Below are 115,343 nucleotides of genomic sequence, written 5' to 3'. Positions count from 1 at the left end.
ACGTAGGCCGCAACAGCCTGGCCCCATTCCCGCGAGGGGACGCCTGCGACGAAAGCCGCGGTGACGCCGTCGAGCTCTTCCAGCTTGCTCTGGATATACGTGGCGGAGGCCTTGACGCCCCCGGTGATGATGACGTCGTCGGCGCGTCCCAGCACGGTGAGTTTGCCTTCCGGGGACAGTTCACCAAGGTCGCCGGTGACGTACCAGCGCGTACCGTCCTCTTCGAAGAACGCAGCCTTTGACGCGCGGGCAGCATCCAGGTAACCCGCGGCCACCGTGTCGCCGCCCAGCAGGACCCGGCCTTCCAGGTCGCCGTCGCCGATCCGGATTTCGACGCCGTCCAGCGGCTCGCCGTCGTACACGCACCCGCCGCACGTTTCGGCGGAACCGTAGGTGGTGACCACCTTCAGGCCCGCGGCCTGGGCGGCTGCCAGGAGGTCGGGCGACGCCGGTGCGCCGCCCAGCAAGATGGCGTTGAAGCGGCGCAGTACGGCGAGGGTTTCGGGCGCGGGGGAGTCCAGGAGCCGTTGCAGCTGCGTGGGCACCAGGGAGGTGAACCGGATCTTGTCCGTCAGTTCCTCGGCTGCGGCGGTGAAGGCCTCCGGAGTGAAGCCGTTGGTCTGGTCCATCACCCACGGCCGGGTTCCCGCATAAAGGGAGCGGACCAGCACCTGGACGCCGGCCACGTACTGCAGGGGCAGCGCGAGCAGCCACTGGCCTTCGCCGCGCAGTGCCATGGCGGTCGCCACCGACGACGCCGCGAGGGCATCGACGGTCAGGACCGTTGCCTTGGGTGTTCCCGTGGAACCGGAGGTGCGGACCACCACTGCGGCATCCTCGACGCCGGTCTCCACCGGCACCGCCCGGGGTTCGCCGTTTTCATCCAAGACGATTTCGACGGCGGGACCTTCACCGTGGAGGGCAGCCATCAGGGCTTTGAGGACAGGATCGACGTTCACGGAGGAGTCCTAGAAGTAGTAGGGGAAGCTGGACCAGTCGGGATCCCGCTTTTGGAGGAACGCTTCCTTGCCTTCCACGGCCTCGTCCGTCATGTACGCCAGGCGGGTGGCTTCGCCCGCGAAGACCTGCTGCCCGGCCAGTCCGTCGTCGGCCAGGTTGAACGCGAATTTGAGCATGCGGATGGCCTGCGGGGATTGCCGGGCGATGTCGGCGGCGTACTCGAGGGCGACTTCTTCGAGGCGTTCGTGGTCCACGGCCTCGTTGACGGCACCCATCCGGACCATGTCCTCGGCGGAGTATTCGCGGGCGAGGAAGAAGATTTCCCGCGCGGCTTTCTGCCCGATCTGGCGCGCCAGCAGCGCAGAGCCGTAACCGGCGTCGAAACTTCCTACCGTGGCGTCCGTCTGCTTGAACTTGCCGTGTTGGCGGGAGGCGATGGTGAGGTCGCTGACCACGTGCAGGGAGTGCCCGCCGCCGGCCGCCCAGCCGTTGACGACGGCGATGACCACCTTGGGCATGGTCCGCATGAGCCGCTGGACTTCCAGGATGTGGAGGCGGCCTGCACGGGCGGGGTCTATAAATTCAGCAGAGTCTCCTGGGGCGTCTTCTACTGCGTACCTGTAACCGTCGCGGCCACGGATCCGCTGGTCGCCACCGGAACAGAACGAATGTCCGCCGTCCTTTTCGGACGGCCCGTTGCCGGTGAGCAGCACGGTGGCGACGTCCGGAGTCATCCGGGCGTGGTCCATGGCCCGGTAGAGCTCATCGACGGTGCCGGGACGGAACGCGTTGCGGACCTCGGGACGGTTGAACGCGATACGGACTGTGGGGAGATCCTTGACCGTGCCGTCCGCGGACCGTTCGACCTGCCGGTGGTACGTCATGTCCTTGAAGTCGTCGAAACCCGAAACCGTGCGCCAGCGCGAGGGGTCAAAGATGTCGGAAACCTTGGCAGGGAGATCGTTGTTCACAGTCCGAGTCTAGTAATGGCCTTAGCTGATGCAGAACTCGTTGCCTTCGGGGTCGGCCATGGTGTGCCATTCCTGGGGTCCCTGGCGGGCGGTCCAGAGGTGTTTGGCGCCGCGGGCTTCCAGCTCCTTGCGCACGACGTCCTTGTCCCGGCCGTCCAGGGCGGACGTCCCAGTGCACCCGGTTCTTGACGGTCTTGGGGTTGGGATCGGTCTGGAAGAGGATACGGCGGCCTGTTTTGGGATCGGTGTCTTCGGCGGGCACGATCGCACAGCCTTCGGCCCAGACGAGTTTGCCGTTGTGGGTGATGGTCTGGTCTTCGGTGGCGAATCCCTGCTCGATCATGGACCGGATGAACGCCTCGTCCTGGGGTTCCACGGTCCATTCGAGGGTCTCGGCCCACCAATCGGCGAGTTCGTGGGGCTTCCTGCAGTCGACGGCTACCTGGATGTTGAGTGTCATGCCCACCAAGCTATTCCGACGGCGGGTGGCTGGGTAGCGCAATGCGGTCAACTTCCGTCCGGGTTACCCGAGCGGGGGACAGTGCGCGTAGAGATTTTCTGTCCCTTAGTTGGACAGGAGCTCGGGTGGGACCGCGTAGATCAGCACCACTGCCATGAGGTTCTTGGCCGCGTGCACGAAGTAGGAAAACATCAGGTTCTTGCCTGTCCAGACATAGACGGCCACCAGCACCGCGGCCATTCCCAGGTAGGGCGCCAGGGCTGAAAGCACCAGTCCTTCGCGACCCACCACATGGATGGACGCGAAAACCACCACGGAGACCACGCAGCAGATCCAGGTGTTCACATGCTGCGACAACTTGCCGATCAGGAGATGGCGGAACAGGTACTCCTCAACAAACGGCCCCAGAACCACCAGCAGCGGCACCATCAACCAGGCCGGAACGTGCTGCAGCAATCCCTGGATACCCAGTTGGTTCTCGGAGCTTTGGGCAGTCCCGAACGCGGAGACGAGCAGAGCCGTCAGGATGAGCATCACCACGATCGCGAGGGGAATCATGCCCAAGGTGAACCACGGACGTGTCCCCAGGATCTTCAGGTCACGTCCCGCCACACGCCAGGCTGACGCCACGGCAAATATTCCGACGCCGGCATAGAAGACCGCGTTGACGGCATAGGACGCTGTGGCCGGGTCGGGAAACAGCTGAAGCATCAGCCGTTCGACTGCTTCCCCGCTGACCGTGAAGTAGACGGTGAACCCGAGATAGACGGCTACGGCCAAGGCATCCAGGGCGGTGAATCTGTACAAAGATGCCTTGATATGAAGAGTGCCCATGGCTCCAGCCTAGCTTTGCTGCCTGATGCTCCGGATCAGGCCAGGCCGGATATCAGGACTGCCCTGTGAGGGTGAGCGTGATGAGGACACAGTTCAAACCGACGATCAGCACGGCACTTGTCCAACCCGCGATCTTCAGCGGCATGCCGTCGGTGTGGAGGCCCATGACATCCTTCTTGCCGGTGAGCCGGATCAGGGGAATCAAAGCGAAAGGAATACCGAAGCTGAGCAACACCTGGCTCAGCACCAGGGCGAGTGTCGGCTCAATCCCGGCACCCAGCACGATCAGTGCGGGGATCAGGGTGATGACGCGGCGGGTGAGCAGGGGAATACGGACTTTGAGGAGGCCGCCCATGATGGTCGCGCCGGCATAGCAACCAACCGATGTGGACGCCAGGCCGGATGCCAGCAAGCCGATGGCAAAGATCACGCCGATGGCCGGGCCCAGGGCGGACGTCACCGCGGCGTGGGCTCCGGCGATAGTGTCCGTGCCTTCTATGCCGCGCAGGCTGGAGGCGGCAAGCAGGAGCATCGAGATGTTGACGACCCCGGCCAGGAGCAGGGCGCCGACGACGTCCGTGCGGGTGGCGCGGATCAGCTTTGTCCGGATAACGGGGTCCGGGGAGAAACCGTGCCGGTCGCGGGCAAGGGCCGAGTGGAGGTAGATCGCGTGGGGCATCACCGTGGCGCCCAGCATGCTCGCTGCCAGAAGGATGGTGTCCGTACCTTCAAAACGCGGAACCAGCCCGCCAAGGGCGCTCCCTGCATCCGGGGGATTGACGAACAGCCCGGACACGAAGCCCACGGCGATGATCCCCAGGAGAACCAGGATGGCGTACTCGAAGGAGCGCTGGCCCCGCCGCGACTGCAAGGCCAAAAGCAGCATGGAGGCGATGCCGACGATCACGCCACCGGCAAGCAGCGGAATTCCGAACAGCAGGTTCAAGGCCACGGCTCCACCGATGACTTCCGCCATATCCGTGGCTCCGGCAACAACTTCAGCTTGCAGCCAATAGAGGCGCCGGCGCTTGTTGCCGAGCCGCTTGCCAAGAATCTCAGGGAGGCTCATTCCTGTGGCGAGGCCGAGTTTGGCTGACTGGTACTGGACCAGGACTGCCATGGCGTTCGCTACAACCAGGACCCAGACCAGCAGGTAGCCGTAGTTGGCACCGGCCGTGAGGTTGGCTGCGACGTTTCCCGGATCCACGTAGGCGATCGCAGCAACGAAGGCAGGTCCCAGGAGCAGGAGCCGGGACCATACTTTGCCGGGGGTGGCACGTGTTTCCAGGGTGGGTGCAGCCATTGGGGTTCCTCATCGTTGGGGGTACTCACTACGAGGATAGCGAAATTTAGGCGCACCGAAAAGTTTTATTTAGGCAATCCATTGGAGAACCGAATTCCGGGGTCGGAGATGGCCCATCCAGCGGATGAATATGGGCCATATCCGACCCCGCGTTGCTTCCGGAGAAAGGGGTGCTGTTGCCTGCGTCACGGGCATTCCGGTTAATCCCGTAAGATAGACGGGTTGCGCGAAGCTTCGGCGTTCTGCGTTCTTTGTCACACTTCGGGATCCTCAAAGCGGGAAAGCTCGAATTATGTGTGCCAAAGCCGCCCGTGTCCCGGCACTGGGCGAAACCCCTACAGCAATACCCCAACCCACAAGGAACAGCTGTGCCGCAAAGTACTCCCACAGATCTCCAGAGCCCCAAGGCCTCATCCACAGCCGCAGGCTCTACCCTCAGCGCCGAGGGATACAAAAAGACCCTGAGCCGCCGCCACGTCACCATGATCGCCATGGGTGGCGCCATCGGCGTCGGCCTCTTCATGGGTGCCGGTGGCCGCCTGGCCTCCACGGGCCCGGCCCTCATCTTCTCCTACGCCATCGCCGGCGTCATCGCCTACCTGCTGATGCGCGCACTCGGTGAGCTCATCATGTACCGCCAGACATCGGGCTCCTTCGTGAGCTACGCCGGCGAAATGTTCGGCAAGAAGGGCGCCTTCCTCTCCGGTTGGATGTACTTCATCAACTGGGCCATGACGGGCATTGCCGAACTCATCGCGATCGGACTGTACTTCCAGTTCTTCTTCCCCAACGTCCCGATTGAACTGTCCGCCATTGCCGCATTGGTGCTGCTGGTGGCTGTGAACCTGTTCAGCGTCAAGGCGTTCGGCGAGTTCGAATTCTGGGCGTCCTGCCTCAAGGTCGCAGCAATCGTGATCTTCCTGGCCGTTGGCACGTTCATGGTTGTCACCAACGCCAAGGTGGGCGAGGGCCATGCGTCCGTTGCCAACCTCTTCCACGAAGACGGCGGCATGTTCCCCAAGGGCGGCCTGGTGATGATCCTGGTCCTCAACGCCGTGATCTTCGCTTACAACGCCATTGAACTCGTCGGCATCACCGCAGGTGAGATGGAGAACCCGGAACGCGAAGTTCCCAAGGCGATCCGCGCCGTCGTATTCCGCATCGTTGTCTTCTACGTCGGTTCGGTGACGCTGCTTGCCATGCTGCTGCCGTCCGACCAGTACGTCGCCGGCACCTCGCCGTTCGTTACCGTGTTCGGCCAGATGGGACTTGGCTGGATGGGCGATGTCATGAACATGATCGTCATCACCGCCGCGCTGTCCTCCTGCAACTCCGGTCTCTACTCGATCGGCCGTATCTTCCGCACCATGGCCAACAATGGCCACGCCCCGCAGTGGCTCACCAAGATGTCCACCCGCCATGTGCCGTACGCGGCCATCCTCGCGATCGGCGGCGTGTACCTCGTTGGCATCCTGCTCAACATCTGGCTGGGTGGCTCGCACGCCTTCGACCTCGCACTGAACACGGCGTCCATCGGCGTGATCTTCACGTGGGGTTCCATCTTCGCGAGCCAGATCGCGCTTCGTAAGAAGCATGGCAAGGTCTCCAGCCTCCCCATGCCCGGTTCGCCGTGGACCAGCTGGCTGGGTTTGGTCGCCCTGCTTGCCATCACTGTGCTGATCGGTTTCGACACCATGACCGACAAGGCAACAGGCGAGGTCTTCCTGCTGGGCCTGTGGACCCTTGCCACCATTCCGTTCTTCGCCCTGGTGCTGTGGCTCGGCTGGCAGAAGGTCAAGAACAACCAGCCGAAGAGCGAGCTTTTCAGCTGACGCTTATGAGCTGACAGAGGCTCGACGACGGGCGCCCCCTCCAGTGATTGGTTCACCGGAAGGGGCGCCCGCCGTCGTTTCGGCCCGCTTTTGCCCGGGTCAGCCTGCCAGGTGCTTCGCGAAATGCTCTTCGATGCGCCGCCATGCTTCCGGGGCGGAGGCTGGATCGGGTTTGATGCCCATGACCCGCGTCAGGGGGCGGAGCAGCTTCGGTCCCACCGGGGCGTCGTTCATGAAGGCGTGGCCCGCCGTCGGAAATTCCTTGACGTCATGCTCAATGCCGAGGCTGTTGAGGGCCTGATCCAGCTTGGCGGCAGCTCCGGGCAGGGTGCGGTCCTTGCCGCCGTAATTGGCAACCACCGGACACGCGCCTTGGAGGGCGTTATGCAGGTCCCGCGGGAGTTGGCCGTAGTTCACGGCCGCGGCGTCAAAACCATCGTTTGCGGCGAGTAACGCGAAAGCGCCGCCCATGCAGAAGCCGATGACGCCCACCTTGCCGGTGCACCTGTCATCGTTGCGCAACCACTCTTTGGCGGTGGCCACGTCGGTGAAAGCCCGGCCCTCGCCCGAGAGCATAGAGCGCATGGTGGCGACGAGGCAGCGCCTTGCACCGCCGTCGCTGTACAGATCCACCGCGAGCGTCAGGTAGCCCGCCGTCGCCAGCCGGTCAGCCTGGCGACGCATCACATCATCCAATCCAAAGGCTTCGTGGATCATCACCACCCCGGGGAACGGACCCTCGCCCGGGGGCTCGGTCAGGTATCCCTTGAGGGACGCTGAGCCTCCCGCTGCTTTGCTCTGTCCGCTCAAATCGATGGTGACCATGGGGTGGCCTTTCGGTGTGGTTTCCAGCGCCGGCGGTGGTTTGGCAGGGTTGCTGATCCCCGGGGACGGTTTTGTCGGCGCCCGGGGATAGGCTCGAAGCATGGAACCAGCCACCACTTTGACGCAGCATATCAACGCCGGACCGGAGCAGACCCGGGCCGGCTTGCCGGATATTCCGCCGGACATCGGGACCACCGCTCCAGCGGCGATTGCAAGAAAAGCGGAGGCGCTCTGATGGCGGCTGGGAAGGTGGCGGCCCCCAAGATCTCCCCGGTGCGGTTGGATGAACTGCGCGACGACGACGCCCCGGACTTCCAGCGCGGCGAACGGTACGACGGCGTCCGGCTCACCCGGGTCTCGGCGGACGGGGAGGAACTGAGCGGCGCGGATTTCATTGAGTGTGAATTCAACGGTGTGTCCTTCAACGAGGCACAACTGCGGGGAGCGACGTTCCGTGAGTGCATCCTGGCTGAGCCGTACGCGCCCGTGTTCATGGCTGCGCGTACGTCCTGGCAGGATGTCGAGATCACCAATCCCCGATGGGGTTCGGCCGAACTTTATGAGGGCAACTGGCGCTCGGTCCGAATCGACGGCGGCAAGCTGGACTACGTGAATCTCCGTGGTTCCAAGCTCATGGATGTCCAGATCTCCGATTGCATCATCAACGAACTCGATCTCGGTGGATGCACGGGAACGCGGGTGGCGTTGAAGAACTGCACCATCGGAACCCTTGATGTGACGGGGGCCAAGCTCAAGGACGTGGATCTGCGGACATCGGAGTTTCGGGGAATCAATGGTTTGGCCGGGCTGGCGGGGGCGGTTATCGACGATTACCAGTTGAGCTTGATGGCGCCGTTGTTGGCCGGTCATCTCGGAATCCGGGTGGTCTGAGCGGGGTGGGAGCCGGTCCGGCGGGCAGCTTCATCTGTTGACCCTCCCGCTGGGCCGTGTAATCTTTATAGAACGAACGGTCGGTATATTATTCGAGGCCGGTCCCTTTCACTTTCGCGAAGGATGTTCTCATGGTCGAGGCTTTTCTTGTTGGCGGCGCACGGACGCCTGTGGGTCGCTATGGTGGGGCGCTGTCCTCAGTCCGCCCCGATGATCTCGCCGCATTGGTGGTCCGGGAAGCTGTGGCGCGTGCCGGCGTCGACCCTGACTCGATTGATGAGGTGATCCTCGGCAACGCCAACGGCGCCGGGGAGGAAAACCGCAATGTTGCCCGAATGGCAACCCTCCTTGCCGGGCTTCCCCTCCACATCCCGGGCATTACGGTCAACCGGCTCTGCGCTTCCGGATTGAGCGCCATCATCATGGCCAGTCAGATGATCAAATCCGGTGCCGCGGACATCGTGGTTGCCGGCGGCGTCGAGTCCATGAGCCGTGCGCCGTGGGTCCAGGAGAAGCCGACCACGGCCTTCGCCAAGCCTGGCCAGATTTTTGATACCTCCATCGGCTGGCGCTTCGCCAACCCGCTCTTCACCAAGGGCGAGCTGTCGCGCGACGGCAAGATGACCTACTCAATGCCGGAAACTGCCGAGGAAGTCGGCCGTGTGGACAATATCTCCCGCGAAGACGCCGACGCGTTTGCCGTTCGGTCGCACGAGCGTGCGCTGGCAGCCATCGCCGGCGGACGGTTCAAAGATGAGATCGTTCCCGTCACCGTGAAAACGCGGAAGTCCGAGACCGTGGTGGACACGGACGAAGGTCCCCGGGAAGGAACCACCATGGACGTCCTTGCCGGATTGCGCCCGGTGGTTCCCGGTGGATCCGTGGTCACCGCCGGGAACTCCTCCACCCTCAACGACGGCGCTTCGGCCATCATCGTCGCCTCCGAAGCCGCCATCAAGAAGTTCGGCCTCACACCACGGGCCCGCATCGTCGACGGCGCCTCAGCCGGCTGCGAGCCCGAGATCATGGGCATCGGTCCCGTCCCTGCCACCCAAAAGGTGCTGGCCCGCACCGGGCTCAGCGTCGACCAGCTCGGTGCCGTGGAACTCAACGAGGCTTTCGCTACCCAGTCCCTCGCCAGCATGCGTCGCCTTGGACTTGACCCCGAAATCGTCAACAACGACGGCGGTGCAATCAGTCTGGGACACCCCCTCGGTTCCAGCGGCTCAAGGATCGCCATCACACTGCTGGGCCGGATGGAACGCGAATTGGCCTCGGCGACGGGACCGAAGCTCGGCCTGGCCACCATGTGCATCGGCGTGGGCCAAGGCACGGCAATGCTGCTGGAAGGCGTGTAATGGCACTGAATCCTGAAGACTTCACTACGCTCCTTCTCGAAGAACGCGACGACCGCCTGACCGTTCTGCTGAACCGCCCTGAGGTCCGCAACGCGATCGACCAGAAAATGGTGGACGAGCTTCATGCGGTGTGTGCCGAGCTGGAGCGGAACCCCAGAATACTGATCATTGCCGGTACCGACGGTGTGTTCGCCTCCGGTGCCGATATCGGCCAGTTGCGTGAGCGGCGCAGGGACGACGCTTTGCAGGGCATCAACTCCACGATCTTTGTCCGCATCGCCAAGCTGCCCATGCCCGTCATCGCGGCGTTGGATGGTTACTGCCTGGGCGGCGGCGCTGAGTTGGCTTACGCTGCCGATTTCCGGATCGGCACCCCGAGCGTGCGCATCGGCAACCCGGAAACCGGATTGGGCATCATGGCCGCTGCCGGCGCCACCTGGCGTCTCAAGGAACTCGTCGGGGAACCGAAAGCCAAGGAGATCCTCCTGGCCGGGGCGGTACTGCGGGCTGAAGAGGTGCTGCGGATCAACCTCATTACCGGGATCTACGAAGCTCCCGAGCTGATGGATGCGGCCCATGCCCTGGCAGACCGGATCGCCCGCCAGGATCCGATGGCCGTGCGCATCACCAAATCGGTGTTCCACGCGCCGGCGGAGGCCCATCCCGTGATCGACACCCTCGCCCAGGGGATCCTCTTTGAGTCCCAGGCGAAGTTCGACCGCATGCAGGCATTCCTCGACAAGAAGTCGGCCAAAGCTTCGCAAGACTCCGACGCTTCCACGCAGGACAGGACGCAGAAATGACCACAGTATCCGCAATCCCGCACGTCGTAGGTGTCCTCGGCGGAGGCCGGATGGGCGCCGGCATCGCGCACGCCTTCCTCACCAAAGGTGCCACGGTCATTGTGGTGGAACGCGACCATGAGGCTGCAGCCGGTGCGCACTCCCGGGTAGCCGACGCCGTGGCCAAATCCGCAGCGCGTGGCACCCTCACTGAAACAACCGACGAGGCAATGTCGCGCTTCAGTACCTCCACGGACTACGAATCCTTCGTCCACTGCGGCCTGGTGGTGGAAGCCGTCCCAGAGGACTACGACCTCAAGGTCACGGCGCTCAAGGCCGTGGAGGACCACCTGTCTGCCGATGCTTTCCTGGCCTCCAACACGTCGTCGCTGTCTGTCACAGGACTCGCCAACGAACTTCGCCGGCCTGCAAACTTCGTCGGGCTGCACTTCTTCAACCCTGTTCCCGCATCCACCCTCATCGAGGTGGTGCTGGCCAAGGAGACGTCTCCCGAACTCGCTGAAGCGGCAAAAAGCTGGACGGAGGCACTCGGCAAGACCGCCGTCGTCGTCAATGACGCTCCGGGCTTTGCATCCTCACGGCTGGGGGTGGCCATAGCCCTGGAAGCGATGCGCATGGTGGAAGAGGGCGTGGCGTCCGCGGAGGACATCGATGCCGCGATGGTTCTCGGCTACAAGCACCCCACGGGCCCGCTGAAGACTACGGACATTGTCGGGTTGGACGTGCGGCTTGGCATTGCCGAGTACCTGCAGTCCACGCTGGGTGACCGTTTTGCTCCGCCACAGATCCTTCGGGACAAAGTGGCGCGGGGCGAGCTGGGCCGCAAAACGGGCAAGGGCTTCTTCGACTGGAACGACTAAGCGCTGGGTCCGGTTAGGCTATCCGGGTGACTTTCATTGAACCCATTACCCTGACCGGCAAGTTCGTGACCCTTGAGCCGTTGAGCCAGGAACACCACGATGGCCTGGTGGATGCGGCCCGCGACGGAGATCTGTGGAAGCTTTGGTACACCTCCGTTCCGACGCCGGAGGGCATGGCTGCGGACATCGAGCGTCGCCTTTCCTTGCAGGAGGCCGGCTCCATGCTGCCGTTCGCCACGCGGTCCAAAGCCACGGGCAAACTGATCGGCATGACCACGTACATGAACATCGACGCCGCGACCCCTCGCGTGGAGATCGGTTCCACCTGGAACGCGGCGTCGGCGCACGGTACAGGAACCAACCCGGATTCGAAGCTGCTGCTGCTGAGGCACGCCTTTGAAGCTCTGGGCTGCCCGGCCGTGGAATTCCGCACGCACTGGCTGAACCACCAGTCCCGTGAAGCCATTGCCCGGCTCGGCGCCAAGCAGGACGGGGTTCTCCGGAACCACTCCCGCACCAAGGACGGCGTGCTTCGCGACACAGTGGTGTTCTCCATCCTTGAGCACGAGTGGCCGGCTGTGCGTAACGGTCTCGAGTACCGGCTGGCCAAGTACGGCGCCGAGGGGTGAGCTTTCGGCGGTAAGCGCCCGCAGTTGGTCCCGAGAGCTCACCCCTCGGCGCGCAGTTGGTCCCGAGAGCTCACCCCTCGGCGCGCAGGCGGTCCCTTCCGGCCCGTCGATGTGCTTAGCTGGCTGCTATGGACGGGACTTCTTCAACGCACCAAAGTGTCCACTGGGATGGCGCTGTCAACGCCTGGAAGATCGCCGGCGACGTGTACCGGATGGGTCGCCACGAATGGGTCACCGGGGACGGTTGGCAGCAAATGTACGACGACGGCGTCCGCACCGTGATCGACCTCCGCGCCTCGCGCGAGCGGCGGCAACGCGACACGGATCCTGAGGTGCCGGACGATGTGAAGGCGCGCATCGACGTCGTCCATTGCCCCACGGAAGACCCGGACCACAGCCAATTCAGTGAGCTGTTCGGCCCGTACCTGAGGGATCCAGCCCAGTACGGCGACTATCTGCAGCTGTTCGGGGAGAAGATCGCCGCCGTCTTCAAAGCCATCGCTGCCTCACCGGGCAAAGTGGTGGTGCACTGTTCTGCCGGGAGGGACCGGAGCGGAATGATCGCCCTGATGCTGCAGCGGCTCGCGGGGATGGACGATCAGGAAATCCTTGCCGGGTATGAGCTTGCTGCCCGCGGGATCAATGAGCGGCACCGGACCCATGGGGCGCCCCACGCACATGATCCGTATCTTCCCGACGAGCAGCTCGAGGCCATGTTGGCTGAACGCCTGGCGGCTTTGCGGAGCTTCCTGGCTTCGCTTGATGTTGCCGGATTCCTCACGGACAACGGGCTTTCTCCGGAGGAGCTGGGCACGGTCCGGGCCAAGGTGGGAGCCGGGGCGGGCTTCTCCGCTTGAAAAACAACTGCTGTACTCGCCGGGGGATTCATGTACCCTGTATATATTACCGAACGGCCGGTCAGTAATGTTGGCTTCAGTCATCTGACCGTGCCGATTTCCTGTGCCTTGGAAGGACCCGTCGACGATGACCACTACCGCAGTCGCCCCGGAAACCACAGCCGTTGCCACCGTCCCCAGCTACGTCCAGGATGGCTGGTGGACCCCGGCCCCCGATGCCAAGAAGGTTCCTGTTCGCGACGCCAGCACCGGAGAAGTCCTGGCGAACGTGAGCACCGACGGCCTGGACCTGGCCGCCGTCGTGCATTTCGCGCGGACCACCGGCCAGGCTGAACTCGGGAAGCTGACGTTCCACCAGCGCGCGCTCAAGCTCAAAGAGCTTGCCATGTACCTCAACGGGCGCCGTGAAGAGCTGTACGCGTCGTCCTCGCAGAGCGGCGCCACCAAGATCGACAACATGATCGATATCGACGGCGGCATCGGCGTCCTCTTCACCTTCGGTTCCAAGGGCCGCCGCGAACTCCCGAACTCGCAGGTCATTGTCGACGGCCCCATGGAGGTGCTCTCCAAGGACGGCTCGTTCGCCGGTGAGCACATCTACACCCGCATTCCAGGCGTCGCTGTTCAGATCAACGCCTTCAACTTCCCCGTCTGGGGCATGCTGGAAAAGTTCGCCCCAGCGTTCCTGGCCGGCGTTCCCACCATCGTGAAGCCTGCCACGCCCACCGGCTATGTGGCCGCTGACGCCGTCAGGGCAATCGTCGAGTCCGGCATCCTCCCGGCCGGTTCCCTGCAGCTGATCTCAGGGTCTGCCCGGACCATCCTGGACGAACTCGACTACCGCGACCTCGTTTCCTTCACGGGCTCGGCATCCACCGCCAACTCCCTCAAATCCCATCGGAACGTGGTGCAGGGCGGTGTCCGCTTCACCTCCGAGACCGACTCGCTCAACGCAGCAATCCTTGGCCCCGACGCCGTTCCCGGGACCCCTGAATTCGATGCCTTCGTCAAAGCCGTCGTCACCGAGATGACCGTCAAGGCCGGCCAGAAGTGCACTGCCATCCGCCGCGTCATCGTTCCCCAGGAGTTGACCGCTGACGTCGCGGCCGCCGTCGGAGCCCGCATCAACGAACGCGTCGTACTCGGCGACCCGCGCGCCGAGGGCGTCACCATGGGCGCCCTGGCTTCCCTCGAACAGCTCGCCGACGTCCGCGCGGCCGTGCAGTCAATGCTCGACGCCGGAGGTGAACTTGCGTACGGATCCCTCGATTCGCCGTCGGTCACCTCCGTTGGAGGCACCGTAGGAGTTGTGGAGGACGGCGCGTTCATGTCGCCCGTGCTCCTCAGCTGGGCAGACGCCGAAGCCGAAGAAGTCCACTCCCTGGAAGCCTTCGGGCCGGTTTCTTCCGTGCTCGGGTACTCCGACCTTGCCGACGCCATCCGCTTGGCAGCTCGCGGCTCAGGCTCGCTGGTGGCTTCCGTGTGCACCAACGATCCCGCTGTCGCCCGCGAACTGGTGACAGGAATCGCAGCCCACCACGGCCGCGTGCACATGCTCAACCGCGAAGACGCACGCTCCTCCACCGGACACGGCTCGCCGGTGCCCCACCTGGTCCACGGCGGTCCGGGCCGCGCCGGCGGTGGCGAGGAACTGGGTGGCATCCGTTCCGTCCTGCACCACATGCAGCGCACGGCCATCCAAGGTTCGCCGAACATGCTCACCGCGGTCACTGGCCAGTGGCACACCGGCGCCGACCGCAACTTCACTGTGGAAACAGAAGGTGAGCACCCGTTCCGGAAGCACCTTTCGACCCTCCGCATTGGTGACGCCGTCCGTTCGGAACTGCGGGAGGTCAGGCTTGAAGACATCACCGCCTTCGCGAACTCCACGGGCGACACCTTCTACGCGCACACCAACCAGGAAGCCGCCGAAGCCAACCCCTTCTTCCCGGGCATCGTGGCCCACGGCTACTTGCTGCTGAGCTGGGCCGCGGGGCTGTTCGTGGAGCCCGCGCCGGGTCCCGTGCTGGCCAACTACGGCCTGGAGAACCTGCGCTTCATCACCCCGGTCGCAGCCGGCGACTCCATCCGCGTCACACTGACGGCCAAGAAGATCACCCCGCGTGAGACCGACGAATACGGCGAGGTGGCGTGGGACGCCGTCCTGACCAACCAGAACGACGAGATCGTGGCCACCTACGACGTCCTGACCCTCGTGGAGAAGTAACCCTTCCTCACGTTCCTTGGGTTTGGTGGTGACGCTTGCTCACGTTCCGTGGGTTTGGTGGTGACGCTTGCTCACATTCCGCGTGTTTGGTGCTGACGCTTGCTCACGTTCCTTGGGTTTGGTGGTGTCGCTTGCTCACGTTCCTTGGGTTTGGTGGTGTCGCTTGCTCACGTTCCTTGGGTTTGGTCGTGACGCTTGCTCACGAACGAAACGCCTTCTCACATCGTGGGATGGCGTTTCGTTTTGTGCCTGCGCGTCTATGGGCATTGCACGACGACGGCACCTGGCGCGCATGCCACGCCCACCTTTGGGGAAGGTGGCAGCCTGGAGGGCGTGGGGTGTGATGGAGCGTTGGCAACCAAACACGTGGGGTGTGATGGAGCGTTGGCATCAAACACGTGGGGTGTGATGGAGCGTTGGCATCAAGCACGGGGGGTGTGAGGGAGCGTTGGCATCAAGCACGGGGGGTGTGAGGGAGCGTTGGCATCAAACACGTGGGGTGTGATGGAGCGTCGGCATCAAACACGGGGGATGTGAGGGAGCGTCGGCATCAAGCACGCGGGATGTGCGGGAGGGTCAGGCTGCGGTGTGGAGTCCGTCGAAGGCCATGGTGATGACGTCGTCCGCGAGCTTCTCAGGGGACAGGGAACCGCCGGGCTTGTACCATTCCACGATCGAGTTGATGGTGCCGAACAGGAGTCGTGTGACGGTCCGGGGGTCGATGTCCTGGCGCAGGGAGCCGTCCTCGCGGGCGGCGGAAATCAACTCAGCCACCTTGTGGTCGAAGGCGCGCCGGCGTTCCAATGCGTCCCGTTCGATCTCCGTGTTTCCGCGCAAACGCAGCAGCAGGGTCACAAACGGCAAGCGGTCCACCAGCACCGCGATGGTCTGCCGCAGCACGAACTCGAGCCGCGCATCAGCAGGTCCGGACGTTGCTGAGGGCTCCTCCAGGATGGCCTCAAGACCACCCAGTGCGTGGTCCAGGGCGAGCTTCAGCAGATCGCCCTTGGACGGCACGTGGTGGTAGATGGCTGACTTGGAGATCCCGAGGTTCTCGGCCAGGATGCCCATGGACGTGGCGTCGTACCCGTGGCGGTTGAAGACGTCGACGGCGATGCGGAGCACCGACTGCTGGTCATAACCGGGCCGTCCGCGCTTGGTGGTGGTCTCAGTAGGCATGCTGGCATTTTCTCACGATCTCAACCGGGGAAGGCGCTCAGCCCTTGGGCCGCATGTCGTAGATCCGGCGGAGCTTGCCGTTGGACCGCTCAAGCGAGCCCGGCTCCACAACGTCGACCACGCAGGATGACCCGACGTGAATCTTGATCTGCTCACGCAAGGTGTGGGCCGCCGTCGTGCCGGCATCAACGGTAACGTTTTCGCGCCGCTCAATCTTGACGGTCAGTGAGTCCATGCGCTTGCCCTCTGGGCGCGTGATTTCGAGCTGGAAGTGGGGGCTGAGCTCGGGGATGCGGAGTGCGATTTCTTCGATCTGCGACGGGAAGAGGTTCACGCCACGGAGGATGATCATGTCGTCGCTGCGGCCGGTGATGCGGCCCATGCGGCGGTGCGCGGGACGTGCGGTGCCGGGCAGCAGGCGGGTGAGGTCCTTGGTGCGGTACCGGATGATCGGCAGTGCTTCCTTGGTCAACGAGGTGAAAACGAGTTCGCCCGGTTCGCCGTCGCCCAGGACCGTGGAGTGATCGAACGGGTCGATGATTTCGGGGCGGAAGTGGTCTTCCCAGATGTGGCAGCCGTCCTGCGTTTCAACCGCTTCACCCGCAACTCCCGGACCCATGACTTCGGAGAGCCCGTAAATGTCCGAGGCTTTGATGTTCATGGTGACTTCGAGTTCGTGCCGCATTTCCTCTGTCCACGGCTCTGCGCCGAGCACTGCGTATTTGAGGGAGGTGGACGTGGGATCGATTCCCATGTGCGCCATGGCGTCAGCGATGGTGAGCAGGTAGGTGGGTGTGGCCAGGATGGCGTCCGGCTTGAAGTCCTGGATGAGCTGGATCTGGCGTTCTGTCTGGCCGCCTGACATGGGGATGACGGTGCAGCCGAGCGCTTCGGCGCCGGCGTGCGCGCCCAGGCCGCCGGTGAAGAGGCCGTAGCCGTAGGCGTTGTGGACTTTCATGCCGGGGCGGACGCCGGAGGCGCGGAAGGACCGGGCCACCAGTGTTGCCCAGTTGGCGAGGTCGTTCTTGGTGTAGCCGACCACAGTAGGCCGTCCGGTGGTGCCGGAGCTGGCGTGGATGCGTGCCACCTGGTCCTGAGGGACGGCGAACATGCCGAACGGGTACTCCAGACGGAGGTCTTCCTTGGTGGTGTAGGGGAACTTGCCAAGGTCGCTCAGTTCGCGGAGGTCCGACGGGTGCACGCCGGCTTCATCGAACTTGCGCTTGTACAGGGGAACGCGATCGTAGGCGTAGGCCACCGTGTGCTGGAGGCGGGTGAGCTGGAGTGCCTCGAGTTCGTCGCGGGAGATGGTCTCTTCACGGTCCAGCACGGGAGAACCGGCTTCGGACGTGTTGGCGGTGGGTGCGGCCACGGTGTTCTGCGTCATGGGGGTTTCCTACTTCTTGGAGATGGTACGGCTGCGGCCACGGAACTCAGCAATGAGTTCGCCGGTCTCTGCGTCGGATGCGGTGTCCGGGGCAGCATCGGGGGAGGCCGCGAAGATCTGGATGTCGTACAGTCCGCTGCGTCCCGTGCTTGCGCGGCGGTTTGCGACGGCGGTGATCACCTGGCCCTGGTAGGCCGGCTTGATGAAGTTGATGTCGACGCCGGAGGCCACCGTGATGGAGGCCGCCTCCTCGGGTGTCGGGTTGGCCGGGTTGCAGGCCAGTGCGAAGGCGGTGTCGCCGAAGGCAAAGATCATTCCGCCGTGGGCCATGCCGAATCCGTTGAGCATCTCCTGCCGGAGGTGCATGCGGATCGTGGCGTGGCCGTCGTCGAGCTTGAGGACCTCGATACCCATCCATTCGGACGCGTAGTCGTTCGTCAGGATGTGGTGCGATGCACCGGAGAGGGTTGTTTCAACCATGCGTCATTGCCTCCAGCTTTATTTACCGAATGTTCATTAGGTAATCCCAGATCGCGCCACGTGTCAAGACTGGGCCACTATTCGTCCCGGCCTAGTAGCCTCATGTGCATGCCCGAAATTGAGCTCCCGATTGTCACCGACCGCCTGATCCTGCGCCGTTTCGGTGTGGAAGACCTTGAACGCTTCCACGAATACCAGGCCCTCCCGGAAACAGCCCGCTTCCTGTTCCGCCACGAACTCACCAAGACCAAGTCCATGGAGGTCCTGGGCCGCTACGCCAACTTCGAGTTCAACCAGGAAGGGGATTGGGTGTGCCTGGCCATTGAGCGCCAGGACCAGCCGGGCCTGGTAGGCGAGGTCGTGCTGAAATGGCTGGAAGGCACCGGGCAGGGCGAGCTTGGCTGGATCCTGCACCCGGATGCCCGTGGCCACGGATACGCCACGGAGGCTGCCGAAGCCGTCCTGCGCCTGGCGTTCGAGCAGTTGTCCTTCCACCGCGTGGACGCCAAGCTCGATGCCCTCAACGAAGGCTCTGCAGGGATCTGCCAGCGGCTCGGGATGCGTTTGGAGGCAACCCTGGTGGACAACTGGCACTACAAGGGCCAGTGGGCTACGGAGAACATCTACGCAATCCTGGACTCGGAGTGGCGCAACCGGCACCGCCCGTGGACCCGCAGCGTCAGCTGACCGGCCACGTGTTGTGGTGCTTCAGCTGCTCGGTCAGCTGTGCCTCGGCCAACGGCCTGCTGAAGTAGTAGCCCTGTCCGCTGGTGCAGCCAATGCCCAACAGGTACTCGGCCTGCTCCGCGGTTTCGATGCCTTCCCAGACGGCATTCAGCCCGCATGCCCGGATCAGCTGCAATACCGCTGCCAGGAGGGCAGGCTGGGAAGGATCGCTGCCCAGTGCTGACAGGAGTGTCCGGTCCACTTTCACGGTGTCGACGGGCAACTGCCGCAGGTAGCTGATGGACGAATAGCCCGTGCCGAAGTCATCGATCTCCAGCCCCACGCCCAAACGGCGCAGGCTGTTGAGGGTGTATCGATCCAGGTCGTTTCCCTGGATGACGGCGCTCTCGGTCAGCTCCAGCACCAGGAGCGAGGGGTCCAGGTCTGCCTCAGAGAGCGCCTCCCGCACGTCTTCCACGAACTCCAGCCGCTGCAGATCCGCCGCCGAAACGTTGATGCGCATGCTGAAGCGGTGGCGTCGGGTCAGGGGGTCGGTTCGCCATTGCTTCAATTGTTCGACGGCGGTGCGGAGCACCCAGCCGCCCAGATCGGAGATCATTCCCGTTTCTTCGGCGATGGGTATGAACTCATCGGGCATGATGAGTCCACGGGTGGGGTGGTTCCAACGGACCAGGGCCTCCACGCCTTCGATTTCCCGGGTGTCCAGCCTGACGATGGGCTGGTAGTGGAGCACCAGCTGGGAACCGGCGATTGCCTCCTTGAGTTCGCCGATCAGTTGGTTGCGCATCTGCCGCGCGTGCAACATGGCCGGTTCGAAGATCTTCAGCCGTCCACGGCCGTCGGATTTGGACTCGTACATGGCGATGTCCGCCTCCATCATGAGTTCCTCCGCGCGCTGGCCGGGGTCGGCCATACGCAGGCCCATGCTGACACCGCACCGTAGGTGCTGGCCTTCGATCTCAATGACCTCTACGACGGCGGCGAGGATGCGGTTGCCGATGGCGGCGGCTTCGCTGGGGCTTACCCCAGGGATCAGAACCGCGAATTCGTCACCACCCATCCGTGCCACCATGTCCTGTTCCCGGACCGCCCCGCTGATCCTCCCGGCTACGGTTTCCAGGACTTTGTCGCCGATGGTGTGGCCCAGGGAGTCGTTGATGGCTTTGAAACCGTCCATGTCCAGCAGCAGGATGGCCGCCCTCTTCTTGCCGTCTGCCTCCCCGGCCTGTGCTTCGTTGAGCGCGGCGGCAAAGGCCGAACGGTTGTGAAGGCCCGTCAAGGGATCGGTCATGGCCATGCGGCGCATTGCGAGGTGGGCTTCGTTGAGCTGCTGGGTACGGGCCTGCACCCGCTGTTCCAGCTCCTCGTAAACAATCTGCAGGTCTTCGGCAAGGAGATTCGTGCCCATGATGACGGCGTCGATCTCATCGCGCGCTTCGGAGACCTCCACCCGGGTGCTCAGGTCTCCTGCAGCGAGCCGGACAATGCCTTCGAGGAGCAGCTCCAAGCGGGGATCGTTCCCGGAATACATGCTTGCCTCGGCCACAACTAAACCTTGCGTGGCCCGTCCTGCAGTTCAACAGTCTTCTGCAAGTAGTCGCGAACCGCCGCACTGCGCTCGGGCAGTGCTGCTTGGTCAAAAAGCTTTGCTGCGACTTCGCATGCTGCCAGGCCGTCGTCCGTCCGGCCGGAGTCCAACAGGGCCCGGGCCAGGAGGAAATGCGCTTCGGCCGCGGTTTGGGTGGCCAAGATGGAGGAGCGGGCACTCAACGGCTCAAGGATGGCCAGGGCCTCCTTCATTTGGCCGTTGAGGAAATTCCAGTGGGCGCGGACCAGTGACATTTCCAGGTGGTCCCGCTCTGAGCCGCCCACAATATCGGTGGCGAGCTCGGCCCGTTCGATGCAGCGCAAGGTGGCGGCGTCGTCGAGCTTGGCCTGGAGCCGCATTTCCGCCGAGGCGCGGTTGAAGCGTGCCCACAGATCGACGTCTTTCGACGGCGAAAGCCGTTCCGCGGCAAGGTCGTGATATCTGCCGCCATCGGCCACCCGGTCGGCCAGGAACGCTACGTTTCCTATGACCCAATAGCCTTTGCCCGCGGTGTCTTCGTCAATGTCGTCGGTGATCAACGTTTCCAGGACAAGGCATTCGCGCCAGGCGTCATCCAGGAGCCGGCTTTCTGCCAGGGCTGCAATAAGCGCACGCTGGGCCAGGATCTGCACGTACAGCAAATCGGAGTCCAAGGACGCGAGTTTCGCGGCATCGGCTGCGGTGGTGGCAGCCTCCGCGAGCCGGCCCAGTCCTTGGTATGCCACGGCCACCATGGTTCCCGCTTTCGCGCCGAGCTCGGGGGAAGTGGCTGTGAAGCTGTGGTCCTTCAGCTCTGTGGCCAGTTGAAGGTATTCCTCGATCCGTCCTTGGTCACGGAGGCATTCGGCCTGCAAATAGCGCATGTCCCACCAGGAATGGTCGTCCCCGGCGACCGAGGCCAGCTCCGCGGCTTCACCCGCAAGCCTGAAGGCCTCGTCGAAATCCCGTTCCTTCCATTTGGCACGGGCCGTGAGACCGGCCACGAGGTGCGAGGCGAGGTGGGGACTATTCATGTGCCCATTATCCATGTCATTGCCGGAGAAAAGCTCGTATAGTTTGCCCCGTGACTTTATTCAAGTCACAGTCAACAATTCGCATCAGTACGAAAGGGCATAGCGGATGAAAAAATTTGCGGCAACCCTGCTCATGGCGGCAGTTCTGGCAGTAACGGGATTCGCTGCTCCGGCTAATGCCGAGCCTTCGCAGGACAGCACGGCAATCGGCTGGTGGCCGAACAGCACCACCACAACCAAGACGAACACCACCAGCATCGGGTGGTGGCCGAACTAAACATTGGGGGAGCCTCTCAAGGCCACTTGACATAAAATTGATGCCCCGGGCCGCTGCCTGGGGCATCAATTTTTGTTTCAAATTATGTCGCGCATTAGTGACGGCCCGGGTGTGGTCCGGCTGAGCCATTGACAGGGCTGTCACAGGGTCTCGAAACCTAAGGTCCGCCGACGGGCAGCTCCACGGACACCGTGGTCCCGGAGCCGAGGGTGGAGTCAAACACCATGCGTCCCATGTGGCGGCTGATGATGTCATGTGCGATTGCCAGGCCCAGGCCGCTGCCGGGAACTGCTGCCGAGGTGGCATTGGAAGCGCGGTAGAAACGGGTCAGGATATGGGGGAGATCGTGTTCCGGGATACCAAGGCCGTTGTCTGCGATCTTTACCAACGCTGCCCGCCCGCCATCCTTGGAAGAGGACACGGCGCTGCTGATGCCCACCCGGCCGCCCTCGGGGGTGAACTTGATGGCGTTGGCCACGATGTTCGTGAAGACCTGTTCCAGTTTTGCCTCATCCGCGGTGACTTCGATGTCCTCGGGACCCTCCGTGACAGACACCGACACGTGGCGGGACTCTGCCAGCGGCCTCAGCGTCGCCACGACAACCTGGAGGAGCTTGGCGATGTCCACCGGTTTGAGGTCGAGGTTGCTGCCATCCTGCATCGATACCGTCAGCATGTCCTCAATGAGCTTCCGCAGGCGGCTGGAGTTCCGGGCTATGACGTCCAGCATCCTGTTGATGCCCTCGGGAACCGGGCCACCTGAACCGTCCTGGATCATGTCCAGGTAGGCAGTGATGGAGGTCAACGGGGTGCGAAGCTCGTGGTTCACGGTGGCCAGGAAGTCAGTCTTGGCCTTGTCCAGTTGCCGCAGCTGGTGCAGGACACGCTGCTGTGCGCTGATGAGGTTTCCCTGGATGAGTCCGTGCGCAACGTTTCCGGCCACGTGCTGCAGGAGTGCGATTTCGGGCCGGGTCCATTCGTGCCGGTCCTCCACTGTGGAGAGCAGGATGATGCCCATGGCCGATGCGCCTTCGCCCACAGGCAGCAGCACTGTAGAGACGGGGTTGAGTTCGTTGGACCAGGTTTTCAGGGCCTGGGCGATGGCCGAGTCGGGGTCCTCACGGTGGTCGGTAATGGCCAGCACATCTGCCGCAGCCCATAGTTTGTTGGCCACCTCCATGATGGCGCCCTCACTGCCGCCCAGCCTTGCCGGAAGCATCTGGCGTCCCGGGCGGCTCCATTGGGCGCGGATGCTGGGGACCCGTTCATCCTGGAACGTCGCGAACCAGACGTGGTCCACACCCAGGGCGTCGCCGAAACCCTGGACGACGTGGTCTGCGATCAGCTGGGGGTCGTTCGTTTCCCGGATCGCTGACGAAACTCCCCGCAGGCTCTCGCGCAAGGCCTCGACCTCGCCCCGGGAGCGCGCGCGTTCCTTGGAGCGGCCGATCAGGGTTTGCACCCGATGGACAATTTCGCCCCCGCGGACCGGGCTCATGACGTAGTCGGCAACCCGCCATGACTCCACGGCTTCCACATCCAGCGATTCGTCTTCACCGAGGAGGAGCAGGACCGGGACCCCGGGATTGCGGAGGGACTGCCCGAGCGTGCTTTCCGCTACCACTACCGCGGGGCGCTCGTGCTGGAGCAGCGAAGCGATTTCGCCGGCGTCCTTGGCAGGAAGAACGCGGAAGCCCGCGGCGGCGAGGGCCGCCGATGTCACGGCCGAGCGGTCCGCATCGGAATCTGCGACCACGGCGGAAAGGGAATGCTGTACTTCGGCATTGTCCTGGCCCACTGAGCCCCTTCCCTTCAACGCTTAACCACGTAAATTCCGGATGTGGCAACACCCTATCAGCGGCGTGGGGGCGTACGGACGCCACGCAGCAAACGGGCTGGATGAGTCGTGGGTCACGCCTTTACATTGTCCTTCGGATTCGACAGCCTTGAAGAAGCACCGAAGCCCACTGCCTGTGGCCCAGAATCGGATGAGGAGCATCGTGGACCAACCCGCCACACCGCCGGAACACCAGCAGGTGATGTTTGAGCTGGAGCTTGAAGAGTCCGGAATTCTGCGTCTTACCTGGCCTCGCGGCGCCAGGATAAAGGAAGGGGACGCACAGAGGGCCATGGATCGGGTCAACGAGCTGTGCGGCCAGGAACGCCACCCCATGATTGTGGACATGGCAACCACGGACGACGTCACGCGCGGCGCCCGCTCCGTCTTCGCCAAACCCTGCCAGGCCAACAGGATCGCCCTTTGGGGTTCGTCGCCGGTGGACCGGGTCATTGCCAATTTCTTCCTGGGCATCATGAAGCCGCCGTGTCCCACCAAATTCTTCACCTCCGAAACAGAAGCGCTGGAGTGGCTGGTGCAGGGATAAGGCACCCTATATTTGGAGCATGCTCTCTGCGCTGAGGAAGTACCTGCTGATCCCACGCCTCATCAGGCTCTCCTCTTCGGCGCCCAAGGATCCGCTGACCGCCTGGGACCAATACTGGGGCAACGTGCGATCGACGGGAGCCAGCGGCGATGTCCTCTGGGACTCGGGAAGCGACCATGAACTGAACGGCTACCTTCCCAAGCTGGCGAAACTTGACCCGGCCCTCCCTGTGGTGGACGTTGGATGCGGCAACGGCAGTTTCACCCGGCTCCTCGCAGGGCACTTCCCCCTGGCCCTGGGGCTCGACTACTCCGCCAACGCCATCGACCGCGCCCGGCAGGAGTCAGCCGGCATCACGACGGCGGCATTCGCCGTGTGCGACATGACGGCACCGGACGCTGCGCAGACTGTCGCAACGGCGCTGGAAAAGGCGGGCTGGACCGGCGACGCCAACGTCTTCATCCGCGGCGTGCTGCACGTGCTGGACCGCAAAGGACGTGCAGCCTTGGCGGCAAACCTGCTGCCCGTCGTCGGACGCCGTGGCGGCGTGTTCCTGGCAGAGACCAACTTTCCCGGCACCCCCGTGGACTACGTCAGCCACCTCGGCGCTACCCGCAAGTCGATCCCTGCACCGCTTGAATGGGCCATCCGCGGATTGCCCATGCCGGGCCGCTTCGGCGCGGCGCAGCGCGCCAAGGCCTTTCCGACGGCGGACTGGAACCTTGTGGAGGACGGCGCGACGAACATCGAAACCCGTCCGTTGAGCAACCCATCGGTTCCGGATGTGATCCCGGGGTATTACGCCATCCTCCGCTCAAGGTCTACTTGAGGCCGGCTCCCGGAAGCAGTTTCGTGGCGCCCAGGGAGTCGGCCACGAAGGCGTAGTCCCAGGCACGCTCGCGCCACTGCACGTAGCGGCCCGACGCGCCACCGTGGCCGCCGTCCATCTCGATCTTCATGACGATCGGCTCCGTCCCCGTGGAGGTGGCGCGCAGAGCCTGGACCCACTTGGCCGGTTCAACGTAAAGCACGCGGGTGTCATTGAAGGACGTCACAGCGGCGATCTTTGGATAGGCCGTGGCTCCCACATTCTCGTAGGGAGTGTAGGACTTCATGTACGCATACGCCTGGGGATCGGTAATCGGGTTTCCCCATTCCTCCCATTCGAGGGCGGACAAAGGCAGCTCGGGGTCCAGGATGGTGGTCAGGGCGTCCACGAACGGGACCTGCGCCACCACCGCAGCGTACTTTTCGGGGGCCATGTTGGCGACGGCGCCCATCAGCAGTCCGCCTGCGGAGCCGCCCATCGCGGCAATACGCGAGGGGTCGACCAAGCCCGAGGATGCCAGCCAGTCCGTTGCGGCAATGAAGTCCGTGAAGGTGTTCTTCTTGTTGAGCTTCTTCCCGTCCTCGTACCAGTGGCGTCCCAGTTCGCCGCCGCCCCGGATATGGGCGATGACCATGACAATGCCGCGGTCCAGGAGTGACAACCGCGCTACGCCGAATCCGGGGTCCATGCTGACCTCGTACGAGCCATATCCGTAGACGAGACCCGCCGCAGTGCCGTCCGGCTGTACCGAAGCGTGACGCAGTACCGACAACGGGACCCGGGTGCCGTCGTCGGCCGTTGCCCATTCTCGCGTCGCCACGTAGTCGGAAGAGGAGTAGCCGCCCAGGACGGGGCTTTCCTTGCGGAGCAGAAGCTGGCCATCGGGCAGCCCGGGAGTGGGGAGGACGAAGTCGTACACCCGTGACGGTGTGAAGTAGGAGGTGTAGCCCATCCGGATCACGGGGGCTTCATAATCCGAGCCCGAAACGCCTGCCGTGTAGAGCTCTTCGTCAAAGGCCGGCTCCACGGGTGCGCCCTGCGCCGGGGTGCCCAGCCCTGCCAACGGCAGCACCTGCACCCTTTCGATGGTGTCTTTGCGGATGGAAAGAACCAGATGGGTGGAGGTCACGCCTGCGCCGTTGACCCTGACGTCGTCCGAATGCGCGACGACGGTACGCCAGTTCTGCGCGGCGATGGGCTTGGTGAGCTCCGCCGGGTCCACGAGGCTGACCATGGAGTTGATGGCATCCTTGTTGTGGGTCAGGAGCAGGGTTTCCCGGCCGTCCAGGAGGAAGGGCTCGGCCTCGTAGAGAATGTGCTCTTCACGTGGAATGACGGTGCTGAGGCCGGATTCGTAGTCGTCGAAACGAAGCAGGCGGGTTTCGCTGAACTCCGAGCAGCCGATGCTGAGCACGAGGTGGCGACGGTCGGAGGCGAGGTCGAAGCCCAGCCACATGGCGACGTCGTCCTCCTGGTAGAGAACCTCATCCTCGGTGACGGGCGTGCCCAGGACGTGGGTCTTCACCTGGTAGGGCCGCCACGACTCGTCCACCACTGTGTAGAAGAGCCTGGTGCCGTCCGGGGAGAAGGCAACCCCGTAGAAAATGTCCTCAATGACATCCGGAAGGAGTTCGCCTGTGCGCAGGTCCTTGATCCGCAGAGTGAATCGTTCGTCCCCGGAGTTGTCCACTGCGTAGGCGTAGAGGTTGCCATCCACGGTCACGGCAGCGCCGCCGACGCTGAAGAACGGCTGGCCCTCGGCTTCGATGTTGCCGTCAAGGAGCACTTCCTCGCCGGGCAGTTCCACGCCGGCCTCCACGGCCGGGGGAGTCCAGTCCGCTACGGGATCGCCCGTGTTCCGGGCCAGGACGCGGCACTGGATGCTGTACTCCTTGCCCTCCACCGAGCGGCTGTAGTACCACCAGCCATCCTTGCGGCTGGGGACCGAAAGATCCGTTTCCTGGGTGCGGCCCTTGATCTCCTGGAACATCGCTTCGCGCAATGGCTCCTGGTGCGCAGTCACGGCCTCCTGGTAGGCGTTCTCCGCTTTCAGGTGCTCCACGACTTCCGGTGATTCCTTGTCCCGGAGCCACTCGTACTGGTCCACGAAAACATCGCCGTGATGTTCCCGTCGGGTGGGAACCCGCTTGGCAACGGGCGGCTCCGGAACAGTTTCGCGGGTTACCGGGGATGCAGAAGAAATGTGGCTCATGGGGCCACTCTATAGACGCGCTCCGACACTGAACCAGCAATTTCGCTCAGAGCGCCGGGCACGTCCCGGGGAAGCCGGGAGCGACCCCATCTCCCGGGAGATCCTCGCGGATCTGCGTCATGACTCGCGCAGCACCCCCACTGCTTATAGGCGAGCACGATTTCGTACGGTGCCCGGAAAGTTGGAGGTTCGGATGTTCACGCTTTACCCGCAAAGTTTTCACCCCGGCAAGAGAGGGAATCCTCATCCCCGGTGGCCCTCCGAATCCATGCGCCGGTCCGTCGTGGACCTTGAGGTCATCATTCCTGCCTACAACGAGGCCGCCAGGATTCCCCACACCCTGCACCAAACCATCGACTTCCTGGCCGGCCAGGCATGGTCGTCGCGCATCGTGGTGGTGGACAACGGAAGTGTGGATGAGACAGCCGCCGTGGTGCGCCGGATCTCCCGTGAACAGCGCGGCATCGTGCCGGTGTCCGTGGTGGGCTGCGCCCGCCGGGGCAAGGGGGCGGCAGTCCGCCGTGGCCTGCTGAGCGGAACATCGAAATTCACCGGCTTCTTCGATGCCGATCTCGCCACTCCGCTGGAAACACTCAGCAAGACCATGGCCCATCTCTCGCGCGGTGCGGCCGCAGTCATTGCCTCGCGCCATTCGCCCGGTTCCACCTTTGTGCGGCCCCAGCATTTGGGACGCCGGATGGGAGGCACAGCCTTCCGGGTATTGACGCCCTCCAAGGTCAAGGGGATCCAGGACACCCAGTGCGGTTTCAAGTTCTTCGAACGCGACGCGCTCACCGCGGCCATGGTGCAGTGCCGGAGCACGGGCTTCGCCTTCGATGTCGAACTCCTCCTGCGGCTACAGAACAACGGCGCGAGGATCATCGAACTCCCCGTGGCCTGGACGGATGGTGCTGAGTCCACTTTCCGTCCCTTCCACGATGGCGTTGCCAGCTTCGCATCAGTGATCCAACTTCAGAAAGCAACATCATGACCTTTGCCCTGCCCGACATGAACTCTCCCGCGAGGCTTGCTGGAAAGCGGGTACTGGTGCTCAACTGGCGCGATATCCGGCACTCCCTTGCCGGCGGTGCCGAGCAATACATGCACCAGATATCCAAGAGGTGGGTGGACAACGGCGTAAAGGTCACCTGGTTCACAGCGCGCGACGCCGGCCAGTTGCCGGAGGATGCAATCGACGGCATCCGGATACTCCGTGCCGGCGGACCGCTGTCCATCTACGGAAAGACCGCAGCCAGACTCCTGCGCAGCGCCGGACGGTTCGACGCCGTGGTGGATTGCCAGAACGGGATTCCGTTCTTTTCCCCGCTGTTCCTGCCCAAGGATGTTCCGATCATCCAGCTGGTGCACCACGTCCATCAGGAGCAGTTCCGCAGCAGGTTCTCTCCACCGTTGGCTGCCGTGGGCAGGTTCCTGGAGAGTACAGGAGCCAAGAGGGTCTACGGGCGGCGCTCGATGGTTGCGGTGTCACCGTCAACGCGGCTGGAATTGCGGAAGCTTGGCTTTGGAAGCCCCATCCACGTGGTTCCGAACGGCACCATCGACATCCCCGAGGCAGTGGCCACACGGGCAACTGAGCCAACCGTCGCCGTCGTCAGCCGTTTGGTGCCGCATAAGCGGCTGGATCTGCTGCTGGGCCAGTTCGCCGTTGCCGCACGAAACGTTCCGAACCTGAGGATGGACATCGTTGGGGACGGGCCGGAGCGGGCACGTTTGCAGCAGATCGCGATGGATCTTGGCCTGGATCATGCAGTGACATTCCATGGTTATCAGCCCGACGGCGTCCGCGACGAACTGCTGGGCAGGGCCTGGCTGACAGCTTCCACCTCGGCCTCCGAAGGCTGGGGTTGTTCGGTGGTTGAGGCCGCGGCCTGGGGAGTTCCCTGCCTGGCGCTTCGCGTGCCCGGAATACGGGACTCGGTGGTTGATGGCAGGACAGGCTGGCTGGTGGACAACCCTGCAGATATTGGCCGCACCATGGTTCAAGTCATGGCCACGTTGTCCCAGCCGGGCAGTTTCACGGACATTGCGGATGAGTGCCGTGAGTGGGCCCGTTGTTTCACTTGGGAGCGCAGCACCAGGTTGCTCACGGGGGTGCTGCTGGAAGAGGAGAAGTTGCGGCGGGACGGTGGAGATCCCCGGGCCTGTCACTCGGATCTCTCCACCCTGGTTCGTTTCGAACTGCCGCACGGAGCATCCCTCAAGTCGATTCTGCGGCCTACCGATGAAGTAGCCCTGAGCAATGACGGGCGCGTGGCGATCCTGATGAAGGGACGCGACGAATTCGAGGCTTTCGCTGCAGCACAGAGCATTGGCGTTGCCAATCCGGAACTTCGCCAGGCGGGCCGCTACACGCTTCTTGCCGGACCCGAAAGCCTGTTTGCTCCGGCTGATGTAATCGATGGCCAATAGCTCCGTGGACGCGGACACCGCACCTTTCCCTTCCCGGGAGGCGGACACAGGCGGCCGCGCCAACCGAACGCCGGACCAAGGCACGAATGTATCGCAGAACAGTGGCCTTCTTGCGGTCTCGGCCGGTGTAGTCGGGGTGGTCAGTTACTCCTGCACGTTGCTGATGGCGGCCCTGCTTCCAACCACTGATTACAGCCTGTTCGCAGCGGCCGCGATGCTGGTAGGCATTGTGGGCATCGTCGCCGCTGCGTTGGTTCCCCTTCCTCTTTCCCACACCGTGGCTGTTCACGCGGAGGGCTCGGAGGGTCGGCGGGATGGTTTGTCGTTCTCGGTCTTTGTGTCGTGCCTGGCAGGGCTGGTGGCAGCCATTGTGACAGGCTGCCTCACACTCGTCATTGGTACTCCCTCCATGGCTCTTGCTGTCGGCTTGGCCTCCTTCACGATTTTTGTGGTGGCGGTGCCTGCCGGATGGCTCCAGGGCGAATTGCGCTTTACGTGGTACGCCTTGGGAACCGTGGCCGAGGTTGTGGTCAGGCTGCTTGTCAGCCTGGTGGTGGCCGTGCTGGCTTGGGGTGCCGGGGCCTCGGTGACGGGCTTCGCGGTGGGGGCCTTGGCGGGTTTGGTGGTACCGCCGGCTTTCTACCGTGACCTGCGCTGGCGTCCCAGGGTGCTTCGTGAGAAATGGCGTTGGGCGGAAACCAGCGACATCGCCTCAGTTCTCTGCGTCGTGTCTGTGCTGGTGGGCATGGACGTGGTGGTGGTTGGTTTCCTGGACCAAGGATCGGTGGCAGCGGCTGGGTTCCAGGCCCTCTCCACCTTGGCCAAGGGGCCCGTCTATGTGGCGGCCGGAACCGCGCTGGTGGCATTCCCCTTGTTGCGGAGCCCTGGCGCTGATGTTGGCCGGATTCTTGCCGGAGCCTTTTCCTCGTTCGGGCAGTTGGCCGTGGTGGCCTTTGCCATCATTGCCACGGCACCGCCTCAGCTGGCCAGCCTGGTGATTCCCCGGAAGTACCACGGTTCCATTGACCTCCTCCCGTGGCTGGCCGCATCAGGTCTCGGTTATGCCGTCCTGATGGTGCTTTCCACGATCCTTCTGGCTGTGCGCGCCTATCGCCGATGCCAACTGGGCCTCGCATGTGCATGCCTCTTGGTGGTTGGCGGGCTTTGGGTTGGATGGGAGTTGAACAGGGTACCGGGCATGGCGGCAGGTGCCGCGGCCGGTGCGGTGTCGGCGGCCTTGGTCATGGCTGTTCTGGCCCGCCCGGTGCTGGCCAACGCCAACCCCGGAAAGGGAGCAGGCCGGTTTGCCATCCTGGCGGTCGCCCTGATCGTGGTCCTCGGCGTGGCCGCCCACCTGCAGCCACTGCTTTGGCTTCTGCCCGCCATGATCAGCGGGGTCGCTGTGTTGGCACATCAGCGTGGGTTGCTGCCACACAGGAATGACTTCAAGTTTTTCCGCCGCCGCACTCAGGGTGCCCGTAGAAGGAGTTCCGGCCGTCGGTCCAACCACACGGGATCCCGGCGCGCGGGGCGCCTGCCGGCCTGGATCAGAAGAGGAGCGTCCAATAAATCACTGGCAGTCGGCTCGGTTGTTGTCGCAGCGTTCGGTGTCCGGGCGCTGGGGCTGGAGCGCGGCTTCGAGTTGTGGGTGGATGAAATGTTGTATGTGCGGCTGGGGGCGTCGGTCAGCAACGGCATGTTTCCCACGTTGCCGGACGGGCCGTTCTTCCTGCATCCGCCCGGATATTTCCTGCTTGAAGCAGGAGTCATCAAGGTGTTCGGCATTTTCGGGGACATCATCGATGTGACGCTGCAGCTACGGTGGCTCAACGGCGTTCTGGGGGCTGTCACCGTGGGGCTCGGATTCTTGTTGGTCGGCCATCTGGCCACGAAGACCGCTGCATGGCTTACCGCCGTGCTCCTGGCCTTTGAACCGTTCATCCTGCGCAACAACAGCCACGCCTTCCTTGAGACATCTGCCATGGTTCCCGCGCTGGCCGGGATGTTGTTGCTTGTGGGCGCCCGCGAGCCTGGGAGCAGGGCGCGATGGTTCCTCAGATTGATGGCTGCCGGATTGTTGTTCGGGTGCTCCATCCTGTGCAAGGACTTCTTCTTCATTTGCACGCTGGCTCCCGTGCTGGCCGCCGTTGTGTGGAAGAAGACCCTTCCGTGGCGGGAAGCGCTGGTGCTGACAGTCTTCGGCGTACTGCCTTATGCAAGCTACTTGCTGGTGGTTGCCGCCGGCGGTCATTTTTCCGATTGGGTGTGGGCAAAGACCCACGGGCTGGTGCGCATGTCCGGTGTGGAGAAGACCACCGGCTTCACTTCTGAGGGATCACCGAGCTTGGTGTCGCGCCTTATTGAGCAAAGCGGGCATTTCGGCACGAGCTATCTTCTCCTGGGCCTGTGCCCGCTGGTGGGACTCATCCTGTGCTTCAGCCATCATGCCGGGAGGCGACTGGTCGGGCTGGGCGGCTTGGCCCTGGGAGCCGCCGGCGTCTACAGCGCAGCGTTTGGCACCTTTGAGGAACAGTACGGGTACGGCGTCATGGTGGCCGGCGCGCTGTGTTCGGTCATTGTGGTGGTGGAGCTCAAAGAGAGACACCACCGCGCACGCAGAACCCTTGGCGTCGTCAGCGTCTGTTTCGTGGCGTTGACCGTGGTGCTGGGTCTTCGGACTGAATTGACGGTGGACAACGGCTTCGTCCGGTCCAACGACTGGGTGCAGGCGAACCTGCCAGCGGACGCACGGATCAGCGTCACCAACAGCACAGGCCACTTCGCCTATCTGGATGACCCGCGGTTTGGTATCTGGCCTTCGGCGCCCCTGATGAAGCAGAACGGGGCCAGCTACATCCTGACCCAATCCAAACCCACCAGCCAAGGCTACGGCTATGCCAATCCCACCATGCTCGCCTGGTTGAAGGAGCATGCAAGGCCCTTGGTCTCGACGCCGGGCCCGACCAACGGCGAAACGACCATCTGGTTTGTCGAACCGGCTGATCTCGAACAGGCGGCGATGACCAACATCGGTGAGCCCTCCAAAAGCTACGGAACGGAAAAATAGATGAGAGTACTGCATCTGGGCTTCGAAGATCCACGCATGCCAGGAGCCGGCGGAGGATCCGTGAGGACCCACGAGATAAACCAACGGCTGGCGGCGAGGGGTTTCGACGTAACGGTCCTCACCACCCGGTATCCAGGATGGGAAGAGCGTGTCCAGGACGGGGTCCACTACGTCCCCATTGGCCTCGGGGAAGGCCGCAACCGGCTGTCCAGGCTCCTGGCGTATGTTCTGTGTTTGCCGTTTGAAACCCTCAGGAGGCACGGGAAGACAGACCTGGTGGTGGAGGACTTTTTTGCCCCCTTCTCAACGATGGCCGCACCGCTCTGGACCCGGCGCCCCACCATCGGGGTTGTCCAGTGGCTCCATGCCAGGGAGAAGGCGCGGCAGTACAAACTCCCCTTGCACTGGCTCGAGCGGCTGGGGGTGCGCTCGCACCGGAGGCTCATCTCTGTTTCGCAGGGAATCGCGGAGCGGTTGACGCAGCTGAATCCGCGCCTCCACGTGGACGTGATCGGAAATGGCGTGGACCCGGCCGCGTGGAAACCCATTCCACATCGGGGGAAGGACGTCATGTTCATTGGCCGCCTGGAGTACGGCCACAAAGGCCTGGACCTCCTCCTGGAAGCCTGGGCGCAATGCTGTGACCGGGTGGATGGCGACCTGCTGGTGGCCGGCACGGGTCCGGATGAAGCCAGGTTCCGCGAAGGCATCCGGGAGACGGGGCTGTGTGGACGCGTGCGGATGCTCGGATGGTTGTCAGGTGACGAAAAGTTCCAGGCGCTGAGCGAAGCGCGGCTCGTGGTGGTGCCGTCCCGGCACGAAACCTTCGGATTGGTTGCCATCGACGCCTTGGCGGTGGGGACCCCCGTGATTGCCTTCGACATCCCCTGCCTCCGTGAGATCGTCCCGACGGGTGTCGGCTGGCTGGTCGAAGCGCTGAACGTCGCCAAGCTGGCTGATGAGATCGCCCTCCGATACACGGAGCCGGCGCTTGACGGGGTGGCAGCAGAGGGACGCCGGTTCGCCGCTGCGTATGACTGGGACGTGTTGGCCGAGCGCCAGGCTGCAGCGTACAAGGACGCGGTGGCAACCCTGAAACCGACCGCATCCGGGGAAGGGGCTTGACGTGCAACTCCTTAACAGGATCGAACGGTCCATGGCCGGGGATGCGCCCTGGCTGGTCCTTTCCCCTCACCTCGACGATGCCGTGTTGTCCTGCGGAGCGCTGATGGAAGCCCAGGCCCGTGGCCGCCAAATAGTGGTGGCCACGCTGTTCTCCGACGCAGATCCCGGCCCGCACACCAGGGCTGCGGGGTCGTTCCTGCGCCAATGCGTGGTGGGGGACGCCGGTGGCCTTTACAGGGCCCGGCAAAGTGAGGACCGGGAGGTCCTGACGGACATGGGCGTTCAGTCCCTTCACCTCGGGGCCGTGGATGCCCTCTTCCGGCGTCGACGGCGGCCGGCGCGGTGGGGGAGCAGCGCATGGGACCGGCTCCTTCCGGAGTTCACCCACCGTTACCCCACCTACCGCTTCGACATCGCCCAGGGCAGGGTTTCGCGTGGGGACAAGGGGCTCATCCGCTCGCTCGGAGCCACCGTCGCCACGCTGCTGGCGGAGACTCAGGCGGAGCTGCTCTTCTGCCCGGCTGGCGTGGGGAAACACGTGGACCATCTGATTACCCGCCAACTGGGGACGGACCATCGGGACAGGCTGGTGATGTACTCGGATTTCCCCTACGACCTCCAGGCCGGACACGATTCACGGTTCATGAACCAGCTGGGATACGAGCCCTGGTCCTGGGACGACGGGCTTGCCGGGAAACAGCGTCGGATCAGGCAGTACGCCTCCCAGGTAGAGGCGCTCTTTCCCGACGGCGGGATTCCACGGAAACCGGAAAGCTACTTTGTTCCCGGGGCCGATGCCGGATGGTGACTTCACTGACGTTATCCACGGGACGAGGTTCATCGTTTTGCCCGGCGAGTGTGTCCATACGCAGAGTCCGGCGAACGGCGCCGACGGAGCGTCTTGACACTTTGGGGGATCGCAGTGGGAACTGCTGACATTGAATTGGGACTGCCGATGCGCCGTACCGGGGCGCAACCACGACGGCGGTGGACCGCTTTGGCGGTAGCGGCCACAGTTGCCTCACTCGCCATGGCCGGGGCGCCTGTTGCTACGGCGACGGCGACGGCGACGGCGACAGCAACAGCCGGTCGGGCATTTTCGCTGTCAGCAGCTCCCACGGCCACAACTGCGGATGCGGCATGCACCAAGAGCGGTGCGACAGGCAGCACCGCCACCAGGGCCTATACAGTCACTACCACCGTCAACGATGCCGGGGACGACACAAGCGCCATCCAAAACCGCATCAACGCCGCAGGAGCAGCCGGGGGCGGCGTCGTCAAACTTGTAGCAGGTACCTACATCATCAACGGCAAGCTCAGAATGGCGAACAATGTGAAACTGGAGGGCGCAGGCCCGGCCACGATCCTCAAAGCAGGCCCGGATTTCCTGTCGGCAAAAGGACCGTACGGTGGTTACCCCATTGTCACCACCAACTACGCCACGAATACCACGATCACGAACCTCACGGCGGACCATTCAGGCAACACCCTCCCAGCCAGTAACAGTTTGGACGGGCGCTTGAGCGAGTACGTCGTGGACATCCGGGGCGGCTCCAACAACCTCGTGGATGGGGTGCATGTAAAGAACCCGTTCACATACTCCATCGCCGCCGCCGGGACCACGAAGTTCTGTGTTAGGAACAGCAGCACCGTTGTGGTCACGAGCGGCAAATATGACCAGCTTGACGGCATTCACGTCATGGACTCATCCTTCGGCGATGTCATCAGCAATGCCATCGACCAGCGCGTTGGAACCGACGGTGACGACGGCCTTGTAGCCCACACCATCGATGGAACCACTCACGACATCAACTACATCGGGAACACGGTCCGGGGCGGACACCGGGGCAGCAGCATGCAACTAGCGGTCGGCAACCACTCGATCTATAACCTGAAAGTCGCCGATAACGAGTTCTATGGGGCGCCGTACGGTATCCGTACCGGCTATTATGACAACCGCACCGGGGCAGTCACTGGGGTGATCCTGAGCGGCAACTACATCCACGATTTGGAATTCGGTCACGTGCTCCCCGAAGGCAGCTACGACGCCATCCACATAGGCGACTTCGGCGCTCAAGGCCCGATCACCAACGTGGTCGCCACCGACAACAGGGCGTGTGCAGCAGGTGATATCCACTTGGCACCCGGCACCAGCAACGTCAAACGAAACAACACCATACAAACAGGAACATGCTGACCCTGCGCCAGGACCGGATCCTGGCCGGCGGATTTAGCCAGCAGCTGCAGCCACGCACAGATCATTCCGCATAGAAGTTATGGGCAAGGGCCACCCTGTTCCTGCCTGCAGCTTTGGCTGCGTACAGGGCGAGGTCGGCCTCCCGCAGGAGCTGTTCGGTTCCGGCGGGGTGGCCCCCCGAGGAAGCGGCGATTCCCGCGCTGATGGTCAGTACGCCGTCGGGGTCGCCGGAGTGTTCGATCCGCAGATCGTGCACGGCTGAGCGCACGCGTTCCATGACCGTTTCCGCGGTAGTGGCCGTCTGTTCCCGGAGCAGCAACAGGAACTCTTCCCCACCGAACCGATACACGGCGTCCGTGGCCCGGATTTCGCCGGAAAGGGTGGCGGCGATGGCCACCAGCGCGGCGTCGCCTGCTTGATGGCCGTAGATGTCGTTGTAGCTTTTGAAGTTGTCAACATCCACCATGGCCAGGCAGTAGCCGTGGCTTCCGTCGTGCAGGTCTCCCAGATCCTCGGAAAGTTTGAGCCGGTTGTGCACCTTGGTGAGGGGGTCCGTGCGTGCCTGCTCGGTCAGGGCCGAACGGTACCGGGCGAGGTCCGCGTGCAGCGACGTAATACGCTGGGCGGCCAGGAGCCGGATGTGCAGGCTGAACGGGTCCAGGGGTTTGGTGACGTAGTCGTCGGCTCCTGCTTCCATTCCCGCAAGGACGTCCTTCCGCGAGCCATGGGAGGTCACCAGGATGACGTAGGTGTACCTGTCCTTCTCCGCTGCCCGGATGGCACGGCAGAGGTCCAGCCCGTTGAGCCCGGGCATCATCAGGTCCGTCACCACGGCTTCCGGTCTGTGCTCCTGGAAGAGTTGCCAGGCCGAGTCGCCGTCCACGGCCACGATGCAGTCATGCCCGGATTGTTCCACGGCCGCTTTAGTGATCATGCGGGAGATCTGGTCGTCGTCCGCTATAAGGATCTTCATAGGGCTCCCAATAAGATGCGCTCAAGGGCATGGTCAACCCTTGCCAGTTCTGCGGTCAGCCGCTCCAGCAGCCGCGTTCCATCAGCGACCAGCTCCGGCCTGCTCTCCCGGCCAAGGGCTTCCAGTTCCCGGCACAAGGCTGCGGCGCCCACGGCTCCGATGTTGGCTGCTGCGCCTGCAAGTTTGTGTGCGGCCGCTTCGACGGCGGACGGTTGCCCGGCGTCGATGGCTGACCGCAGTGCCTCTACGGTTCCGCCGGCATCTTGCCGGAAGGCCTCGATGGCCGCCGGGAGCAGGCCCACGCCGTCGTCGGGTCCCAGTTCGCGGAGGATCTGGAGGCGCCCGGTGTCGAGAACAACCGCGTCCGACGGCGGTGCTTGCGCCGGCTGCGGCACCCCGGCGGCGGGCGGTGTGGGAGCAGCGGCGGCTTCCGCCGTCGTCGGTTCTTCCAACTGCGGCACCCAACGCGCCAGTACGGTTCCCAGAGTAGCGAGGTCGACGGGTTTGCTGATGTAGTCGTCCATGCCGGCAGCGAAGCAGCGCTCGCGGTCCTCGTTGAGGGCTCCGGCCGTCATGGCGATGATGGGGATCCGGGCCGAATGCCCGTTGCGGGCGCGTATGGCGCGGGTGGCATCGAAGCCGTCCATGACCGGCATGTGGCAGTCCATGAGTACCGCCGCGTAGTTCCCGGTGAGGGCCGCCGTCACGGCTTGTGCGCCGTCTTCGACTATGTCCACGCCGTAACCGAGGCGGTTCGCCATGCCGCGTGCCACCAGCTGGTTGACCTCGTTGTCCTCTGCCACGAGCAGTTTTCCCAGCCGTGCTACCGGCTCGGCGGACGGAGCGGCCGCTGAGGGTGCCGGTGCTGCGGGGGCACGCATGGTTCTGGTGGCCATGAGGCGAAGGAGCCGGTTGTAGAACTCGGAACTGCGGACGGGTTTGGTGAGGTACTCGCGGATCCCGGCTGCTGCCAGATCGACTTTGTCCACCAACATGGTGGAGGTCAGCAGGATGATCCCGGGTGTTCCGGGGTTGGTGCTTTCATGGTTGATGAGGCGTGCCAGCTCCAGACCGTCGGTGTCCGGCATGCACATGTCCACCACGGCGATGTCGTAGGGGTGGCCTTCCAGGACGGCGTTGCGGTATTCGGTCATCGCGGAGGACGCATCGGCCACAGCCACCGGCGTCATGCCCCAGCTGTCCAGCTGGGTCTCCAGCACGAGGCGGTTGGTGGCGTTGTCGTCCACCACCAGCACCCTCTTGCCCGCCAGGGAAGCAGGCAGGGTGAGAGTTTCCGAGGCCGGCGGTCCGATGGGCAGTTCCAGTTCGAACCAGAATTTGCTGCCGTTGCCCAGCTCACTGTCCACACCGATGCGGCCGCCCATGGCTTCCGTGAGCCGCCGGGATATGGCCAGCCCCAACCCGGTTCCACCGTAGCGGCGCGTAGTTGAAGCATCTGCCTGGGCGAAGGAATCGAACAGGCGGTGGTGGTCGGTGGCGCTGATGCCGATTCCCGTGTCACGGACTTCAAAGCGCAGCGAGGCGTTACCGGCATCTGTCCCCAGCACGGAGACTTTGATTTCGACTTCTCCGGACGGGGTGAATTTCACGGCATTGGAGGAGAGGTTCACCAGGATCTGCCTGATGCGGCCGGAGTCGCCCATGAGCCGTCCCGGAACATCGGGATGGCAGTAGGAAATGAGTTCCAGGTTTTTGCCTTGTGCGGCCTCGGCCACGAGTCCGGCGACTTCTTCCACGAGTGCCCGGGGGTCGAAGGCGGTGACTTCCAGATCCACTTTCCCGGCTTCGAGTTTGGAGAAATCCAGGATGTCGTTGATCAGCGTGAGGAGGACTTCGCCGGCTCCCTTCACACCTTGGGCGTACTGCCGTTGGCCTTCGCTGAGCGGCGTGTCCATCATCAATGAGGTCAGCCCGATCACGGCGTTCAGTGGTGTCCGGATCTCGTGGCTCATGGTGGCCAGGAATTCGGATTTGAGTCTGCTTGCTTCCAACGCGGCTTCCCGCGCGGCCATAAGTTCGGATTCGGCGGCTTTGCGTTCAGTGATATCACGCGAAATGAAGGCCACTCCGCGTATCCCGGACGCGTTCCGTACAGGGGAGAGAGTGACGGAAACAGGGATGGTGGTTCCATCACCGCGAAGGCGTTGCGTTTCGTAGTTCTGCACGTCCCCGGTCCGGGCTGTGACGTCCATTGCCCGGCGCTCTTCCTCCTGCGCAACTGCCGGAATGAAGAAGTTGCCCTTCCTGCCGATCACCTCCGAGGCCGGATACCCGAAGATTTTTTCGGCCCCGGGGTTCCAACTGGTGATGACACCGTCCAGGCTTTCGCCGACGATGGCGTCGCCGGAGGAATTGACGATCGCCCCCAGTCCCTCAAGTTCGGCCGTGCGTTCGGCCACTTTCGACTCGAGGTCGCGTGTGAGCGTCACATTTTCGACGACGATCAGCACCTGGCGCACGATGACGAACCCCAGGACCACCAGGCCGGTGACCAGCAGGACGGGGTCGGCGCCGATGGGGCCGGTCCGGGAGAAGAACACGGCACTGAAAACGGGGAGGTAGGGGAGCAGCTCAAGGGCGGCGGCATAACCGCGGCCGTCCTTGCGATTGCTGCCGGTTTCCGGCACCAGCGGGCTTATGCCCACCAGCAGGAAGGCTACTACCCACCCCAGCGCCAAGGGCGATCCTGTGACACCTGAAATGCCTTCCAGGGTGAGCCGCATGTAGGCGAGGTCCGTGAGGGCAAGGATCCAGAAACCGATGCCAAGGCTTAGCCACGGCAGTCTGCGCCCCCGGGCCGCACGCATGGTGAGGACGATGACCACGGAGACCATGAGGACGTCTGCGATGGGGTAGGCCATCTGTGTTATCCGGGCAAAGGCGTCACTGTCCTTGGCACTGGCCAGCGGACCCAGGACCGAACTCCACGCGATGAAGAACGTGGAGCTTGCCACTACCCCCGTGTCGAGGATGGCCCGGCGCAAAGGCAGCCGCAAACCCTGTCCACGCAAAAGCAGGACCAAGCCAATGGAGGCCGGTACCGCGTACCAAACAAAACCGACGTCGGCGAACGACGGAAAAGGGTAGTCGTGGTCGAGGGTGATGCCGTTGAACGTCCAGATGCCTTGGCCGACAGACCAGAGCGCCAGTCCCGCCACAACGAACCAGCGGCCGGCAGCGTTGACCGGCTGTTTGAGGGCTGCACGCGTATGGGTCGTCAGTGCCGTCAGGACGGCTGTGAGGATCGCCAGGTCACCTGCGAGCTGGGCTGTATTGGTGCCGGTTCCGCTTGCCAGGCCAACGGCCAGCAGTACTGCGCAGAAGGCAACCGCAATCAGGAAGAACGGCATTCCGCGTCCCGACCACGAGCGCTTCGAAAGAACCTCGTGCTTCACTCCCGCCACTGAACCCCTGCCTTCAAAAGTGGCCCCACCAAAAGCGAACGACGCCGTCTTAGCTGCGCTGAGGAGAGCATACGCTGAAAACACCCGTTCAGGGCACAATAAATGTCCTGTGAAGCGCGCAAGGCTGCAGCTCTTCCCGCCAACGTCCCATCAACCGGGACCTAAGTACTGCCAAGTAGTCCGTTCCCGGAAACTGCGTAATACCTGACAGCGCCGCGCTTCCCTTGCAGGGAAAGTCGAGTATCTCCTACTCGTGCAGCCGGCAATGCCCAATTCCTATATTTGAATTCGCAGGGGTTTATTGCAATTCCGTTCCTCCGGCTCAGCGGTGGACCGCACCCCGCCGTAGTGCGGCGGTGCTCCTCCCTATACATAGCTGCGCTTTCTGCACCTGGGCCACAACGGCTCCCACGCGCGGTCCAAGCCATGGAGTCCCGGAGTTCCCATGAACATGAATGATGTAGATCTTCAAACTTCCCTTACTAAGAACAATGGCGTTGTCCGGCATACGCCGTTCAGTAAATCCAAGCTCATGATTGCCGGCGCCGTTCTTGCATTACTGGCATTGATCCCGCTGCTTTTCGGGGTGGTCAATTGGGCCACGCAACCGGCCGGTGTCGAACAATCAGTGTCGAATGAACAAGCGGCGGCGCCGGAGGCGTCGCCGTCGTCCGACGCAGCTTCGACACCATCCGCGGACGCCGCACCGGCCGCCCAGGCAGCTCCCGCAGCGGCGGCACCAGCGGCGGCACCGGCCGCAGAGGTACCGGCTGCGGCACCTCCCGCAGAGGCCGCACCGGCCGCCGTCCCCGCGGTAGTTGCCGAGCCCGCACCGGCCGCCGAAGCTGCACCCGCCCCTCCGGCCGGTGACCCCAACCTCTACACGGTGGCATCCGGTGACACGGTGGGCTCCATTGCCTCAAGGTTCGGTGTGGACGTCAACGCCATGCTGGCTGCGAACGGCCTGGGTGCTTATTCGGTAATCGTGCCGGGCCAGGTCCTGAAGCTCACTGGACCGCCTGTTGCGCCCGTCGCCCCGCCGGCGGCAGTGCAGGCCCCGGTTGCGCAGGCCCCGGTTGCGCAGGCCCAGGCCGCAGCCGCCCCTGCCGTCGTGGCAGCGCCGGCACCGGCACCTGCTCCTGCCCCCGCTGTGCGTACCATCTACGTGGCCGGTGCCGGTGGACAATCACTGGTGGATGCGTGCATCGGCCCGATCAACTACACGCCAACCAACGCCTACGCCGTGTTCATCACCGAGCACGACTTCTGCGGAGGATGGGCCCGGTTCTCGGGGATCGGTGTTGGTGAGACGGTTTCCATTCCGGGGTACGGGACCTTCACGGCCACGGGCAGGGGCCAAGTGCCCAACCCCGGCACCACCAATGATGTGGCAGCAGTGTTCGGCGGATTCCCAGCGGTGGTCCTGCAGACCTGCATCCCCGGAACCAACCAGATGCTGGTGATCGCCCTGAACTAGCAGCTGATAACTAGGCCGGCGCCGTAAGGCGCGCGAACCGGAGGATACCCAGGATGGCCGGGGCCAACTGATCCTCCATCTGGTGGTAGACCTCTTCCGCTCGTCGGTAGGGGTCTACCACGTCGTTGTCGGCAGGATCGGACGGGAGCGCGAGGTGCCGGACAGATGCTGCGCGGGCGGGGAGGTCGCGCCAGAAGTCCACGATATTCCCGGTGGCGGGAGCGCCGTCGCGGGTCTCCAGGACGGACAACATGCGCGCAAATTCACGGACCGTAAACGTGCGTTTCAGCAGCGATGCGTCCAACTGGAGTACTTCGCCGCGGTGTTTGGACGTCATGGCCAGCACCAGATCCGTTTCCCGGAGGATCTTCTGGGTGAGCTGCCGGGCCGCAAAATCGTCCGGAGTTCCGCGGAAGGTGCTGATGATCTGTGCCGAAAGGGGCTGGATGGGTTCGCCCACCATGGCCCGCGTGCCGGCGCTGCGGACCTCGAATGATCCGGGACTTACCTGGTTGAGCCCAGCCTGGAGCAACCTCTCGGCCACGGGGGAGCGGCAGATGTTTCCGGTGCAGACGGTGAGGATTCGGAAGGGCTGGGGCGATTGCACGTAGGGCTCTTTTCTTGCGTTGGCGTGGGGCGGTTGAGGCCCCACCCCAAGTTAACACGGGGAATCTCAGGAGCCTTGTCAACAACGCCAGGCCACGGGAACAGTCATAAACCGCTGACGCGGCCTTCCGGTGAACGCTTGACTGAGATCATCCGCTCCGCATATTCTGAACGAACGGTCGGTAATTTATTAGGAGCAACCATGGCATCGCAGAATCTGCAGTCAGTGCCCGCTGAGCTGTCCCCGGAAGAGCAGGAGCGGGAGGCAGCCGGACAGGCGTATTTTGAGCGCATCATTTCGGAGGACTCGCGCATCGAACCGCGCGACTGGATGCCGGCGGCTTACCGCAAGACTTTGCTGCGCCAGATCTCGCAGCACGCACACTCGGAAATCATCGGCATGCAGCCGGAAGCCAACTGGATCACGCGCGCGCCCAGCCTGAAGCGCAAGTCCATCCTCATGGCCAAGGTCCAGGATGAGGCAGGCCACGGCCTGTACCTGTACTCCGCAGCAGAGACGCTGGGGCAGAGCAGGGACCAGATGATGGAAGACCTGATTGCCGGCAAGGCCCGGTACTCCTCCATCTTCAACTACCCCACGGTTTCCTGGGCGGACATGGGGGCCATCGGATGGCTCGTCGATGGCGCCGCCATCTGCAACCAGGTGCCCCTGTGCCGGGCTTCGTACGGTCCTTACGGACGCGCAATGGTGCGCATCTGCAAGGAAGAGTCATTCCACCAGCGCCAGGGTTTTGAGATCCTGCTTGAGCTCTCCAACGGCACGCCTGCGCAGAAGCAGATGGCCCAGGACGCCGTGAACCGCTGGTACGCGCCGTCGCTGATGATGTTCGGCCCGCCGGATGACGATTCACCGAACTCCAAGCAGTCCATGGCATGGAACATCAAGCGCTTCAGCAACGACGAGCTTCGCAGCCGCTTCGTCGGCATGATGGTGGAGCAGGTCAAGGTCCTGGGCCTGACCCTGCCGGACAAAGACATCCGTTTCAACGAAGAAACCAGGAAGTGGGAGCACGGACCCCTGGACTGGAACGAGTTCAAGGAAGTCCTGGCCGGCCGCGGTCCCTGCAACTCGCAGCGCATCGAGCGCCGCCGCGAGGCACACGAAAATGGTGCCTGGGTTCGGGAAGCAGCAGTGGCGTACGCCCGCAAGCAAGCAGAGAAAGTGAACGCAGCATAATGGCTCCCCACGGTAACCCGGAAGAACCGGCAAGCGCCGCCAGCGAGATCAAGCGCGAAGCCCCCAAGGTGGCGGCTACGAACGCAGAAAGCACGACGACGGCCGCCGCCGCGCGCCCGGCCGGCACACCCGGCGGCGCCAAGGAAGAGCACCCGTGGTCCTTGTGGGAGGTCTTCGTGCGTTCAAGCCGCGGCCTGTCCCACGTGCACGCAGGTTCCCTGCACGCGCCGGATGCGGCGATGGCCCTCCGGAACGCCCGCGACCTCTACACCCGCCGGAACGAGGGCGTCTCCATTTGGGTTGTCCCGGCCGAGGCGATTTCCTCCAGTGATCCCGATGCCAAGGGTGCCTTCTTCGAGTCCCCGCAGGGCAAGGATTACCGCCACGCCACCTACTACACCAAGAGCGAAGGCGTGAAGCACCTGTGACCACTGAAGACGTGACCACCAAAGACGTGACCACCAAAGACACTGACTTCGCAATCGAAGGCCACGGCGATATCTCCGTCGGCGTTCACGGAGCCGGAGCTTCCGGTGACGGTTCGGCCAGCGCAACGCGTATCACGCCGGGCAACGCCCTGCGTCCTGAGGACATCGCGCTGGAAATCAGCCGCGGCCAGGTCAAGCCCGACGAGGATGTGGCTGAGTTTGCCCTTCGCCTGGGCGACGACGGCCTGATCCTCGCCCAGCGACTGGGCCATTGGATTTCCCGTGCCCCGGAGCTCGAGGAAGACATCGCCCTGGGCAACATCGCCTTGGACCAGTTGGGCCACGCACGCTCTTTCCTGACCTACGCCGGAGCCGCATGGGGCAAGTCGGAGGACGACCTCGCCTACTTCCGCCGCGAGCACGAGTTCCGTTCGGCGCACCTGTTTGAGCAGCCCAACGGTGACTTCGCTGTCACCATCGCCCGCCAGTTCATCGTGAGCTTCTACCAGTACGGGCTGTACAGCCGGCTGATGGAGTCCACGGACGCCACGATCGCCGCCATCTCTGCCAAGGCTGTCAAGGAAGTGGATTACCACCGCGACCACAGTGCCCAGTGGGTGCTGCGTCTTGCCGGCGGCACGGATGAGTCCCGCGCCCGCATCATCCAGGGCTTCAAGCTCGTGTGGCCGTACGTGGACGAACTCTTCGAGGACGATGAACTCACCACCCGCCTGTCCGAAGCCGGTGTGACAGTCCAGCCTTCCTCTCTCCGTGCCGAATTCGATCGCCTCACGGGGCAGATCATGACGGAGGCTGAACTGGACATTCCAGGTGTCCCGCAGGCACCCGGCGGAGGACGGCGCGGAAAGCACTCCGAGTTCATGGGCTACATCCTTGCCGAAATGCAGGTCCTGGCCCGCGAGCACCCAGGCGCGAGCTGGTGACCAGCGTGGCAACCCCCTCGCAAACCCCCTCGCAAACGCAGGCGCAAACGCAGCCGCTCAGCAAGGCTGAGCAGCAGGCCTGGAACATCGCGTCCACGGTCTGCGATCCGGAGATCCCGGTCCTCACCATCGAGGACCTGGGGATCCTGCGCGGCGTCCGCGTTACGGAGGCACCCCACCATGAGGGCGCTCCCGACGATGGCCCGGCAAGTACCGCCGTCGAGGTCACCATCACGCCCACGTACTCGGGTTGCCCGGCGATGGACGCCATTGGCGACGATCTCCGCAAGGCTTTCGAGAAGGAAGGCTATGCGGGCGTCCACATTAACCTGGTGTTGTCGCCGGCGTGGACCACTGACTGGATGACCGAATCCGGCAAGGCCAAGCTGGAGGAGTACGGGATTGCTCCGCCCAGCGGCAGGGCTGCCGCCGGCGGCCACTCCGGTCCCGTCCGCCTGAGCCTTGCCGTGAAATGCCCCCAGTGTTCCTCGCTCAATACCAAGGAACTCACCCGCTTTGGTTCCACCTCCTGCAAGGCGCTGTTTGTCTGCCAGGACTGCAAGGAACCGTTCGACTACTTCAAAGTCCTCTAAGGAAGCAGCCATGACCACCGAAACACAGACGGCCAGCCGCCGTCGTGCGTCTTTCCACAACCTGACCGTCGCGGAAGTCCGGCGCCTCACGGACGATGCCATTGAGGTCACGTTCGGTGTCCCGGCGGAACTTGCCGGCCAGTATGACTACCTCCCGGGCCAGTACGTCGCCCTGCGCACCACGCTTCCGGACGAGAACGGTGAGCCCCATGAAGTCCGCCGCAGTTACTCGATTTGCGCAGAGCCGCGCAGCTTCGAGGACGGCAGTAGCGAGATCCGGGTGGCCATCAAGAAGGACCTGGGCGGGCTGTTCTCCACGTGGGCTAATGCCGAACTGAAGGCCGGGGACGTTCTGGATGTGATGAGCCCGCAGGGTGCGTTCATTTCGCGGCACGGCAAGGACGGTTCACCGGTCCAGCACAACGTCATGAACTCCATGAACCACCCGGAGGAACTGGCGGGGGAGCCGGGCAACTTCGTGGCGATCGCCGCGGGGTCGGGCATCACGCCGGTCATCGCGATTGCGCGCACGCTGCTGGCGGCCAACCCGGAAACCACCTTCGACCTCGTGTACGCCAACAAGGCCGCCATGGATGTCATGTTCCTGGAGGAACTGGCGGACCTGAAAGACAAGTACCCCACCCGCCTGGCCCTGCACCATGTGCTGTCCCGGGAGCAGCGGATCGCGCCGCTGATGACCGGCCGCATCGACTCGGAGAAGCTGCAGGCCCTGTTGTCTTCGGCGATCCACGCCGAGGACGTTGATGAGTGGTTCCTGTGCGGGCCGTTCGAGCTGGTCCAGTTGTGCCGGGATACCCTCGCCGCCCGCGGCGTGGAGCCGGAACACGTCCGTTTTGAGCTGTTCACCACCGGCCGACCGGACCGCCCTGAAGGCAACGCCGGCCGTCCTGTTGTGGAGGACGAGTCGCAGGACACCTACAAGATCACGTTCACCCTTGATGGTCTGACCGGCGACGTCGCCAGCCCGACGCATGCCCGCGAATCCATCCTCAACGCAGCGCTGCGCGTCCGTCCTGACGTTCCGTTCGCGTGTGCCGGCGGCGTGTGCGGCACCTGCCGCGCCAAACTGATCACCGGTACCGTGACCATGGATGAGAACTACGCCCTTGAACAGGACGAGCTGGACAAGGGCTACGTCCTCACCTGCCAGTCCCACCCCACCAGCGAAGAAGTTACCGTCGACTTCGACGTCTAAGGAGTCCCATGATCGAGCTCTCCATTGCCAACGGCATTGCCGAAATTGTCCTCAATGCCCCCGAAAAGCTGAACTCCCTCAACGAGGACGCCCTGGCGGAACTGGATAAGGCGTACGACGACGCTGCTGCCGCCGCCTCGCGCGGCGAAGTGCGGGCGCTGCTGCTTCGCGGCGAGGGCCGTGCCTTCTGCGCCGGCCGCGACATCGCGGCCGTGACCCCTGAAACCGATGATGCACAGGCGTATCTCGGCGGACTCGTGGAGCCGCTGTTGAAGAAGATGGCTGCGTTCCCGGCGCCCACGTTTGCCTCCGCGCATGGTGCTTGCCTGGGAGTCGGGCTGGGGCTGCTCCTGGCCACCGACGTGGTGTACGTGGCGGAGAACGCCAAGTTCGGATCGCCCTTTGCCAAGCTCGGGGCGACCCTGGACTCCGGTGGGCACTGGTACTTCACCGAACGCCTGGGCATGCACCGCACCCTGGACCTGATCTACACCGCTGATCTGATCTCCGGGGCCGAAGCCGTGGCCCAGGGGATGTTCAGCCGGGCAATGCCTGCTGATGTCCTGCTCGATGAGACCCGGGCGATTGTTGCGCGGGTCGCCGCGGGCGCGACCCAGGCGTTTGTTGCGTCCAAGGAGCTCGTGGCACACATCCGCGACCAGCGCCTGGGCCTGTGGGATTCCATGGTGGAGGAGAACGCAGAGCAGGCACGCCTGTGCAAGACCGACGACTACGCCGAGGGTTTCCGGGCTTTCCAGGAGAAGCGGGCGCCCGTTTTCAAGGGCTAGACGAACTCCTTGAGGAGCTTGTAGCCGGCCACTTTCCCTTCCAGGGAGATGACGGCCATGTCCTGATCCGTGGTGGTTACATCTGTCAGGGCGCCGTAGGTAAAGGCCAGGGTGGCCGAGCCCCCCTTCAGGCACGGGAACGCCGTTTGAGTGCCGGCACCTATGTCGCCTCCCGGCCGGTCCTTGTAGGGACCGTTCGGTGGAGCGGTATATGTTGCCTGCTTCCAACAGATGAAGCCGTCGTCGAAACTTGCTCCGCGGGGCTTTCCGGTGTGGGTGTCTACCAGGTTTGAGTCCCAGAACGTGCCTGCAATCAGGAACTCACCGTGGCTTGCTGAAGGGATGAGGCCGTACTCGTCCCAGCTGTACACATAGACAGGTTCGCTTTCCCAGGATGCTTCGCCGGTCAGGGGATCGTAGCCCACTACTTTGGATCGGGCGCCCCGGTATTTGCCCGCGGGAAACTCGATGTAGCCGTCCACGTATTCGCACCGTATGGGCAATGCGGTTCCAGTGCCCATCTTGGTGTCACCGGCACTCATTGTCTTTGAGCATTCGAGTGTGGAGGCATCCGCTGTCCATAAGACCCGCCCGCTCGAGGCTCGGAAACCGACGGTCTTAGTGCTTTCGCGAAGATTCAGCGATAAGGATTTTTCCGGGAATTTCTCGGGGTCGACACCCGTCGGATTGATTCCGACCGAGCCCACATAGAGGTCAAGCTTCTCAGAGTAAGTGAAATGCCACCCCAAATCGGTGGAAGCACCTTTTCCAAAAACCTTCTCTACTTCGATCTGCCACTTAACCTCGCCGTAGGAGACGTGAGCCAGTTTTTCGACACCGTCTTTTTCCACCGCATACAGTTCTTTGCCCACCGGCTGGAAGAATCCGGTGAGCTCGTTGATGTCGGCGCCTCCGGACTCATCTCCGGTTTCCAAGTCCACCCAGTGTTCAACTGACTGCGCTGAGTCGTCAAAGGCGATAAAGCACATGTCGAAGAGTTCGTCACAGGCGAAGGGGCGCGTACTGACCAGTTCAGGCCTTCCCCGGTAGAGCTCTTTGCCTGTGCCCAGATCAAAGGCGACAGGCGAAGTCCACCAGACGACGTCACTGTCGATGCCCGCCGGAGAGGCAGCGGCCTGCAGGAAGATTGCGGCGCTTTTCCCCGAAGCAGTCCTTGTCAGCGCAGGTTTCAACGGGTTCCCCGGGGCGTCATATCCCGGATGAACCGGCTGCTTCCACAACTCCTTGCCCGTAGCCACGGAAAGGGCGTGGGCTTCCACACCGGCACTGCCCCGGGTGTAGACCAGTGCTACCCCGTCGGCGACCACCGGCTGACCGATGGGATCGAGCGCAACTTGCCAAGCCGCCGTCGCGGTTTCCTTGTTGCGCGGGGGCGCCTCCGCTGACGCGGGAGATTTGCTCGGCGAGGGTTCGGCCGAACGTGGCAGCGGGAGCATGGTGCACGCCGAAAGCAGGACGGCGGTCCCGAGTGCGAGCGCACCGAGCCCCCAGGACGTGAGGTGGGCGCGCAGCATCGCGGGTCGAGAATGAGTCAAAATTCCCCCAGAAAAAAGGCCATCCAGACGTGGCTCAAATAGAGAATACAGCCACCGGAGTCAAGTCAACATCCCATGGCAAAGGTTGTGTGGCCGGACCTGAGGGCGTTAATAGTCAGGCCGGCCACACTGGCTGCTGCCGGGGAAGGGGGGAAAGCAGCCAAAGGCGCCGCCGGCTTCGTCGTCCAAAGGCCAGTCGGTGCTCGGTGATTGGTCAGCAAGGGCGTTGCCCTCCGACTACGGCTGTCTCTCGTCCCCCATTGGACAGCCTCACATCAATTGAGTGGGAAGAACTGCCGGAACGTGTCGTGATTCCGGGGTCCTATTCGTAACGGATTGGGCGGCTGATATAGGTGCCGGTGCCGGGCAGATCCAGGATGGCCATAGGGCTGCGGCCGGTGTGATGGGGGCCTGCGTAAAGGGTCAGCTTTCCCCGGTGGATCCCCGCCACGGAGAGGCAAAGCTCGGTCCGGGCAGCCAACGCGGACTCCCACGCGGCAAGCGAGGCAGGTGTATGGGTGGTGATGGCCATCTTTTCCTCGTTCGAAGTTGATGCACAAAAGCGACGGCCGGGAGTCGGGGGGACGTGATCCGGCCGTCGCTTCGTGTTCCCGGCGGGCACCCGGGAAGTGTTCGGCTTCAGCTCATTGAGCGAGCATCAGCTTTCTGTCATGCACGACGCCGGCGGGTCATCAAAGCCAGCCCCACGCCTGCGGCCAGGAGTACTGCGCCGATGCCGGCCACCAGGAACGGAACTCCTCCGGTGACGGCCAGCGGTGCCGGCTGGGCCTTGGGACCAACCGGGGTTTCAGCCGAGTCCGTGGGTGAGGAAACGTCGCCATCGGGGCTGACTGCTTTGGCCCCGGCCACGTTCCGGATCGGCTGACCGGACTCCACATCCTTGGCCTGCACCTTGTAGGCAGCGGTGCAGGTTACCGTTTCTCCCGGGGCGAGGCTCGTCGTCGGGCATTCGATGGTGACGCCGGCGTTGCCAAGCATCGGATCATCAACCACGACGTCGTTCAGCGTCACGGTCCCGGTGTTGGTCACCGCGAACGTGTAGTTGACCGTTTCCCCGGCGTCGGCGAGGTTGTCGCCGTCGGCATCAACCAGTGCAGCAGACTTGTCGATCACCAGTGCAGCAGCGTGCGGCACGTTGGTGGTGGTCGAGTCTTCATTCGAGGTGGTGGGCTGGTTGTCGGGGTCGGTTCCGGTGGCCGTGGCCACGTTGTGGACCTTGCCCGCATCCACGTCAGCCTGGGTGAGCACATAGGGTGCAGTTGCCCTGCAGTGAGTGGATGCACCCACAGCGAGATCGGCGGCTTCGCAGGTCACCGCACCGGCCAGGGGATCGTTGACCGTGATCCGGCGGACAGGCACATTGCCATCGTTGGTGACCACGAAGGTGTAGTCGATGGTGTCTCCGGCGTCGATGATGCCCGAGGCGTTGGTGTCCTTGATGGCCCCTGCTGATTTCTCAAGGGTCAGGGCCGGGGCCTGCTCGGTGACTGGAGTGTTGGTGGTATCCGGGTCGGAGACAACCTTGTCAGTGTCGGGGTCCATGCCCTCGGCGTGGGCGGTGTTACGCACTACGTGTGCTGCTTCATCGGCTGACGTCACAACGTACGGTGCATCGGCGGCACAGTTGGTTGTTGCGCCGGGAGCAAGCTCCGTGACTTTGCACGTGACGGCGCCCGCAAGCGGATCCACCACTTCAACGGCGGTTACCGGGACGTTGCCGGTGTTGGTGACCGTGAACGTGTACGCGATGGTGTCTCCGGCGTCAGTGATCCCGGAATTGTTCACATCCACCGGAGCCGCGGCGAACTTCTCCAAGGACAGGGACGGGGCGGGAACCGTGACCTTGGTGGTGGTGGTGTCCGGAGGGGATGTGACGGGGTCGCCGTCGGGATCCGTGCCGGTAGACGTGGCGGTGTTGTCCACCGAACCGTGAAGCTCATCCATGTCGGTTACAACGTACGGGGCATCGCCCGTGCAGCTGATGCTCTCGCCAGGTGAAAGAGCGTTCTTTTCGCAGGTGACGGAACCGATTTTTGGATCGTTGACCTTGACGTCATGCAACGGGATATTGCCGGTGTTGGTGACCACGAAGGTGTAGGCAATGGTGTCGCCGGCGTCCGTGATACCCGAGTTGTTCTTGTCCACCGGCGTGCCGGCAGTCTTCTCCATGGACAGCGACGGCGCGGGAGCGCTGACCGGGGTTTCGGTGCTGTCTTCGTTGGAAACTACAGGCTGGTTGCGGGGATCGGTGCCCTGGGCCGTGGCAGTATTGAGCACCTTGCCGGCTGTCTCGTCTGCTTCGGTGATGGTGTAGGGCTGATCAGCTTTGCAGTTCGTGGAGGCGCCAGGGGCAAGTGATGTGGCCTCGCAGCTTACTGCGATTGCCGGGTTCTGGCCGCTCAGCAGCTTGTCATTGATGACGACGCCGGAGACCGGCAAGTTGCCGCTGTTGGTCACCAGGAACGTGTACGCGATGGTGTCCCCGGCGTCGGTCAGACCCGAATTGTTGACATCAACCGGCGTTCCGGCGCTCTTCTTCAGGGTTAGCGCCGGTGAGGACGCAATCGGCGTCGTGGTGGAATCGTCGTCCGTAGCGTCAGGCAATCCGGCTACTGTCCCGGTGGCTGTGGCCTTGTTGATCACTTGGCCCGCAGTGACATCGTCCTGGGTGAGTTTGTAGGGCGGAGCCGTGCAGGTGACGGTCGCTCCGACGGCCAGGGGGCCGGGAGGGCATGTGACTGCTCCCACCAGGGGATCGTTTACGCTGACTGTTTCCAGCGGGACGGTTCCGGTGTTGGTGACGTCAAAGGTGTAAGGGACAGTTGAGCCGGCTGTGTTCCCGCTGGGGGCACCGGCCTTCTTGTCGAGGACCAGATCCGTGATTCGTGCGGCGTTCGTGAACGTGCAGAGCACAGCAATTCCATCGGATCCAGCTGCCGGCATGGTGAAGCTGCCGCTGGTTCCTGTGCCGTTGGAGATCGGAGCACCGTTGTTTTCATTGATGCACGACCAGCTCGAGGCGTATCCCACGCCCGTGCTGCCGGACTCGGAAATGGCATACGTGGTGCCTGTGCGGCCGAAGACCGGGCCTACTACCTCGCCGGGCTGGTCCTGGAGTCCGTTCTCAGTGCCGGCGGTGGTGGCTTGAACGCCGGTTACCGGAAGACCGTCACCCTTCAGGGTGAGCGTGGCCTGGTCGGCAGGGGTGACGCGGCCGTGCGGGAAGTCCTTCTTGACCGTGATGGTGTTGGGGGTTGCACAGGAGCCCAGGTCCACGGAACCGGCTTGGGAGAAGGGCTTGGAACTCAGGACTTCGCCGGAGATGGGGTCCACTTGGCGGAGCGTGTCCGAGCTGCCCAGGTAGACCAGGCCATCACCACCAAACGCGATGCCGTTGATGGGCTGCGGGGTGGCGATTGAGACCAGCTGGTTGGCCGTCACGGCAACGGGTGCGCCGGCTGCCGTGGGTATCTCCTGTTGGATGACAGAGAGGATGCTGTGGGTTGACCCACCGCCCATCACGTACAAGCGGCCCTGTTTGTCGAAAGCCCAGTCGCCGTTGGCTCCGGCGTTGGGGATGTCACCGCTGGCCACCAGGCCGATTGAGACGTTGTTGACGGTGTCGAACCCGTAAACGCGGATCGTATTTCCGGTGAATCCGCCGTAGTAGTAGAAGCCGTTGTCAGGATTGATGGCGCCGTGGGTGACGGGAGTTCCTGCTTCGCCCGCGCCCAGTACCGAGGTGGTGTTGGACGCCCGGTCGTGGCGGTAGATGGTCCGGCCTGTGTCGTTGCTGTTGGGCAGGACGTCGATGGCAGCACTGCCATCGGCTGCGATGCCCAGACCATTGAGGTTTTGGTTGGACCCGGCAATGGTGAAGTTCCCGACGCTGGTCTGCGTCCCTGTCGCGGTGTTGACGAGCCACAAGTTGCGGTTGCCGGTGCCCTGGACCGAGTACACGGCCCCACAGCTCAAAGCATCTGCCGCTGTGGCCGGGCCTGCCGACAATGTCAGCGCACCTCCGGTAAACAAACCGGCGACGACGGCGCTGCTCGCCAGGAGTGCCAAAGCCTGCCTGCCGCCGCGCCTGCCTTTACCGGTCCGTGGCCGGCGTCGGGCGGGAAGCCCGGCTGGCCTGTGTATATGTCGTTGATCTGCACCGACGGCGGGACCTGTCGTCCCGCCGCTGAGTCGGTTAGTGCCGTCAGCCAATTACTGCACCCCTTTTAAGGTGTCCGGTGGGAGCAGAGCCTTCCGCTCCCAGAGATTCGGGCGCTCCGTAGCCGTTAGATCCTGCACGCAAGAGCCACCCCCCATGACCCGGTGATGGGCATCACCGGGCCGTAAACTTCTACTTCCGTAGCCCGCGTCTGGGCGCGCGCCATCAACAATTCGGTCTGGTTTGCCTCCCAAAGCCTCTTTGATGCCGTTTCGGCACAACTGTGATGCGTCCGGCTAACCGGCAGGCACACAGGAGTCAGCGCCGTTACGATGAACGGTTCGCCGATGAAACGGAGTCAGGGCACAAGCCCTTCAAGATGTATACGGCTGTCACTTAAAAACGTGACGCGGGAATTCGAAAGTTTTTTTTATTCGGTCCTTGTCCGGGGACCGCGGGCAGTTTCGGAGTGGAAGCTACGGAGTGCAGAACCACCACCACCAGGGGCAGGGTTCCCCTGGTGTGACGGTAGGAGTGGGCGTGGGTGTTGGCACACTTGTGCTGGTCGGCGTGGGGGTTGGTGCCACAGTGGGTGTTTGCGTTGGCGTTGCCGTGGGGCTTGGCTGGTGCGTTTCGCTGGGGCTCGGCGCAGGAGTGGCGTTTGTAGGCAGGGGTGTGCTCGTCGGCAGGGATGTCGGGGAGAAGCCCGGCGTGGGACCGGCGATGGTCGGCGCTGCCGTGGTGCCTTGTTGTGGGAACCTGGGTTCCTCCCTGCGGGTGGTCTCCGGCGTCGAACCGGCGGGGGAGTCCGTTGGAATCGGGCGGATGGATACAGGCAGCGGGACTTGGAGTGCTTCGGCACGTGGCTGGTCCAGTGAGATCACGGCGTAATCCGGACTGACACCTGCCGGCGGCACCCCGGCGCTGCCCGGCCCCGGGCCGCCGTCCGCTGGGGTGCCTCCTGCCGGAGGTGCGCCAAGGGGTCCCGCTTCGGCTGGAGAATTCGCCGCATCCGTAGCTGACGGGGTTGAACCCAAGCCTGTCGCGACGGCGATAGCGCCGGTTGCCACGCAGGCAACCACGGCGATGGCGGCGGCCCACGCCCCGATTCCCATTCCAGCGGAGTGCGCTGCGGAACCGGTGGTGGCTTGGGCTCCGGGAAGTTGTGTGCCTGTCGTGGCGGGCAAGGCTACGGCTCCGGAACCAATCATCACGGGCACGGCGGCCGGTCCCACCAGCCAGGGCGCGACAGCCCGCCGCATCGTGGACCGAACATCCATCAGGGCCGTGGCAGCTGAGGTGCAGGCGAGGCATTTTGCGAGGTGCTTCTGCAGCCGCACGTCTTCAAACGGAGACAATCCGTCGACTACCGACTTGGCCAGCAGCGGCACATAGGGCTTGCACGTCTCATCGAGGGAGGAATCCACGTAGGCCTCCAGATAAGCCAACCGGAGTCCCTTTCGGGCCCGGGCTGCAATGGCTGAAACGGCGTTGGGTTCGAGGCCCAGCAGCGGCCCTACCTGGCGGGGCCGTTCGCCTTCGACGTCCACATGCCACAACACGGTCTGCCAACGGGCCGGCAAGGACGCGAAAGCAGCGCCGGCCAGTTCCCGGTCCTTCTCGTGCAGGATGTGCTCGTAGCCGTCCTCGTCGTGGGGCAACTCCATCGGCTCCTCCACGAGTTCGTGGCGTGAGCGTGCTGTCCAATGATCCGCAGCTGAGGTCTTGATGGCCCGCAGGAGATAGGGACGGAAGGGGCCATCCGGTCCGTTTCCCCGCTGGATGGCATGAATGACCTTGAGGAAGGCCTCGGAGCTGACGTCATCGGCGTCGAAGCCGTTGCCCAATAGCTTCTTGGCGTAGGAAAGCCCGGCAGCGGCATGGCGTCGGTAAAGCTCTTCGATGGCTGCGGCGTCCTGGCCCTGGACGGAAGAGATCAGTTCTTCGTCCGATGGGTTCTCCGGAGTTTTCCCGGTATGCCCGGTCATGGCTTTTTACCGGTGAAAGCGTGGCTGGGCCTGCCCGAAGGCATTAAAAGGTGCTTGCGTGTGTTTTTCATCGTTCTGTATCGCCCCCATAGCGTTTTCAAAACCGGCCTTAGCGGAAACGGCAATTTCGCCTGTTTCCGGACACGACAGCGCGTTTCCCATCAATGGGATTCCTGGCATGGATATTGGCGAGCCGTTTGGACCCCTCCAGGCTCTTCTGCCCGCTGACGCGTAGCCGTTCTTCCTGCATCCTATACGAGAAGCATGAATGCGAAATTGGGCCGAATTACGCAACGGACCGGACTCCGGAGACATGGTGGTGTCCGGGCGGTCGGCTTGGTGACCCGCACCACATCCGGGGCTTGTCCGGTCTACACTGGGAAGGCGGCGCACGCTCCTGGAACGTGGTCCGGGCAATTCGATGGTGAATTGGAGGAAACTGCATGCCAAGTGTCACTGCCGCTGCAGCGCGCATGGATGGTTTGAGGCTTTCCGCGCCGTCGGAGTACGCGCGCATCCTTCGCAAAGCCCACGAAGCCACGATTTCCGGGCGTCCTGATCCCCGCATCCCGCAGTCCCTCCTGGAGTCCTGGCAGCGCTCCTTGGCGTTGGGGATCAATCCTGAGCGGCACAGTCCGCTCCGTCGCCACGAGGTGGAGGATGCCCGCAAGCTCGGCGCCGGCCATCCCTTGGCCCCTGTCATGCCGGCACTCACGCAACTTCTTGCGGACGAATCCGCTGACGGCCGGCACCTCCTGATCGTCACGGACCAGCTGGGCGAGGTGCTGTGGCGGGTGGGAAGCAGCCATGCGCTTCGACAGGCCGATTCATTGGAGTTCGTTGAAGGGGCGGACTGGTCAGAGTCCGGGATCGGCACCAATGCCATCAGTGAGGCCCTGATTACGGGGGCACCGGCCCAGCTCCTTTCAGCCGAGCACCTCGTGCGTTCCCATCACGAGTGGGCCTGCACCGCGTCTCCCATCCGTGACCCGCACAGCAACCGGATCCTGGGAATCCTGGATGTATCCGGGCCCATCGACTCGGTAACTCCGGACAGCCTGCGCATGGTGCGTTGCGCCGTCCGGCTGGCCGAGGAGCTTTTGCGTACCGCCGGTCCGCGCACACCTCATGCGGCTCCCACCCGTGCAGACAAAAGAACACCCGCAACGCTGAAACTGAACTTGTTGGGGGACGCCCCGACAGCAGAGGTCGACGGCGGTGTGCGGCTGCCGCTGACGCTCCGGCGTGCTGAAATCCTGGCTTTGCTTGCCTCACGTTCGGGTGGTTGGAGCGCTGACGAGTTGGCCTACCAGGTGCATGGCGAGGATGGTGCCGCAGCTTCCGTCCGCACCGAGATGCACCGGATCCGCGCCGTCCTGGGGAAGGTCCTGGAGGCCAACCCCTATCGCTTTGCGGCCGGACTGACGGTGATAACCGACGTCTCCACCGTGACCGAACATCTGCGGAAGGCCCGCATCGCCGAAGCTCTCCAGGCTTACAACGCTCCGCTCCTTGCCCGCTCAGGAAACCTCGCCATCGAGCTCCTCCGCGACGAACTCAACGCAGCGATCAGCGCATCGGTGCGGGCCACCGGCGACCAGGACCTCATCCTGCAATGGGGCTCCAGCGACATGGGGGCCGATGATTTCGAAGCGTTGGCGGCCGCGCAGGCAGCGGCCGGCAATGATCCCCGCCTTGGAATGCTGCAGGCGAGGATGGCCAGGCGCGACCGCGAATTCCGGGCGTAGCGGGACCCTGAAAATGCACGACGACGCCGCCCGCCGGGTGAGGCGGGCAGCGCCGTCGTCGATGTGTTCCTGTCAGCGGCGCCTGCGCGCCCGGGGTGTGAGTTCGTGCGCGCCGTAGCTGTTGTCGTCCGGGTTGACCGTGACGCCGGGTTCCACGATCTCGTCGATGCGGTCCAGGACGTCTGCGGTGAGGGCGACTGAGGCCGCCGGAAGATAGGACTCCAGCTGTGCCATGGTCCGCGGGCCAACAATCGCGGAGGTGATGCCGGGATGATTGATGACAAAGGCAATGGCGAGCTCTATGAGGCTAAGCCCGGACTCTTCGGCCAGTTGCGCCAGGTCTTCAACGAGATCGAGTTTGCGCTGGTTCGCGAACCTCGTCATGTCGAACCTGGCGCTCGGACGCGCACTTGATGTGGGCGAAGATGCTGAATCTTTCCGCCATCGACCCGAAAGCCAACCGCCGGCAAGGGGACTGTAGCTGAGGGTGCCCATCCGATGGCGCTGGACGGTGGGAAGGACGTCTTCTTCTATCCCGCGCGCAAGAATCGAGTAAGGCGGTTGCTCGGTGACGAAGCGCTCCAGGTTCCGTTCCCGCGCCGCCCATTGTGCCTCCACGATTTGGGATCCTGAGTAGGACGAGGAGCCGATGTAACGGACCTTGCCCTGGCGGACCAGGTCCGTGAGGGCACCCAGCGTTTCCTCCACATCGGTGTCGGGACTGGGGCGATGGACCTGGTACAGGTCGATGTAATCGGTGTTGAGGCGGCGCAGGGAGTTCTCCACCTCACGGATGATCCATCGGCGGGAACCGCCGCTCTGGTTGGGATCGTCAGGGTTCATGGGCATGAAGAACTTGGTGGCGAGAAAGACGTCGTCCCGCCTGCCCTCGATTGCCTTCCCTACGATTTCTTCAGAGGTGCCACCGGAATAGACGTCAGCGGTGTCGATGAAGTTGATGCCGGCGTCCAAGGCCCGGTGAATGATGCGGGTGGCGTCGGCGTGGTCATTGTTGCCCCAGGGACCGAACATCATGGCACCCAGGCACAGGGGGCTGACCTTCACGCCAGTTCGTCCCAGAAGACGGTATTCCATAGCGGTTCCTTTGCTCGGTTCTAGGCTTCGGGGATGACCATGGCGAAGCGCTCTTCGCGGGCGACGTCAGGGTCCGGTCCATTGCGGACGCCCGTGTCCAGGGCATCGATGGCGGCAAGTTCTTCCGGGCTGAGTTCGAAGTTGAAGACGTCGAAGTTCTCGGCGATGCGTGCCGGGTTGGTCGATTTCGGAATGGCTGACCGGCCCTGCTGCAGGTGCCAGCGAAGCATGACCTGGGCAGGACTCTTGCCATGCTTGCGGGCAACATCGGCAATGGTGGGGTCTTCCATGACGTTCCGGCGGGCTTCGCCCCAGCCGGGGTAGAACGTGATGCCACCGATCGGTGACCAGGCCTGGGTGAGTATGCCGTGCTCCGCGTCCGCTTCCTGGACGTCCCTTTGGATGAAGTACGGGTGCAGCTCCACCTGGTTGAGTGCGGGGACGATGTCCGTTGCGGCCAGGAGCCGCTTCAAGTGGTGGGGCATGAAGTTGCTGACGCCGATGGCACGCACCTTTCCTTCGGCGAGCAGGCTCTCCAGTGCTTTGTAGGCGGCGATGACCTTGTCGAAGCGGTCCGGAGCGGGCTGGTGCAGGATCAGCAGGTCGAGGTAATCAACGCCCAGTTTGGCCGTTGCCTTCTCCCAGGCGTGCCGCGTCTGCTCGTAGCCGTAGTCGCTGACCCAGACCTTGGTTTCGATGAACACCTCGGACCGGTCCAGGCCGCTGTTGCGGATGCCTTCGCCGACTTCCCGCTCGTTGCCGTAGGCAGCGGCCGTGTCGATGTGCCGGTAGCCGGTGGCCAGTGCAGCTTCCACCGCCGCTGTTGTCTGCTCAGGGGGACTTTGGAAGACACCCAGGCCCAGGGCGGGCATCGTGACGCCGTTGTTGAGAGTAAGTTCGGTATTCATGTTTTCCATGGAACAGCACTTCCAAGCACTCCGGGAGTAACTCTTGTTCAGGGTAATGTCAGTGCCTCCCACCCCGCCGCGGCCCCGCGTAGCGTAGAGCCATGACACTCAGCGACGACGTTCGCAAATTCCTGACCTCCCGCCGTGCACGGATCACGCCGGAGGAGGCCGGCCTGCCCGCATACGGAGGCAAGCGCCGGGTGACCGGACTGCGCCGCGAAGAGGTGGCGATGCTCGCCGGCATGAGCGTTGACTACTACATCAGGCTTGAGCGCGGTAATCTCTCGGGCGCCTCGGACAACGTCCTGGAGGCGCTCGCCCGGGCCTTGAAGCTTGACGACGCCGAGACGGCCCACCTTTTTGACCTGGCCCGCTCCACCGCGGCGTCGCCGCGGGTTCGCCGCAAGAGCAGTCCCCGGACGGTGCGTCCCAGCGTGCAGCGCGTCATTGATGCCATCAGTTCGGCACCGGCTTGGGTCCGCAATGATCGCGGTGATGTCCTTGCGTCCAACGAACTGGGCCGCGCTCTCTACATGGACATGATGGCTGAGCGTCCCGGTCCGCCGAACAGTGCCCGGTTTACGTTCCTCAATCCGAAGGCCCGTGAGTTCTTCATCGATTGGGAGCGCAGTGCTGACGACATCGTCGCGGCACTGCGCTCGGCCGCGGGCAGGAACCCCTACGACAAGGACCTCAGCGATCTCGTCGGTGAGCTTTCGACCCGCAGTGAGGAGTTCGGCACGCGGTGGGCCCGGCACGATGTGAAGTACCACCGGACCGGACGCAAGCGTCTCCACCATCCCATCGTGGGCGATCTGGACCTCAGCTACGAGGCCCTGGAACTGGCGGCAGATCCAGGGCTGCGCATCAATGTCTACACTGCCGAGGAAGACACGCCCTCCGCCGATGCCCTGAAAGTACTTGCCAGCTGGGTGGCCACCCAGCGTGAAACGACCAAGGCGGCCGTCAACGAGGAGCAGTAATCCGCCGGCGCTCCTGGCGCCGGCGGATATGCCCAGGGATGGAGGTTCCTAGGGGTGGACCTACCTAGGGGTGGACCTACCTAGGGTGGACGAGGATCTTCACCGCGGTGTCATTGTGGTGGATGAGCGTATTGAAGCCTTGCTCCACCAGGTCTTCCAACGCAATCCTCGCCGTGATGAAGGGCTCCAGATTTACCTTTCCCTCCTGGACCAGCTTGATGGCCTCGGCATGGTCCCGGACGTAGGCTATGGTGCCGCGCAAGTCGATCTCCTTCAGCACTATTTTCTGCATGTCCACTGTCGCCGGCCGGCCCCAAATGGAAACGTTCACCACCACACCTGCGGGTTTCACCGCCGTCAGGAGCGTATCCAGCACCGCGTTGACTCCGGCGCACTCGAAAGCCACGTCCGCGCCCACGCCGTCGGTCAGCTCCAACAGCCGTGCCTGCAGATCCTCCTGGCCGGGGTCGATGACATGGTCAGCCACCCCGCTGGAGATGGCTTTGTCTTTCCGGGCCGCACTGAGTTCGCTGATCACCGTGGTGACCCCCTGGCTTTTCAATACAGCGGCCGTCAGCAGCCCGATAGGTCCTGAGCCACCCACCAAGGCAACGTCTCCGGGCTTGGCACCGCTTCGGGCGACCGCATGGTGGGCCACGGACAGGGGCTCGATCAAGGCGGCTTGATCCAGCGGGATGTTGCCGACTTTGTGGACCCACCTGGTGTCCACAACCACCATGCCGCCCAGGCCTCCACCTCCGCCGGAGAGCCCAATGAAGCCCATTTTGGTGCAGAGGTGATAGTTCCCCGCCTTGCAGGGCGGACACTCATTGCACACGAAATAGGGTTCCACGACGACGTTGTCGCCCACCGAGAGCGCCTGGACACCCTCGCCAACGTCCACGACTGTTCCGGAGAATTCGTGGCCCATGGTCACCGGGGCTTCTTCCCCCGACAGGGGATGCGGGTGTCCGGGAGCAGGGACAAAGATGGGCCCTTCCAAGTACTCGTGGAGATCGGTTCCGCAGATGCCGCACCAGGCCACTTGGATCTTGACGGTGCCGGGCCGCACCTCCGGCTCCGGGACGTCGTCGATCCTGATGTCGTTGCGGCCGTGGAATCTTGCTGCTTTCACAATCGGCTCCTTCAGCGGGTGTGGTGGGATGGTTGCAGGCCGTACACGGGAGTGGGGAGCCCTTCCATCCGGGCTTTCAGCTGCAGGGCGAGGTACTTGGAGTAGTGCCGGCTTTGGTGCAGGTTTCCGCCGTGGATCCAAAGGTTCTCCACGTTGGTGGGTTTCCACATATTGCGCAGTTCGCCTTCCCAGGGCCCGGGGTCTTTGGGGGTGTCGGAGCCGTACCCCCAGCACTTGCCCACTTGGTCTGCCACTTCGGGTGAGACGAGGTCGGCGAGCCAGCCGTTCATGGAGCCGTAACCGGTTGCGTAGATGATCACGTCGGCTTCGAGTTCGTCGCCGTTGTCCATGATCACGGCGTTGCCGGTAATTTTGCTGACCTGGCCGTTGGCGAGCTTCACGCGGCCGTCGATGATCAGCTGCGATGCGCCGACGTCGATGTAGTAGCCGGAGCCGCGCCTCAGGTACTTGAGGAACAGGCCGGAACCGTCCACTCCGAAGTCCAGCTCAAATCCGGCGGCTTCGAGCTGGGAGTAGAACCCGGCGTCCCGCTTTGCCATTTCCTGGTACACCGGCACCTGGGCCTCCGGAAGGATGCGGTAGGGCAGGGAAGCGAAGAGGAGGTCGGCCTTTTCGGTGGTCACTCCGTTGGCCAGTGCTTTTTCGGAATAGAGATCGCCGAGGGCCAGGTCCATCAGGGATTCGCTCCGGGCGATGTGGGTGGATGAACGTTGGACCATGGTCACGTCCGCTCCGTGCTCCCAGAGGTCCGCGCAGATATCGTGGGCGGAATTGTTGGAGCCGATCACTACAGCTTTCTTGCCGGTCCAGTCCCCACCGCCGGGGTGCTTGGAGGAGTGGTATTGCTCCCCAAGGAAGGAGTCGGCGCCGTCGAAGACCGGGATGTTGGGGTAGCCGGAAACGCCCAAGGCGAAGACAAGCTGCCGGGGACGCAAGGTGACCCGTTCGCCGTCGCGGATGACGGTGACCTCCCACGTACCGCTTTCCTTATCCCACCGAGCTTTGGTGCATTCGGTATTGGACCAGTAGTTGAGCTCCATGATGCTGGTGTAGTGCTCAAGCCAGTCGCCGATCTTGTCCTTGGCTGCGAAGACCGGCCAGTCGTCGGGGAAGTTCAGATACGGCAGGTGGTCGTACCAGACGGGGTCGTGCAGGTGGAGGGACTTGTACCGGTTGCGCCAGGCGTCACCGGGACGGGCGTTCTTGTCCACAATGATGGTGGGCACGCCCAGTCTCCGGAGCCGTGCACCGAGGCCGATGCCGCCCTGCCCGCCGCCAATGACCAGGGCGTAGGGCTGGTCCTCATGGCCGAGCCTGGCAGCTTCTTCCTCTTTGCGTTCCAGCCAGGACTTCCTGCCTTTTTCGATGCTGTGGGCCACTCCTTGTTCGCGGTGGGGACCCTTCTTCTCTTCGTATCCTTTGAGCTCCTGCATGGTTGTCAGCAGTGTCCAGCACTTTCCGTTGCGGAGCCGCAGGTGTGCGTAGCCCTTTCCTTGCAGGGTCTCGAAATTGACCCAGGCTTCGGGGTTCATGGCGTCGCCCGCGGCGTCCTCGGCCAAGGCCCAGTTGGATGGCTGGACATCGCCGAGCACGGCCTCCAGCATGTCCTTGATCCCGGCCTTGCCCTCAAGGGTCTTGAGGTTCCAGGTGAAGGAGACGAAGTCGCGCCAATACGATTCGTCATCAAACAGCGCCAGTGCTGCTTCGATGTCCCGGCTGCACAGGGCTGCGTCGAACTGCGCCAGCCAGGTTTCCATAGCACCGTTGGGTGTGTCAGGCATGATTCCTCTTTCCGTTGCTTGCGAGTGGACACCATCCGGCACATCATTCGCTGGAAAGTGGCCCACGTCACAAGTAAAGGGCGGAGGGGGTTACAAGAGGGTTACACGGGACGTTGGGGGTGAAAGCTACCCTCCAACAATGGAGTACTCGCTCTTCAGCTTCGTGGTCAGGCGCTCGACGTTCCAGGGGACTCGCGGGGGAGCGATCGATGGTGGCAATGTACGACGGCGGACGCGTCACCGTCCGCTGGTGCCCGCCCAGGGTTAGGCTGGGGTTTCATAAGTTTTGGGGGAATGAATGAGACGTGGCTGGACGCTTTGCTGCGCAATGGTCATCCTGGTGGCCTTGTCCTCATGTGCCCGGCCCGGCATCGAGGAACTGGGACGAAGCGCCATCCGGGACCGCGCTGCAGAGGGTATGGACTGGTTCATCGGGTTTACCGCGGCCACGGATACGTCCGACAGGGACGCCGTGCGCTCAAAGTTACAGGGAAACAGCGTCACTTACTCGTTCGGTTGGGAGGCCGACGGCAACTTCCATGCCGACCGGTACTTCCGCGAACACCTAACCACCAGTGGGGGTTGGTGGGCTGAACAGCGAACCGTCAGCGCGTGTGTGCGATACACAGCAAAACCCGGAGGGCCGGTGATGGCATCCGTGGCCTGTCCGGACAGGCTCCCGTTCACGGAGCGGGTCGACGAGCAAGTCACCATTCCTTGAGCCGGACCTGTCGGGTGTTAATCCCTGTTGGCCAGCTCTTTCAGCCGTAGAGGACGGAAGGGAGGGGAATGCGCCCCGCCTAAATGTTGAACGGCTTGAGCACTACCATGACCACGATCGCCAGGACGATATCAAGGACAGCCAGCACGATCCCAGCAGTGGCCTTGACGCCTTGGGTCTCGGCTTTGCGGGCAAAGATAAAGGCCGCGATGCCCAAGGGAATTCCCAGGATGAACATGCCGATGACGCCCAGGATGATTGAGGTCTTCTTATACGACTGGCCGAGCCTTCGTTGAATCTCGGTCTCGGTGGTGTCGGTTGTAGTAGTCACGGTTTGAAGGATAACCCGCGGACACCCTGAGTCTTGCAGTCCGCGTCCCTCAGCATCCTTACCACCCCCGCCCAAAACCGCCCTATCCTTAATTGATGAGCCACTCCGCCGAATCGACCATTGCCTTCGAGGGCCACTTCGCCCGCGACTTCCCCGAGCTGGCTGTTCCGTGGCGGGCGGAGGTGGCCCCGGATCCGCAGCTTCTGCTGGTCAATGAACCACTCGCCGTCGAACTTGGCTTTGACCCTGGTTTCCTGCGGAGCCCGGAGGGCATGCGGCTGCTGATCGGCAACGCCCTGCCGGAGGATGCAACCCCGGTGGCACAGGGGTATTCCGGGCACCAGTTCGGTTCTTATTCGCCCAGGTTGGGGGACGGGCGCGCACTGCTTTTGGGTGAGGTCGCCGACGCTGACGGGAAGCTACGCGACATCCATTTGAAGGGTTCCGGCCGGACGCCATTCGCGCGGAACGGCGATGGCCGGGCCGTCGTCGGACCCATGCTGCGCGAGTACATCGTCAGTGAAGCGATGCACGCCCTGAATATTCCGACCACCAGGTCCTTGGCTGTCGTCGCCACGGGCCTATCGGTCCAGCGCGAGACGGTCCTCCCGGGCGCGGTCCTTACCCGCGTGGCGAGCAGCCACATCCGGGTGGGCAGCTTCCAGTACGCGAGGGCCGGCAACGACATCGAACTGTTGCGCCGCCTGGCCGACCACGCAATCGAACGCCACCACCCGTCGTCGAGCACTGCAGACAACCCGTACCTCGCCCTGCTCAAGGGCGTCATAGCGGTCCAGGCGCGGCTTGTAGCCCAGTGGATGCTGGTGGGCTTCGTCCACGGCGTCATGAACACGGACAACATGACGGTGTCCGGCGAAACCATCGACTACGGTCCATGCGCCTTCATGGACGGGTTCGATCCCGGTGCGGTGTACAGCTCCATCGATGAGCAGGGTCGGTACGCCTACCGCAACCAGCCGGTGGTGGCCGAGTGGAACCTGGCCCGGTTCGCGGAATCGCTGGTGCCTTTGATCCATGATGACGAGGAGCAGGCGGTGGCGCTCGCCGTCGAAGCACTCGGCGGTTTCCGGCAGCAGTACAGTGCTGCCTGGTTCAGTGGCATGCAAGCCAAGCTGGGGCTTCCGGAGGGAATTGACGACGCCGTTGCGTCGCCTCTGGTGGATGACCTCCTGAAGCTGGTCCAGGAGGCGCGCGCCGATTACACCTCGTTCTTCCGCAACCTCGGCAAGGCGGCCCGCGGGGATGCCGAGCCCGTCCGCGGCGCGCTTCTCGATCTCCCGGCGTTTGACGACTGGCTAGGACGGTGGCGGGCCCAGAAGCCCGACGCTGATGCCATGGACAGGGTCAACCCGATCTACATCCCGCGGAACCATCTTGTGGAAGAGGCTCTCGCGGCTGCGACGAACGGGGACACCGGCCCGACGGCGGAACTGCTGGAGGCGCTCAGCTCGCCTTATTCGGAACGCCTTGGACTGGAGAAGTTCGCGGTTCCGGCGCCTGAGAGTTTCGGCCCGTACCGGACTTTCTGCGGCACGTAGGTTAAATGCCAAGGGGAAGCGACCCGGCTGGGTCGCTTCCCCTTGGCATTGTCCTTTGCCTTTAGCTCCAGACGGCCCTGACTACCATGTCTGCACCGGCAGCCAGGTGGTTGCCGGTGTGCCCTGCATCCAGAACACAGACATCCTCTGATTCAGGCGCGCCTGTTGATACAAGGCATTCTGCTGCCCTGAAGCTAAGAAGGTCTACGGGGAGGCTGTCGCCTATTCGAAGTTCACTCATGATGCCCTTTTGCTTGGTCCGGGCGTCGCAGTACGTCACGCTGGCCCGGGGTGTGGAGATACGACTTTTCTAGCGCCGGACTTCATCAGCGTTAACTCCATACTGCCTTGCCGCGGAGGGTTCCGTCTACGCAGGCCCCTGAGAGCTAGTGGAAGGGGGTGTCCCGCACGATGGCCATGAGTTCGTCGCGGAGTCCCTCGGAGTCCAGATTGATGGTGGAGAGCACCGAGTTTTCCTGGCCGTGGGACTGTTCCAACAGGTCAAGGCCCAATGGGGTGATCGACACCAGTTGGCTGCGTCGGTCAAAGCGGTTGGGTTCTTTGAGGATGTATCCGCGGGCTTCGAGCCTGTTGAGGAGCGGGCCCATGGTCTGCGCCTGCACGCGGACGTTCTGGGCAAGTTTTCCAGGGGTGATGGGCCCACCCGTTGCCACGGCATCGAGGGTGAGCACTGCCGGATAGGTGAGGCCAAGTGGGCGCAGTTTTTCGTTCCATGCCAGCTCCACCAGTCTCGCTGCCGTAGACAGCAACCGGCTGGTTGGCCAACGGTCCATATCAGGCATTCAGGCACCCCCGGCCTATCGCAAATAGTCAGCTTGCTTACTATGCTACATCAGTCGTTGGACGTAAGGGCGGTGGTCAACCGGCGACCCTGAATTGTTCAAGTACAACAAGCGATGAGGCGGTGATGGTGAAATCCTCGCCAAGCTCCGCCTTCATTGGCTCTGATGACCAGAATTCGGTGTGGCCGACCAGCCAATCTGTGACCGTACCGTACCCCTCTCCTTCGGCCAGCACGTGATCCAACGGAACATCGCGGAGTGGGACGATCCGGACCGCGGTAGTGTGAATCACCGCCACCCTCTGTCCATCCGAATCGATGACCGCACCCCTGTGCCCGACAACGGGCAGCGGTTCGTTGCCGACCTCGTATTCGTGGAGAAGGGAAGTCGTAGCAGTCTTGCGGCCAGCCAGGATCGCACTGACCAAGCGATCGCGAAGTGGCCCGGGGAAGGCGAATTCAACGATGGGGAGCTGTTCATGCATACGAACAGCTAATCACTAAGTCAGGAGAGCTCGAACGCCGGCCGTCCGCCGCTTCGCTCGTCGCTGTGCACTTGCAAGGCCCGGCGCATGGCCTGGCGGTTTTCTTCCACCGCTTCGAGGTTGCCGGCCACCCGGTAGAGGTCCGCGGCCCACTGGAACTCGTCTGCAGCGGCACGGAAACGGGCTTCGTCGAACAGGCGGCGGCCAATGTGGTGGCGGACGTAGGCTTCCTCGTCGGGTGTCCGAACGGTCCGGAGCGCCTTTTCGTGAAGAACTGCGGCATCGTGCCAGCGGTATTGCCGTTGGTAGACCTGGGCGAGAATCAGCAGCAACTCGCGGCGGTCGGGGGAGTCGGGTAGAAGCTTGAAGCCTTCGTCCAGGGCTTCAGTGTCCCGGCGGAGCAAGCCCAGGTACCTTACGCGCTCCATGGGCGGACAATCGCCGGCCAGTGCAGCTTCCAGTGCGGCGCGGTCGATCACCACGTCGCGGAATGTCGAAGGGTCAGTACGCCAAAGACTTGCAGTATCTTCCACCGTGATGTGCCCCCCATAGGACTGTTACGGAGCCGACTGTGTTGCAGCCGCCGTCGATGGCAAGCTGCGGAAGTCTCCATAATCTCATGAAGTGACCACCCCGCAAGCCAATCGTCAGTGGAGCTGGCTGTCAGGGGGAGTAACCCGCCAGGAGTGGAACGGAACGGTGAGTCCGGCGCGGGTGGGGGCGCAGGTGAATGGGCCGGCGAAGGCGGCCAGCTCCGGGGCGAAAGGAACCACGCGCACCAGTTGCAGCGGGCCGGTCCCCGCCGCGGCCCGAATGGTCAGTGCGTCGCCCGAGCGGCTGATGCGCACACGTACCCGGCCGCCGTTCCATTCCGGGACCGGCGCCAAAGACCAGTCCGAGAAACGGTCGGTGACCACTGCGCCCAGTTGAGCGGCGCCGTCGGCGAATTCAACGCCTGCCTTGACCCAATGCCCGGCGCTGACTCGGACGAAAATCCCCGCCTGGTCGAACTGCTGCGAGAACGCGGCGGTGAACTCAACCTCCATGGCGCTGTCCAGCGGAAACGGGGCAAGCAGCGCGTGTTCGGTATCGTGCACGAAACCGTAGGAGGTGACGCGCCAGGCGTCGCTGCCTTCGGCCGCGGTGACCAGCAGGTCAGTTCCATGCTCGACGACGTCGGCCGGCTGGTTGGTCCACTCGCCGCGGCTCCACGCTAGTTCCGTACTCACAGTGCTCCTTGTTTCCCGCGATCAGTGACTCCACTTTGACACATGGCACGACAGTGCCAATTGCGCGCGTACGGGTAGGTAGTTCCTAATGCCGACGGAGACAAAAGGCAAGTACCGATTACTCGGGCGCAGGGCAGATAATTGTTCTTTACTAAGTCCAGCGGATCACCGCAGGGGCAGGAGACGGTTACGTAGGAGGTGCAGGATGGAACAGATTGAGTTGGACGACAGCGTCCTCCGTCTGGAAAAGGGTGTCCTGCATCTGGTGTGGAACCACGGCGTGCGCATCGAAGCGGGGAACGCCCGTGCGGCCGTGGATGCCGTCAATAGACTTGCGGACGGTCGGAAACTCCCGCTGCTGGTGGACATGGCTGCCACTGGGTTCCTGAGCCGTCGGGCGCGGGAGGTCTTCGAGGAACCGTGCGCCGCGTCCAGGATCGCGTTACTGGGAGAGAGCCCGGTGGACCGCACCGTGGTCCAGTACCAGCTTCACACCAGCAAGGTTCCGTGCCCCACCATGTTTTTCACGTCGCGACTGGAGGCGTTGGGATGGCTGGCTGAAGCTTCCACTGCTGAGGGCGCGTCTGTTTCTGCCGGGCGGCCTACCGGCTTTCGATAGAGATCCCCGGGAGCGGGCTTGCCGAAGCTGCACACCCGGCACAGCAGGAATCTGTTGCGTCCGTTTCCTTGGTGCCGGTAGTGACCGATTCACCCGTGCCTTTCGGGTGCTGCACCACAGGTGCGCAACAGCTGTCCCCCTGCCAGGCGTTGATGCCTTCCCTGACGGCGATGCCGGCTATGACCAGTGCGGCGCCGGCGTCCGCCCACCACCACCCCAGGGTGCTGTTGAGCACCAGTCCGATCAGCAGGACGGCAGAAAGGTACGTGCACAGGAGCGTCTGTTTCGAATCGGCGACGGCGGTCCTTGAGCCGAGCTCCCGGCCCGCGGTGCGCTGTGCCCAGGACAGTACCGGCATGATGGCCAGGCTAAGGGCGGCAATGATGATGCCTGCGGTGGAGTGCCGGGCTTCTCCGGCCCCTGTCAGCGAGCGGACGGCGTCGAGGGCCACGAACGCGGCCAAGGCAAAGAAGGAAAGCGCGATCACCCGGAGGGTGAGATGTTCACGCCGTTCCGGATCCTTGCTGGAGAACTGCCAGGACAATGCCAAGGCGGACGTGACTTCGATGATTGAGTCGAGACCGAAGCCGACCAGCGCCGAGGAATCCGCTACGCCGCCGGCCCACAGCGCCACAGCGGCCTCGATGACGTTGTAGCTGATGGTGGCCGCAGCGAAAATCCGAATGCGGCGCATCAAGGTGAGCCGGCGCACGGGGTGCATTGTTCCTTGGAATGTGCTCATGCGATGCAGCTCCCGTCGGGTGCGCAGCAGGCGGGATCGACGGAGAGGACGACGCTCATCAGGTCCTTGATGGCATGGCCCAGCCGGGGATCGGCGAGTTCATAGCGGGTACGGCGGCCGTCGGGGATCGCGACCACCAGTCCGCACCCTCTCAAGCACGTCAGGTGATTGGACATGCTTTGCCGTGATACGCCAATCGCGTCTGCCAAGTCGGACGGGAAGGACGGAGCCTCGGCAAGGGCCAACAGAACCTTGGCTCGGGTGGCGTCCGAGATCGCGTAGCCAAATCTGGCGAGGACCGGTGCGTTGGAGAGAACCTGCATAACTTTACAGTACATCGATGAGTGTATTCATCCAATGATGTACCTAAGGCCGTTACGCGGCTCTTTCGGGTTACTGCAGCTAGTCCTCGAAGTTGAGCTTTCCGTCGCTGCTCCCGGTTACCCTTTCAACAATCTCTTCGGCTACGACGCGGAGTTTCTGGTTTCGGTGGCTGGAGGCGGTGGTCAACAGCTGGAACGCCTCGTCGTGTCCACAGCGGTTCTGGGCCATGATCACGCCGCAGGCAAGGTCAATCACTGTTCTGCTGGCCATGGCGGCCTTCAGGTCCGTATTCAGCTGCTCTGTGGCTTCGATCCGGATGGCAAGGCGCAACGTGCTTCCGGCAACGTCCGCGAAATCGGTTGCCTCCCTGATGACGTCCTCGGTGAAGAGTCCCGGCGCCGGCGCGAAGAAGTTCAGAACTGCCTCCGAGGTTTCGCCCAGCATCATAGGCACCCCGAGGGCGCTGTGGACGCCTTCTGCTGCAAGGAGCCGGCTGTACTCGGGCCAGTCGATGTCAGTTTCGACGTCGGCCAGCAGCACCGGGCGCCCCTTGTCCAGGGCTTCCAGGCAGGGACCCTCCTTGAGGGTTTGTTCAATATGGTCCAGGTGCACAGCCTTTTCACTGCTGCCCGCAACGGTGGCTGTGCGTTTGCGCCGGCGAAGTGTCACAGCACAATCGATACGGGCTCCGCTGGCTTGGCTGATGGCAGTTGATGCGAACCGGGTCAGGCCATCGAGGATAGCCTTGATGTCCGCGGAGCCAGCCACCAGCTCGTGGAGCCCGCGGATGTGCTCGGTAGGGTCAAAGGTCTCCATGCGCCTAATGGTAGGCCACTCCAGCCGCGCCTGCTCCCTGCCGCAGCCCCCTATCTCCCTGCTCTGGCCCCCTAATGCTGGTGTGCGCGCAGGGGCTCAGGATGGTGCGTCTCCGGCGGGCGAACATGCTGCGGGAGCGTCGGCGAAGGTGAACCAGTCCGGGAGGGCCGCCGTGTACGCCTCGCGCACCTGGGGATTTTTGGTTGCCGTCCAGTCCACGGTGGCCTTCACCTCAACCTCGTTCTTGTCCCATTCGAACCAGTTGATCATTTTCAGGGCGGGGTAGTCCGTGGGGATGGCCGGATCGAAGAGCTGACCCCACCAGGCCTCTTTAATGGCCAAAGCGTCGGCACCCTCGCCTGATGCGACCGTGAGGGCCGCAGTCTCAGGAATGGCCACGGGTTTGTTCCGGGCGGTCCCGTACTCGGTATAGAAGTCCGGGACGGCGAGATCGTCGCCGCCGGCACCGTTGTAGTTGCCGGTCAGTTGCTGAAGGAATTTGCCCTGTTCGGGAATGACGTTGGCACCCCAAGGGTAGGTATTGCCCCAGTGGTAGAGGGACATGCCCACCCAATCCACTGCATCATCCCCGGGGTAGTAGGGGGCGTAGGGATCGTCAACGCCGGTGACTTCGCCATCTTTGTTGGTGTCCAACGCAGCGAACTCCGGTGTTCCGGCTACGGCTTGATACTTACCGCCGCTAAAGGGGTATCCGCCGCCATAGTTCGGCGCCCACATCATGGCGCTTCCTGCGGCCTTTGCATGAACTGCTGTGGCCACGCGCTGATAGGCGGCCACGTAGGCCGTGGGTTGCTGGCCCCAGGCATACCAGGACCCATTCATCTCGTGGGCGAAACGGACGATGACGGGAACGCCTGCGTTGTTGAATCGGGCCAGCATGGTTGACAACTCGACGGCAACCTCCGGTGTGACGGAAGCCAACCCTTGCTTGGGCTCGAGGGTGAGGAGCATCGTCCCGCCGTTGGCACGGATCTGCTCGAACGCGGCTTCAACGTTCCCTCTATCTGTCCCCGACATGGGAAAGTCGGTGAACGTCACCGTGACAGCGGGCCGTTGCCCAAGGTTCGCCGCGTATTGCTCAAGGGTTTCGTGCTCCCAGTCCAGATTCACGCCGGCCAGAATGCCTTCAGGTGGTGCCGAAGGAAAGGCGGCCCGGCACGTGGGGAGCGGCGAAGTGGTGGAGCCTGGCTGTGGTCCAACGCAAGCGCTCAGGGAACTCCCCAGCAGGGCCGCGCCAGTGACAGCAGCAAATAATTTACGGGCTCCCAAAATCATGGCTTTCAATGTAGCAGCGCACCTGTAGCATCATCATCATCACCGCATTCCCGCGTAGAGGAGCCGGAAGCCATGTCTGAGATATCCGATGGAACTGCCACCACTACCAGCAAGACATTCAGTCGTGAGACGCGGGTAGCCACTCTCATCGACGCGCCTCCCTCCAAGGTGTGGCGGCTGTTGACCGACGCCGGGAATTACCCCACGTGGAATTCCACGGTGGTGTCCGTGGACGGTGAGATTGCCCCGGGATCGAAGATCACCTTGGTGTCCACGTTGGACCCCAGCCGCACGTTCAAACTCAAAGTCAAGGAATTCCAAGCGCCTGCCAAGCTCGCCTGGGGTGACGCTCTGGGAACCCGGACTTACACCATCACCGAGACCAACGACGGCCGGTCCCGCTTCGAGATGGCGGAGAAGATAGGCGGGCCCATCTTCCCGCTCTTCGCCAATAAGATTCCGTCCTTCGACGCCAGTTTCACCCGGTTCGCCGCAGACCTGAAAGCGGCTGCCGAAAAAGCTTGAGAATGACGACGGCGGTGCGGGCACCTGCCGGACTCAGGGGACAAACCTGTAGCCCATCCCTGGCTCGGTGATCAGGTGCCGGGGGCTCCCCGGTTCTTTTTCGAGTTTTCGGCGGAGCTGGGCCATGTAGACGCGGAGGTAGTTGGCTTCCTTGGCATAGGCCGGTCCCCAGACTTCCGTGAGGAGTTGTTGCTGGGTGATGAGCTTGTCCGGGTTCCTGACCAGGATGTCCAGGATGTTCCATTCCGTGGGTGTCATACGGACGTCCTGGCCGGCCTTGGTGATTTGCCTCTTGCCCAGGTCCACTGTGAAGGAGCTGGTCTCAACCCTGGTGATCTCTTCGCTGGGTTCGGTGCTTCGGCGCAACAACGCCCGCAGCCTTGCCAGGAGTTCCTCCAACCCGAAGGGCTTGGTGATGTAATCGTCGGCGCCTGCGTCCAGGGCTTCCACTTTGTCGTTGGAGCCGTGCCGGGCGGAGAGCACCAGAATCGGTACAGCACTCCATTCACGAACTGCAGCGATGACGGCGTTCCCGTCCATGTCGGGCAGGCCGAGGTCCAGGATCATCACCGCGATGGGCCGCTGGGCGGCGGCGCGAAGAGCGGACTCTCCATCGGTGGCGGTCACCACCGTGTATCCCTGGCCTTTCAAGGTGATGGCGAGCGCCCTGACAATGTGGGGGTCGTCGTCCACGACCAGAATGTTCACTAGGGGCCTTTCGGGGCAGGCAGTGCGGTAACAGAGGGAGCCGCGGGGCGTTGCGGCAGGTCCGGGGCGGGACCTGTGGAGAGGGGGAGCCTGATGAGCATGGTGAGCCCGCCTCCGGGTGTTTCTTCGGCGGTGAGTGTGCCACCCATGGCCTCGGTGAATCCTTGGGCTACGGCAAGGCCCAGGCCCACGCCTGTGGTCGCGGGAACATCGTCCAGCCGTTGGAAGGGCTGGAACATTTTCAGGACGTTGCTGGCCGGGACGCCTTGGCCGTGGTCAATGATGCGCAGTTCGCCGGCGGGCCTGCCGTCCAGGGTTGTGGTGCTGAACCCTCCCGCGGCGCCGGCGATGACCACCTCGGAGTCAGGGGCGTATTTCACGGCATTTTCCACGATGTTCGCGATGACCCGTTCCAGCATGCCGGCGTCGGCGTCCACTTCGGGCATGTTGGGTGGCAGGTCCACCCTGACCCGTCCAGGTGCGATGCCGTGCAGGGCGGCGGGGATCACGTCGTACCAGCGCAGGGGCTTGATGAGGGCGTTGACGGAGTCTGAAGTGATGCGGGACATGTCCAGCAGATTGCCGACCAACCCGTCCAGGCGGTCCGAGCATTCGTCGATGGTGGCCAGCAGTTCCTGCTCTTCGTCCTCGGTGTACTGCACGCCGGGCTGGCGCAGCCCTCCAACAGCGAGCTTGATGCCCGCCAGGGGTGTGCGGAGGTCATGCGAGACGGCCCTGAGGATAGAGGTCCGCATGGTGTTGCTTTCGGCCAGCCGCGTCACTTCCCGGCGGGTGGCGGCGAGCTGGCCGCGTTCGAGCAACGCGGACAGATGCGCGCCGAAGGCTCCGAGGAGCCGACGGTCGCTGGCGGGCAGTATCCGGCCGCTGAGGATCAGCCTGGTGGTGCTGTCCACCTGTTCAATGTTGTCGACGTCGTCCTGGTCACCTTGGGTGCTGCCCGCGGCAGCGACGCGGCGCCATTCCGGCTCTGCTGGGGACGGCCGGAGCTGCCGGTTGTCCGCGGCGGAGGAAACGTACAGTGCCGCGCCGTGGACCTGGAAGACTTCCAGTGCTTGTTCCAGGAGATCCTGCACGGGGTCTTCTGCGGTGGTTGCCCTGCGGGTGAGGTCTGCCAGGGTGGCTGCTTCAGAGCGTGCGCGTGCTGCCTCCTTCGAGCGCCGAGCGGAGAGGTCCACCACCACCGCCACCGCGGAAGAAACTCCGGCGAACACCAGGAGGGCCAGGAGGTTCTGTGGGTCACTGATGGTCAGTGTCCCCATCGGCGGGATGGAGAAGTAGTTCACCAGGACGCTGCTCCAGAGCGCACCCAGAAGGGCGGGCCACAAGCCACCCACCAGGGCAACGGCTACCGAGCCGCTGAGCTGGATCAGCACTGCCGTGGCAATGTTGTGGGTTGGGGCCGCCGCAAGCACCAGCTGCAGCAGCACCGGAACGATCACGGCCATGGCAAAACCAACGGCTACACGCACGCGCCCGAGGTCGCGTTTTCGGGTGCGCTCCAGGCCGCGGCCTCCCAGGGGGTGGGAGACCATGTGGACGTCGATGTCGCCGGATCCTCTGACGACTCGGCTTCCCACGCCACCGCTGAGCAGGTTCGCGGGGAATTTGCGGCGTGATACTCCCACCACGATCTGGGTGGCGTTCACACTCCGGGCAAAGTCCAGCAGTGCCTTGGCAGGGTCTTCTCCGGAGACCGTGTGGTAGCTGCCGCCGAGGTCCTTAATCAGGGTTCGTTGAGCTTCCAGGTCCTGGGGGGACTCGGCGGACACACCGTCAGCGGCCCGGACGTGGACGGCCAGGAGGTCACCGCCGTTGACCCTCTTGAGGATCCGCGCGGCACGCCGGATCAGTACTTCGCCTTCGGCGCCCCCGGTCAGCCCGATGACGATGCGCTCGCGGGCAGGCCAACTTTCCTCGATCTGGTTCTCTGCCCGGTAGCGCGCCAATCCTTCGTCCACGCGGTCGGCGAGCCAGAGCAGCGCCAGTTCCCGCAGTGCTGTCAGGTTGCCCACCCGGAAGTAGTTGGACAGGGCGGCGTCGATCTTGTCGGCATCGTAGATCTTGCCGTCGCCCAGGCGTTGCCGGAGCAGCTCAGGCGAAATGTCCACCAGATGGATCTGGTCAGCGCGGCGCACGACGTCGTCCGGGACGGTTTCGGCCTGCTTGACGTCGGTGATGGCGCTGACAACATCGCCCAGCGAGGCCAGGTGTTGCACGTTCACCGTGGACAGGACATTGATGCCGGCGTCCAGCAATTCCTCAATGTCCTGCCAGCGCTTCTGGTTCCGGCTCCCGGGAATGTTGGTGTGGGCATACTCGTCCACGACCGCGGTGTGTGGGCGCCGGGCCAGGACCGCGTCCAGGTCCATCTCTTCGAAGGTGCTTCCCCGGTACTCGATGGACCGGGTCGGCACGATCTCAAGCCCCTGGGTGAGCGCTTGGGTATCGGCGCGTCCGTGGTGCATGGCGAAGGCCACCACCACGTCCTCGCCGCGGCCCAGCAGCCTGTGGGCTTCTTCGAGCATTGCGTAAGTTTTGCCGACGCCCGGTGCTGCCCCCAGAAAAATCCTCAGTGTTGCCCGCGCCATGTCCTCATTCTTCCACTCGGGAACCGAAGCTACTCACGGGTTCGCGGCCAGCCGGGCGACATCCAGATTCAGCAAGGTCACGTTGACCGACGGCTGGCTGAGGAAGGCCTCGAGCCCGCTGCTGGTCTGCTGGTCCACCAAGGTCTGAACGTCGCCGGCTTCGAGTCCGTGGGCTTTGGCAACCCGCTGGACCTGGAGATCCGCGTAGGCCTTTGAAATGTGCGGGTCCAGCCCTGATCCGCTGGCCGTGAGGGCATCCGCCGGAATGTCGGCTGGGTTGGCGCCCTCTGCTGCCGCGATAGCTGCACGGTTGCTGTTCACGGCGTCCAGGAGTTTGGGATCGTTGGGTCCAAGGTTGCTGGCCGAGGACGACGCCGGGTCCCACATGACGGCGGACGGCCGGGCGTGGAACCACTGGGGGCTCTGCGTTCCTGACTCGTCCGCCATGGTCTGGGCTATGAGCGCTGATGCTGCCGGCCGCCCGGCGGAGTCCTTCACGATGGATCCGTTGGCCTGGAACGGCGCAACCAGCTGCCCTGCGCCGAAGACCACCAGGGGGTAGAGCAAACCCAGCACGATGGTTGCCAGCAGCAGGAACCTGGCTGCGGTGCCCGCTTGGCGAAGGTATCCGGAAATGGTGTTCATGGATGGCTCCTAGCCGATGCCTGGGATGAGGGACAAGACCAGGTCGATGAGTTTGATTCCGAGGAACGGGGCAACCAGACCGCCCAATCCGTAGAGCAGCAGGTTCCGGCCCAGGGCCTGGTTGGCTGACACTGCCCTGTACTTCACGCCCCGCAATGCCAAGGGGACCAGGACAATGATGATGAGGGCGTTGAAGATCACGGCTGACAGAATCGCCGACGCCGGACTGGCCAGCCCCATGATGTTCAGCAGTCCAAGCCCGGGGAAGGCTGCTGTGAACAGCGCCGGGACAATGGCGAAGTACTTGGCAACATCATTGGCCACGGAGAACGTTGTCAAAGCTCCCCGGGTAATGAGCAGCTGCTTGCCGATGCCCACAATGTTGATCAGTTTGGTGGGGTCCGAGTCGAGGTCCACCATGTTGGCTGCTTCTTTGGCCGCCGGCGTACCGGAGTTCATGGCCACTCCCACGTCCGCTGCCGCCAGGGCCGGAGCATCGTTGGTGCCGTCTCCGGTCATGGCCACCAGGCGTCCTTCACCTTGTTGCCTGCGGATGACGTCGAGTTTGTCCTCGGGCGTGGCTTCGGCAACGAAGTCGTCGACGCCGGCCTCCGCCGCGATCGCTTTGGCCGTCACCGGGTTGTCACCGGTGATCATGACCGTTCGGATTCCCATGGCGCGCAGCTCGGCGAAGCGGGCTTTCATGCCCGGCTTGACCACATCGGCAAGGTGAACTGTTCCCAGAACCCGTGCGTCGCCGTCGTGCGTGCTTTCGGCTACCAGCAGCGGGGTGCCGCCTTGGGCGGAAATCTCCTGGACGCGACGCTGGACTTCAGCCGGGAGGCGGCCGCCGGCGTCGGTGACAAAATGCCCGACGGCGGACGCGGCGCCTTTGCGGATGAGGCGACCGTCCAGGTCCAGCCCGCTCATACGGGTGCTGGCGGTGAACTCCACAACCGTGATGTCCGAGTAGGCGGTGCGCAGTCCGGCGAGGTCGGGACCGCCGATACCGCGGGCATCGGCAAGCTCCACGATGGAGCGGCCTTCCGGTGTTTCGTCGGCCAGGCTGGAGAGCCGGGCGGCGGCGGTGAGTTCATCGAGTCCGACGTCGTTGGCCGGGAAGAAGTTCACGGCACGCCGGTTCCCGTAGGTGATGGTGCCGGTCTTGTCGAGCAGCAGTGTGGTGATGTCGCCGGCTGTTTCCACTGCCCGGCCGGATGTTGCCAGCACGTTGTGCTGCACCAGCCGGTCCATTCCCGCGATGCCGATGGCCGGAACCAGCGCGCCAATGGTGGTGGGGATGAGGCAGACCAGAAGCGCAACCAGCACGATGGGAGACGGAGTGGCGTTCGCCAGTGATGCGAAGGGCGCCAGGGCCATGGTCACTACCAGGAACACGATAGTCAGTGAGACGAGCAGGACGTGAAGGGCGATCTCGTTGGGGGTCTTTTGCCGGACGGCGCCCTCCACCAGCTTGATCATCCTGTCGATGAACGTCTCTCCGGGCTCGGCGGTGATGCGCACGACGATCCTGTCGGAGAGGACCTTGGTTCCGCCGGTCACCGAAGACCTGTCGCCGCCTGACTCTCTGATGACAGGTGCTGATTCGCCGGTGATGGTGGACTCGTCCACGCTGGCCAGGCCTTCGATGATTTCGCCGTCGGAGGGGATGACGTCCCCGGCTTCGCAGATGACGACGTCGTTGAGCTTCAGGTCAGTGCCGGCCACCACTTTGGTGCTTCCATCGTCCTGGCGCAGCCGTGCCGTGACACCCTGGCGGCTTGCCCGGAGGCTGTCCGCCTGGGCCTTTCCGCGGCCTTCGGCGATGGCTTCGGAGAGTGTTCCGAACAGCACCGTCAACCACAGCCATGCGGTGACTGCGATGCCGAAAATGTCCGGCTTCACGGCGCTGATCACGGTACAGGCCGCTGCTCCCACCAGCACGACGAACATGACGGGGGAGTGGACCATTTGCCGGGGATCGAGCTTCTTGAACGCGACCGGGAGGGCAGCCCGAAGCGAGGCGGCATTGAGCTTGGCCGGTGCCTTGGTGTGGTGCTTGTGTTCCGATGGAGCAGGCGGAGCGTCAACGGGGTGGCCGGGTTTTTCGGTCTCCGCGGCCGGAGCCGTGCTGGAGTTGGTCATTTGATAAGTCCTTCTGCGAGGGGGCCCAGAGCCAGGGCGGGGAAGTAGCTGAGCGCGGTGAGGATCACGGTCACGGCCAGCAGGAGTGAGCCGAACAGCGGGCCGTGGGTTGGTACCGTCCCGGAGGAGACCGGGATCTTCCTTTGCCGTGCCAGGGAACCTGCGAGCGCAAGGACCAAGGCGATGGGAAGGAATCGGCCCAACAGCATGGCGAGCCCCAACAGGGTGGAGAGGTAGGGGCCGGAGCTGGTGATGCCGCCGAAGGCTGAGCCGTTGTTGTTGGCACCGGAGGTGAAGGCGTAGAGCAGCTCACTGAACTGGTGCGGTCCTGATGCCGGGGCATTGGCCATCACCTCCGGCAGGAGTGCCGAAACAGCGGCGAGTACCAGCACCAGGGTGGGGGTTACCAGGATGTAGAGGGCCGCGATTTTCATTTCGCGGGGGCTGATCTTCTTGCCCAGGAATTCCGGGGTCCGCCCCACCATCAGCCCTGCGATGAAGACGGCGATGATGGCCAGGACCAGCATGCCGTAGAGCCCGGATCCTGTTCCGCCGGGTGCCACTTCGCCGAGCATCATGTTCAGCATCGCGACGCCGCCGGCCAAGGGAGGCAGCGAGTCGTGGGCGACGTTCACCGCTCCGGTGGAGGTCAGGGTTGTGGACGCGGCGAAGATGGAACTGGCCGCCGGACCCAGGCGCTGTTCGAAGCCTTCACCCAGGCCGCCGGCCGCCGCCGTCGCCGTTCCTTGTGCGGAGGAGACGGCCCACGCCATGAGGCACGTCGAGGTCAACCAGAGTGCGCCCATCACAGCGGCGACGGTGTAGCCCTGGCGCTGGTCTCCCACCATCCGCCCATACATGTACGGCAGTGCGGAAGGGATGAGGAGGATGAGGAAAACCTGGAACAGGCTGGTGAAGACGCTCGGGTTTTCGAAGGGGTGGGCTGAGTTGGCGTTGAAGTAGCCGCCTCCGTTGGTGCCCAGGACTTTGATGGCTTCCTGTGAGGCCACGGGACCGCCGGGAATGGTCTGCGCGGTGCCGGTGGCGGCGTTCGTGACGTCGGTGGACCAGAAGTTCTGCACGACGCCGCCAATCACCAAGGCGATGGCCGCTACGGTCGCGATGGGCAACAGGATGCGGAAGGAAGCGCGGGCGAGGTCCACCCAGAAGTTGCCCAACCTGTCTGTTGTGGTCCTTACGATGCCGCGGATCAGGGCCACAACCACCACGATTCCCACTGCGGCAGAGAGGAAGTTCTGCACGGCGAGCAGGCACATCTGGACGAAGATGCCCACGGTGGCCTCGGGAACGTATGTTTGCCAGTTGGTGTTGGTGACGAACGAGATCGCCGTGTTCATGGCGACCCATGGGTCCACGCCCGGCAGGGAGTTGCCGCCCGGGAGCACGCCTTGGAGACGCTGCAATGCGAAGATCACAAGAATGGAGATCAGTGAGAAGAGCAGAACGCTGCGCAGATATACAGACCAGCTCTGTTCAGTCCCGGCGTCCACTCCGGCCAGGCGGTAAAGGACCTTTTCAGGCTTTGAGTGTTTGGTACCGGAGAAGACCCGGGCCATGTACACGCCCAAAGGCTTGTGCAGGAGAGCGAGGACCAGAAGCAGTACGGCTATCTGGGTGATGAAGGATGCAGTGCTGAAGACCACTCGGGGTCACCACTTTTCCGGGTTGAGGAGCACTGCCAGCAGGTACCCTGCAACGGCCAGGCCAAGGATGAACAGACTGACCCACATGATCGCGTCCGCGTTCATCGCCCACTCACCGGGCCTTCGCCGTCCACCATCTTGCCCAACAGGTGGGCCACCCACATCACGATTCCCATGCTCACCACAAGAATCACCACAACAGCCACGTCGGCCACTGGAACGTCCTTTCATCAGTGCCCCGATTGCGGGGCTGATGACAGTCAACTCCCGCAAAAGTGGTGAAAAGACGTTCCTTACGGTTCCTTAATGCGGACGTGGGAAATCTTGATGCGCTCTTAACGCGGGGGCGTTAAGGATTCGTCAAGATCTGCCTGCTTCCCGCCGATCCATAGCTGATCGGTGCTAGCTTCGGCACGGAAGCCTACCCATTAGGAAGATCGGGCATGACTGAACGCTCCCTCATCCGCCGCAGCCCGCTGCAACTGGCTGTTGCTGACCAAGGGCAGCGCTTGGTGTCGGGGCTGCTGCATCCGGTCCGTCTGGTGCCTCTGGCTTTCCTGGCGGTGATCATCGTCGGCGCGGGCGTGCTGATGCTGCCGATATCGAGGACAGGCGACAGCGGCGATATCGTCACCACAGCGTTCTTCACCGCGGTGTCGTCTGTGTGCGTCACCGGTCTGATCACCGTTGACACTGCTACGTACTGGACGCCTTTCGGGCATGGGGTGATCCTGGCACTGATTCAGGTGGGTGGCTTCGGGATCATGTCCCTGGCAACCCTGTTGGCATTGTTTGTGCGGAAGACCATTGGCCTGCGTGGCCAGCTGGTGGCCCAGTCCGAGACCCACACCCTGAACTTCGGCGACGTGAAGTCCGTCCTTTTCAAGGTCCTCAAGATCATGGCTGTTTTCGAGGCGTGCACGGCGCTCATCCTGACAGCACGTTTCTGGATCGCTTATGACGACAACCCCGGCACGGCCCTCTGGCATGGGGTCTTCCACGCGATTTCCGCCTTTAATAACGCAGGCTTTGCCCTGTACAGCGACAACCTCATCGGATTCGCTGAAGACCCCTGGATCATCGTCCCCATTTGTGCCGCCATCGTTGCTGGAGGACTGGGTTTCCCGGTGATCATCCAGCTGTTCAGGACCGGTCTCAAGTTCAAGAACTGGACCGTCCATCTCCGGCTGACCGTCTACGGTTCTTTGCTGCTGCTGGGCGCAGGCATAGTGCTCTTCGCGGCCTTCGAATGGAACCGCCCGGAGACGCTGGGGCCGCTAAGTTTCACCGGCAAATTGTTGGGTTCCCTGGCAGGAGGCGTGTTTCCCAGGACGGCCGGTTTCAACAGCATTGACTACGGCGTCGCCACCCCGGAAACGCTGATGGTCACCAACATTCTGATGTTCATCGGCGGCGGGAGCGCAGGAACCGCCGGCGGCATCAAGATCACCACGTTCCTGGTCCTGGGCTTCGCCATCTGGAACGAGGTTCGCGGACGCGAGCAGGTCACCATCGCGCACCGCTCCATCAGCTCATCCACCCAACGGCAGGCGCTCACCGTGGCCTTGCTGGGTGTAGGGGCCGTTGTCCTGGGGACACTGCTGCTCCTCATGGTTACCGACTACAGCCTGGAGAAAGTGCTCTTCGAAACCATCTCCGCGTTCGGCACGGTAGGCCTAAGTACAGGAATCACCTACCACCTGCCGCCCACCGCAGAATGGGTGCTGATGGCCTTGATGTTCACCGGCCGCATCGGCTCCGTCACCGTTGCCTCAGCCATCGCGCTGGCATCCCGGCCGAGGTTGTTCATGCTCCCCGAGGAACGGCCGATCATCGGTTAGGCACCGGGGATCACGACGGCGTTGCTACCGCCGGCTTTTGCGTGGGGTCTGCGCCGGGTGTCATCCCAAGGAGGAAGTCCTCGTACCCCGAACGGACTACCCAAGTGAGCACCCTGGGGTGACGCGCTCGCCGCCGGGACAAGCGAGGCTGGATACAGGGCGCACGGCGCGCACTGGGAAGGCATGTTTGAAGAGGGCAGTAAAGAAATTACTCGTGACAGTCTCTGCGATTGGAGCCGCGGTGGCGCTGGGGTTGGCGACCACCAGCGTGGTGAACGTGGTGGCGAGCAATTCCGAGAGCAGCAGGATTGAATCCTATGGTCAGCGGGTGGAGGTGGACGGCAGGAAGATCAACGTCCTGGTGACCGGCAGCGGCATCAAGGACGTCGTCCTGTTACCGGGCTTTGGAACGTCGTCGCCTGTGCTGGACTTCGCACCCCTGGTCCGCGACCTTTCCAAGGACCATCGGGTGATTGTGGTGGAGCCCTTGGGCTACGGATTGAGTGATGGCACTGACCGGGACCGGACTACCGAAAACATCGTGCAGGAAGTTCATGGGGCCCTTCAGGCTCTCAACGTCAATCGCTACATCCTGATGGGACACTCCATCGCCGGTCTCTACGGCATCGACTACGCCAACCGTTACCCGGAGGAAGTCAGCGCCTTTGTCGGCATTGACACCTCCGTCCCGGGGCAACCAGGCATGGATACAGAGTTCCCTACAGGCCTGATGTCTGTCGCGAAAAACCTTGGCCTGCTCCGGCTGATCACAGCTGTGACCAGCTCCGACGACAACCCCGTTTATACCGAATACGCGCGTGAGCAGATGCAGATGCTCACCAACCGGAATTCGATGTCTCCCACGTACCTGAACGAGATGGCCCACATTTCCTCGAACTTCAAGAACGCCCTGGGCACGGCATTCCCGAAAGATCTGCCGCTGCTGCTGTTTGTTGTTGCGGAGAACAAACAGACCCCGGAGTGGCTTGACCTGCATCGGGGCCAGGCTGCCAGCGTCACTGACGGGACGGTGGTGCCCCTGCCGGGCGAACACTACCTCCACCACACGCACGCGGGGGAGATCGCGGATGGGGTCAGGAAATGGGAGGTGGGGCGGCGGTAGCGTACGCCTTCCTGCCCACGGTGGGGCGAGCGTACGCTGAGGCCATGGAGTCCGAAGTCAGGACCGTATCTCTGAGCACCGGGATCAGCGTGCCTTGTTTCGTGCAAGGGAACCTGGAACAAGCAGCCGACGACGGCGGCGCCCCACTGCTGCTCCTGCACGCCTGGGGCGAGTCCTGGCGGAGTTTTGATCGCCTCATTGCTTCGCTTCCTGAATTTGTGATTCTCGCGCCTGATCTGCGAGGTCATGGTGCGGCCGACAAACCGGCAGACGGCTACTCGCTTTGTGAAGTTGTTGAGGACGTCGTTGCCGTGTTTAAGGCATTCGGAGCCAAACAGGCACATGTCCTGGGGTCATCCAGTGGTGGTTACGTCGCCCAGCAACTCGCTGTCTCTCATCCGGAGCTTGTTGCATCCTTGACGTTGGTAGGCGCGCCGCTGACTCTCCACGGAAGGCCGCCCTTTGCGGCCGAGGTGGAGCAACTGACGGATCCGATCCCAGAGAACTGGGTTCGTGAGTCTTTGGCCTGGTACAGAATGTTGCACACTGTGCCGGCCGCATACATCGAGGACCGGGTACAGGACGGTCTGGCCATGCCAGCCTCGGTTTGGAAGACTTCACTGCGGGGATTCTGCGAGGCCGTTCCTCCGACAGAGACCGGCAACATTACTGTCCCGACGCTGATGCTTTGGGGCGCCCACGATCACCTGGTGCCGCGACAGCATCAGGAAACCCTGGTTGGTCGTATCGAGGGCGCACGAGTGCAGATCTACGAGGGGACCGGTCATCTGGTGCTCTGGGAGTGTCCGGAGAGAGTCGCCGAGGACTTGAGGAGCTTCCTCGGAGAGCTGTTCGAACGCCCGTAAGTTCGCCGACAGTGGCTCGAGCTGCTCCGTCACAAGGCCGGCGCCACCGACGGGACAGGGGCGCCCTATCCGGCGAGCATTACCTCCTCCACACGCACGGGTGACAGATCGAGGATGGGATAAGGGCGTGGATAGGGGGCGTTCACGCGTGCCGTGGTCTCTCGGGAAGGGCACCATGAGACGCCGGTGCTGTCGCCAGCTCAGGCGTCTTCAGATTCTATTGGTTCACAAAGTCAGCACCGCGGTGTCCCTGCCCGGCGGCCCTACCTCCACGACACGCAGGCGGGGGAGATCGCTGATGGGCTAGGGAGTGGGAGGTTAGGCGTTTAGTGATGAGTCAAAGCCAAGATGATGGCAGCGACGGTCGCGATGGAGAGGATCGTTAGCCCAACGTAGGCGGGCCACCTGGGTCTCGATTTATGAGGGTTGATGTCAATGTAGGGCAAGGGGCGTCCTCTCAAAGCGAAAGTGTTGATGTTTAGGGAGTTGCACGTCTTACGCGGTCATTCATGGTCTTGTGGTGGCGACACGCCCCTGTTGGGCAACATTTCAGTGGGACGTGTCGCCCTGGATCATCATAAGGGTACTTTTTAATAAGTTATTTATGTTTCATACATGGCCCAGACAAGAAGTGGCTTGGATTCCGAGAGCATGAAGCTCAAGGCATAACCTCGGGAGGTGGATATCGGCACCTCCTTCACAACGTGTGGCTTAGGCATCAGTCAACGCCGACGTGGGCCAGATGCTGTCAGTGAGCAGAGGAAGAAGGGTAGATTGACAGCTGCGGACTTTACCATCCGTTACGGCGCCCTGTACGTCGCTGAGCAACTGAGGCCTTCTCCCTTCCGCACAGGAGATAACGCGGATCGCGGCTGAGTACGCGCAGCCAGCATCCCGATCCGCCATCCATTCCATGGGCGGCGGTGCGCGGCAACCAATCAATTGCATGTCAACGCAGCCCTTGATTGCGACCCGAATGCTAGGATTCAGCAGGCAGGGGTCCGCGTGATGGGCCTCAGCTGGTGTGACGTAACTAGCGGGGGCAAGGAAACCTATGGCGCTATTTTCTCTACTTCTTGGCGCTACTTGCCTGCTCTACATCCTGTGTACGAATCCGGTGCACGGTCTCGGTCGCTTTCTCGCGCCGGACACCATGGTGATCGTGACGATGTTTTCTATATTCTCAATCCGCCCCTTGTTCGAAGACCGATTCGAGATTAGAACAATCTACGGCATTGTTCCAGATGCTGCAAGTATTGATGCGGCTATTTTGGTTGGAATTGTTTTTATGACAAGTTTCACAATTGCCGTTTTCCTGAATCGCATACGACCTCAAAGCCACAAGCGACTCATTTCCCTTGATGAGCATTTGGATCGACGAGAACTCCGGATCACAGCAAGCAAGACGGTCATGACGGCACTTGCCGCATTTGCAGTGTACTTAGCTACGCTCACTATTCTGTCTGGCCCGGCAGTATTTGCCCGTCTTGCAGCCGGTCGGTCTTCCGATGCAGGTTTGGGAGGAGTGCCTGAAATTGTTATGATTTTGCCGATGGCAGGATCGATCTGTGCTGCTCTATTCATCCTCAGTCGTCGGAAGAATGCCATCACCCGCAAAGAGTGGCTCATTTTGTCCGCAGCACCACTCATCTCGGTAATGGCACTGTCACAGCTAGGCAACCGTAGATTTTTGATCCCTGCGATTTTGATTCCCGTCGTGGTGGCTCTCATTCGCAAACCTGTCAGGGTGAAGTTCAGCCACATAGCAGCGGCGATTGTAGCGTTCCTCATGCTTGCGATTATCCCCATGGTTAGATCTGCCGGGGCCAGAATCAAAGGAGAAGGGCTGCTCGAGGCTTCCTGGAGGTATTTTCAGTCGGAAGGGCTCCAGGGCGTTCTTACACCCGTGTTTGCTTCGTACGACACGGAAATGCTTGACTACATCGCCATAATTTCGCATCCGCTCGGTAACGCCATACCGTATGGCTTTGGACGTGGAACGGTTCTTGAGTTCCTTCTCCGCCCACTGCCGTCGGGAATATCGGGCGAGCCGGCTTACTCAGACGTAGTTCTGACAGCTGTTTGGGGCGGCGGCTGCGGTACCCCTGTCTGTCCAGTAGCTTCGACTGCTGGGGTGCTTTACTTTGAGGGTGGCTTGGCCTTCGTTGCATTTGGCGCATTTCTCTTCGGAATTCTCGCGGCAAGGCTGACTAACGCGTGGAAGTATAACCAGCATGTGAGTACGATAAAGTTGACCACTGTGTCCGTTGCTTCGGCTTTCGCCTTGGTAGCAACGCGAACCAATACGGTTCACGCCATCTGGTGGTCCCTTTATGCGGTCTTCCTCTGCATGTTCATGTACTGGTTCTTTTCTCGACCACTCAAAATTCATCACAAAGGAAGCCGTGGAAACACTTTGGCCGTCGTAGTTAAAGACGGAATCAAAATCTAATTTACGGGTCTCGGTCTGGCTTTGTCTGTCCAGGAAGGCTGGCCCTAGAGTGCAAGAATAGTGATGAGGAGCTATGGCCCGACGGATTCATCCGAGAAGTGGTCGTCGACCAGCTTAAGGTGGAGATCGTCACAACATTTGGACACTTCTCAGGCACGAAGCTGCATGGTCTCAATTATTCTGGCTACAACTCATCTTGGATTGCAGCTACTGTGCGCATAAGTCCTTACCAACAGGCTAGAACGGTGGAGGATCTGAGCTCTGGTGGCCATTGTTGATGCGAGCCGAGATGAGAGCCGTCAGAGTTTCATTGGCGAGGGAAAGATGATTGTCCTACCTGATGTAGGGATCGCTTCTGCGCCCAATCTTCCGCGCCGGTATTCCTGCCCAGATCTCATTTTCGCCTGTCGATTCAGAGAGCACAGCGTTTGCAGCGACAATTGTCCCTCGACCTACCCTTAGCGTTCCGGATTTGCACAGCAATTTTGCGCCTGCGCAGAGTACGGCACCGTCGCCAATGGAGAATCCTCTCATACGGCTCTCCGATATGGGTTTCCAAGCATCGGCTCGCCCTAGGGTTACACCGTGGAACACTGTGACGTCTCGGCCAATGACAGTGTTTGGATGTATCACGGTCCCGAACCCTCGGTGCAAAAGCCTGAAGTTGTCGCCAATTTCCGTGCCATGCGAAATTTCGAGGCCATTTAGGGCCAGCAAACGGCGGATAAGCGCAAAGTGACGTATCTTGACAAGGCGATTGACAACATCCATACCATGAATTTTACAGGGTATGGAGACTTCGGCGCCATGGAGGTTACGTGGGCTCAGAGGGCGACATGGCTATTATCTAGCCGGTCATCGAGCCAAATGCCTGCTGCGCTCTCCTGGTGCTCACAGAGATCCCTAGATGTCGACCAGTAGTTCCAGGTCGGGGGGTGGATGAGTCGTTGTCATTGAAATCTGGGCTCTCAGTAGGACGCTACTCTGCCCATGCCGCTGTGGTAAATCGGGCCGGCTGTGTTCCTTGCAGCGTAAGCACGGATGGTGGTCCGACCTTTTCTTGCTGAGTTGCATCTCTTCTACTGAGCGATTTGCTAGATTTTCGTGTCGAGCCGCACGTACTTGCTGCTGAGATGAAGGCTGAAGAGTCAGCGTACCTCGGCCAGCACAGGGTTGGGAGTCTTCCGCGACATAAGACGGGCGCAAGCCACGCCAATGACAGTCCCAATGGTGTTTGTGACAATATCCATAAGACTAGAAAATCTCTCGGTCAGGAATAGGAGCTGGCCCAGCTCCATGCCTGCGGCGGCCAATAAGCCCAGACCGGTCACTCGCCACCACACTGTGGGATACAACGCCAGGCCTGCCATAAATCCGAACGGGATGAACATGGCAACGTTTGCCGCGCCCTCTACTAAGTTGTAGTCAACCCATCGGGGAGCACCGTGCGCGTGAAGGTAGTTCAGCATGGCTGTCAGCGTTCCGTAGACGGGTCTATCTATTGGTACCGGCCAATATCCGACTACTCCTAGACAAGCAACATATGCAGCCAGACCAACCCGCCACGGAGTCGAATTTCTCAAGCCAATCCTCATCTAGTTTGGACAATAGCCAGAACGCTGAGCCCTATGGATGCGCTAGCTAGCAGGCTAAGCAATGCATACAGGCGAAACGAAGGAGGCAATACTGGCCGACCTATGCGAGTGATGGCCTGGGCAGTATGCCGCCTTCGTCGTTTCCAGTGTCGCCCCATAAGACCTATGGATATCACAGACGGGATCGTCGAGGAAACTCAAAAAATAGGGTGGGTTACCAACAACACTAATGTAGTTGGCAACCCACCCTAAGATGGTACGACTCTAAATCAGACGGAAGCCTCGGTGCTCTTAGCGCGTCGACGTGCTACAACGACAGAAGCCGTTCCAGCCGCCAGTGCGCCAGCACCTACCAGTGACCAAAGAATAAGGCTCGAGTCAGCGCCGGTGTTGGCCAACGGGACGCCACCGGTGTTCGCGAGATTTGTTCCCGTTCCCGTGGTACCGCCAGTGTTAGAGAGAGCAGCCCCGCCGACGACTACAGTTACAGGGCCGACCGTTACGCCGGAAGTGTTTCCTGTGGCTGTAACGGCATAGGCGCCTGGCTCGTTGATGACGATGGAGGTCGAGAAGGCGCCATTTCCGTCAGCCACAGCAGAAATTGTTGACGGCGCAAGCGGAATGCGAGCGGCGACGGAAAGGCTTCCGGCAGACACACTGCTGCCGGAAGCCGCAGGTGCCCCCGTCGGTGTGACGGTGATGGTGATGCCCTCACCAGGCGTGAAGCCCGTGCCACTGAAGACAAAGGCCTCACCCGGTGCCACGGCCGCGTCAGAAACGGCAACGCTTGTGTTCGGTGCCGGGTAGTTGGCGTTGTTGGCTACGGCCGGAACCGCGCCGACAAGTGCGATTGAACCTGCGAGCGTAAGTGCTGCAAGAGATTTCCTCATATGTGTCCCCCCTGAGACCTTTGGTGGTGCTACGTGGTGTTGGAGATTTCCGAGACCCTACGTGACCGTAAGCGAAATCTCAGTGTGCTGCCCACATAGAACTTACCATTCAATACTCGCAAGCAGCAAAGAAAATCCACACCCGTTACAAAGGTTTAACTTGTCTGTCTTTTGTTATCCACAAACTGCCCCTCCGGGTGTCAGGATCACGTCCTTTGTCTGTTGGATCGTGGGCGTTACAACCAAGTCAGGTTGAGCATGTTGCACAATATGACCGAAGTTGAAATCCAACGTCGCACTTTCTCCAGGGGCCAGCTGGATAGTGGATGTCCCAACTGCTCGCTGACTGTGTCGCTGCGCAGCAAACGGGATTTTCACACCATCCTTGACAACTGTGTCAATATTTGACATGGAAGGACCGTAAACCACCACGTTCGTCTGCACGGATCCGGCCGGTACCCCAAACGCTCCTCCGCCTGTCACATACTGGGGTAGAGAACTGCTCGCATCTGCGGGAGCTGTGTTAGTGCTGACGACTCTAATGACGATTTCTCGATATCCATCTCGGGTGCAATCCTTGACCACTTGGGCGCTGCGCTTCACCCAATAGTCCATCTTTGCCCCCGTTCCGTCATTGAAGTAGATGCCGAACTGCGTTGGTGTGACGTTTGGTCCTGAGACCAGCCCCCCCATTGGGTACCTGCCGATTACCGTCTGTTCCTGTGCGTTCGCAGACCAGAGGAGGATTCGTCGGTCTTCGACGCCTCTGGAAATTGCCTCCATGAGTTTTTTGGGATCTGATTTTCCTGAAGACAAAGCAGCAAATATTTCGTGCGCAGCGCCGGCAAAGTAGGCGTCTTGGAGCTTTGGCTCCTCGATCTTGGCATAGGCATCCGACAGCAGCGTTTGAACAACATTCTTGCTATCTAGCCTGTTCGGAAGGCTGCTTCCAATCCTTTGAACCACAGGGTCCGTGATCTGCACAGGGCCGGTAGCGTCCAAGATGTAACTGAGTGCAATGGGATCCAGAGAGAGTACACCGCTTAGCCGCTCACCAGTAGCTTTCTCCCACATTGCTTGTGCCGTACTAGCCGTTGTTTCGAAGTCCGGAGTTAGATTGACGTCTTGCATGAACTTGCCCACGCGGGCGGTGTAGATTGCCTGTTCTTCCGGATCAATTGGCACCGGCGGTACGAACGCACCCAATGCCGAGGCGCTGGTTTGAGACTCCAGGGTAATTTTGCCCTTTGTAACGTTGAGCACAGCCAAAGCACCCGGAATCCCACCTGTCGCCCGTGACTCAGCATTGTTTTGCATCAACAGCAAGTAGCGTCGCGGCGCTTCTTCTCCGAGCATCGCCGGGGCCAAGCTTGCCGCGTCGGCGGCCGAAGATAGACCTGAACTGAGATCCCTCAATTCTCCACGAGCGGCAACAAGGGGTTCTGCGATCTGCGGGAGCAGTCCTTCAACCCCAATATTGTTAAGCCGATTAGCGGTTTCCTCGACCGCGTGGGCAGCCGCTGCTACCTGAGGAGCAGCCTTCCTTAGCGGTTCAAGGTCAGAGCCGGTTTGGCCCGGTGCGAGAGACTTCCAGTCCAGGGTCTGGAATGCTTTCACTAGCGGAACCGCACCGAGACGCGCAACGTCATCGGCGGAAGTGGCAACCTCACTTGCCGCCTGAAGATTGGGTCCGATCCAAGGCAAGACTGATGAAGCCCTCCACAACGGATCGTTGGCCGCGTCCCTGGCTACTGTGGTGTGCTGAACGAGCGTATCGACAGTTTGTGCTGCCCCAGAAGCATCGTTTGCAGCGATTTGGGACTTGAGAGACGGCACTAGGGCAGTGGCGGACTGCAATTCCGACTTAATCACTGTGGCTTTAGCGTTAAGCCAGAGGCCCAATCCGAAACACGAGACTAGTGGGACAGCTATCCATAGGGCCACCCGTAGGGCGCGTCGCCGGTTCCGACTCCTGCTGATCTGGGTGCGTCCCATGGCTATGGCCGGCCCAGGCCGCGGTATTGCCATCCCGCAGCACGCCACTTGGCGGCATCGAGAACGTTACGCCCGTCCAGGATGCGCGGTATTGCGACAATCGACTTCAACAGATAGGGATCGAGGTCCCGATACTCCTGCCATTCCGTGAGGAGCAACACCGCATCAGCTGCTTCGAGAGCTGATTCTGTGTCGAGAACATAGTGCAGTTCAGGGAAACGACGCTCCGCGTTCTCTAGGGCTTTGGGATCAGACACAGTGACAACTGCTCCCTGCAGTTGAAGCTGGGCGGCAATACTGAGCGCCGGGGAGTCTCGAACATCGTCGCTCTCTGGCTTGAATGCCGCGCCTAGCACGGTGATCCGCTTTCCAAGCAGGCCGTCGCCGCACAGCTCGCGAGTTAGTTCCACAACCCTCGAGCGACGGCGCATGTTGATTGCATCCACTTCGCGGAGAAAGGTGAGTGCTTGATCTGCACCCAACTCACCGGCCCTTGCCATGAAGGCACGTATGTCCTTCGGCAGGCAGCCGCCTCCAAATCCTATCCCTGCATTTAGGAATTTGCGGCCGATGCGATCGTCAAGACCTATGGCGTCCGCAAGCCTCGTGACGTCTGCGCCTGCGGCGTCGCAGAGCTCAGCCATAGCGTTGATGAAAGAAATTTTCGTGGCCAAAAAGGAATTAGCCGCAGTTTTAACGAGCTCTGCGGTGGGAAGATCTGTAACGAGTCTTGGTGTCCCATTTGCAAGAGGAATCGAGTAGACCTCATCGAGGATGGACACTGCAGAGTTCTCTTCCGAACCGTCGCTGATGCCGTAAACGAGCCGATCCGGACGGAGAGTATCGCTTACTGCATGACCTTCGCGCAAGAACTCTGGATTCCATACAAGCTGTGCTTTGGGTTCCTGCTCCTTTATGACAGAGGCGAGCCGAGCAGCAGTACCTACGGGAACTGTAGATTTTCCGACAACAACATCACCCGGAGCGAGATGGGGTAACAAGCCAACTACAGCTGCGTCCACGTAGGTCATGTCCGCACCGTTTTCCCCCTTCTTTTGGGGAGTTCCGACGCACACGAAGTGAACGTCGGAACCTGCAGCCGCCGCCATGTCAGTCGAAAATGTGAGACGGCCGGTTGCCTGTACCTCTTCAAGGAGTGTCTCCAAACCGGGCTCATAGAAGGGGGCTCTGGCATTCGCCAGGTCGGAGATCTTGTTCGCGTCTACGTCAATCCCGACCACTTCATGACCAAGCTTCGCCATGCATGCTGCGTGAACGGCACCCAAGTAGCCGCAGCCAATAACAGATATACGCATGTAGTTGATTCCTTCCGCAGTTATCTGCGTGATCGTGGGCTAGTAAGCGCCAGTGCTGCGAAAAACAGCACGGACTGTGCGGAGAATGATGACCAAGTCGCCTGCCAGTGACCAGTTTTCGACGTAGTAGAGGTCCAGCCGGACGGAATCCTGCCAAGAGAGGTTGGAGCGCCCACTAACCTGCCAAAGGCCGGTAAGACCAGGCTTGACCAGCAGGCGTCGCCGGACGTCGTTCTCATAAGCCTCTACTTCTCGCGGCAAGGGGGGACGTGGGCCGACTAGACTCATCGAACCAGCCAAGATATTGAACAACTGGGGTAATTCGTCCAAGCTGTATTTGCGAAGGACGCCGCCGACGCGCGTTATGCGGGGATCATCTTTGATCTTGAATAGCAATCCGTTGCCCTCGTTTCGCTGTTGCAGTTCGGCTAGGCGAGCTTCAGCGTCAACATCCATTGACCGGAACTTCAGCATCTGAAAGTGCTTGCCTTCGATGCCTACGCGGTCCTGTCTGAACAACACAGGTCCCTTGCTGTCAATCTTCACCAGCGCTGCAAGCACAAGCATTGGCGCGGCCGCGAGAACAAGCAGAATCCCAGATACGCATATGTCGAAAAGCCGTTTTGCAACACGTTGTCCGCCTTCGAGTGTGGGCGTCGTCACATGGATTAGGGGTAACCCCGCTACCTGTTGTGTATGGATTCGAGGTCCCGCAATATCCGTAAGTGCCGGCGCCATGATGAGGCCGATGTTGCGGGCTGCCAATTCCCAGCCAAGATGACGAATGGTTTGTGGATGGAGCTGAACCCCAGCCGAGACCGCAACAGCGTCGGCATTGCATCGATCTATTGCGGCTAAAACTGACCCAGTGTCCGGTTGGTAACCGAGAATCGGTAGCCCTGACTCCTGTTCGATGCTTGGAGTGTCAACGACGCCAGGAGTGTAGGCGGCAACGGGTAGATAACCGGAATGTTTTGCCCGGTGCAGCGAAGACGCCAAGTGGGCTACCGCGCTCGGGCCCCCCACGAGAAGAAGCCGGGACATGCTGTGACCTTTTTGCCTCGCCACGCTGAGATGCTGGCGTAGCAGCCACCGAGCAAGAAGCAGACCTACCAAACCAACAGGTAAGGCTATCCCTACATAACCCCGAGCAGTCTCAATTCTCAGTGAATAGGAAATGATTGCGACGAGGCCAAAGAGCCAAAGTGAGGCTGCAGCTACACGCTTATACTCGTCAGGTCCGGCGCCTAAAATGCGACTTTGTCGGCTGTTCCACGCACCCAGCATGAACCACCAAACGACAGCAAGGGCAATGGAAACCCAGACGTAGTTCGGCTCCTGCCCCGAAATCACAAAGTCAGGTTCGACGCCGAAGCGAATAACATACGCGCCAACGACAGCCCACACAATGACGAAAGCGTCCACGACCCTGAGCCTCCTGGACGCCCGTACTTGCCATGCTTTGTCGCGACTCAAAGAGTCCCCCCACTTTCGGTATCCGGAGTCATAAACCCAGCGACGTTTAGCTGCGGACTTGCCCGTGCTTTGAACGGTACCAAGCCACAGTGGATTGGATGCCCTCTTCGAGTTCGATGGATGCCTTCCATCCCGCTTTGGCAAGATTGGACACGTCGAGGAGCTTCTGAGGAGTTCCGTCCGGCTTGGAGGTATCCCATTCAATATCGCCCTTGTAACTGACTGCGTCGGCGACAATTTCGGCGAGTTCCTTGATCGTCACGTCGGATCCGGTTCCAACGTTGACTTGCTCAGGGCCATCGTAGTTTTCCATCAGATGAAGGCAGGCGGACGCCATGTCGTCAACGTGCATGAATTCACGACGAGGTGAACCGGAGCCCCAGTTTGTGACGCTGGGTATGCCATTGGCGACAGCCTCATCGTAGCGACGAATGAGTGCCGGGAGAACATGTGACCCATTGGGAGAGAAGTTGTCTTCTGGTCCGTATAGGTTGGTGGGCATGGCAGATATCCATGGCAAGCCGTATTGCCGGCGGATTGCCTGAACGTGCATGATTCCTGCGATCTTTGCTATTGCATATGCATCGTTGGTCGGCTCCAAGTGCCCCGTTAGAAGTGAATCTTCACGGATCGGTTGATCGGCAAACTTTGGATAGATGCAAGATGATCCCAAGAAGAGCAGCCGCTCTGTTCCATGTTCCCGCGCGGCATCGAGCACGTTTACTTGAATTCGCAGATTATCGCTGAGGAAGTCGACAGGGTAGGTACTGTTGGCCAGAATACCGCCGACTTTTGCTGCGGCCAGCGCCACGTAGCGAGGTTTGTGTTTTGCGAAGAACGCAAACACTTCTTCCCGGTTTTTGAGGTCAAGCTCGGAAGAAGTTCTCCCTAGCAGACGTTCGAAGCCTTCTGACTGAAGCTTTCGCCAGATTGCCGACCCTACGAGACCACGGTGACCCGCGACGTAGAAACTTGCCTCCCGATCCAGAGCACCAGGCTGAAACTCTACGGAGTCGGTCATTAGTTCTTCCAACTCTCAAGGTCGACAGTGTCAATCCAGTGGTTGCCCGCGTGCTTGAGGGCTTCAATATCAGCATCCACCATGATCCGAGCCAATTCAGGTGTTTCGACTGTGGCCTTCCAGCCCAGCTTCTCATGAGCCTTCGAGGCGTCACCCACCAGGGCATCTACTTCGGTAGGACGAAGGTAACGCTCGTCGAACCGGACGTGTTCCTCCCAATTCAACCCTGCGTGTTCGAAGGCAATCTGCAGGAAATCACGGACTGTGTAGTTTCCGCCTGTCGCCAGGACGAAGTCGTCAGGGTCATCCACTTGAAGCATCCGCCACATACCTTCTACGTACTCAGCGGCATATCCCCAGTCGCGGACGGCGTCAAGGTTACCCATATACAGCAGATCTTGCTTTCCAGCTTTGATAGCAGCCACGGCGCGTGTGATTTTGCGAGTAACGAAGGTTTCGCCGCGGCGGGGAGACTCGTGGTTGAACAAGATTCCGTTGACCGCAAACATGCCGTAGGCCTCGCGGTAGTTTTTGGTTACCCAGTAGCTGTAGACCTTTGCAGCACCGTAGGGTGAACGCGGGTAGAAAGGCGTTTCCTCATTCTGCGGAGGCGGGGTTGCGCCGAACATCTCGGAAGATGATGCCTGATAGAACCTCGTCTCGATGCCTGACATGCGCACGGCTTCAAGCAAGCGAATGGAGCCGATACCTGTGGTGTCGCCCGTGTGCTCTGGCTCATCGAATGAAACTCGAACGTGAGACTGAGCTGCTAGGTTGTAGACCTCGTCCGGCCGGATCTCTGCGATCAAGGTAACCAAACGGGCACCATCACTTAGATCACCGTAGTGCAAGAAGAGTTTTGCGCTGGGGTCGTGCGGATCAACATAGAGATGATCTACTCGAGCCGTGTTGAACGTCGATGCCCGACGAATGAGACCGTGGACTTCATAACCCTTCTTAAGAAGAAGCTCGGCCAGGTACGACCCGTCCTGACCAGTAATTCCGGTGATTAGCGCGCGCTTTACCATGGATCCCCCCATTAGAGAATTAGTGCGTTGAAGTAGGGCGGGCCTAGCGGCTCCGTGCCGACACGATGCTCGACAGGAACTCATCATAGTGGGCGATTGCCGTGTCTTCGGACAATGTGACTTGACGAAACCTCAGGCCGTTGGCAGCCATGTCGAGTTTTTCTTGAGTTTGCTGAGAGAGCCGTTCGAGTTCCCTAACCAATTTGTCCGGGCATGCAGCGTCCACTCTGAGGCCACCCCCGGAGGCGGCGATTTCGGCAGCCGTGACGCTGCCGTCGTCCGTTGCCGCGACGACTGGTACCCCGGCGTTGAAATAGGACGTCAGTTTGCTTGGCACGGCCATGTCCTTTACTCCCGGGAGTTCGTTGACGAGCAGAAAGTCAGCCGCCGAAAGCGCTATCTGGAACTCATCACCTGGTAGGGGGTCGAGGAAGTCGATTCGATGCAAGCCGGTGGCCATTTCTTCGAGTTTTCGCCGCTGATTCCCGTCGCCCATGAGGACGAACCTGAGCCTGCTATTTGATTCTTCAGCGATCCGCGCGGCATCAACAATGTTTTCCAGTCCTTGTTTCATCCCCATATTGCCGGCGTGCAGCACAATGATGTCCTCGGGCTTCCAGGCGAGTCTCTGCCGCATCTCCTGCTGTCCACTGGTAGGGGAAGCCGGGAGATGGGTCCAGTTCCTGATCACCTTCACGCGTTCTGGCGCAACAGCGAGTGAATCAACAAGGAAGCTCTTGAATCGGTCGTGGATGGCTGCAACTCCATCGGCACCTTGCAAGATCGCCGATTCAAAAGCGCTCATTGCTTTGGCGGCCAAACTTCCACCTGCTCGAGTCTCGACTATGCCTCTGCTGTAAATGTCTTGCACCCAAAGGCCGACCGCAGGTCTGTTGGGCCTCAACTTAGTTCGGGCGATGGCCATGCCGCTTGAGAAGAGCGCTGGACTCACAACGAGGACAGCATCAGGCTTCCCCCATCGAGCGAACATCACACGTAAGCCAAAACTTAGCTCCATGTGCATTCGATTGATGATAGTTGGCTTAGTAGGGACGTAGTGACGTAGCCTCTTTACGCGGACGCCGTTTATGAGTTCCGATCGCACCCAGCCCGTGTATTCAGGGCTCCGGCGCCACATCGGATAATGTGGATAGCCGGTGACCACGGTGACGTCGTGTCCGGAAGCGGCCAGCCCCTCAGCCAAGCTCGTCGTATACGGCGCGTTGCCTGTAGGTTCAGGCGCGTAGTTGAGCCCGATGATCGTCACTCGGAGCCTGGGTTTGTTCACAGTCATAGGATATGCCGTCTTTGTCACAGATGTGTAAACAGGTCATCGTTTTCTGGGCCGGAAGTGGGCGGATTTTTGACAACACGGCACCACTGCATTAACAAGTTGTGACTCATTGGCTACAAACCTGCCAGTGTCGGCGTTCCGACAGCAAAGCTATGCTACAGAGTTCGCGGGTTCTCAGCTCCGGTGTCTATCTGAAGCATGCGAAGGACGCCGGATGTGAAGTTTGCAACCATTTCATCGATCGTCGGGAACCAGTTCGCTTCGGTGCGGGCGACAAGCGGTTGTGACACGAATTTGAGCACTGCGTCCGCGAAAGCCTCTGGCGAATTTTGGCTGGTCACGCGTGTAGTTCCCTCGCTGAGGTACTCGGACTCCGGGGCGTGAAACGGCCAATCTGTCGTGATCACTGGGAGACCCAAGACGAGCGCATCTACGGCTACTAAGCCAATTCGCCCTGGCATAACAATTCCTCTTACGTTGCGTGCTAGTAGGGCCATTTGCTTGGCAGCGACGTATCCGAGTTCAATCGCTTGACCCCTCGCAACGGCGGCGGATAGGTGATGTAAATCTGGTCCGCGACCTCCAATGAGAACCTTCAGCGATGGATCTTCAGCCCAAATGTTGTCCAACGATGCCGCTAAAAATTCGATGCGTTTGCTCGAGTCCAGCCCACCGACAAATGCGAGAGTCTTATCCGGATCGATGTTGTGCAATAAACGAAAGGCGGTCACTTCTTCTTCCGAAGTTGAGGACACCGCATCTTGCAATGCGCTTGTATCTACAGCATTCATGACAGTGGTGATCTTGCCAACTTCGATACCGTGTACGGCTGCAAAGTCATGCCCTCCGGTCGTGTAGGCAAACACCTCGTCGGCAAGCCTCATCTGCCACTTCTCAAGCCAGAGATCAAGGCTATTCCCAGGACTTACATAAGGCTTCACGTGGCCCCAGAGGCCAACTTTGAGACTTCGAGTCTTGCTGTCCAGCAACGCGAGGTACGTGTCGAGGGAAGAACCAACCAAACCGACAATGACGGCGTCCGCAGACTTCCATGCCTTACGCGACCCGCCGAGATTTATGCTTCGGTTCCCAATTCTCAGACGCTTCTGTTGCACAGGAATGACCCAGCTCGGGTTCGTGGCGTCACCCCTCTTGCTCTGCTCGCTGTCCGGTTCTGACGCAGCCACTCTGCAATCGATTCCGTGTAGCTCAAGAGAGTCAATGAGCTTTTCGAAGAAAGCAAGTCTGTAGGTTGGAACATACGGTTGAACAATCAATAACTTATAGGTGGCGACGCTCATGCGTTATCCAAACTTCTTGTACGAAGAGCCTCTTCGTAGGTTCTAATCAGGTCATTCAGGACGGGCGTCATGCCGAACTTCTCGTGAGCCAGTCGATAGGCATTCGCGCCCATTCGTAAACGACGTCTATCATCAGCCAGGATGGACTCGACGGCCGCGTTGAGCGCTTCCTGGGACTCGCCTACGACCAGGCCAGCTTCATTCTCGCGCACGGCATCTGCCAGCCCGCAACTATCGGTTATGACGACCGGCTTTCCCAGTGACATTGCTTCCAACACGGACATTGGGAACGGCTCGTTGACGGAGGGCAGTACATACACACCGGCCCTTGAAATTCGATACAGCGCGAGTTCGGGAGCTATCGCCCCTTCCCATAACAAAGCCTCGCCGCGCTCAGCAGCTTGAATAGCTGAGGCGCAGGCCTTCCCTTCACCCTCATCTGGACCGACAAGTCTGAACGTGGCATTTGGATACTTGCCTGCCAAGGTGTTCGCCATCGCCACAAAAGACAGTGGGCGCTTTCTGGGGTGCAAGCGGGCCAAGTATAGGACCTCGACCGCGCCCGAGGACTGCAACGGAATCGACGGAAGAGGGACGCCATTCTCGAGCTTCTTAAGACGGATCCTATTTCGCGATACCTCGCCCAATCCCGCCTTCTCAACTTCAGTAAGGTAAAAAACTGTGTCCGCTCCAGCCAGGGAAGGACGCGTCAGGATCGCGTCCAACGGCATCGAGAGTGGGTGTCGTGAAGCGTCGATCATTCCGTGCGTCTGGAGGACGTAGGGAATTTTTCTTAAACGGGCCCACGTCGCGGCCGGTAGAGTAATGAGATCGCGCGCAAGGTGAATGTGCGCCACGTCGGGCTTTGCGTTTCTATTTAGATACGACGACAGTCCTGGCGAGATGAGCCCTGCAAAGCCGGTTTTGGGGATTGCCTGACGAGCATGGAACAGCTTCACGGGCACGCCGTCGTATTCTGCCGGCAAGGTCTTTCCAAAGCCGCTTGCTCCAGCGAGCAATGTGACTTCGTGGCCCGCTTCCATGAGGGCTCTTGATTGATTGACGGCAACCCGTACAGGCCCACCGTAGGCAGCATCGGGCGTGACCAGGGTACATAGCTGCAGTATCTTCACGACGCTGACCGCCTTGTCGCTATTGTTGAAGGCGCAGCAAACACGCGTGCGTTCTCTGGGACATCTTTGTGAACAAGCGCCATGGCGCCCACGACAGCGTTAGCACCAACGTTCACGCCCCTTAGGACGGTCGCTCGCGCTGCGATCCAGACGCCATCTGCAATGACGATTTCTGCGTTGTCGAATTCAAACGTCGGAGAGTTTTGGTCATGACTTCCCGTGCACAGGAACGCGCCCTGAGAGATGCAGACATCGGAGCCGATGGTGATCTTCTCCAGGTTCAAAAGCCAAGCATCGACGCCAATCCACACATTGTCCGCGATAGTTAACTTCCACGGCCAATGAATTCGCACGCCGTGCCTTATCAGAACATTGTTTCCAATTGAGGCACCAAAAGTCCTGAGAATTGCCACTCGTAGTTGAGGTGGGCACCAGATGCGGTCACAGACAAGTGTAGAGACTAAAATCCAAAGGGCTTGGATGATTTTAGGTCTGCCTTTATCGTATCCGGCGCCTGTGAAACCGGCCAGATTGCGTGGGGTAGATGTCACGAGCAATGCCCATCTGAGTCGTTGAATGTTGTCACTAGCGCTGGCGTCTAGCGATTCCAGGCGCATCGGTGCTGGCTCAACAGGACACGTTCCTGTAACCGAGGATGTTGGTTGTCATCACTATCCTGCCATCTAGGTTATATAAGTCGATAGCGACGTCCGAGAGTCACAACAATCGCGGCCTGTATCACAAAGGATACTGCTGCGCCGACAGCGGCTCCAAAAGACTGAGCGCTAGATGCGCCGATTACGACGCCGACAATGCAGAGACCTGTGGTCAGTCCAGTGGTCACAGCTACGGCATGCTCATGGCCCCTTGCCATAAGAAGGGCATTGAGGATTGAGGCCACTGATCCGAACGCAAGGCCCACGACAATAATTTGCGTCGCGGGTACCATGCCTTCGTAGGCAGCTCCAAGAAAAATGGGTATCGCTATTGGGCATGAAAGAGCGATGAGCACAAACAGGGCGGATATTCCACCTATTACTACGATGACTTTTTTTCGGAACTCGGTTGGCCGATAGGTACCGCGGGAGGCCGCGGGGAGCATTACCCCTGCCAGAGAGTCTGGAAGTATGCGCAGCGGGTTGATCAGGCGAGTGCCCATCGAGTAGAAGCCGGCCTGGACCGGGCCGGCGAAGCTCGAGACCAATATCGCGTCAAGGTTGCGAGCCTGCGCGAATACTGAATTCATCCAAAAGTGGCGTGTCCGACGCATGAGTTCCCGAAACCCGATTGCTTCCGGGAATCCAAGGCTGGGAATTATCTGCCGTCTCGTGACTACGACCCCAAGAAGTGCCGAAAACATCATGCCCATGGAGAATCCCAGAATTGGGTCGACCGACAACAGAACAGCCAGCTCGAAAATCAGCACCGTCAGCAGTCTACGTGCGACGAGTATGAGTACATTCCGCTCCGCGTCGCCGTCCGCGACCAATAGGCCTAGCCAGAGGTCAGCATTTCGTTCTGCAGCTATCCAGATACATAAAGGCAGCATTAAGAAGTAGGTGGAATTGGCAAACCATCCCAAAAGAATAAGTGACACCAAGGTTAGTATGCCGAGAGTTAGCGCAAGTCGGGTTCCATATGACAGTGCCAACGGAATGCTTGGACTTCTTTTGTGGAGGGCTCGCTCGCGGATTACATATGTCGATAGTCCAGCATCGAAAACGACCTGAGGAACTGAGGCAAATGCGATGAATACCATGACGACGCCCACGGTGTCAGGGGACGAGCTTCTTGCCAACAGGACAAGGCCCGACGCTTGGACCACTGAAGCGAAAATCCTGCCCAAAGCCAGCCAGGAAACTTGGCGTGCGAATCCGCTGCGCATCTCTATCAGGTCCTTCTTATGGGTGGTCAGAGCGGATCTCATGGCCGGGAGAACGAATGCGCAGCCATGGGGATCATATTGCGCTAATCAAGACACGTGGCGGACATGCTGTGGTTTAAGCGGGGGAGGGGCGTCTTCAGGCTCTCCCAGTGTTACTTTCAACCTACGATGTTCAGGACTTGTTGATCCACCGGCGCGAATCTCTACCCGCGGACGATCGCAGGATAAGTTCGTCAAACTCGGAGGCGTCTGATCGCTGGTTTTCCGGGACGTCTGAAATGGAACTTGAGTCTGAAGCGCCATGTGTCCGCAGGTTCTTAGGGTTGCTGTCACTAGCGTTGGACTTCGATGCGTAGTTGTAGCCGCCGTACGCATAAGCGTCCGGCCCCTTGACTGGCATCCTGTTGAGTACGAATCCGAGAACCTTTGCGTCTACCAATTCAAGGGCGGCCAGAGACTTAGTAAGTTCCTGTTGTCGGGTCCGGCCGCATCCGACGACGAGGACAACTCCGCTGACGTGTTGGGCGAGGACGGCAGCATCCGTGACGGGCAGCAGCGGAGGAGCGTCAATAATCACAGTGTCGAACATTTCGCTGAGTCCAGCCAAGAGGCGTCCCATCTCGTTCGATCCCAGCAACTCACTAGGGTTGGGAGGAATTTGACCGGAGGCTAGAACGTACAGCCCTCCGTCCCCCCAGGGCTGAAGTAGGTCGCTGATATGAGCCTGACCGACGAGAGCCGTCGTGAGGCCAGCTCCGCGTTCGAGTCCCATGTATTCGCTGACCATTGGACGCCTGAGGTCTGCGTCTACGAGGCAAACGGACTGGCCTGTCTCTGCTAAGGAGATAGCCAAATTGGTTGCAGTCGTGCTCTTTCCTTCGCCAGGTAGAGAGGAGGTGACAAGGATAACTTTGGCTTGGCCAGAGACGTTGGCGAACTGCAGGTTCGTTCGTAGCTGTCGAAATGACTCGGCTCGCTGGCTCTGCGATGACTCCTGAGTCAGAAGTGGAGACGCCTGCGCGTCCTTGTGAAAAGCAATACCTCCCAATAGAGGGAGGGTTGTGGTCGCTTTGAGGTCCGCTTCACCACGAATGCGGCTGTCGGACGTAGCTCGCAGCACGGCGGCACCCAGGCCGAGAGCCAGCCCAGCCAGTAGGCCGACAATCAGGTTGAGCTTGGTATTAGGTGCCGAAGGAGATGTAGGTACTGACGCGGGCGTTATGACCGACAAACCGACTGGAGATGTCCCACCAGATTTTGGTCGTTCAAGCTGATCAACGGCCTTTACCAAACTGTCGGCCACTGCTTGGGCAAGGGCTGCAGCTTGAACAGGGGAATTGTCCGATACCGCGATGTTGATCATGACCGTGTTAAGGTCCGTGGACGCCTTTACGCGACTGCCCAATTGTTCGGCTGTGGTTTGCAGTCCAAGCGAGTCGATGACGGGCTGAAGCACTATGGGAGTAGTCACAGTCTTTACGTAGGACTGCACGCGAGCTTGGCTAAATGTGTTTCCCTGCTGCAACTCCTGTGCGGATCCTGAGTTTTGGATCGCAACGAAGAGCTGAGTCTCGGCAGTATAAGTTGGCTTCACGAGTACGGAAGCGCCAGCTCCAACCAGGAGCCCCGCGAGTGTGACTGCAACTATCAGAATCCAGTTGCGACGCAAAATGCGCAAGTAGTCGTTTATCTCCAAGCCGATCCCCCTGAATTGGTCCCTGGGACCTGCCGCGGGCGTGCCACCAGACGGCAATGTGTGTGCGAATATGGCAATTGTAGCGGTAGACGTCCATGAGCACGTTGTTGGTTTCCGCAGCTTGTCTCAAAGCGGTGCATGTTGACATGACCCTTCTTTTAGACCCAGAACGTTGACGCCAAGCATATGTAATGCACGCCTTTCGACCAAAGCAGCCCGCCTCCGGCGCTCCAGAGGTCGGGGGATGTTTACTGCTGGTGGCGTCGGGCGAACGAAGGATTATCCCACCCGCTCCATCCCGAACTCTTCCACGCGGCTGCCCACACCCAACAGCTCAGCAATCGCAGCAATCGTCCGCTCCGAGGCCAACCCATCCCCATACGGATTAACAGCATTCGCCATCGCCTCGAAGTGCGACTCATCGTTCAGCAGTCGGCTCACCTCGGCCACGATCCGTTCTTCGTCCGTGCCGATCAGTGCCACCGTCCCGGCTTCAACGGCCTCGGGGCGCTCTGTGTTGTCGCGCATCACCAGGACGGGCTTGCCCAGGCTGGGTGCTTCCTCCTGGACACCGCCAGAGTCGGTCAGAACAATATGGGCAAGGGAGAGCATCCGTGTGAACTCCCCGTACGCCAGGGGTTCGGTGACCAGAACGTTCGGCTTCCCTTCCAATGCAGGTAACACGGCTTCACGGACCACGGGGTTCTTGTGCGCAGGCAGAACGATCGTCAGTTCGGGCTCGGCGTCGGCGATCCGGGCAAGGGCCCGGCCCACTCCGCGCATGGCATCGCCTTGGTTCTCGCGGCGGTGCGTGGTGACCAGAAGAATGCGGCGGCCACTCACAGCAAGCGACTCCAACGCAGGGTCAGAGAACGGCACTTGCTTGTCCACGGTGGTCAGCAATGCGTCGATCACTGAATTTCCGGTGACCACGATGTCTGCAGCAGCAACACCCTCGGCCAGCAGGTTGGCCCGACTGGTAGTGGTCGGAGCCAGGTGCAGGGATGCGATCTGGCTCGTGATCTTCCGGTTGGCTTCTTCCGGGAAAGGGGAGAGCAGGTTCCCGCTGCGGAGGCCGGCCTCCACGTGGACCACGGGAATGCCGTGATAGAACGCTGCGATGGCGCCGGCGGTGGAGGTAGTGGTGTCGCCCTGGACGATCACCGCATCCGGCTTTCCAGCAGCAAACAGGGAGTCGAGTCCACTCATGGTGCGGGTCATGATGTCCGTGAGGGACTGGCCCGGCTGAAGAATGTTGAGGTCGTGGTCCGGGGTGATCCCAAAAAGCTCGTTGACCTGATCCAGCATTTCCCGGTGCTGGCCCGTGACCGTCACTACGCACTCGAAGAGCTCCGACTCCATCAGTGCACGGACAATTGGAGCCATCTTGATGGCTTCCGGCCGGGTCCCAAAGATAGGCATGATGGTGTGCACGTTTTCCCCCAAAAGACCGGCCCGAAGGCGCCCGAAACTAGTGCAATCCTAGCCGTTCATAAGCAAACAGAATTCACCAGAACCCTTAGCATTCAGGGCGTAGCCAGACATCGAACAGCCCACCTGTTTCGACCACGAACCGCCACAGCCAACCGGCGGGGGAGAGCTGCGGTTTGGTGCCCACCATGTGCACGTCAGCGGCTATGCATTGCTTCATCAATGTGCCTGCCCGGAGCAGGTGATAGTCGGACGTCACCACAGTCACCGACTTCCAGCCGCGCTCCGCGGCAAGGTCCCGCAGATGGGCGGCTTCACCCCTGGTGTTCAGCGGATCCGGGCGGAAGCAGTCAAGGTGAGCGTCGCCGTCGTGCGCTTCACAAAACTGATCCGAACCGGCGTTGGCGGGCAATCCCGTGGTGACCACCACCAGGTCCGGAATGTCCAACTGCTCCCGCAAAGCCAAGCCCTCTGGAAGGCGTTCGCTGCTCATGCCGCCCAACACCACAATCGCGTCGGTCCGCTGGGGAGTGGCGTGGGGCGGGTTGTGGAAGAGCTGGTAGGCGGCCATCAGCCACAACAGCCCTGCGAGCATGGCAGCAACAACCGTCCAGGTGACTTTTCGCTGGAACGTCACCGGGTATCAACGTCTTCGAACACCAGGAAAGTCTGGGTATCCAGGATGCCCTCCATGGACTGCAGCTGATCGAAGATCACGCGGCGGAGGTGGATGTTGTCGGTGGCGCGGACCAGGAGGATGACGTCGAAGTCGCCGCCCACCAAGGCAATGTGGTGGATCTCCGGGATGGCCCGCAGCTGTTCCTTCAACTCCCGCCAGGAATGCTGCTGCACCTTCAACGTCACATACGCGGACGATCGCAGGCCGGCTTTGATCGGATCCACCAGGGCCGTGAACTTGGTCAGCACGCCCTCGCCAGTGAGCCGCGCAATGCGGGAATACGCGTGGGCGCGGCTGATGTGCACGTTCTCGGCCACCTGCGTGATGGACATGCGCCCGTCCGTGGTGAGCTCGCGGATGATGTCGCGGTCCACACTGTCCAGCGGTACGGCGGTCTGCTCCGCCTCGGCCTCGCTCATAGGCTCTCCAATTCGTCTACAGCACAGGCGCGTAACCCAGCTCACAATTGCAATTCGTCTTTCAGAATACCCAGTTTAGGCAAGGTCTTCCATGATTCAGCGGAAAGCTGGATACGAAACTTCAGCGGGGAACATACTGGAAGCACATAGTGGCTAGAGAAGGACGGACCAATGACGATCCACGCAGACCACTCTGCGCCGGAAACGGTTGTAGAGGACCAGGCTGCTGACGTTCGGACAAAATTCGGCATCAGCGTTGAGGACTACATGCTTCCCGCCCGGCACCAGATCCAAATGGTGAACCCGGACGGCACCCTCCGCCCCCATGACGAACAAGGCACCGAACCCGGCCACGAGTACCCCACGCCCGGCGACGCTGAACTGATGGCCGCCTACGAGCAGCTCGTCGTCGGACGCCGCGTCAACGACCAGAACTCGGCGCTCGTCCGGCAGGGCCGCATGGCCGTATACCCCTCGAGCCACGGCCAGGAAGCCTGCCAGGTGGCAGCTGCCATGTGCCTCAGCGAAGGTGACTGGCTGTTCCCCACCTACCGCGACGCCGTCGCCGTCATGACCCGCGGGGTAGACCCCGTAGAGGTGATGACCATCTTCCGCGGCGACTGGCACGGTGGATACGACCCCAAAGAGCACAACGTCGGCATCCAGTGCACCCCGCTGACCACCCAGTTGCTGCACGCCGTGGGCGTTGCCCATGCCGCCAAGCTGCGCGGTGAAAACACGGTAGTGATGGCCATGTGCGGCGACGGCGCCACCAGCGAAGGCGACTTCCACGAGGCACTGAACTTCGCCGCTGTCTTCCACCTGCCCGTCATCTTCTTCGTGCAGAACAACAAGTACGCCATCTCCGTACCGCTCAGCCACCAGTCCGTGGCGCCCTCGCTGGCCCACAAGGCTGTCGGCTACGGCATGGCAGGTGAGCGCGTTGACGGCAACGACCTCGTCGCGCTGCTCGCCGTGATGGACCGGGCGGTGAAGCTGGCCCGCGAAGGTTCCGGCCCGCTGCTGATCGAGGCTCACACGTACCGCATGCAGGCCCACACCAACGCCGACGACGCCACCCGCTACCGTCCCGACAGCGAAGTGGCCGAGTGGCAGGCCAAGGACCCGCTGACCCGCATGAAGTCCTACCTGACGGACAAGGGCCTGTTGGACGACGCCGCGTCCGAGCGCATCGCCGAGCACGCGGAAGCCGTCGCCACCCAGCTCCGCGAAGGCCTGGGCGAGGACGTCCCGGTGCAGCCGCTGGACCTCTTCAAGTACGTCTTCGCCAAGCCCACGCCGCAGTTGAAGGAGCAGTCAGACATGCTCGCCAGTGAACTTGCCCGCGAGGAGGGCGCAAAATGACCGTCACCACCGCCACCGCCAACGTCAGCGCCGCTACCGCCAGCGCCGCCGCTTCCGCTGCGGCCACCGCCGAGGCAACCGGTCCGCAGAGCCTCACGATGGCCAAGGCTCTCAACACCGCCATGGCCGACGCCATGCGCGCCGACTCCTCCGTGCTGGTCTTCGGCGAGGACGTCGGAATGCTCGGCGGCGTCTTCCGCATCACCGACGGCCTCATGGCCGAGTTCGGCGAACAGCGCTGCTTCGACACCCCGCTCGCAGAATCCGGCATCGTCGGCATGGCTGTGGGCATGGCCATCAACGGCATGCGCCCCGTCATCGAAATGCAGTTCGACGCCTTCGCCTACCCGGCCTTCGAACAGATCGTCAGCCACGTCGCCAAGATGCACAACCGCACCAAGGGCAAGCTTAAAATGCCCATGGTCATCCGTGTTCCCTACGCCGGCGGTATCGGGGGAGTGGAGCACCACTGCGACTCCTCCGAGTCCTACTACGCCCACACCGCAGGCCTGAAGGTTTACACCCCGGCCACCGTCGCCGACGGCTACCGCATGCTCCGCGAAGCCATCGACTCCGATGACCCCGTCATGTTCATGGAACCCAAAAAGCTCTACTGGTCCAAGGACCAGGTGGACCTGGGCGCCCTGCGCGCAGAGCACGACGCCGGGACCTCCACTGAGGGCCGCGCGGCTGTCGCCCGTCCCGGCACGGACGCCACGCTCATCGCTTATGGACCGTCCGTTCCCACCGCACTCGCCGCAGCCGCAGCAGCAGCCGAAGAGGGCCGCTCGCTCGAGGTCATCGACGTCCGAACCCTCGTCCCCTTCGACGACGAGACCGTCTGTGCGTCCGTACGCAAGACGGGACGCGCCGTCGTCATCGCCGAAGCCCACGGCTTCGCTTCTGTCTCCTCCGAGATCGTGGCCCGCGTCCAGGAACGCGCGTTCCATTACCTGGCCGCGCCGATCCTCCGCGTGACCGGTTTCGATGTCCCGTTCCCGTCTCCCAAGCTGGAGCACTACTACCTGCCAAGCGTCGACCGCATCCTCGACGCCGTCGACGACCTTCAGTGGGAGGACTAACCATGAGTTCAGATATGCAGGTCTTCAAACTGCCCGACCTCGGCGAAGGACTCACCGAAGCCGAACTGGTGAACTGGCTCGTCGCCGTCGGTGACGAGATCGTGGTCGACCAGCCCATCGCCGAGGTTGAAACCGCCAAGTCCATGGTTGAGGTGCCCTCGCCTTACGCCGGTACCGTCGCCGAGCTGCACGGGGAAGCCGGCCAAACGCTCGACGTCGGCAAGCCGCTGATCTCGATCGCCCGTGCTGGTGCGGGGTCGGGTTCGCCCGCTGCCGCGGCTCCTGCTGCCCTGTCCTCCGGGATCGAGGCGTCGCCCGCCGTGGATGCCGCAGCTGAGACGTACCGGACCGAGGAAAAGGCCGGCTCCGGGAATGTACTGATCGGCTACGGCACGCCCGGGGGAGCGACCGGCGGCCGGACGCGCCCGCGCAAGGCGAGTGTCGCCGTCGTCGACCGGGCAGCCGAGCGTGTGGCTGAGCCGGCTGCAGTAGCTGAACCGGTTCTTGAGCCGGCTGTGGCCGGGACGCGCATCCCGGGCAAACTCAGCGCTGTCATCTCGCCGCTGGTACGGAAGATGGCACGGGATCACGGTGTTTCGCTTGACGCGATTGAGGGTTCGGGCGCGAGCGGGCTGATCATGCGCAGGGACGTTGAAGCTGCGATTTCTGCACCGGAGGCTCCGGTTGCTGCTGCGCCTCCTGCTGAGGCTCCTGCTGTTGCTTCTGCTGTTGCGGGGGCCGTTGATGGCCGCACCGGTTTGGCTGTGTCTGCCCGGACGCCTGTCCGTGGAGTCCGCAAGGCAGTGGCTGCAAACATGACGAAGAGCCGCTCGGAGATCCCCGAAGCCACAGTATGGGTGGATGTGGACGCAACCGCGCTCCTGGAGATGCGGGCCGAGCTCAAGAAGCGCGCTCCGCACGACACCCCTGGCCTGCTGGCCTTCATCGCTCGTTTTGTCACGGCTGGGTTAAAAAAGTACCCGGCCCTGAACACGCGCTTTGAAACCGCAGCCGACGGCTCCCAGGAAATCGTGGGCTTCGATGGAATCAACCTCGGTTTCGCCGCCCAGACCGACCGCGGACTCGTGGTCCCGTCCGTGCGCAACGCTCACAAGCTGAGCGCCCGCGAACTGGACGCAGAGATCCGGCGACTCACCGCCGTCGCACGCGACGGAAAGGCGACCCCTACGGAACTGGGCTCCGGCACCTTCACGCTGAACAACTACGGTGTGTTCGGCGTGGACGGCTCGGCCGCGATCATCAACTATCCGGAAGTTGCGATGCTCGGCGTCGGCCGCATCATCGACAAGCCCTGGGTGGTCAACGGAGAGCTGGCCGTCCGCAAGGTCACCGAACTGACCCTGGCCTTCGACCACCGCGTGTGCGACGGCGAAACCGCCGCAGGCTTCCTGCGCTACGTGGCCGACGCGATCGAGAACCCAGGCGGCGCGCTCGCAGACATGTAACCCCTCGACGCTCGCTCACGTCCCCCGCCCTTGGGCCGGACGCTTGTTCACGTTTCGCGTCCTTGGGCCGGACGCTTGTTCACGTTCCGCGCCCTTGGGCCGGACGCTTGCTCACGTCCCGCGCCCTTGGGCGGGACGCTTGCTCACGTCCCGCGCCCTTGGGCGGGACGCTTGCTCACGTCCCTAGGGTTTGGGCGGGACGCTTGCTCACGTCCCGCGCCCTTGGGCCGGACGCTTGCTCACGTCCCTAGGGTTTGGGTCGGACGCTTGCTCACGTCCCTAGGGTTTGGGTCGGACGCTTGCTCACATCCCGCGCGCGAGCAACAGAGACCATGAGCCTTCGGGTTCGTGGTCTCTGTTGGTCGCGTCAAGGCGCACGCTGTTGTCCGATTCCGTGAGCCAAGTACGGATCAGACCCTGTGGAGTCGTCGTGTCCTGGATGCAAGCCGGACGCTGGCGCCCACGAGCAGGGTCAGAAGTCCAGCAACGGCGAACGGGCCAGTGGTCAAACCAGTGTTGGCCAACGCCTCGGATGTGGATTTCGCTGCTGGCACGCCAGGTCCGGAAGCAGCTGCGCTGCCGGGGTGAGGGGCTGCGGTAGAGGTTTCTACAACAAGCACATTTGCGGGAATGGGCGACCGCGGGACCTCCATTCCGGGCCCCCGGGCTGTGGTGGTTGCCCGGCTAGTGATTGAACCTGCATCGACATCGGCCTGGACTACGGTGTAAGTGCTCGTGCAGGTCACCGAGGCTCCAGGGGCCATCATGTATGCAGTAACGGGGCACGTGATTTGGGGGCGTGCGCCTGCGCCCGTGAAGGCAGAGTCTTCGACCATGGCGTCAGCTATGGTGACGTTGCCTGTGTTGGTGACCAGGTAGGAGTAAGCGATCACCTCTCCGGCTCTCGCTACTTTTCCGGGTGAAGCGCTGGTCACTACGGACAGGACCACATGTTGAGGGATATCAACCCCCAGGAAAGCGGAGGCGGCGGAGGCGGTGGGTGTCTCTGCTCCGGGTGCGGTACCGTATGCGATCGCATTGGCGTTCACAGCCCCGGCGTCCATATCGGTGGGGACCACAACATAATTCGCCGTACACGTCACTGCAGCCGCCGGTGCCAAAGACGCTGCACCCGCAGGACAAGTGATGCTGAGGGGGCCGCCCCAACCGGTAAAGCTGGACTCTTGCACTGCAACGTCGCGCAGTGTCACGTTGCCGGTGTTGATCACTTTGAAGAAATACGAAATCTGCTGCCCTAGATGGGTCACAACATTTGGAGTTGCACTCTTCATAAGTTCCAGTGAAGGCAGTTGCGGTATCGTGACCAGCAATGTGTCTGCAGGCGAAACAACCGAGGTGTTCGCGTCCGCGGGCGTCCCGGATGCATGCGCTGTGACGGAGACTCCGCCCTTGTCCACGTCGGTCTGGGTCAGCACGTAGGAAGCGGCGCAAGTCGCCGTTGCTGATGGCGCGAGCAGTGTGACCGGGCATGTGGCGTTAGTTAGTGGGTTGCTGCCGTTGAAAGCCTTATTGCTTACAGCCAGGTTCTCCACCGGGACATCGCCTGTGTTTGTCACGACGAAGGAGTATGCAAGTGTCGCGCCGGCATCGAAGCGCTGTGCAATCTCGGGGGAAGCTGTTGTCTTCAGGGTCAGTGACGCGGAAGGGGCGTCAGCGGCAACGGCCGCTTCTGAAGCGGGTGGTGCTTCCGGTGCAGCTTCCGCCGACGGGATTGCGCCCGCAGTAAGAGGAGCCAAGATCATGGCAGAACCGATGGCAGCTACCGCAGCCAGCGACTTCAAAGTGCGCAACATGACGGAACGCCCGTTAGGCCTGTCCATCATGAGCGAGACGTGTTGGTTCAACTGCTTACCCCTCAGTAGTGGCGTTGGGGCATGAAGAAGCGCCTCAACAAATAGTTTTAGGACGCGTCTTCAGTAGTCGATAGACGTCGTGGGACCAAGGCCTCCAGGGCCTTTTGATAGTGCAAACCCCCCGGCCCATAGCATTGTCAAATAGGAGTTAGCTGTCAAGTGCGTCTCATGCCGCACAGAACGAGAGCGCGTCGGCACTTCTCAGGGGTTTATCCCGCCCTCGGAGTGCCCTGAATCGCCTCTTGATTTACCATAGGGGCCGCACCCGGCCACTCGCCGTATCGGGCCACGAGATCGGCCCCCGTCAGGCTGACCGACGAGCCGGCGTACTTCATGGAGTTGATCCCAAGGCTGGAAAGGGCGGCAGAAGTTGTCCCTGCTGTCCGTCCGGGACCGCTCACCCTTAGCGTGACGTACTTTTCCGGTGCATCCTCGTCCTGGAACCAAACCTGGGCCATGACATGGTCCAGCAGGGCGGCCTCATCACCGGCAAAGGCCTCGGAGAGTTCCACGTTTACGGAAAGGTACGGGGTTAGGCCGTCGTAAGCCCTGCCTATGCGCGCAGTAACGCCGGGGGTTTTGGCGATGTCAGCTTCGGCCATGGAAGTACTGCGCCGGGGCTCTGAACCGTCGCCGGGCACTGTGCATCCGGCGAGCAACGCTGCGCAGAGCAATATGGCGGTCATGCCCGCTCCTGGGCGTTGACCCCTCATTTGCCGGGCGGATCAATGTCGGCGCGCTCGGCGATCACGATGTCCTTAACATCGGTGACGTCTGAGGGCTCCGGCGCTGGGGCGAACAATGACACGGGAAGCATGGCATCGGCGCAGTCCAAAGCCGGGACGCTCGCTGAGGATTCCACCCGCATGGTGCCGTCAGCCAGCCGTTCCATCCGGTACTCGACGCCGTGGCCCTTCAGCTGGGAAGGCACTTCTCCCTTTTCCGAAGACCACGCAGTTGCTCTGCACCCCCTGACAGCTGCCCGGTTCGGGTCGCCCCGGAAGTTGGGCGTCACAGAGAGGGGCAAGAACGGCGTTGGCCCGGGAAGGATGTCCGGGCGCCGTCTCTGTTTCACGTTGTCGAATGCCGGTCTCGCTGCACGGCTCCGCATATCCCTGCCGGCCGTTCGGACGAGCTCAGGTATCGAGAAATCGTTGATGTTGCGGGCCACGGCTTCTGCTTCGAGGAAGTCCCTTGTGGCCTGTACCCACGGGTCGGACTCCAACGGTCCTGTGGGAGCAGCCCCCTGCCATTCGACGGTCGGGTACGGCGGCGCCGGCCGCTTTTCAACCCTGCATCCTGCCAGCCCGCCGGCCGTAACTGCGGTGAGCACAACGATTGCCGTAGCCGAAAGCAGGCGGCGATGCCGCCGTCGTGAATTTGTATTGCGCATGTCTTCCCCCAAAGTGCCCAAGGTTCCCGGGCACCTTCCACCCTAGGCGGACCGGGCCGATGCTGCGATGGGCACCCCAGCCCATGCGTGTCGTCAGCCCGCTGAGCGGAGCGACGGCGGAAGCGACGGCGGGGACGCGGGCCAGGTGCCGTATCGCTCGTCAAGGTCCTGGTTGGCGAGCTCCAGCGAGGATCCGCCACCGTATTGCTCCGAATTGATCCTCAAGGACACCAGTAGTGTCTTTGTTTTCTCCGGCGTCTGCCCCGGCCCATCAAAGTTCAGGCGCACGAACTGTCCCCGATCCACCTCGTCCTGGGAGGCCAGTTGTGCCAGCGAGTAGTCAAGAAGCGCGGCCGGATCGCCGGCGAAGGCGTCCGTTACGGACAGCGTCGCGTTGACGTAGGCCGTCGTACCGTTCCGCGCACGGTCCGCTTGGAACGTCGCGCCGGGGATTTCCGAAACGGCTGCTTCAGCTGCCGCCATTGGGCGCGAGGGTGCGGCAGGTGTGGTGCAACCGCTCAGCAGGACACCAACGACGGCGGCTGCGGCACCTTTCCGGAGGGTGCTAATGATCCGCATCGTTTGCATCCTGGTTGTCGTCGCGCAGGGAGTGGACCATGCTTCGCAGGATCCTGAGCGCTGTTGATTGGTCCTGTTTTGTCATGCCGGCCAGCATCCTGAGCTCAACCTCCCTGACCGCAGTGGTCGCCTTCTCCAGCTTTCGCCGGCCAAGGGGGGTGAGCTGCGTAGGCAGGACTTTTCCAACCCGGGCCTCTGCCGGTCGCGTCACGTAACCGTCCCGCTCCAGTGCTTGGAGCAGGACATTCATGGATTGCCGTGTCACGAACGCCCCACGGGCCAGTTCGGAGTTCGACAAACCGGGGCGCTGCGCAAGAAGCTCCAGGCACGAGTAGTGGGTCACGGTCATCCCGAGCGGCCGAAGTGCTGCCTCCATGGCGACGCGGAGGGCGCTCGAGGCTTCCTTCAGCAGATAGCCCAGTGACGTGGTGAGGTCGATCCCGCGTTGACTCATGTCAGTATTCTGACATACATTGAAGCGTGTCAGATAACTGACATAGAACTAAGGAGTTCCACCATGCCTGTCACCGGCCCCGACTTCATCTCCCTCCAAGTCCGTGATCTGGACGCCTCGCGGGCGTTCTACGAGAACTACCTCGGCCTCATCCGCTCGCAGGCCGGCCCGCCCCACGCCGTCGTCTTCGAAACCAGGCCCATAGCCTTCGCGCTGAGGAGCATCGTCCCGGGTACTGATTTGGAATCCGTCGACCAACCCGGCATCGGCGCCGCTATCTGGTTGCACGCCACCGATGTCCAGGAAATCCACGACGCCCTGGCACGTGACGGCCACTCAATCATCACGGCTCCGATCGACGGGCCGTTCGGTCGCACCGTCACCTTTGCCGACCCCGACGGATACCACGTCACGCTTCACGACCGGACCTAGGCAAAGAATGCGGGTGAGCTGTGGTGGTTCGCTCACCCGCAAATAAGAGACGTTGATCACTCTTCCGCATCTCGACATCACAAAACGCGGCCTGAAAACACGAACTTGCTGAGGGACCCCCTGCGCTGGATGCGCGGGCCGCCGTCCTTTGTTCTCGTTTAGTTCAAGTTGAAGGAAATAATGCTGAAACGTCTCGCCGCGGGTTTGGCCGCGTCAACTCTGTTGGTTGCGGGGGTATTTGCTGCGCAGTTAGGCATGCCAACTCCCGCAACCGCAGTGGCACCCCCAACTGCAAGCACCTCCTTTGAGGCTCCACCTTGCCCGGGTACCACCGCACATGTGACCGACCCGTCCACCACCGTCGAGGGAGTCAGCCTCGCCAACTACAACCGCGGGCTCGTCGTTCCCCTGTACACCGCCAACGGTGTCGCTCCTAGCGGCGGCGATGCCACTGTTCCTCTGTGCGGCGTGCGGTACGCAACCGAAGCTGAAGGTGGACCCGCAAACGGCGGTCCAGTGAGCGCCTGGATGTACTGCACGGACCCGGAACTGCAGTCGTGCATCGATGGCCGCCCGCTTCATGACGACGTTGACAAGAACTCTGGCATGACCGACTTCCAACGTCGCGCCTTCGCCTACATCGTTCAGAACGGGTTCCAGTACACCAGCGGAACCGAAAGCGTATTCGTCACCTCTGATACGGACTCCGAGTCGCGCTACCGGGTTCAGCAGCTGGCCTGGTGCGTCGCGGATTACAACAACTTGCGGGAATACGCCCAGTCCATCTGTGATGAAAGCAAGCTGGGCCCGAACGATATCGAGGAGACACTCGACTTCCTGGCCGTGCCGTACGTTCCCGAGCTGGGCATTTCGCCGGCAACCCAGGGCCCCCTTTCTGTCGGCGACGAAGCGCGGGTAACGCTGAAAACCAACGTTGCAGGTACTCCCATCAACCTCTCGGCCTCCACGGGAAACGTAACCCTGTGCCCGGATGAAACAGACGCCACACTGCGAGGCAACCTCCTGACTGTGGACACACAGCCCGTCGTTGGCGATTCCGTTGACGTCGATCTCTGTGTCAGGGTTGACCAGCCCGGCACCCTGAAGCTGTCCGCCTCCGTGGTTCCGGCTACCGATGACAGCCTCAACTGGTTCCACAACGGCGACACTGACTGCCAGGTTTTCGCGGTCTTCAACCACGTTGACTCCAAGGTCATCAACGCATCGGCCACCGTCACTGTGGACGAGATCCCGGTAACGCCGACGCCGACTCCGACGCCTTCGGAGACGAAGCCGGTTGAGACGCCGACGCCGACTCCGTCGCCTTCG

98 protein-coding genes and 2 pseudogenes (1 of these 100 running past the window's edge) are annotated in these 115,343 nt (G+C 62.1%); 41 read left to right on the top strand and 59 right to left on the bottom strand.

What is annotated here, in order from left to right; translation table 11 throughout:
- The 5 genes and pseudogenes from PV760_RS02195 to PV760_RS02175 form a co-directional block, all read right to left on the bottom strand.
- A protein-coding gene (locus tag PV760_RS02195) for an AMP-binding protein (protein ID WP_354627055.1) crosses the window boundary here: on the bottom strand, positions 1-959 show its 5' portion. Its footprint begins 181 nt before the window's first position; only the first 959 of its 1,140 coding nucleotides appear in the window; its start codon is at positions 957-959; its stop codon lies beyond the left edge, outside the window.
- 9 nt (positions 960-968) lie between these two features.
- A complete protein-coding gene (locus tag PV760_RS02190) occupies positions 969-1,931 on the bottom strand; it encodes a 1,4-dihydroxy-2-naphthoyl-CoA synthase (protein ID WP_018776960.1) in 963 nt (320 codons plus the stop codon).
- 21 nt (positions 1,932-1,952) lie between these two features.
- Positions 1,953-2,391 (bottom strand): annotated as a pseudogene (locus tag PV760_RS02185) (VOC family protein).
- Between the two features lie 105 nt (positions 2,392-2,496).
- The gene (locus PV760_RS02180) at positions 2,497-3,225 is read right to left on the bottom strand and encodes a CPBP family intramembrane glutamic endopeptidase (RefSeq protein ID WP_354627054.1); all 729 of its coding nucleotides are present in this window, start codon (positions 3,223-3,225) and stop codon (positions 2,497-2,499) included.
- A 52-nt stretch (positions 3,226-3,277) separates the two neighbouring features.
- Positions 3,278-4,528 (bottom strand): Nramp family divalent metal transporter, encoded by a 1,251-nt coding sequence (locus PV760_RS02175; RefSeq protein WP_055971229.1) that lies wholly within the window; start codon positions 4,526-4,528, stop codon positions 3,278-3,280.
- A 368-nt stretch (positions 4,529-4,896) separates the two neighbouring features.
- Here PV760_RS02175 and PV760_RS02170 point away from each other — a divergent pair, with 368 nt between their 5' ends.
- Positions 4,897-6,360 carry an amino acid permease gene (locus PV760_RS02170; protein WP_018776956.1) on the top strand — a complete coding sequence of 488 codons (1,464 nt, stop codon included), beginning with the start codon at positions 4,897-4,899 and terminating at the stop codon, positions 6,358-6,360.
- A gap of 99 nt (positions 6,361-6,459) precedes the next feature.
- Here the strand turns inward: PV760_RS02170 and PV760_RS02165 are convergent, their stop codons facing one another.
- Positions 6,460-7,185, bottom strand: coding sequence for a dienelactone hydrolase family protein (locus PV760_RS02165; protein WP_354627053.1), 726 nt, complete (start codon positions 7,183-7,185; stop codon positions 6,460-6,462).
- Between the two features lie 100 nt (positions 7,186-7,285).
- Between PV760_RS02165 and PV760_RS02160 the strand changes: the two genes are divergently transcribed.
- The 8 genes from PV760_RS02160 (at position 7,286) to paaZ (ending at position 14,810) form a co-directional block, all read left to right on the top strand.
- Positions 7,286-7,420, top strand: coding sequence for a hypothetical protein (locus tag PV760_RS02160; RefSeq protein ID WP_354627052.1), 135 nt, complete (start codon positions 7,286-7,288; stop codon positions 7,418-7,420).
- Complete coding sequence (locus PV760_RS02155; protein WP_354627050.1) at positions 7,420-8,076, top strand: pentapeptide repeat-containing protein; 657 nt, start codon at positions 7,420-7,422, stop codon at positions 8,074-8,076. Before PV760_RS02160 ends, PV760_RS02155 begins: the two co-directional genes overlap by 1 nt.
- A 131-nt stretch (positions 8,077-8,207) precedes the next feature.
- Positions 8,208-9,434 (top strand): thiolase family protein, encoded by a 1,227-nt coding sequence (locus tag PV760_RS02150; protein WP_354627049.1) that lies wholly within the window; start codon positions 8,208-8,210, stop codon positions 9,432-9,434.
- Positions 9,434-10,237, top strand: coding sequence for an enoyl-CoA hydratase/isomerase family protein (locus PV760_RS02145; protein WP_354627048.1), 804 nt, complete (start codon positions 9,434-9,436; stop codon positions 10,235-10,237). Before PV760_RS02150 ends, PV760_RS02145 begins: the two co-directional genes overlap by 1 nt.
- On the top strand, positions 10,234-11,097 hold the full coding sequence (locus PV760_RS02140) for a 3-hydroxyacyl-CoA dehydrogenase family protein (protein ID WP_039242760.1): 864 nt from the start codon (positions 10,234-10,236) through the stop codon (positions 11,095-11,097). Before PV760_RS02145 ends, PV760_RS02140 begins: the two co-directional genes overlap by 4 nt.
- 26 nt (positions 11,098-11,123) lie before the next feature.
- The gene (locus PV760_RS02135; protein WP_055971248.1) at positions 11,124-11,726 is read left to right on the top strand and encodes a GNAT family N-acetyltransferase; all 603 of its coding nucleotides are present in this window, start codon (positions 11,124-11,126) and stop codon (positions 11,724-11,726) included.
- 128 nt (positions 11,727-11,854) lie between these two features.
- Positions 11,855-12,583, top strand: coding sequence for a tyrosine-protein phosphatase (locus PV760_RS02130; protein ID WP_110503717.1), 729 nt, complete (start codon positions 11,855-11,857; stop codon positions 12,581-12,583).
- Between the two features lie 127 nt (positions 12,584-12,710).
- The gene (paaZ, locus tag PV760_RS02125) at positions 12,711-14,810 is read left to right on the top strand and encodes a phenylacetic acid degradation bifunctional protein PaaZ (RefSeq protein ID WP_354627047.1); all 2,100 of its coding nucleotides are present in this window, start codon (positions 12,711-12,713) and stop codon (positions 14,808-14,810) included.
- 576 nt (positions 14,811-15,386) lie between these two features.
- Here paaZ and PV760_RS02120 read toward each other — a convergent pair.
- Genes PV760_RS02120 through PV760_RS02110 form a run of 3 tightly spaced genes read right to left on the bottom strand, consistent with a single transcriptional unit; the run spans position 15,387 to position 17,856 of the window.
- Complete coding sequence (locus PV760_RS02120; protein WP_018776946.1) at positions 15,387-15,989, bottom strand: TetR/AcrR family transcriptional regulator; 603 nt, start codon at positions 15,987-15,989, stop codon at positions 15,387-15,389.
- A 37-nt stretch (positions 15,990-16,026) separates the two neighbouring features.
- A complete protein-coding gene (gene paaK, locus PV760_RS02115) occupies positions 16,027-17,376 on the bottom strand; it encodes a phenylacetate--CoA ligase PaaK (protein WP_018776945.1) in 1,350 nt (449 codons plus the stop codon).
- A 9-nt stretch (positions 17,377-17,385) separates the two neighbouring features.
- Entirely contained in the window at positions 17,386-17,856 is a 471-nt protein-coding gene (locus PV760_RS02110) for a hotdog fold thioesterase (RefSeq protein WP_018776944.1), read from the bottom strand.
- Between the two features lie 108 nt (positions 17,857-17,964).
- Here PV760_RS02110 and PV760_RS02105 point away from each other — a divergent pair, with 108 nt between their 5' ends.
- Positions 17,965-18,543, top strand: a complete 579-nt coding sequence (locus PV760_RS02105; protein ID WP_018776943.1) for a GNAT family N-acetyltransferase — start codon at positions 17,965-17,967, stop codon at positions 18,541-18,543.
- Here the strand turns inward: PV760_RS02105 and PV760_RS02100 are convergent.
- Both PV760_RS02100 and PV760_RS02095 read right to left on the bottom strand, forming a co-directional pair.
- A complete protein-coding gene (locus PV760_RS02100; RefSeq protein WP_502921421.1) occupies positions 18,536-20,074 on the bottom strand; it encodes a putative bifunctional diguanylate cyclase/phosphodiesterase in 1,539 nt (512 codons plus the stop codon). The two genes, PV760_RS02105 and PV760_RS02100, sit on opposite strands and share 8 nt — an antisense overlap.
- Positions 20,075-20,091: 17 nt before the next feature.
- Positions 20,092-21,144 (bottom strand): hypothetical protein, encoded by a 1,053-nt coding sequence (locus tag PV760_RS02095; protein ID WP_039242730.1) that lies wholly within the window; start codon positions 21,142-21,144, stop codon positions 20,092-20,094.
- 106 nt (positions 21,145-21,250) lie between these two features.
- Between PV760_RS02095 and PV760_RS02090 the strand changes: the two genes are divergently transcribed.
- A complete protein-coding gene (locus PV760_RS02090) occupies positions 21,251-21,421 on the top strand; it encodes a hypothetical protein (RefSeq protein WP_162239598.1) in 171 nt (56 codons plus the stop codon).
- Between the two features lie 157 nt (positions 21,422-21,578).
- Here the strand turns inward: PV760_RS02090 and PV760_RS02085 are convergent, their stop codons facing one another.
- Complete coding sequence (locus PV760_RS02085) at positions 21,579-23,219, bottom strand: ATP-binding protein (RefSeq protein WP_064721450.1); 1,641 nt, start codon at positions 23,217-23,219, stop codon at positions 21,579-21,581.
- Positions 23,220-23,421: 202 nt separating this feature from the next.
- Between PV760_RS02085 and PV760_RS02080 the strand changes: the two genes are divergently transcribed.
- Both PV760_RS02080 and PV760_RS02075 read left to right on the top strand, forming a co-directional pair.
- Positions 23,422-23,805, top strand: coding sequence for a DUF7793 family protein (locus PV760_RS02080; RefSeq protein ID WP_039242755.1), 384 nt, complete (start codon positions 23,422-23,424; stop codon positions 23,803-23,805).
- A 19-nt stretch (positions 23,806-23,824) separates the two neighbouring features.
- Positions 23,825-24,634 carry a class I SAM-dependent methyltransferase gene (locus PV760_RS02075; RefSeq protein WP_354627045.1) on the top strand — a complete coding sequence of 270 codons (810 nt, stop codon included), beginning with the start codon at positions 23,825-23,827 and terminating at the stop codon, positions 24,632-24,634.
- On the opposite strand, the gene PV760_RS02070 is transcribed toward PV760_RS02075, so the two are convergent.
- A complete protein-coding gene (locus PV760_RS02070) occupies positions 24,627-26,846 on the bottom strand; it encodes a S9 family peptidase (protein WP_354627044.1) in 2,220 nt (739 codons plus the stop codon). The genes PV760_RS02075 and PV760_RS02070 overlap by 8 nt on opposite strands.
- Positions 26,847-27,114: 268 nt before the next feature.
- Between PV760_RS02070 and PV760_RS02065 the strand changes: the two genes are divergently transcribed.
- The 6 genes from PV760_RS02065 (at position 27,115) to PV760_RS02040 (ending at position 35,665) form a co-directional block, all read left to right on the top strand.
- A complete protein-coding gene (locus PV760_RS02065) occupies positions 27,115-27,837 on the top strand; it encodes a glycosyltransferase (RefSeq protein WP_354627043.1) in 723 nt (240 codons plus the stop codon).
- The gene (locus PV760_RS02060) at positions 27,834-29,276 is read left to right on the top strand and encodes a glycosyltransferase family 4 protein (protein WP_354627042.1); all 1,443 of its coding nucleotides are present in this window, start codon (positions 27,834-27,836) and stop codon (positions 29,274-29,276) included. The genes PV760_RS02065 and PV760_RS02060 overlap by 4 nt, the downstream gene beginning before the upstream one ends.
- Positions 29,266-32,343 (top strand): hypothetical protein, encoded by a 3,078-nt coding sequence (locus PV760_RS02055; protein WP_354627041.1) that lies wholly within the window; start codon positions 29,266-29,268, stop codon positions 32,341-32,343. Before PV760_RS02060 ends, PV760_RS02055 begins: the two co-directional genes overlap by 11 nt.
- Positions 32,344-33,468, top strand: a complete 1,125-nt coding sequence (locus tag PV760_RS02050; protein ID WP_354627040.1) for a glycosyltransferase family 4 protein — start codon at positions 32,344-32,346, stop codon at positions 33,466-33,468.
- Position 33,469: 1 nt separating this feature from the next.
- On the top strand, positions 33,470-34,276 hold the full coding sequence (locus PV760_RS02045) for a PIG-L deacetylase family protein (RefSeq protein ID WP_018776931.1): 807 nt from the start codon (positions 33,470-33,472) through the stop codon (positions 34,274-34,276).
- Positions 34,277-34,390: 114 nt separating this feature from the next.
- Positions 34,391-35,665 carry a right-handed parallel beta-helix repeat-containing protein gene (locus PV760_RS02040; protein ID WP_354627039.1) on the top strand — a complete coding sequence of 425 codons (1,275 nt, stop codon included), beginning with the start codon at positions 34,391-34,393 and terminating at the stop codon, positions 35,663-35,665.
- A 61-nt stretch (positions 35,666-35,726) separates the two neighbouring features.
- Here PV760_RS02040 and PV760_RS02035 read toward each other — a convergent pair whose 3' ends face one another.
- Both PV760_RS02035 and PV760_RS02030 read right to left on the bottom strand, forming a co-directional pair.
- The gene (locus PV760_RS02035; RefSeq protein ID WP_055971277.1) at positions 35,727-36,638 is read right to left on the bottom strand and encodes a GGDEF domain-containing protein; all 912 of its coding nucleotides are present in this window, start codon (positions 36,636-36,638) and stop codon (positions 35,727-35,729) included.
- Positions 36,635-40,147, bottom strand: coding sequence for a hybrid sensor histidine kinase/response regulator (locus tag PV760_RS02030; RefSeq protein ID WP_354627038.1), 3,513 nt, complete (start codon positions 40,145-40,147; stop codon positions 36,635-36,637). Before PV760_RS02030 ends, PV760_RS02035 begins: the two co-directional genes overlap by 4 nt.
- A gap of 361 nt (positions 40,148-40,508) precedes the next feature.
- Between PV760_RS02030 and PV760_RS02025 the strand changes: the two genes are divergently transcribed.
- Positions 40,509-41,540 (top strand): LysM peptidoglycan-binding domain-containing protein, encoded by a 1,032-nt coding sequence (locus tag PV760_RS02025; protein WP_354627037.1) that lies wholly within the window; start codon positions 40,509-40,511, stop codon positions 41,538-41,540.
- 10 nt (positions 41,541-41,550) lie between these two features.
- Here the strand turns inward: PV760_RS02025 and PV760_RS02020 are convergent, their stop codons facing one another.
- Entirely contained in the window at positions 41,551-42,147 is a 597-nt protein-coding gene (locus PV760_RS02020; protein ID WP_018776926.1) for an arsenate reductase/protein-tyrosine-phosphatase family protein, read from the bottom strand.
- Positions 42,148-42,348: 201 nt separating this feature from the next.
- Here PV760_RS02020 and paaA point away from each other — a divergent pair, with 201 nt between their 5' ends.
- The 6 genes from paaA to PV760_RS01990 are packed head-to-tail and all read left to right on the top strand — an operon-like array spanning position 42,349 to position 47,313.
- Entirely contained in the window at positions 42,349-43,344 is a 996-nt protein-coding gene (paaA, locus tag PV760_RS02015; RefSeq protein WP_189075366.1) for a 1,2-phenylacetyl-CoA epoxidase subunit PaaA, read from the top strand.
- A complete protein-coding gene (gene paaB / locus PV760_RS02010) occupies positions 43,344-43,772 on the top strand; it encodes a 1,2-phenylacetyl-CoA epoxidase subunit PaaB (RefSeq protein ID WP_354627036.1) in 429 nt (142 codons plus the stop codon). The genes paaA and paaB overlap by 1 nt, the downstream gene beginning before the upstream one ends.
- Positions 43,773-43,798: 26 nt before the next feature.
- Positions 43,799-44,716, top strand: a complete 918-nt coding sequence (paaC, locus tag PV760_RS02005; RefSeq protein WP_018776923.1) for a 1,2-phenylacetyl-CoA epoxidase subunit PaaC — start codon at positions 43,799-43,801, stop codon at positions 44,714-44,716.
- Positions 44,713-45,309 (top strand): 1,2-phenylacetyl-CoA epoxidase subunit PaaD, encoded by a 597-nt coding sequence (paaD, locus tag PV760_RS02000; RefSeq protein WP_354627035.1) that lies wholly within the window; start codon positions 44,713-44,715, stop codon positions 45,307-45,309. The genes paaC and paaD overlap by 4 nt, the downstream gene beginning before the upstream one ends.
- A 10-nt stretch (positions 45,310-45,319) precedes the next feature.
- Entirely contained in the window at positions 45,320-46,525 is a 1,206-nt protein-coding gene (gene paaE, locus PV760_RS01995; RefSeq protein WP_018776921.1) for a 1,2-phenylacetyl-CoA epoxidase subunit PaaE, read from the top strand.
- A gap of 8 nt (positions 46,526-46,533) precedes the next feature.
- Positions 46,534-47,313 (top strand): enoyl-CoA hydratase/isomerase family protein, encoded by a 780-nt coding sequence (locus tag PV760_RS01990; RefSeq protein ID WP_189075365.1) that lies wholly within the window; start codon positions 46,534-46,536, stop codon positions 47,311-47,313.
- Here PV760_RS01990 and PV760_RS01985 read toward each other — a convergent pair.
- The 4 genes from PV760_RS01985 to PV760_RS01970 all read right to left on the bottom strand — a co-directional run bounded on the left by PV760_RS01985 (position 47,310) and on the right by PV760_RS01970 (position 55,037).
- The gene (locus tag PV760_RS01985; RefSeq protein ID WP_354627034.1) at positions 47,310-48,869 is read right to left on the bottom strand and encodes a PQQ-binding-like beta-propeller repeat protein; all 1,560 of its coding nucleotides are present in this window, start codon (positions 48,867-48,869) and stop codon (positions 47,310-47,312) included. The two genes, PV760_RS01990 and PV760_RS01985, sit on opposite strands and share 4 nt — an antisense overlap.
- Positions 48,870-49,191: 322 nt before the next feature.
- Entirely contained in the window at positions 49,192-49,401 is a 210-nt protein-coding gene (locus PV760_RS01980) for a hypothetical protein (protein WP_354627033.1), read from the bottom strand.
- A gap of 137 nt (positions 49,402-49,538) precedes the next feature.
- Positions 49,539-53,102, bottom strand: coding sequence for a CLIPPER-2 domain-containing protein (locus PV760_RS01975; RefSeq protein WP_354627032.1), 3,564 nt, complete (start codon positions 53,100-53,102; stop codon positions 49,539-49,541).
- A gap of 423 nt (positions 53,103-53,525) precedes the next feature.
- Positions 53,526-55,037 carry an RNA polymerase sigma factor gene (locus PV760_RS01970; protein ID WP_354627031.1) on the bottom strand — a complete coding sequence of 504 codons (1,512 nt, stop codon included), beginning with the start codon at positions 55,035-55,037 and terminating at the stop codon, positions 53,526-53,528.
- Positions 55,038-55,480: 443 nt separating this feature from the next.
- On the opposite strand from PV760_RS01970, the gene PV760_RS01965 reads away from it, so the two are divergent.
- The gene (locus tag PV760_RS01965; protein WP_018776915.1) at positions 55,481-56,785 is read left to right on the top strand and encodes a GAF domain-containing protein; all 1,305 of its coding nucleotides are present in this window, start codon (positions 55,481-55,483) and stop codon (positions 56,783-56,785) included.
- A 72-nt stretch (positions 56,786-56,857) separates the two neighbouring features.
- Here the strand turns inward: PV760_RS01965 and PV760_RS01960 are convergent, their stop codons facing one another.
- The gene (locus tag PV760_RS01960) at positions 56,858-57,880 is read right to left on the bottom strand and encodes an aldo/keto reductase (RefSeq protein ID WP_039242691.1); all 1,023 of its coding nucleotides are present in this window, start codon (positions 57,878-57,880) and stop codon (positions 56,858-56,860) included.
- Positions 57,881-57,900: 20 nt separating this feature from the next.
- Positions 57,901-58,797 carry an aldo/keto reductase gene (locus PV760_RS01955; protein ID WP_502921418.1) on the bottom strand — a complete coding sequence of 299 codons (897 nt, stop codon included), beginning with the start codon at positions 58,795-58,797 and terminating at the stop codon, positions 57,901-57,903.
- Positions 58,798-58,889: 92 nt separating this feature from the next.
- On the opposite strand from PV760_RS01955, the gene PV760_RS01950 reads away from it, so the two are divergent.
- On the top strand, positions 58,890-59,771 hold the full coding sequence (locus tag PV760_RS01950; protein ID WP_018776912.1) for a helix-turn-helix transcriptional regulator: 882 nt from the start codon (positions 58,890-58,892) through the stop codon (positions 59,769-59,771).
- Positions 59,772-59,847: 76 nt separating this feature from the next.
- Here the strand turns inward: PV760_RS01950 and PV760_RS01945 are convergent, their stop codons facing one another.
- Positions 59,848-60,906, bottom strand: coding sequence for a 2,3-butanediol dehydrogenase (locus PV760_RS01945; RefSeq protein ID WP_354627029.1), 1,059 nt, complete (start codon positions 60,904-60,906; stop codon positions 59,848-59,850).
- An 11-nt stretch (positions 60,907-60,917) separates the two neighbouring features.
- Positions 60,918-62,708: an NAD(P)/FAD-dependent oxidoreductase gene (locus tag PV760_RS01940; RefSeq protein WP_354627028.1), complete on the bottom strand. Its 1,791-nt coding sequence runs from the start codon at positions 62,706-62,708 to the stop codon at positions 60,918-60,920.
- 298 nt (positions 62,709-63,006) lie between these two features.
- Between PV760_RS01940 and PV760_RS01935 the strand changes: the two genes are divergently transcribed.
- Positions 63,007-63,429 carry a hypothetical protein gene (locus tag PV760_RS01935; protein WP_275775960.1) on the top strand — a complete coding sequence of 141 codons (423 nt, stop codon included), beginning with the start codon at positions 63,007-63,009 and terminating at the stop codon, positions 63,427-63,429.
- A gap of 79 nt (positions 63,430-63,508) precedes the next feature.
- Here PV760_RS01935 and PV760_RS01930 read toward each other — a convergent pair whose 3' ends face one another.
- Positions 63,509-63,760 (bottom strand): hypothetical protein, encoded by a 252-nt coding sequence (locus PV760_RS01930; RefSeq protein WP_055971322.1) that lies wholly within the window; start codon positions 63,758-63,760, stop codon positions 63,509-63,511.
- Between the two features lie 95 nt (positions 63,761-63,855).
- Here PV760_RS01930 and PV760_RS01925 point away from each other — a divergent pair, with 95 nt between their 5' ends.
- Positions 63,856-65,319, top strand: a complete 1,464-nt coding sequence (locus PV760_RS01925) for a protein adenylyltransferase SelO (protein WP_354627027.1) — start codon at positions 63,856-63,858, stop codon at positions 65,317-65,319.
- A gap of 386 nt (positions 65,320-65,705) precedes the next feature.
- Here PV760_RS01925 and PV760_RS01920 read toward each other — a convergent pair whose 3' ends face one another.
- From PV760_RS01920 to PV760_RS01905, 4 genes are all read right to left on the bottom strand, one after another.
- Entirely contained in the window at positions 65,706-66,122 is a 417-nt protein-coding gene (locus PV760_RS01920; RefSeq protein ID WP_026267045.1) for a MarR family winged helix-turn-helix transcriptional regulator, read from the bottom strand.
- A gap of 76 nt (positions 66,123-66,198) precedes the next feature.
- Positions 66,199-66,606, bottom strand: coding sequence for an ASCH domain-containing protein (locus tag PV760_RS01915; RefSeq protein ID WP_354627026.1), 408 nt, complete (start codon positions 66,604-66,606; stop codon positions 66,199-66,201).
- Positions 66,607-66,626: 20 nt separating this feature from the next.
- Positions 66,627-67,088, bottom strand: a complete 462-nt coding sequence (locus PV760_RS01910; protein WP_018776905.1) for a hypothetical protein — start codon at positions 67,086-67,088, stop codon at positions 66,627-66,629.
- Positions 67,089-67,253: 165 nt separating this feature from the next.
- Entirely contained in the window at positions 67,254-67,835 is a 582-nt protein-coding gene (locus tag PV760_RS01905; RefSeq protein WP_354627025.1) for a DUF1349 domain-containing protein, read from the bottom strand.
- Between the two features lie 205 nt (positions 67,836-68,040).
- On the opposite strand from PV760_RS01905, the gene PV760_RS01900 reads away from it, so the two are divergent.
- Positions 68,041-68,454, top strand: a complete 414-nt coding sequence (locus tag PV760_RS01900; RefSeq protein WP_039242673.1) for a DUF7793 family protein — start codon at positions 68,041-68,043, stop codon at positions 68,452-68,454.
- On the opposite strand, the gene PV760_RS01895 is transcribed toward PV760_RS01900, so the two are convergent.
- The 4 genes from PV760_RS01895 to PV760_RS01880 all read right to left on the bottom strand — a co-directional run bounded on the left by PV760_RS01895 (position 68,438) and on the right by PV760_RS01880 (position 71,632).
- On the bottom strand, positions 68,438-69,196 hold the full coding sequence (locus PV760_RS01895) for a cation diffusion facilitator family transporter (protein ID WP_354627024.1): 759 nt from the start codon (positions 69,194-69,196) through the stop codon (positions 68,438-68,440). The two genes, PV760_RS01900 and PV760_RS01895, sit on opposite strands and share 17 nt — an antisense overlap.
- Entirely contained in the window at positions 69,193-69,519 is a 327-nt protein-coding gene (locus PV760_RS01890; protein ID WP_110503748.1) for an ArsR/SmtB family transcription factor, read from the bottom strand. The genes PV760_RS01895 and PV760_RS01890 overlap by 4 nt, the downstream gene beginning before the upstream one ends.
- A 79-nt stretch (positions 69,520-69,598) precedes the next feature.
- Entirely contained in the window at positions 69,599-70,336 is a 738-nt protein-coding gene (locus tag PV760_RS01885; protein WP_018776902.1) for a GAF and ANTAR domain-containing protein, read from the bottom strand.
- A 96-nt stretch (positions 70,337-70,432) separates the two neighbouring features.
- Positions 70,433-71,632 (bottom strand): glycoside hydrolase family 26 protein, encoded by a 1,200-nt coding sequence (locus PV760_RS01880; RefSeq protein WP_354627023.1) that lies wholly within the window; start codon positions 71,630-71,632, stop codon positions 70,433-70,435.
- 72 nt (positions 71,633-71,704) lie between these two features.
- Between PV760_RS01880 and PV760_RS01875 the strand changes: the two genes are divergently transcribed.
- Entirely contained in the window at positions 71,705-72,157 is a 453-nt protein-coding gene (locus tag PV760_RS01875) for an SRPBCC domain-containing protein (RefSeq protein ID WP_354627022.1), read from the top strand.
- A 33-nt stretch (positions 72,158-72,190) separates the two neighbouring features.
- Here PV760_RS01875 and PV760_RS01870 read toward each other — a convergent pair whose 3' ends face one another.
- The 6 genes from PV760_RS01870 to PV760_RS01845 are packed head-to-tail and all read right to left on the bottom strand — an operon-like array spanning position 72,191 to position 80,033.
- On the bottom strand, positions 72,191-72,865 hold the full coding sequence (locus tag PV760_RS01870; protein WP_079580903.1) for a response regulator: 675 nt from the start codon (positions 72,863-72,865) through the stop codon (positions 72,191-72,193).
- On the bottom strand, positions 72,865-75,474 hold the full coding sequence (locus tag PV760_RS01865; protein WP_354627021.1) for a DUF4118 domain-containing protein: 2,610 nt from the start codon (positions 75,472-75,474) through the stop codon (positions 72,865-72,867). The genes PV760_RS01870 and PV760_RS01865 overlap by 1 nt, the downstream gene beginning before the upstream one ends.
- Before the next feature lie 33 nt (positions 75,475-75,507).
- Positions 75,508-76,119: a K(+)-transporting ATPase subunit C gene (gene kdpC / locus PV760_RS01860; RefSeq protein WP_110503751.1), complete on the bottom strand. Its 612-nt coding sequence runs from the start codon at positions 76,117-76,119 to the stop codon at positions 75,508-75,510.
- A 9-nt stretch (positions 76,120-76,128) separates the two neighbouring features.
- Complete coding sequence (gene kdpB, locus PV760_RS01855) at positions 76,129-78,264, bottom strand: potassium-transporting ATPase subunit KdpB (protein ID WP_354627020.1); 2,136 nt, start codon at positions 78,262-78,264, stop codon at positions 76,129-76,131.
- Positions 78,261-79,928 carry a potassium-transporting ATPase subunit KdpA gene (gene kdpA / locus PV760_RS01850; RefSeq protein ID WP_354627019.1) on the bottom strand — a complete coding sequence of 556 codons (1,668 nt, stop codon included), beginning with the start codon at positions 79,926-79,928 and terminating at the stop codon, positions 78,261-78,263. The genes kdpB and kdpA overlap by 4 nt, the downstream gene beginning before the upstream one ends.
- Positions 79,929-79,934: 6 nt before the next feature.
- On the bottom strand, positions 79,935-80,033 hold the full coding sequence (locus PV760_RS01845) for a potassium-transporting ATPase subunit F (protein ID WP_079580898.1): 99 nt from the start codon (positions 80,031-80,033) through the stop codon (positions 79,935-79,937).
- A gap of 338 nt (positions 80,034-80,371) precedes the next feature.
- Between PV760_RS01845 and PV760_RS01840 the strand changes: the two genes are divergently transcribed.
- From PV760_RS01840 to PV760_RS01825, 4 genes are all read left to right on the top strand, one after another.
- On the top strand, positions 80,372-81,769 hold the full coding sequence (locus tag PV760_RS01840; protein WP_354627018.1) for a TrkH family potassium uptake protein: 1,398 nt from the start codon (positions 80,372-80,374) through the stop codon (positions 81,767-81,769).
- Between the two features lie 214 nt (positions 81,770-81,983).
- Positions 81,984-82,892, top strand: a complete 909-nt coding sequence (locus tag PV760_RS01835) for an alpha/beta hydrolase (RefSeq protein WP_354627017.1) — start codon at positions 81,984-81,986, stop codon at positions 82,890-82,892.
- A gap of 44 nt (positions 82,893-82,936) precedes the next feature.
- Entirely contained in the window at positions 82,937-83,758 is an 822-nt protein-coding gene (locus PV760_RS01830) for an alpha/beta fold hydrolase (RefSeq protein WP_354627016.1), read from the top strand.
- Between the two features lie 1,054 nt (positions 83,759-84,812).
- Positions 84,813-86,210: an O-antigen polymerase gene (locus tag PV760_RS01825; protein WP_354627015.1), complete on the top strand. Its 1,398-nt coding sequence runs from the start codon at positions 84,813-84,815 to the stop codon at positions 86,208-86,210.
- A gap of 1,148 nt (positions 86,211-87,358) precedes the next feature.
- On the opposite strand, the gene PV760_RS01820 is transcribed toward PV760_RS01825, so the two are convergent.
- The 15 genes from PV760_RS01820 to PV760_RS01750 form a co-directional block, all read right to left on the bottom strand.
- A complete protein-coding gene (locus PV760_RS01820) occupies positions 87,359-87,679 on the bottom strand; it encodes a VanZ family protein (RefSeq protein WP_354627014.1) in 321 nt (106 codons plus the stop codon).
- Between the two features lie 395 nt (positions 87,680-88,074).
- Positions 88,075-88,695, bottom strand: a complete 621-nt coding sequence (locus tag PV760_RS01815; RefSeq protein ID WP_354627013.1) for an LPXTG cell wall anchor domain-containing protein — start codon at positions 88,693-88,695, stop codon at positions 88,075-88,077.
- A 174-nt stretch (positions 88,696-88,869) separates the two neighbouring features.
- On the bottom strand, positions 88,870-90,597 hold the full coding sequence (locus PV760_RS01810) for a DUF4012 domain-containing protein (RefSeq protein WP_354627012.1): 1,728 nt from the start codon (positions 90,595-90,597) through the stop codon (positions 88,870-88,872).
- A gap of 95 nt (positions 90,598-90,692) precedes the next feature.
- The gene (locus PV760_RS01805; protein WP_354627011.1) at positions 90,693-92,006 is read right to left on the bottom strand and encodes a UDP-glucose dehydrogenase family protein; all 1,314 of its coding nucleotides are present in this window, start codon (positions 92,004-92,006) and stop codon (positions 90,693-90,695) included.
- Positions 92,007-92,045: 39 nt separating this feature from the next.
- A complete protein-coding gene (locus tag PV760_RS01800) occupies positions 92,046-93,431 on the bottom strand; it encodes a sugar transferase (protein ID WP_354627010.1) in 1,386 nt (461 codons plus the stop codon).
- 97 nt (positions 93,432-93,528) lie between these two features.
- On the bottom strand, positions 93,529-94,503 hold the full coding sequence (locus PV760_RS01795) for a GDP-L-fucose synthase family protein (RefSeq protein WP_354627009.1): 975 nt from the start codon (positions 94,501-94,503) through the stop codon (positions 93,529-93,531).
- The gene (gene gmd / locus PV760_RS01790) at positions 94,503-95,531 is read right to left on the bottom strand and encodes a GDP-mannose 4,6-dehydratase (protein ID WP_354627008.1); all 1,029 of its coding nucleotides are present in this window, start codon (positions 95,529-95,531) and stop codon (positions 94,503-94,505) included. Before gmd ends, PV760_RS01795 begins: the two co-directional genes overlap by 1 nt.
- A gap of 43 nt (positions 95,532-95,574) precedes the next feature.
- Entirely contained in the window at positions 95,575-96,798 is a 1,224-nt protein-coding gene (locus tag PV760_RS01785; RefSeq protein WP_354627007.1) for a glycosyltransferase family 4 protein, read from the bottom strand.
- 182 nt (positions 96,799-96,980) lie between these two features.
- Positions 96,981-98,126: a glycosyltransferase gene (locus PV760_RS01780; protein WP_354627006.1), complete on the bottom strand. Its 1,146-nt coding sequence runs from the start codon at positions 98,124-98,126 to the stop codon at positions 96,981-96,983.
- Complete coding sequence (locus PV760_RS01775) at positions 98,123-99,259, bottom strand: glycosyltransferase (protein WP_354627005.1); 1,137 nt, start codon at positions 99,257-99,259, stop codon at positions 98,123-98,125. The genes PV760_RS01780 and PV760_RS01775 overlap by 4 nt, the downstream gene beginning before the upstream one ends.
- Before the next feature lie 688 nt (positions 99,260-99,947).
- Positions 99,948-101,144, bottom strand: a complete 1,197-nt coding sequence (locus PV760_RS01770) for a lipopolysaccharide biosynthesis protein (protein WP_354627004.1) — start codon at positions 101,142-101,144, stop codon at positions 99,948-99,950.
- Positions 101,145-101,316: 172 nt separating this feature from the next.
- On the bottom strand, positions 101,317-102,840 hold the full coding sequence (locus PV760_RS01765; RefSeq protein ID WP_354627003.1) for a tyrosine-protein kinase domain-containing protein: 1,524 nt from the start codon (positions 102,838-102,840) through the stop codon (positions 101,317-101,319).
- 279 nt (positions 102,841-103,119) lie between these two features.
- The gene (gene wecB, locus PV760_RS01760) at positions 103,120-104,262 is read right to left on the bottom strand and encodes a non-hydrolyzing UDP-N-acetylglucosamine 2-epimerase (protein WP_354627002.1); all 1,143 of its coding nucleotides are present in this window, start codon (positions 104,260-104,262) and stop codon (positions 103,120-103,122) included.
- 97 nt (positions 104,263-104,359) lie between these two features.
- Positions 104,360-104,908 (bottom strand): YdcF family protein, encoded by a 549-nt coding sequence (locus PV760_RS01755; protein ID WP_354627001.1) that lies wholly within the window; start codon positions 104,906-104,908, stop codon positions 104,360-104,362.
- Positions 104,905-105,369, bottom strand: coding sequence for an Lrp/AsnC family transcriptional regulator (locus tag PV760_RS01750; protein WP_018776870.1), 465 nt, complete (start codon positions 105,367-105,369; stop codon positions 104,905-104,907). Before PV760_RS01750 ends, PV760_RS01755 begins: the two co-directional genes overlap by 4 nt.
- 171 nt (positions 105,370-105,540) lie before the next feature.
- On the opposite strand from PV760_RS01750, the gene pdhA reads away from it, so the two are divergent.
- From pdhA to PV760_RS01735, 3 genes are read left to right on the top strand one after another with little or no spacing between them, the layout of a single operon-like run.
- Positions 105,541-106,734, top strand: a complete 1,194-nt coding sequence (pdhA, locus tag PV760_RS01745; RefSeq protein ID WP_354627000.1) for a pyruvate dehydrogenase (acetyl-transferring) E1 component subunit alpha — start codon at positions 105,541-105,543, stop codon at positions 106,732-106,734.
- The gene (locus tag PV760_RS01740; protein ID WP_039242626.1) at positions 106,731-107,816 is read left to right on the top strand and encodes an alpha-ketoacid dehydrogenase subunit beta; all 1,086 of its coding nucleotides are present in this window, start codon (positions 106,731-106,733) and stop codon (positions 107,814-107,816) included. Before pdhA ends, PV760_RS01740 begins: the two co-directional genes overlap by 4 nt.
- A 2-nt stretch (positions 107,817-107,818) precedes the next feature.
- Entirely contained in the window at positions 107,819-109,282 is a 1,464-nt protein-coding gene (locus PV760_RS01735; RefSeq protein WP_354626999.1) for a dihydrolipoamide acetyltransferase family protein, read from the top strand.
- A gap of 410 nt (positions 109,283-109,692) precedes the next feature.
- On the opposite strand, the gene PV760_RS01730 is transcribed toward PV760_RS01735, so the two are convergent.
- The 5 genes from PV760_RS01730 to PV760_RS01710 form a co-directional block, all read right to left on the bottom strand.
- Entirely contained in the window at positions 109,693-111,096 is a 1,404-nt protein-coding gene (locus PV760_RS01730) for a CLIPPER-2 domain-containing protein (RefSeq protein ID WP_354626998.1), read from the bottom strand.
- 269 nt (positions 111,097-111,365) lie between these two features.
- Complete coding sequence (locus tag PV760_RS01725) at positions 111,366-111,842, bottom strand: hypothetical protein (protein WP_354626997.1); 477 nt, start codon at positions 111,840-111,842, stop codon at positions 111,366-111,368.
- Between the two features lie 23 nt (positions 111,843-111,865).
- Entirely contained in the window at positions 111,866-112,549 is a 684-nt protein-coding gene (locus PV760_RS01720; protein ID WP_354626996.1) for a hypothetical protein, read from the bottom strand.
- 93 nt (positions 112,550-112,642) lie between these two features.
- The gene (locus PV760_RS01715; protein ID WP_354626995.1) at positions 112,643-113,128 is read right to left on the bottom strand and encodes a hypothetical protein; all 486 of its coding nucleotides are present in this window, start codon (positions 113,126-113,128) and stop codon (positions 112,643-112,645) included.
- A complete protein-coding gene (locus PV760_RS01710; RefSeq protein WP_354626994.1) occupies positions 113,115-113,582 on the bottom strand; it encodes a MarR family winged helix-turn-helix transcriptional regulator in 468 nt (155 codons plus the stop codon). The genes PV760_RS01715 and PV760_RS01710 overlap by 14 nt, the downstream gene beginning before the upstream one ends.
- Positions 113,583-113,645: 63 nt before the next feature.
- Between PV760_RS01710 and PV760_RS01705 the strand changes: the two genes are divergently transcribed.
- A complete protein-coding gene (locus PV760_RS01705; protein WP_354626993.1) occupies positions 113,646-114,014 on the top strand; it encodes a VOC family protein in 369 nt (122 codons plus the stop codon).
- 339 nt (positions 114,015-114,353) lie between these two features.
- Positions 114,354-115,343, top strand: a pseudogene (locus tag PV760_RS01700) (hypothetical protein); the annotation flags it as partial.

Source organism: Paenarthrobacter sp. CC6 (assembly GCF_040560085.1).
GTDB lineage: Bacteria > Actinomycetota > Actinomycetes > Actinomycetales > Micrococcaceae > Arthrobacter > Arthrobacter nicotinovorans.
This window is presented reverse-complemented; position numbering and strand designations above follow the sequence as displayed.

Bases quoted from the DNA above. Each gene is read 5' to 3' on its own strand.
- PV760_RS01920 (WP_026267045.1), bottom strand. From the start codon at position 66,122: ATGCCTGATATGGACCGTTGGCCAACCAGCCGGTTGCTGTCTACGGCA.
- PV760_RS01880 (WP_354627023.1), bottom strand. From the start codon at position 71,632: ATGATTTTGGGAGCCCGTAAATTATTTGCTGCTGTCACTGGCGCGGCC.
- kdpC (WP_110503751.1), bottom strand. From the start codon at position 76,119: ATGAACACCATTTCCGGATACCTTCGCCAAGCGGGCACCGCAGCCAGG.
- PV760_RS01840 (WP_354627018.1), top strand. From the start codon at position 80,372: ATGACTGAACGCTCCCTCATCCGCCGCAGCCCGCTGCAACTGGCTGTT.
- PV760_RS01940 (WP_354627028.1), bottom strand. From the start codon at position 62,708: ATGCCTGACACACCCAACGGTGCTATGGAAACCTGGCTGGCGCAGTTC.
- PV760_RS01740 (WP_039242626.1), top strand. From the start codon at position 106,731: ATGACCGTCACCACCGCCACCGCCAACGTCAGCGCCGCTACCGCCAGC.
- PV760_RS02050 (WP_354627040.1), top strand. From the start codon at position 32,344: ATGAGAGTACTGCATCTGGGCTTCGAAGATCCACGCATGCCAGGAGCC.
- PV760_RS02160 (WP_354627052.1), top strand. From the start codon at position 7,286: ATGGAACCAGCCACCACTTTGACGCAGCATATCAACGCCGGACCGGAG.
- PV760_RS02065 (WP_354627043.1), top strand. From the start codon at position 27,115: ATGCGCCGGTCCGTCGTGGACCTTGAGGTCATCATTCCTGCCTACAAC.
- PV760_RS02070 (WP_354627044.1), bottom strand. From the start codon at position 26,846: ATGAGCCACATTTCTTCTGCATCCCCGGTAACCCGCGAAACTGTTCCG.
- PV760_RS02165 (WP_354627053.1), bottom strand. From the start codon at position 7,185: ATGGTCACCATCGATTTGAGCGGACAGAGCAAAGCAGCGGGAGGCTCA.
- PV760_RS01735 (WP_354626999.1), top strand. From the start codon at position 107,819: ATGAGTTCAGATATGCAGGTCTTCAAACTGCCCGACCTCGGCGAAGGA.
- paaE (WP_018776921.1), top strand. From the start codon at position 45,320: ATGACCACCGAAACACAGACGGCCAGCCGCCGTCGTGCGTCTTTCCAC.
- PV760_RS02130 (WP_110503717.1), top strand. From the start codon at position 11,855: ATGGACGGGACTTCTTCAACGCACCAAAGTGTCCACTGGGATGGCGCT.
- kdpB (WP_354627020.1), bottom strand. From the start codon at position 78,264: ATGACCAACTCCAGCACGGCTCCGGCCGCGGAGACCGAAAAACCCGGC.
- PV760_RS01915 (WP_354627026.1), bottom strand. From the start codon at position 66,606: ATGCATGAACAGCTCCCCATCGTTGAATTCGCCTTCCCCGGGCCACTT.
- paaB (WP_354627036.1), top strand. From the start codon at position 43,344: ATGGCTCCCCACGGTAACCCGGAAGAACCGGCAAGCGCCGCCAGCGAG.
- PV760_RS01935 (WP_275775960.1), top strand. From the start codon at position 63,007: ATGAGACGTGGCTGGACGCTTTGCTGCGCAATGGTCATCCTGGTGGCC.
- PV760_RS01825 (WP_354627015.1), top strand. From the start codon at position 84,813: ATGGCGCTATTTTCTCTACTTCTTGGCGCTACTTGCCTGCTCTACATC.
- PV760_RS01885 (WP_018776902.1), bottom strand. From the start codon at position 70,336: ATGGAGACCTTTGACCCTACCGAGCACATCCGCGGGCTCCACGAGCTG.
- PV760_RS02110 (WP_018776944.1), bottom strand. From the start codon at position 17,856: ATGGTTGAAACAACCCTCTCCGGTGCATCGCACCACATCCTGACGAAC.
- PV760_RS02075 (WP_354627045.1), top strand. From the start codon at position 23,825: ATGCTCTCTGCGCTGAGGAAGTACCTGCTGATCCCACGCCTCATCAGG.
- PV760_RS02025 (WP_354627037.1), top strand. From the start codon at position 40,509: ATGAACATGAATGATGTAGATCTTCAAACTTCCCTTACTAAGAACAAT.
- PV760_RS02140 (WP_039242760.1), top strand. From the start codon at position 10,234: ATGACCACAGTATCCGCAATCCCGCACGTCGTAGGTGTCCTCGGCGGA.
- PV760_RS02120 (WP_018776946.1), bottom strand. From the start codon at position 15,989: ATGCCTACTGAGACCACCACCAAGCGCGGACGGCCCGGTTATGACCAG.
- PV760_RS01780 (WP_354627006.1), bottom strand. From the start codon at position 98,126: ATGAGCGTCGCCACCTATAAGTTATTGATTGTTCAACCGTATGTTCCA.
- PV760_RS01750 (WP_018776870.1), bottom strand. From the start codon at position 105,369: ATGAGCGAGGCCGAGGCGGAGCAGACCGCCGTACCGCTGGACAGTGTG.
- PV760_RS01955 (WP_502921418.1), bottom strand. From the start codon at position 58,797: ATGGAAAACATGAATACCGAACTTACTCTCAACAACGGCGTCACGATG.
- PV760_RS01865 (WP_354627021.1), bottom strand. From the start codon at position 75,474: ATGGCGCGGGCAACACTGAGGATTTTTCTGGGGGCAGCACCGGGCGTC.
- PV760_RS01900 (WP_039242673.1), top strand. From the start codon at position 68,041: ATGGAACAGATTGAGTTGGACGACAGCGTCCTCCGTCTGGAAAAGGGT.
- pdhA (WP_354627000.1), top strand. From the start codon at position 105,541: ATGACGATCCACGCAGACCACTCTGCGCCGGAAACGGTTGTAGAGGAC.
- PV760_RS02150 (WP_354627049.1), top strand. From the start codon at position 8,208: ATGGTCGAGGCTTTTCTTGTTGGCGGCGCACGGACGCCTGTGGGTCGC.
- PV760_RS02105 (WP_018776943.1), top strand. From the start codon at position 17,965: ATGCCCGAAATTGAGCTCCCGATTGTCACCGACCGCCTGATCCTGCGC.
- PV760_RS01820 (WP_354627014.1), bottom strand. From the start codon at position 87,679: ATGCTGAACTACCTTCACGCGCACGGTGCTCCCCGATGGGTTGACTAC.
- PV760_RS01875 (WP_354627022.1), top strand. From the start codon at position 71,705: ATGTCTGAGATATCCGATGGAACTGCCACCACTACCAGCAAGACATTC.
- PV760_RS02035 (WP_055971277.1), bottom strand. From the start codon at position 36,638: ATGAAGATCCTTATAGCGGACGACGACCAGATCTCCCGCATGATCACT.
- paaA (WP_189075366.1), top strand. From the start codon at position 42,349: ATGGCATCGCAGAATCTGCAGTCAGTGCCCGCTGAGCTGTCCCCGGAA.
- wecB (WP_354627002.1), bottom strand. From the start codon at position 104,262: ATGCCTATCTTTGGGACCCGGCCGGAAGCCATCAAGATGGCTCCAATT.
- PV760_RS01705 (WP_354626993.1), top strand. From the start codon at position 113,646: ATGCCTGTCACCGGCCCCGACTTCATCTCCCTCCAAGTCCGTGATCTG.
- paaZ (WP_354627047.1), top strand. From the start codon at position 12,711: ATGACCACTACCGCAGTCGCCCCGGAAACCACAGCCGTTGCCACCGTC.
- PV760_RS02155 (WP_354627050.1), top strand. From the start codon at position 7,420: ATGGCGGCTGGGAAGGTGGCGGCCCCCAAGATCTCCCCGGTGCGGTTG.
- PV760_RS02060 (WP_354627042.1), top strand. From the start codon at position 27,834: ATGACCTTTGCCCTGCCCGACATGAACTCTCCCGCGAGGCTTGCTGGA.
- PV760_RS01725 (WP_354626997.1), bottom strand. From the start codon at position 111,842: ATGACCGCCATATTGCTCTGCGCAGCGTTGCTCGCCGGATGCACAGTG.
- PV760_RS01770 (WP_354627004.1), bottom strand. From the start codon at position 101,144: ATGCGCAGCGGATTCGCACGCCAAGTTTCCTGGCTGGCTTTGGGCAGG.
- PV760_RS01830 (WP_354627016.1), top strand. From the start codon at position 82,937: ATGGAGTCCGAAGTCAGGACCGTATCTCTGAGCACCGGGATCAGCGTG.
- PV760_RS02180 (WP_354627054.1), bottom strand. From the start codon at position 3,225: ATGGGCACTCTTCATATCAAGGCATCTTTGTACAGATTCACCGCCCTG.
- PV760_RS01890 (WP_110503748.1), bottom strand. From the start codon at position 69,519: ATGCAGGTTCTCTCCAACGCACCGGTCCTCGCCAGATTTGGCTACGCG.
- PV760_RS01710 (WP_354626994.1), bottom strand. From the start codon at position 113,582: ATGAGTCAACGCGGGATCGACCTCACCACGTCACTGGGCTATCTGCTG.
- gmd (WP_354627008.1), bottom strand. From the start codon at position 95,531: ATGGTAAAGCGCGCGCTAATCACCGGAATTACTGGTCAGGACGGGTCG.
- PV760_RS02055 (WP_354627041.1), top strand. From the start codon at position 29,266: ATGGCCAATAGCTCCGTGGACGCGGACACCGCACCTTTCCCTTCCCGG.
- PV760_RS01970 (WP_354627031.1), bottom strand. From the start codon at position 55,037: ATGACCGGGCATACCGGGAAAACTCCGGAGAACCCATCGGACGAAGAA.
- PV760_RS01805 (WP_354627011.1), bottom strand. From the start codon at position 92,006: ATGCGTATATCTGTTATTGGCTGCGGCTACTTGGGTGCCGTTCACGCA.
- PV760_RS02175 (WP_055971229.1), bottom strand. From the start codon at position 4,528: ATGGCTGCACCCACCCTGGAAACACGTGCCACCCCCGGCAAAGTATGG.
- PV760_RS02090 (WP_162239598.1), top strand. From the start codon at position 21,251: ATGAAAAAATTTGCGGCAACCCTGCTCATGGCGGCAGTTCTGGCAGTA.
- PV760_RS02145 (WP_354627048.1), top strand. From the start codon at position 9,434: ATGGCACTGAATCCTGAAGACTTCACTACGCTCCTTCTCGAAGAACGC.
- PV760_RS01730 (WP_354626998.1), bottom strand. From the start codon at position 111,096: ATGTTGCGCACTTTGAAGTCGCTGGCTGCGGTAGCTGCCATCGGTTCT.
- paaK (WP_018776945.1), bottom strand. From the start codon at position 17,376: ATGACGCAGAACACCGTGGCCGCACCCACCGCCAACACGTCCGAAGCC.
- PV760_RS01715 (WP_354626995.1), bottom strand. From the start codon at position 113,128: ATGCGGATCATTAGCACCCTCCGGAAAGGTGCCGCAGCCGCCGTCGTT.
- PV760_RS01950 (WP_018776912.1), top strand. From the start codon at position 58,890: ATGACACTCAGCGACGACGTTCGCAAATTCCTGACCTCCCGCCGTGCA.
- PV760_RS01895 (WP_354627024.1), bottom strand. From the start codon at position 69,196: ATGAGCACATTCCAAGGAACAATGCACCCCGTGCGCCGGCTCACCTTG.
- PV760_RS01815 (WP_354627013.1), bottom strand. From the start codon at position 88,695: ATGAGGAAATCTCTTGCAGCACTTACGCTCGCAGGTTCAATCGCACTT.
- PV760_RS02100 (WP_502921421.1), bottom strand. From the start codon at position 20,074: ATGTATTCCGGGAACGATCCCCGCTTGGAGCTGCTCCTCGAAGGCATT.
- PV760_RS01990 (WP_189075365.1), top strand. From the start codon at position 46,534: ATGATCGAGCTCTCCATTGCCAACGGCATTGCCGAAATTGTCCTCAAT.
- PV760_RS01965 (WP_018776915.1), top strand. From the start codon at position 55,481: ATGCCAAGTGTCACTGCCGCTGCAGCGCGCATGGATGGTTTGAGGCTT.
- PV760_RS01845 (WP_079580898.1), bottom strand. From the start codon at position 80,033: ATGAACGCGGACGCGATCATGTGGGTCAGTCTGTTCATCCTTGGCCTG.
- PV760_RS01795 (WP_354627009.1), bottom strand. From the start codon at position 94,503: ATGACCGACTCCGTAGAGTTTCAGCCTGGTGCTCTGGATCGGGAGGCA.
- PV760_RS01925 (WP_354627027.1), top strand. From the start codon at position 63,856: ATGAGCCACTCCGCCGAATCGACCATTGCCTTCGAGGGCCACTTCGCC.
- PV760_RS02095 (WP_039242730.1), bottom strand. From the start codon at position 21,144: ATGAATAGTCCCCACCTCGCCTCGCACCTCGTGGCCGGTCTCACGGCC.
- PV760_RS01980 (WP_354627033.1), bottom strand. From the start codon at position 49,401: ATGGCCATCACCACCCATACACCTGCCTCGCTTGCCGCGTGGGAGTCC.
- PV760_RS01720 (WP_354626996.1), bottom strand. From the start codon at position 112,549: ATGCGCAATACAAATTCACGACGGCGGCATCGCCGCCTGCTTTCGGCT.
- PV760_RS01960 (WP_039242691.1), bottom strand. From the start codon at position 57,880: ATGGAATACCGTCTTCTGGGACGAACTGGCGTGAAGGTCAGCCCCCTG.